Origin of the sequence: Streptomyces flaveolus (assembly GCF_014648815.1) — a bacterium.
In the GTDB taxonomy this organism is placed as follows: Bacteria; Actinomycetota; Actinomycetes; order Streptomycetales; family Streptomycetaceae; genus Streptomyces; species Streptomyces flaveolus.
In genome coordinates, this window is record NZ_BMRV01000003.1 from 501,368 (window position 1) to 612,523 (window position 111,156).

105 protein-coding genes and 11 pseudogenes (1 of these 116 running past the window's edge) are annotated in these 111,156 nt (G+C 69.9%); 73 read left to right on the top strand and 43 right to left on the bottom strand.

Translation table 11 applies throughout. The annotated features are described in order from the left end of the window. Together IEZ05_RS10025 and IEZ05_RS10030 are read right to left on the bottom strand one after the other, a co-directional pair. Positions 1–248: the start of a DNA topoisomerase subunit B gene (locus tag IEZ05_RS10025; RefSeq protein ID WP_189229651.1), read on the bottom strand. The gene continues 904 nt to the left of window position 1, outside the view; 248 of the gene's 1,152 nt are visible here — the first part of the coding sequence; the start codon lies at positions 246–248; its stop codon lies beyond the left edge, outside the window. Positions 249–895: 647 nt separating this feature from the next. Beyond that, a complete protein-coding gene (locus tag IEZ05_RS10030; RefSeq protein WP_189229652.1) occupies positions 896–1,483 on the bottom strand; it encodes a TetR/AcrR family transcriptional regulator in 588 nt (195 codons plus the stop codon). A 441-nt stretch (positions 1,484–1,924) separates the two neighbouring features. Between IEZ05_RS10030 and IEZ05_RS10035 the strand changes: the two genes are divergently transcribed. The 5 genes from IEZ05_RS10035 to IEZ05_RS10055 all read left to right on the top strand — a co-directional run bounded on the left by IEZ05_RS10035 (position 1,925) and on the right by IEZ05_RS10055 (position 6,931). Then, a complete protein-coding gene (locus tag IEZ05_RS10035; RefSeq protein ID WP_229869670.1) occupies positions 1,925–2,752 on the top strand; it encodes an alpha/beta fold hydrolase in 828 nt (275 codons plus the stop codon). A gap of 692 nt (positions 2,753–3,444) precedes the next feature. Beyond that, a complete protein-coding gene (locus tag IEZ05_RS10040) occupies positions 3,445–4,287 on the top strand; it encodes a transporter substrate-binding domain-containing protein (RefSeq protein WP_189229654.1) in 843 nt (280 codons plus the stop codon). Then, complete coding sequence (locus IEZ05_RS10045) at positions 4,284–5,117, top strand: amino acid ABC transporter permease (RefSeq protein WP_189229655.1); 834 nt, start codon at positions 4,284–4,286, stop codon at positions 5,115–5,117. Before IEZ05_RS10040 ends, IEZ05_RS10045 begins: the two co-directional genes overlap by 4 nt. After that, positions 5,114–5,905 (top strand): amino acid ABC transporter ATP-binding protein, encoded by a 792-nt coding sequence (locus IEZ05_RS10050; RefSeq protein WP_189229656.1) that lies wholly within the window; start codon positions 5,114–5,116, stop codon positions 5,903–5,905. The genes IEZ05_RS10045 and IEZ05_RS10050 overlap by 4 nt, the downstream gene beginning before the upstream one ends. A 798-nt stretch (positions 5,906–6,703) precedes the next feature. Then, on the top strand, positions 6,704–6,931 hold the full coding sequence (locus tag IEZ05_RS10055; protein WP_189229657.1) for a hypothetical protein: 228 nt from the start codon (positions 6,704–6,706) through the stop codon (positions 6,929–6,931). 527 nt (positions 6,932–7,458) lie between these two features. Here IEZ05_RS10055 and IEZ05_RS10060 read toward each other — a convergent pair. After that, entirely contained in the window at positions 7,459–7,872 is a 414-nt protein-coding gene (locus IEZ05_RS10060) for a VOC family protein (RefSeq protein WP_189229658.1), read from the bottom strand. A gap of 789 nt (positions 7,873–8,661) precedes the next feature. On the opposite strand from IEZ05_RS10060, the gene map reads away from it, so the two are divergent. After that, on the top strand, positions 8,662–9,438 hold the full coding sequence (gene map / locus IEZ05_RS10065) for a type I methionyl aminopeptidase (RefSeq protein WP_189229659.1): 777 nt from the start codon (positions 8,662–8,664) through the stop codon (positions 9,436–9,438). 105 nt (positions 9,439–9,543) lie between these two features. Here map and IEZ05_RS10070 read toward each other — a convergent pair whose 3' ends face one another. Then, positions 9,544–10,473 carry an AraC family transcriptional regulator gene (locus IEZ05_RS10070; RefSeq protein WP_457852740.1) on the bottom strand — a complete coding sequence of 310 codons (930 nt, stop codon included), beginning with the start codon at positions 10,471–10,473 and terminating at the stop codon, positions 9,544–9,546. Between the two features lie 113 nt (positions 10,474–10,586). On the opposite strand from IEZ05_RS10070, the gene IEZ05_RS10075 reads away from it, so the two are divergent. Then, positions 10,587–11,267: an NAD(P)H oxidoreductase gene (locus tag IEZ05_RS10075; RefSeq protein ID WP_189229661.1), complete on the top strand. Its 681-nt coding sequence runs from the start codon at positions 10,587–10,589 to the stop codon at positions 11,265–11,267. Between the two features lie 275 nt (positions 11,268–11,542). Here IEZ05_RS10075 and IEZ05_RS10080 read toward each other — a convergent pair whose 3' ends face one another. Further along, on the bottom strand, positions 11,543–12,751 hold the full coding sequence (locus tag IEZ05_RS10080; protein ID WP_189229662.1) for a S8 family peptidase: 1,209 nt from the start codon (positions 12,749–12,751) through the stop codon (positions 11,543–11,545). A 294-nt stretch (positions 12,752–13,045) separates the two neighbouring features. Here IEZ05_RS10080 and IEZ05_RS10085 point away from each other — a divergent pair, with 294 nt between their 5' ends. Both IEZ05_RS10085 and IEZ05_RS10090 read left to right on the top strand, forming a co-directional pair. Continuing rightward, complete coding sequence (locus tag IEZ05_RS10085) at positions 13,046–13,207, top strand: hypothetical protein (RefSeq protein ID WP_189229663.1); 162 nt, start codon at positions 13,046–13,048, stop codon at positions 13,205–13,207. A 3-nt stretch (positions 13,208–13,210) separates the two neighbouring features. Continuing rightward, positions 13,211–13,486: a DUF4190 domain-containing protein gene (locus IEZ05_RS10090; RefSeq protein ID WP_189229664.1), complete on the top strand. Its 276-nt coding sequence runs from the start codon at positions 13,211–13,213 to the stop codon at positions 13,484–13,486. A 52-nt stretch (positions 13,487–13,538) separates the two neighbouring features. On the opposite strand, the gene IEZ05_RS10095 is transcribed toward IEZ05_RS10090, so the two are convergent. The 4 genes from IEZ05_RS10095 to IEZ05_RS10110 form a co-directional block, all read right to left on the bottom strand. Then, positions 13,539–13,718 (bottom strand): hypothetical protein, encoded by a 180-nt coding sequence (locus tag IEZ05_RS10095; RefSeq protein WP_189229860.1) that lies wholly within the window; start codon positions 13,716–13,718, stop codon positions 13,539–13,541. A 66-nt stretch (positions 13,719–13,784) separates the two neighbouring features. Next, complete coding sequence (locus IEZ05_RS10100; RefSeq protein WP_189229665.1) at positions 13,785–13,958, bottom strand: hypothetical protein; 174 nt, start codon at positions 13,956–13,958, stop codon at positions 13,785–13,787. Between the two features lie 106 nt (positions 13,959–14,064). After that, complete coding sequence (locus IEZ05_RS10105; RefSeq protein WP_189229666.1) at positions 14,065–14,583, bottom strand: cupin domain-containing protein; 519 nt, start codon at positions 14,581–14,583, stop codon at positions 14,065–14,067. A gap of 302 nt (positions 14,584–14,885) precedes the next feature. Beyond that, the gene (locus tag IEZ05_RS10110; protein WP_189229667.1) at positions 14,886–15,314 is read right to left on the bottom strand and encodes an STAS domain-containing protein; all 429 of its coding nucleotides are present in this window, start codon (positions 15,312–15,314) and stop codon (positions 14,886–14,888) included. Positions 15,315–15,374: 60 nt separating this feature from the next. On the opposite strand from IEZ05_RS10110, the gene IEZ05_RS10115 reads away from it, so the two are divergent. Beyond that, positions 15,375–15,734, top strand: coding sequence for a helix-turn-helix transcriptional regulator (locus tag IEZ05_RS10115; protein ID WP_189229668.1), 360 nt, complete (start codon positions 15,375–15,377; stop codon positions 15,732–15,734). Positions 15,735–16,421: 687 nt separating this feature from the next. Here IEZ05_RS10115 and IEZ05_RS10120 read toward each other — a convergent pair. The 3 genes from IEZ05_RS10120 to IEZ05_RS10130 all read right to left on the bottom strand — a co-directional run bounded on the left by IEZ05_RS10120 (position 16,422) and on the right by IEZ05_RS10130 (position 19,677). Beyond that, the gene (locus IEZ05_RS10120) at positions 16,422–17,732 is read right to left on the bottom strand and encodes an MFS transporter (RefSeq protein WP_189229669.1); all 1,311 of its coding nucleotides are present in this window, start codon (positions 17,730–17,732) and stop codon (positions 16,422–16,424) included. Positions 17,733–17,826: 94 nt separating this feature from the next. Continuing rightward, on the bottom strand, positions 17,827–18,429 hold the full coding sequence (locus IEZ05_RS10125; RefSeq protein WP_189229670.1) for a TetR/AcrR family transcriptional regulator: 603 nt from the start codon (positions 18,427–18,429) through the stop codon (positions 17,827–17,829). A gap of 564 nt (positions 18,430–18,993) precedes the next feature. Continuing rightward, positions 18,994–19,677, bottom strand: a complete 684-nt coding sequence (locus IEZ05_RS10130) for a TetR/AcrR family transcriptional regulator (protein ID WP_189229671.1) — start codon at positions 19,675–19,677, stop codon at positions 18,994–18,996. Between the two features lie 95 nt (positions 19,678–19,772). Here IEZ05_RS10130 and IEZ05_RS10135 point away from each other — a divergent pair, with 95 nt between their 5' ends. The 4 genes from IEZ05_RS10135 to IEZ05_RS10150 all read left to right on the top strand — a co-directional run bounded on the left by IEZ05_RS10135 (position 19,773) and on the right by IEZ05_RS10150 (position 24,571). After that, positions 19,773–20,648, top strand: coding sequence for a metal-dependent hydrolase (locus IEZ05_RS10135; protein ID WP_229869645.1), 876 nt, complete (start codon positions 19,773–19,775; stop codon positions 20,646–20,648). A 78-nt stretch (positions 20,649–20,726) separates the two neighbouring features. Further along, positions 20,727–21,815 (top strand): PDR/VanB family oxidoreductase, encoded by a 1,089-nt coding sequence (locus IEZ05_RS10140; RefSeq protein WP_189229672.1) that lies wholly within the window; start codon positions 20,727–20,729, stop codon positions 21,813–21,815. 66 nt (positions 21,816–21,881) lie between these two features. Further along, positions 21,882–22,805 (top strand): M24 family metallopeptidase, encoded by a 924-nt coding sequence (locus tag IEZ05_RS10145; protein WP_189229673.1) that lies wholly within the window; start codon positions 21,882–21,884, stop codon positions 22,803–22,805. Continuing rightward, complete coding sequence (locus tag IEZ05_RS10150; protein WP_189229674.1) at positions 22,802–24,571, top strand: SDR family oxidoreductase; 1,770 nt, start codon at positions 22,802–22,804, stop codon at positions 24,569–24,571. The genes IEZ05_RS10145 and IEZ05_RS10150 overlap by 4 nt, the downstream gene beginning before the upstream one ends. A gap of 236 nt (positions 24,572–24,807) precedes the next feature. Here the strand turns inward: IEZ05_RS10150 and IEZ05_RS10155 are convergent, their stop codons facing one another. Then, positions 24,808–26,979 carry an MMPL family transporter gene (locus IEZ05_RS10155; protein WP_229869646.1) on the bottom strand — a complete coding sequence of 724 codons (2,172 nt, stop codon included), beginning with the start codon at positions 26,977–26,979 and terminating at the stop codon, positions 24,808–24,810. A 399-nt stretch (positions 26,980–27,378) separates the two neighbouring features. Between IEZ05_RS10155 and IEZ05_RS10160 the strand changes: the two genes are divergently transcribed. The 4 genes from IEZ05_RS10160 to IEZ05_RS10175 all read left to right on the top strand — a co-directional run bounded on the left by IEZ05_RS10160 (position 27,379) and on the right by IEZ05_RS10175 (position 30,624). Beyond that, positions 27,379–28,641: a sensor histidine kinase gene (locus tag IEZ05_RS10160; protein WP_189229676.1), complete on the top strand. Its 1,263-nt coding sequence runs from the start codon at positions 27,379–27,381 to the stop codon at positions 28,639–28,641. Beyond that, positions 28,638–29,315 (top strand): response regulator, encoded by a 678-nt coding sequence (locus tag IEZ05_RS10165; protein ID WP_189229677.1) that lies wholly within the window; start codon positions 28,638–28,640, stop codon positions 29,313–29,315. The genes IEZ05_RS10160 and IEZ05_RS10165 overlap by 4 nt, the downstream gene beginning before the upstream one ends. Positions 29,316–29,600: 285 nt before the next feature. Next, complete coding sequence (locus IEZ05_RS10170; RefSeq protein WP_189229678.1) at positions 29,601–30,173, top strand: hypothetical protein; 573 nt, start codon at positions 29,601–29,603, stop codon at positions 30,171–30,173. A gap of 151 nt (positions 30,174–30,324) precedes the next feature. Beyond that, positions 30,325–30,624, top strand: a complete 300-nt coding sequence (locus tag IEZ05_RS10175) for a hypothetical protein (protein ID WP_189229679.1) — start codon at positions 30,325–30,327, stop codon at positions 30,622–30,624. 270 nt (positions 30,625–30,894) lie between these two features. Here the strand turns inward: IEZ05_RS10175 and IEZ05_RS10180 are convergent, their stop codons facing one another. Beyond that, positions 30,895–31,641 carry a class I SAM-dependent DNA methyltransferase gene (locus tag IEZ05_RS10180; protein WP_189229680.1) on the bottom strand — a complete coding sequence of 249 codons (747 nt, stop codon included), beginning with the start codon at positions 31,639–31,641 and terminating at the stop codon, positions 30,895–30,897. 444 nt (positions 31,642–32,085) lie between these two features. On the opposite strand from IEZ05_RS10180, the gene IEZ05_RS10185 reads away from it, so the two are divergent. Next, positions 32,086–33,612, top strand: coding sequence for an alpha/beta hydrolase domain-containing protein (locus IEZ05_RS10185; protein WP_229869647.1), 1,527 nt, complete (start codon positions 32,086–32,088; stop codon positions 33,610–33,612). A gap of 150 nt (positions 33,613–33,762) precedes the next feature. Here IEZ05_RS10185 and IEZ05_RS10190 read toward each other — a convergent pair whose 3' ends face one another. Continuing rightward, the gene (locus IEZ05_RS10190; RefSeq protein ID WP_189229682.1) at positions 33,763–35,409 is read right to left on the bottom strand and encodes a glycoside hydrolase family 27 protein; all 1,647 of its coding nucleotides are present in this window, start codon (positions 35,407–35,409) and stop codon (positions 33,763–33,765) included. Positions 35,410–36,074: 665 nt separating this feature from the next. Between IEZ05_RS10190 and IEZ05_RS10195 the strand changes: the two genes are divergently transcribed. The 4 genes and pseudogenes from IEZ05_RS10195 to IEZ05_RS36750 all read left to right on the top strand — a co-directional run. Further along, positions 36,075–37,040: a glycoside hydrolase family 6 protein gene (locus IEZ05_RS10195; protein ID WP_189229683.1), complete on the top strand. Its 966-nt coding sequence runs from the start codon at positions 36,075–36,077 to the stop codon at positions 37,038–37,040. A gap of 280 nt (positions 37,041–37,320) precedes the next feature. Beyond that, positions 37,321–38,751: an endo-1,4-beta-xylanase gene (locus tag IEZ05_RS10200; protein ID WP_189229684.1), complete on the top strand. Its 1,431-nt coding sequence runs from the start codon at positions 37,321–37,323 to the stop codon at positions 38,749–38,751. A 31-nt stretch (positions 38,752–38,782) separates the two neighbouring features. Next, positions 38,783–40,150 (top strand): RICIN domain-containing protein, encoded by a 1,368-nt coding sequence (locus IEZ05_RS10205; protein WP_373298739.1) that lies wholly within the window; start codon positions 38,783–38,785, stop codon positions 40,148–40,150. Between the two features lie 263 nt (positions 40,151–40,413). After that, a pseudogene (locus IEZ05_RS36750) lies at positions 40,414–40,569 on the top strand (DUF1737 domain-containing protein); the annotation flags it as partial. Between the two features lie 26 nt (positions 40,570–40,595). Here the strand turns inward: IEZ05_RS36750 and IEZ05_RS10215 are convergent. Together IEZ05_RS10215 and IEZ05_RS10220 are read right to left on the bottom strand one after the other, a co-directional pair. After that, positions 40,596–41,074, bottom strand: a pseudogene (locus IEZ05_RS10215) (hypothetical protein); the annotation flags it as partial. A gap of 24 nt (positions 41,075–41,098) precedes the next feature. Then, a complete protein-coding gene (locus IEZ05_RS10220) occupies positions 41,099–41,830 on the bottom strand; it encodes a maleylpyruvate isomerase family mycothiol-dependent enzyme (RefSeq protein ID WP_189229686.1) in 732 nt (243 codons plus the stop codon). A gap of 764 nt (positions 41,831–42,594) precedes the next feature. Between IEZ05_RS10220 and IEZ05_RS10225 the strand changes: the two genes are divergently transcribed. Beyond that, positions 42,595–43,200, top strand: a complete 606-nt coding sequence (locus tag IEZ05_RS10225; protein WP_189229687.1) for a dihydrofolate reductase family protein — start codon at positions 42,595–42,597, stop codon at positions 43,198–43,200. 58 nt (positions 43,201–43,258) lie between these two features. On the opposite strand, the gene IEZ05_RS10230 is transcribed toward IEZ05_RS10225, so the two are convergent. Beyond that, complete coding sequence (locus tag IEZ05_RS10230; RefSeq protein ID WP_189229688.1) at positions 43,259–44,029, bottom strand: transposase family protein; 771 nt, start codon at positions 44,027–44,029, stop codon at positions 43,259–43,261. Between the two features lie 40 nt (positions 44,030–44,069). Further along, a pseudogene (locus IEZ05_RS10235) lies at positions 44,070–44,177 on the bottom strand (transposase); the annotation flags it as partial. Positions 44,178–44,324: 147 nt separating this feature from the next. On the opposite strand from IEZ05_RS10235, the gene IEZ05_RS10240 reads away from it, so the two are divergent. From IEZ05_RS10240 to IEZ05_RS10250, 3 genes are all read left to right on the top strand, one after another. Next, entirely contained in the window at positions 44,325–44,864 is a 540-nt protein-coding gene (locus tag IEZ05_RS10240) for a hypothetical protein (RefSeq protein WP_189229689.1), read from the top strand. 332 nt (positions 44,865–45,196) lie between these two features. Then, positions 45,197–46,468, top strand: a complete 1,272-nt coding sequence (locus IEZ05_RS10245) for an alpha-L-fucosidase (RefSeq protein ID WP_189229690.1) — start codon at positions 45,197–45,199, stop codon at positions 46,466–46,468. A gap of 188 nt (positions 46,469–46,656) precedes the next feature. Further along, the gene (locus tag IEZ05_RS10250; RefSeq protein WP_189229691.1) at positions 46,657–47,202 is read left to right on the top strand and encodes an EF-hand domain-containing protein; all 546 of its coding nucleotides are present in this window, start codon (positions 46,657–46,659) and stop codon (positions 47,200–47,202) included. 100 nt (positions 47,203–47,302) lie between these two features. On the opposite strand, the gene IEZ05_RS10255 is transcribed toward IEZ05_RS10250, so the two are convergent. Beyond that, complete coding sequence (locus IEZ05_RS10255; RefSeq protein WP_189229692.1) at positions 47,303–48,250, bottom strand: alpha/beta hydrolase; 948 nt, start codon at positions 48,248–48,250, stop codon at positions 47,303–47,305. A 112-nt stretch (positions 48,251–48,362) separates the two neighbouring features. Here IEZ05_RS10255 and IEZ05_RS10260 point away from each other — a divergent pair, with 112 nt between their 5' ends. Together IEZ05_RS10260 and IEZ05_RS10265 are read left to right on the top strand one after the other, a co-directional pair. Next, positions 48,363–48,809 (top strand): MarR family winged helix-turn-helix transcriptional regulator, encoded by a 447-nt coding sequence (locus tag IEZ05_RS10260; RefSeq protein ID WP_189229693.1) that lies wholly within the window; start codon positions 48,363–48,365, stop codon positions 48,807–48,809. Positions 48,810–49,268: 459 nt separating this feature from the next. Beyond that, entirely contained in the window at positions 49,269–49,640 is a 372-nt protein-coding gene (locus IEZ05_RS10265) for a hypothetical protein (protein WP_189229694.1), read from the top strand. A gap of 99 nt (positions 49,641–49,739) precedes the next feature. On the opposite strand, the gene IEZ05_RS10270 is transcribed toward IEZ05_RS10265, so the two are convergent. Then, positions 49,740–50,570, bottom strand: a complete 831-nt coding sequence (locus tag IEZ05_RS10270) for an SDR family NAD(P)-dependent oxidoreductase (RefSeq protein WP_189229695.1) — start codon at positions 50,568–50,570, stop codon at positions 49,740–49,742. Positions 50,571–50,749: 179 nt separating this feature from the next. Beyond that, entirely contained in the window at positions 50,750–51,340 is a 591-nt protein-coding gene (locus tag IEZ05_RS10275) for a TetR/AcrR family transcriptional regulator (RefSeq protein WP_189229696.1), read from the bottom strand. 245 nt (positions 51,341–51,585) lie between these two features. Here IEZ05_RS10275 and IEZ05_RS10280 point away from each other — a divergent pair, with 245 nt between their 5' ends. Both IEZ05_RS10280 and IEZ05_RS10285 read left to right on the top strand, forming a co-directional pair. Next, positions 51,586–52,512, top strand: a complete 927-nt coding sequence (locus IEZ05_RS10280) for an alpha/beta fold hydrolase (RefSeq protein WP_189229697.1) — start codon at positions 51,586–51,588, stop codon at positions 52,510–52,512. A gap of 280 nt (positions 52,513–52,792) precedes the next feature. Then, entirely contained in the window at positions 52,793–53,770 is a 978-nt protein-coding gene (locus IEZ05_RS10285; RefSeq protein ID WP_189229698.1) for a phage baseplate protein, read from the top strand. 334 nt (positions 53,771–54,104) lie between these two features. Here the strand turns inward: IEZ05_RS10285 and IEZ05_RS10290 are convergent, their stop codons facing one another. Next, a complete protein-coding gene (locus tag IEZ05_RS10290; RefSeq protein WP_189229699.1) occupies positions 54,105–55,244 on the bottom strand; it encodes a glutathione-independent formaldehyde dehydrogenase in 1,140 nt (379 codons plus the stop codon). Positions 55,245–55,454: 210 nt separating this feature from the next. Here IEZ05_RS10290 and IEZ05_RS10295 point away from each other — a divergent pair, with 210 nt between their 5' ends. The 4 genes and pseudogenes from IEZ05_RS10295 to IEZ05_RS10310 all read left to right on the top strand — a co-directional run bounded on the left by IEZ05_RS10295 (position 55,455) and on the right by IEZ05_RS10310 (position 60,379). Beyond that, the gene (locus IEZ05_RS10295) at positions 55,455–55,646 is read left to right on the top strand and encodes a hypothetical protein (RefSeq protein WP_189229847.1); all 192 of its coding nucleotides are present in this window, start codon (positions 55,455–55,457) and stop codon (positions 55,644–55,646) included. 217 nt (positions 55,647–55,863) lie between these two features. Continuing rightward, positions 55,864–56,351, top strand: a pseudogene (locus IEZ05_RS10300) (Tn3 family transposase); the annotation flags it as partial. Between the two features lie 455 nt (positions 56,352–56,806). Then, positions 56,807–57,643, top strand: coding sequence for a prephenate dehydratase (locus tag IEZ05_RS10305; RefSeq protein WP_189229700.1), 837 nt, complete (start codon positions 56,807–56,809; stop codon positions 57,641–57,643). Between the two features lie 678 nt (positions 57,644–58,321). Further along, a complete protein-coding gene (locus tag IEZ05_RS10310; RefSeq protein ID WP_189229701.1) occupies positions 58,322–60,379 on the top strand; it encodes a pectinesterase family protein in 2,058 nt (685 codons plus the stop codon). A 204-nt stretch (positions 60,380–60,583) separates the two neighbouring features. Here IEZ05_RS10310 and IEZ05_RS10315 read toward each other — a convergent pair whose 3' ends face one another. Further along, positions 60,584–61,228 (bottom strand): LysE family translocator, encoded by a 645-nt coding sequence (locus tag IEZ05_RS10315; RefSeq protein WP_189229702.1) that lies wholly within the window; start codon positions 61,226–61,228, stop codon positions 60,584–60,586. A 717-nt stretch (positions 61,229–61,945) separates the two neighbouring features. On the opposite strand from IEZ05_RS10315, the gene IEZ05_RS10325 reads away from it, so the two are divergent. Beyond that, complete coding sequence (locus IEZ05_RS10325) at positions 61,946–62,563, top strand: hypothetical protein (protein ID WP_189229703.1); 618 nt, start codon at positions 61,946–61,948, stop codon at positions 62,561–62,563. Between the two features lie 38 nt (positions 62,564–62,601). Here the strand turns inward: IEZ05_RS10325 and IEZ05_RS36270 are convergent. Then, positions 62,602–62,842: pseudogene (locus IEZ05_RS36270) on the bottom strand (MFS transporter); the annotation flags it as partial. A gap of 101 nt (positions 62,843–62,943) precedes the next feature. Here IEZ05_RS36270 and IEZ05_RS10330 point away from each other — a divergent pair. Next, positions 62,944–63,309 (top strand): hypothetical protein, encoded by a 366-nt coding sequence (locus tag IEZ05_RS10330; RefSeq protein ID WP_189229704.1) that lies wholly within the window; start codon positions 62,944–62,946, stop codon positions 63,307–63,309. Positions 63,310–63,814: 505 nt separating this feature from the next. On the opposite strand, the gene IEZ05_RS10335 is transcribed toward IEZ05_RS10330, so the two are convergent. Continuing rightward, positions 63,815–64,375 (bottom strand): TetR/AcrR family transcriptional regulator, encoded by a 561-nt coding sequence (locus IEZ05_RS10335; RefSeq protein WP_189229848.1) that lies wholly within the window; start codon positions 64,373–64,375, stop codon positions 63,815–63,817. A gap of 113 nt (positions 64,376–64,488) precedes the next feature. Here IEZ05_RS10335 and IEZ05_RS10340 point away from each other — a divergent pair, with 113 nt between their 5' ends. From IEZ05_RS10340 to IEZ05_RS36760, 3 genes and pseudogenes are all read left to right on the top strand, one after another. Next, on the top strand, positions 64,489–65,181 hold the full coding sequence (locus tag IEZ05_RS10340) for an SDR family oxidoreductase (protein WP_189229705.1): 693 nt from the start codon (positions 64,489–64,491) through the stop codon (positions 65,179–65,181). A gap of 27 nt (positions 65,182–65,208) precedes the next feature. After that, a pseudogene (locus tag IEZ05_RS36755) lies at positions 65,209–65,415 on the top strand (aldo/keto reductase); the annotation flags it as partial. A 193-nt stretch (positions 65,416–65,608) separates the two neighbouring features. After that, positions 65,609–65,749, top strand: a pseudogene (locus tag IEZ05_RS36760) (aldo/keto reductase); the annotation flags it as partial. 93 nt (positions 65,750–65,842) lie between these two features. Here the strand turns inward: IEZ05_RS36760 and IEZ05_RS36275 are convergent. After that, positions 65,843–66,118, bottom strand: a pseudogene (locus IEZ05_RS36275) (IS200/IS605 family accessory protein TnpB-related protein); the annotation flags it as partial. Positions 66,119–66,671: 553 nt separating this feature from the next. Between IEZ05_RS36275 and IEZ05_RS10350 the strand changes: the two are divergent. Beyond that, entirely contained in the window at positions 66,672–67,544 is an 873-nt protein-coding gene (locus tag IEZ05_RS10350; protein WP_229869649.1) for a trypsin-like serine protease, read from the top strand. A gap of 387 nt (positions 67,545–67,931) precedes the next feature. Here the strand turns inward: IEZ05_RS10350 and IEZ05_RS10355 are convergent, their stop codons facing one another. Then, positions 67,932–68,870: a GlxA family transcriptional regulator gene (locus IEZ05_RS10355; protein ID WP_189229707.1), complete on the bottom strand. Its 939-nt coding sequence runs from the start codon at positions 68,868–68,870 to the stop codon at positions 67,932–67,934. Between the two features lie 196 nt (positions 68,871–69,066). Between IEZ05_RS10355 and IEZ05_RS10360 the strand changes: the two genes are divergently transcribed. The 5 genes from IEZ05_RS10360 to IEZ05_RS10380 all read left to right on the top strand — a co-directional run bounded on the left by IEZ05_RS10360 (position 69,067) and on the right by IEZ05_RS10380 (position 71,354). Further along, positions 69,067–69,756, top strand: a complete 690-nt coding sequence (locus IEZ05_RS10360; RefSeq protein ID WP_189229708.1) for a DJ-1/PfpI family protein — start codon at positions 69,067–69,069, stop codon at positions 69,754–69,756. 65 nt (positions 69,757–69,821) lie between these two features. Then, complete coding sequence (locus IEZ05_RS10365; RefSeq protein WP_189229709.1) at positions 69,822–70,139, top strand: hypothetical protein; 318 nt, start codon at positions 69,822–69,824, stop codon at positions 70,137–70,139. After that, positions 70,136–70,612 (top strand): DUF2269 family protein, encoded by a 477-nt coding sequence (locus IEZ05_RS10370; protein ID WP_189229710.1) that lies wholly within the window; start codon positions 70,136–70,138, stop codon positions 70,610–70,612. Before IEZ05_RS10365 ends, IEZ05_RS10370 begins: the two co-directional genes overlap by 4 nt. Then, the gene (locus IEZ05_RS10375; RefSeq protein ID WP_189229711.1) at positions 70,609–70,911 is read left to right on the top strand and encodes a DUF3817 domain-containing protein; all 303 of its coding nucleotides are present in this window, start codon (positions 70,609–70,611) and stop codon (positions 70,909–70,911) included. The genes IEZ05_RS10370 and IEZ05_RS10375 overlap by 4 nt, the downstream gene beginning before the upstream one ends. After that, positions 70,908–71,354 (top strand): DUF6010 family protein, encoded by a 447-nt coding sequence (locus IEZ05_RS10380; protein WP_229869650.1) that lies wholly within the window; start codon positions 70,908–70,910, stop codon positions 71,352–71,354. Before IEZ05_RS10375 ends, IEZ05_RS10380 begins: the two co-directional genes overlap by 4 nt. 179 nt (positions 71,355–71,533) lie before the next feature. Here IEZ05_RS10380 and IEZ05_RS10385 read toward each other — a convergent pair whose 3' ends face one another. Then, a complete protein-coding gene (locus IEZ05_RS10385; protein WP_189229712.1) occupies positions 71,534–72,244 on the bottom strand; it encodes an HAD family hydrolase in 711 nt (236 codons plus the stop codon). 393 nt (positions 72,245–72,637) lie between these two features. On the opposite strand from IEZ05_RS10385, the gene IEZ05_RS10390 reads away from it, so the two are divergent. From IEZ05_RS10390 to IEZ05_RS10420, 8 genes are all read left to right on the top strand, one after another. Next, entirely contained in the window at positions 72,638–73,276 is a 639-nt protein-coding gene (locus tag IEZ05_RS10390; protein ID WP_189229713.1) for a ScbR family autoregulator-binding transcription factor, read from the top strand. Positions 73,277–73,793: 517 nt separating this feature from the next. Further along, complete coding sequence (locus IEZ05_RS36765) at positions 73,794–73,919, top strand: hypothetical protein (RefSeq protein ID WP_268255172.1); 126 nt, start codon at positions 73,794–73,796, stop codon at positions 73,917–73,919. 481 nt (positions 73,920–74,400) lie between these two features. Then, the gene (locus IEZ05_RS10395) at positions 74,401–75,492 is read left to right on the top strand and encodes an MBL fold metallo-hydrolase (RefSeq protein WP_189229714.1); all 1,092 of its coding nucleotides are present in this window, start codon (positions 74,401–74,403) and stop codon (positions 75,490–75,492) included. A gap of 56 nt (positions 75,493–75,548) precedes the next feature. Continuing rightward, positions 75,549–76,448 carry an alpha/beta hydrolase gene (locus IEZ05_RS10400; protein ID WP_189229715.1) on the top strand — a complete coding sequence of 300 codons (900 nt, stop codon included), beginning with the start codon at positions 75,549–75,551 and terminating at the stop codon, positions 76,446–76,448. Between the two features lie 103 nt (positions 76,449–76,551). After that, positions 76,552–77,010, top strand: a complete 459-nt coding sequence (locus tag IEZ05_RS10405) for a nuclear transport factor 2 family protein (protein WP_189229716.1) — start codon at positions 76,552–76,554, stop codon at positions 77,008–77,010. Positions 77,011–77,057: 47 nt separating this feature from the next. Continuing rightward, positions 77,058–77,519 (top strand): nuclear transport factor 2 family protein, encoded by a 462-nt coding sequence (locus IEZ05_RS10410; RefSeq protein ID WP_189229717.1) that lies wholly within the window; start codon positions 77,058–77,060, stop codon positions 77,517–77,519. Positions 77,520–77,572: 53 nt separating this feature from the next. Continuing rightward, positions 77,573–78,385, top strand: coding sequence for a TIGR03619 family F420-dependent LLM class oxidoreductase (locus IEZ05_RS10415; protein ID WP_189229718.1), 813 nt, complete (start codon positions 77,573–77,575; stop codon positions 78,383–78,385). Between the two features lie 35 nt (positions 78,386–78,420). Further along, a complete protein-coding gene (locus IEZ05_RS10420; RefSeq protein ID WP_189229719.1) occupies positions 78,421–79,311 on the top strand; it encodes a GNAT family N-acetyltransferase in 891 nt (296 codons plus the stop codon). Positions 79,312–79,321: 10 nt separating this feature from the next. Here the strand turns inward: IEZ05_RS10420 and IEZ05_RS10425 are convergent, their stop codons facing one another. Then, complete coding sequence (locus IEZ05_RS10425; protein ID WP_189229720.1) at positions 79,322–80,239, bottom strand: LysR family transcriptional regulator; 918 nt, start codon at positions 80,237–80,239, stop codon at positions 79,322–79,324. 685 nt (positions 80,240–80,924) lie between these two features. Here IEZ05_RS10425 and IEZ05_RS10430 point away from each other — a divergent pair. After that, positions 80,925–81,695, top strand: a complete 771-nt coding sequence (locus IEZ05_RS10430; RefSeq protein ID WP_189229721.1) for a TSUP family transporter — start codon at positions 80,925–80,927, stop codon at positions 81,693–81,695. Positions 81,696–82,301: 606 nt separating this feature from the next. Here IEZ05_RS10430 and IEZ05_RS10435 read toward each other — a convergent pair. After that, the gene (locus IEZ05_RS10435; RefSeq protein WP_189229722.1) at positions 82,302–84,338 is read right to left on the bottom strand and encodes a PA14 domain-containing protein; all 2,037 of its coding nucleotides are present in this window, start codon (positions 84,336–84,338) and stop codon (positions 82,302–82,304) included. 423 nt (positions 84,339–84,761) lie between these two features. Between IEZ05_RS10435 and IEZ05_RS10440 the strand changes: the two genes are divergently transcribed. The 4 genes and pseudogenes from IEZ05_RS10440 (at position 84,762) to IEZ05_RS10450 (ending at position 87,025) form a co-directional block, all read left to right on the top strand. Further along, positions 84,762–85,118 carry a PadR family transcriptional regulator gene (locus IEZ05_RS10440; protein WP_189229723.1) on the top strand — a complete coding sequence of 119 codons (357 nt, stop codon included), beginning with the start codon at positions 84,762–84,764 and terminating at the stop codon, positions 85,116–85,118. Continuing rightward, positions 85,115–86,059, top strand: coding sequence for a hypothetical protein (locus IEZ05_RS10445; RefSeq protein WP_189229724.1), 945 nt, complete (start codon positions 85,115–85,117; stop codon positions 86,057–86,059). The genes IEZ05_RS10440 and IEZ05_RS10445 overlap by 4 nt, the downstream gene beginning before the upstream one ends. Before the next feature lie 59 nt (positions 86,060–86,118). Beyond that, a pseudogene (locus IEZ05_RS36280) lies at positions 86,119–86,315 on the top strand (SWIM zinc finger family protein); the annotation flags it as partial. Positions 86,316–86,710: 395 nt separating this feature from the next. Beyond that, positions 86,711–87,025, top strand: a complete 315-nt coding sequence (locus IEZ05_RS10450) for a hypothetical protein (RefSeq protein ID WP_189229725.1) — start codon at positions 86,711–86,713, stop codon at positions 87,023–87,025. Positions 87,026–87,067: 42 nt separating this feature from the next. On the opposite strand, the gene IEZ05_RS10455 is transcribed toward IEZ05_RS10450, so the two are convergent. Next, positions 87,068–87,961: a helix-turn-helix transcriptional regulator gene (locus IEZ05_RS10455; RefSeq protein WP_189229726.1), complete on the bottom strand. Its 894-nt coding sequence runs from the start codon at positions 87,959–87,961 to the stop codon at positions 87,068–87,070. Positions 87,962–88,182: 221 nt separating this feature from the next. Here IEZ05_RS10455 and IEZ05_RS10460 point away from each other — a divergent pair, with 221 nt between their 5' ends. The 3 genes and pseudogenes from IEZ05_RS10460 (at position 88,183) to IEZ05_RS10470 (ending at position 90,474) form a co-directional block, all read left to right on the top strand. Then, entirely contained in the window at positions 88,183–89,199 is a 1,017-nt protein-coding gene (locus IEZ05_RS10460; RefSeq protein WP_189229727.1) for a zinc-dependent alcohol dehydrogenase family protein, read from the top strand. A 41-nt stretch (positions 89,200–89,240) separates the two neighbouring features. Continuing rightward, complete coding sequence (locus IEZ05_RS10465) at positions 89,241–89,651, top strand: (R)-mandelonitrile lyase (protein ID WP_189229728.1); 411 nt, start codon at positions 89,241–89,243, stop codon at positions 89,649–89,651. Positions 89,652–89,792: 141 nt separating this feature from the next. After that, positions 89,793–90,474: pseudogene (locus IEZ05_RS10470) on the top strand (SDR family NAD(P)-dependent oxidoreductase). A 1-nt stretch (position 90,475) separates the two neighbouring features. Here the strand turns inward: IEZ05_RS10470 and IEZ05_RS10475 are convergent. Beyond that, positions 90,476–90,670, bottom strand: a complete 195-nt coding sequence (locus IEZ05_RS10475; protein WP_189229729.1) for a hypothetical protein — start codon at positions 90,668–90,670, stop codon at positions 90,476–90,478. On the opposite strand from IEZ05_RS10475, the gene IEZ05_RS10480 reads away from it, so the two are divergent. From IEZ05_RS10480 to IEZ05_RS37055, 3 genes are all read left to right on the top strand, one after another. After that, the gene (locus tag IEZ05_RS10480; protein ID WP_189229730.1) at positions 90,663–91,010 is read left to right on the top strand and encodes a cyclophilin-like fold protein; all 348 of its coding nucleotides are present in this window, start codon (positions 90,663–90,665) and stop codon (positions 91,008–91,010) included. The genes IEZ05_RS10475 and IEZ05_RS10480 overlap by 8 nt on opposite strands. 41 nt (positions 91,011–91,051) lie before the next feature. Further along, positions 91,052–92,266, top strand: a complete 1,215-nt coding sequence (locus IEZ05_RS10485; protein WP_189229731.1) for an MFS transporter — start codon at positions 91,052–91,054, stop codon at positions 92,264–92,266. A gap of 161 nt (positions 92,267–92,427) precedes the next feature. Further along, a complete protein-coding gene (locus tag IEZ05_RS37055; protein WP_373298740.1) occupies positions 92,428–92,700 on the top strand; it encodes a hypothetical protein in 273 nt (90 codons plus the stop codon). 33 nt (positions 92,701–92,733) lie between these two features. Here IEZ05_RS37055 and IEZ05_RS10495 read toward each other — a convergent pair whose 3' ends face one another. From IEZ05_RS10495 to IEZ05_RS10510, 4 genes are all read right to left on the bottom strand, one after another. Further along, positions 92,734–93,348: a TetR/AcrR family transcriptional regulator gene (locus IEZ05_RS10495; protein WP_189229732.1), complete on the bottom strand. Its 615-nt coding sequence runs from the start codon at positions 93,346–93,348 to the stop codon at positions 92,734–92,736. A 166-nt stretch (positions 93,349–93,514) separates the two neighbouring features. Continuing rightward, positions 93,515–95,110, bottom strand: a complete 1,596-nt coding sequence (locus IEZ05_RS10500) for a succinic semialdehyde dehydrogenase (RefSeq protein WP_189229733.1) — start codon at positions 95,108–95,110, stop codon at positions 93,515–93,517. Positions 95,111–95,125: 15 nt separating this feature from the next. Beyond that, positions 95,126–96,046, bottom strand: a complete 921-nt coding sequence (locus IEZ05_RS10505; RefSeq protein ID WP_189229734.1) for an acetoacetate decarboxylase family protein — start codon at positions 96,044–96,046, stop codon at positions 95,126–95,128. 346 nt (positions 96,047–96,392) lie between these two features. After that, positions 96,393–97,463, bottom strand: coding sequence for an oxidoreductase (locus tag IEZ05_RS10510; RefSeq protein ID WP_189229735.1), 1,071 nt, complete (start codon positions 97,461–97,463; stop codon positions 96,393–96,395). 194 nt (positions 97,464–97,657) lie between these two features. Between IEZ05_RS10510 and IEZ05_RS10515 the strand changes: the two genes are divergently transcribed. Then, the gene (locus tag IEZ05_RS10515; RefSeq protein WP_189229736.1) at positions 97,658–98,719 is read left to right on the top strand and encodes a DUF3533 domain-containing protein; all 1,062 of its coding nucleotides are present in this window, start codon (positions 97,658–97,660) and stop codon (positions 98,717–98,719) included. Positions 98,720–98,738: 19 nt separating this feature from the next. Here IEZ05_RS10515 and IEZ05_RS10520 read toward each other — a convergent pair whose 3' ends face one another. Continuing rightward, on the bottom strand, positions 98,739–99,341 hold the full coding sequence (locus tag IEZ05_RS10520) for a TetR family transcriptional regulator (RefSeq protein ID WP_229869651.1): 603 nt from the start codon (positions 99,339–99,341) through the stop codon (positions 98,739–98,741). A gap of 199 nt (positions 99,342–99,540) precedes the next feature. On the opposite strand from IEZ05_RS10520, the gene IEZ05_RS10525 reads away from it, so the two are divergent. The 7 genes from IEZ05_RS10525 (at position 99,541) to IEZ05_RS10555 (ending at position 104,808) form a co-directional block, all read left to right on the top strand. Continuing rightward, positions 99,541–100,257, top strand: coding sequence for a type 1 glutamine amidotransferase domain-containing protein (locus IEZ05_RS10525; RefSeq protein WP_189229737.1), 717 nt, complete (start codon positions 99,541–99,543; stop codon positions 100,255–100,257). A 53-nt stretch (positions 100,258–100,310) separates the two neighbouring features. Continuing rightward, positions 100,311–101,744 carry an aldehyde dehydrogenase family protein gene (locus IEZ05_RS10530; protein WP_189229738.1) on the top strand — a complete coding sequence of 478 codons (1,434 nt, stop codon included), beginning with the start codon at positions 100,311–100,313 and terminating at the stop codon, positions 101,742–101,744. Next, entirely contained in the window at positions 101,741–102,844 is a 1,104-nt protein-coding gene (locus IEZ05_RS10535; RefSeq protein WP_189229739.1) for a saccharopine dehydrogenase family protein, read from the top strand. The genes IEZ05_RS10530 and IEZ05_RS10535 overlap by 4 nt, the downstream gene beginning before the upstream one ends. 179 nt (positions 102,845–103,023) lie before the next feature. Continuing rightward, a complete protein-coding gene (locus tag IEZ05_RS10540; protein ID WP_189229740.1) occupies positions 103,024–103,191 on the top strand; it encodes a hypothetical protein in 168 nt (55 codons plus the stop codon). A 3-nt stretch (positions 103,192–103,194) separates the two neighbouring features. Next, positions 103,195–103,794, top strand: a complete 600-nt coding sequence (locus IEZ05_RS10545; RefSeq protein ID WP_189229741.1) for a molybdopterin-dependent oxidoreductase — start codon at positions 103,195–103,197, stop codon at positions 103,792–103,794. Next, positions 103,794–104,489, top strand: coding sequence for an FAD-binding oxidoreductase (locus IEZ05_RS10550; RefSeq protein ID WP_189229742.1), 696 nt, complete (start codon positions 103,794–103,796; stop codon positions 104,487–104,489). The genes IEZ05_RS10545 and IEZ05_RS10550 overlap by 1 nt, the downstream gene beginning before the upstream one ends. A 34-nt stretch (positions 104,490–104,523) precedes the next feature. Further along, positions 104,524–104,808, top strand: a complete 285-nt coding sequence (locus tag IEZ05_RS10555) for a DUF6510 family protein (RefSeq protein WP_189229743.1) — start codon at positions 104,524–104,526, stop codon at positions 104,806–104,808. Positions 104,809–104,881: 73 nt separating this feature from the next. On the opposite strand, the gene IEZ05_RS10560 is transcribed toward IEZ05_RS10555, so the two are convergent. From IEZ05_RS10560 to IEZ05_RS10580, 5 genes and pseudogenes are all read right to left on the bottom strand, one after another. Continuing rightward, a complete protein-coding gene (locus IEZ05_RS10560) occupies positions 104,882–106,195 on the bottom strand; it encodes an MFS transporter (RefSeq protein ID WP_189229744.1) in 1,314 nt (437 codons plus the stop codon). Positions 106,196–106,277: 82 nt separating this feature from the next. After that, positions 106,278–107,378 carry a phosphotransferase family protein gene (locus tag IEZ05_RS10565; protein ID WP_229869652.1) on the bottom strand — a complete coding sequence of 367 codons (1,101 nt, stop codon included), beginning with the start codon at positions 107,376–107,378 and terminating at the stop codon, positions 106,278–106,280. Beyond that, complete coding sequence (locus IEZ05_RS10570; RefSeq protein WP_189229746.1) at positions 107,378–108,616, bottom strand: acyl-CoA dehydrogenase family protein; 1,239 nt, start codon at positions 108,614–108,616, stop codon at positions 107,378–107,380. Before IEZ05_RS10570 ends, IEZ05_RS10565 begins: the two co-directional genes overlap by 1 nt. A 29-nt stretch (positions 108,617–108,645) precedes the next feature. After that, positions 108,646–109,428 (bottom strand): annotated as a pseudogene (locus IEZ05_RS10575) (SDR family oxidoreductase). 4 nt (positions 109,429–109,432) lie between these two features. Further along, a complete protein-coding gene (locus tag IEZ05_RS10580; protein WP_229869653.1) occupies positions 109,433–111,115 on the bottom strand; it encodes a class I adenylate-forming enzyme family protein in 1,683 nt (560 codons plus the stop codon). Between the last annotated feature and the right edge of the window lie 41 nt (positions 111,116–111,156).

Sequence of the window (111,156 nt, forward strand, 5' to 3'; positions counted from 1 at the left end):
CCGACCGCAAGACCCGTGCCGTCGTCGGCGACGCGGACGCCGCCGTCGGTGGTGAGGGTGATCTCGACACGGCTGGCGGTGCCGTCGAGGATCTCGTTCAGCGCCCGCTCGGCGGCCGCAAGCACCAGGTGGCGCAGGCCGCGTTCACCGACCGATCCGATGTACATGCCGGGCCGTTTCCGAACGGCCTCCACGCCCTCCAGAACCACGATCGTGCTGGCGTCGTACGCATGGGAATCTTCGCTCATGATGCCCCCTCCGAGGGTGTCCGACAGAGCTCTCCCAACCTAGGAGATTTCCAGGAAAACACCAGTTCAGAGCCAATACGGCGAAGCCGCGGGCAGGCTCCTGAAGGCCGATCAGGAGCAGTGGGCCGAGAGGAGTGTGCGCTGACGCGATCAGGCCGTCAGCGGCCCTTCGAGGATCGTCTGCGGCACTGTTTCGGACGGCCACTGCGGCACGAATGTGTGGCGGGCGAGCTCCCCCGTTCCAGTCCGGGGCCCCGACCGCCTCCGGTCCGGCCGCGGCCTGGCGCAGCGTCTCGGCCACCGCCCAGAGGGCCGTCAATGAACCTGGTCGAGGAGCGTGCCGCCGGCCTCGATGACGACACCGGCACGCCCGGATCGCCTACTTGGCCGCACGTGGCGGCCAACTGCACGTGCTGCATGAGGCACTCGGCCGCCTCGCATCCTCGCTGAACGGGCGCGCCCTGCCCGCAGACGTCGTGTCCGTCGCGCCCGCGCAGACCGAACGTCGCGGCCCCGAGGCCATCGGCACCCTCGACCGCGCCACCCAGGCGCTGGGCGACATATCAGCTACCAGCGCCAGCAACCCGTCGCGCATCGCCACCTCTGCCGAACTCTTGACACCCCGCGCATCTTCGCGATTGATGCGTTCAGGAGGGCCATGCCCGCAGGGCCATCTGCACCGTTTCCAGGAGCTGTCCGCGAGGCACGCCGCTCGCTGCCTGTACGGCCACTCCGTAGGCAACGGTGAAGACGTAGCGTGCCAGGGTCGAGGGGTCGCTGTCGGACGGCAGGTCGCCCTCGGCGCGGGCGGCCAGGAACCGTTCACAGATCCGCCTCTCACCCTGCTTCCGCCATTCGGTGAGCAGTTTGTGAGCTGCCGCGTCGGGCATGCCGGGTGCCAGGGCGCCCTGCACGGCGAGACACCCGGTAGGGCGGCCCGGGAGTGTCCCAGCGACGACGGCACCGTGAAGCACGTGCTCGGCAACGGCCCTGGCGGTCGGCTTTCGCACGGCTTCGAGCAGGTACCCGGCCGGCCCGTCCCCGTAGCGGTCGAGGACCTTGCGGAACAGTTCCTCCTTGTTGCCGTAGGCGGCGTACAGGCTGGTCTTGGTAATGCCCATGGCTTCGGTCAGGTCGGACAGCGCCGCGCCTTCGTACCCCTGGCGCCAGAACACGTCCAAGGCCCTCTCCAGCGCCTGGTCGGCGTCGAAGGAGCGGGGACGGCCTCTTGCCATGGCTCCCTCCGAGGATTTTCACACCGGTCGGTTCACATCATACGAGCCGTCTCGGCTTAGCAGGTCGGCCGATCAAGTTCCGTGTAGACGAGGGGTGTTGACGTCGAGTGGTGGCGTCGGCTTAATCTGTACCGGTCGGTACTTAAATAGTCGCGGCCCGCGCCGCGGACTCTCCATGCAAGGAGTCGATCCTCCATGGTGTGTCGGTTAACACCACACCTCATCCCCCTCCTCCGGACGCTGCGTGTGCTGCTCCTCGCGCTACTGGTGAGCACGACCACCCTGTCCGGAACGGCTTCAGGGTCCTCTGTCACTTCGTCGGCGCCTTCGTGCGTCGCCCCGGAAACACCCAAGAGCAATGGCTATGACGCGGCGACGCGACACGACACAGCGTTCAATCGCGCCTTCCGGCACTGCTTCACCACCGTTCGCGGAGTGCAGATGCACTACGTCATCGGAGGCAACGGGCCACAGGCGACAGTGCTGCTGCACGGATGGCCGGAAAGCTGGTTCGAGTACCGCAAGGTGATGCCCCAGCTCCTCGCCGGGCGCACAGTCATCGCGATCGACCTGCCGGGGATGGGAGATTCCACGGGCCGCCCCGCGCAGTACAACAAGACGACGCTCGCCGGCTACGTTCACGACCTGCTCGTCAAGATCGGCGCACAGCGGGATGTACGGTTCGTCGCCCACGACTTCGGGGTCGGTGTGGCCTATGCGCTGGCAGCCCAGCACCGCCGGCAGGTGGCCGGGCTGTTCCTGATGGACTTCCCGCTGGTCGGGAAGAGCCTCTCCTTCGCCACCGATGTCCGCCCCCTCTCCTGGCACTTCTCGTTCAACGTGCAGGACCCGCTGGCGGAGCGGTTGGTCACGGGACGCGTCGGGACGTTCCTCGACTACTTCTTCCGGCACAGCCAGATCTCCGGCCCTTCGCAGCCGGGTGCCGGGGCGCCGAGCCCGGTCCCGCCGCGAGCGCTGGCCGAGTACACCAGGGTCTTCTCCCGCCCCCAGGTGCTGCACGCGGGGTTCGAGCTCTACCGCACCTGGTCACAAGACGAAGAGGAGAACAAGCGCCTGCAGCGGGTACCTCTCTCCGTCCCGGTCCGGCTGCTCACCCAGGACGGACTCACCGGCCTGATGCTGCCCCCGGTACGGGACGCCGCCCCGGCGGCGACGGGTACCGATGTGGACGGAGCCGGGCACTGGCTCATCGAGGAACAGCCGGATCGCGTGGTGGCCGAGATCAACGCCTTCTACCCGGCGCACTGAGAAGAAGACTGACGGGTGGCACCCCGACGGGCTTCCTCCCAGGCCCAGGGGGCCGTCGTAGGCGTCGCGCTCCGGTAATCCGTGGAAGGGACCCGGCGTACTGCGTCCGCGTTGTGCGGGTGCAAGGGGTGGCCGCCTACGGCCGGCCGCGTCGCCTACGGGACGGTCACTCCATAGAGCCTGGCAGCCGACCGTCCTCCGCCCGAGCGGCCTGGTGCGCAGCCGACGGCTCCCGGTCCTGGCGTCCATGCGGCCCCGCGTGCCGGGACGCTGCGTCCAGCCCGGGGGCAGCCTGCCGTGCCCGGTTCTGCCGCGCCCCGCTCGGGCGGCCGCCGTGCCCCGCCGTCCGTGCGGTTCACCGACCGCGCCCCGGCAAAAACGCTCGCCGTCCCGCGCCGGACCGGACCCGCGATGATTGCAGGATGACGGTGTCTGGTCCGCGGGGGCGGGACGACTGTGCCCTCCAGTGGCAGCAGCACCTCGCCCTGCGTGATCACGACGGCCTGTCCGTTGCAGCCGACGGTGGGCCACCAGGGCCTCAACGAAGGTGAACCGTGCGGCGCTCAGCGGGGTGACCCACGGCCGGCCGGGAAGCTTCTGAGGCAGATCAGCCCCGTGACCCTCATTTTGTTTTGATCACCTCAAACTTCTTCTTATAATCTGACCTCTCAGTTTCCTCACAGGAGGTCCCCTTGAACACCGTCCTCAGGTTCCGGGCCCGTCTTCTGGTCGCAACCACTGCGGCGGCCGGGCTGGTCCTGGTGGCCGGCTGCACCTCCAGTGACGACGACGGCGGTAAGAAGACCGCCACCGGTGGCGTAGAACTCGTCAAGGCCGGGCGGCTCACCACCTGCACCCACCTGCCGTACCCGCCCTTCCAGTCGGAGATCGACGGCAGAGTGCAAGGCTTCGACGTGGCCCTGGTCGACTTGGTCGCCGAGGACTTGGGCGTCGAACAGGACATCGTCGACCAGCCCTTCGAGAACTTCAAGACCGGTGGATCTCTCAACGCAGGCCAGTGTGACCTGGCTGCCGCTGGCATGACCATCACCGAAGAGCGCAAGAAGAACGTCGACTTCTCGGACCCCTACTTCCAGGCGACCCAGGCCGTCCTGGCCGACAAGGACAGCGGCATTTCCTCCTTCGCCGACCTGAAGGGCAAGAAGGCAGGCGCCCAGGCGCAGACCACTGGCGAGGACTACGCCAAGGAGCAGGGCCTGGACCCGGTCTCCTTCGAGTCCTCCGACGCCGTCCTCAACGGCCTGCGCACCGGCCAGGTCGACGCCGTCCTCATCGACTACCCGGTCGTCCAGGGCTGGCTGAAGGACAAGGCCAACGCCGGCGCCTTCAAGGTCGCCGAGCAGATCGACACCGGCGAGCAGTACGGCTTCACCGTGAAGAAGGGCAACGACAAGCTGCGCGAGGCCATCAACAAGGCCTTGGCGGACGCCAAGGCCGACGGCACGTACAAGAAGCTGTACGAGCAGTGGATCGGTCCCTACGACGAGTCCGCGGCCTCCCCGTCCGCCTCATGACGCACCCGGACACGGCGCTCCGGCCGAAGAAGAAGGGCCTGACCCGACGCCAGCGGCGCAGTCTCTCGCGCGTCGTCCAGTACGTCGTCTTCATCGCGGCCGTGGTCGCCTTCGCGGCCGCGGCCGACTGGGACCGGCTGCGCAACCAGTTCGCTCAGCGCGCCATCGCCGAGCAGATGTTCCCGGAAGTCATCACGCTGGCGTTGAAGAACACCGTGTTGTACACCGTGTCGGGCTTCGCCGTCGGCCTGGTGCTCGGCATGATCATCGCGCTGATGCGGCTGTCGTCCGTGGGCCCCTATCGCTGGCTCGCCGGCATCTACATCGAGATCTTCCGTGGCCTGCCCGCCCTGCTGATCTTCATCTTCATCGGCGTGGCCGTCCCGCTGGCCTTTCCTGGTACGGAGATCATCGGCGGCACCTACGGCAAGGTGGCGCTCGCGCTCGGTCTGGTGGCCGCCGCGTACATGGCGGAAACCTTCCGCGCGGGCATCCAGGCCGTGCCCAAGGGGCAGATGGAGGCCGCCCGTTCGCTGGGTTTCTCACACGGCCGCGCGATGGTCTCGATCATCCTCCCGCAGTCCTTCCGTGTCATCCTCCCGCCGCTCACGAACGAACTGGTGCTCCTGTTCAAGGACTCCTCGCTGGTGCTGTTCCTCGGCGTCACCCTGGAAGAGCGGGAACTGTCCAAGTTCGGGCGTGATCTGGCCAGCCAGACCGCCAACTCCACACCCATCCTCGTCGCCGGCCTGTGCTACCTGCTGGTTACCGTCCCGCTCGGCTTCGTCGTCCGCCGTATGGAGGCCAAGGCCCAGGAGGCCGTGAAATGAGCCGACCGGAAATCTCGATCAGCGCCCTGCACAAGTCCTTCGGGACCAACGAGGTGCTGCGCGGCATCGACCTGGAGATCCGACAGGGCGAGGTCGTCTGCGTCATCGGCCCGTCCGGCTCCGGCAAGTCCACGCTGCTGCGTTGCGTGAATCTGCTCGAGGAGCCGACGAAGGGACAGGTCTTCGTCGGAGGTACGGAGATCACCGATCCTGACGTCGACATAGACGCCGTACGCCGCCGGATCGGCATGGTGTTCCAGCAGTTCAACCTCTTTCCCCATCTGACGGTGACCGAGAACCTGACGCTGCCGCAGCGCCGCGTGCTGCGGCGGGACAAGGTGACGGCCGCGAGGGTGGCCGCGGAGAACCTGGCGCGGGTGGGTCTCGCCGAAAAGGCCGACGCCTACCCCTCCTCCCTCTCCGGCGGCCAGCAGCAGCGCGTCGCCATTGCCCGCGCACTGGCGATGGGCCCCGAGGTGATGCTGTTCGACGAGCCGACGTCCGCGCTCGACCCAGAACTGGTGGGCGACGTGCTCGCGGTGATGCGCATGCTCGCCCGGGACGGCATGACGATGATGGTCGTGACCCACGAGATGACCTTCGCCCGCGAGGTCGCCGACCGGGTCGTCTTTATGGACGGTGGGGTGATCGTCGAAGACGGCGCCCCCGAGCAGGTCATCTCCCACCCCCGACACGAACGCACCCGCCACTTCCTGTCCCGCCTCCTGGACCCCGCGATGGCGGACGTGGAGGGGGAGACCTCGGAGCAGACGGACGAGGCCGGATAACGCTTCATTGCCGCTCGCAACTTTCCAGGATGCGTCTGCCGCGCGCTGCATCCCTAGCCGACGGCGCCGCGCCCCTGTAGGAGCATCGCTGCCGCGCCCTGCCTCTCACCCGCCGCCTGAGCGGAGTTGCGTGAACGTCGGTTGTGCGAGCGACGGACCCGTCGCGGACGCCGTGGCGTGATCGGCCCTGTCGTCAAGGCCCTGCCCACTCTGGCCGCTCTCATGGACGCGGATCTGCGCAAGAGCGCCCGCCGGGGACAGCGCACCAGCAACCTTCAGCTGATCATGCGGGCCTGCTACGACCCGCTGCTCACCATGTCAGGACGGCGGCGGCCACAACGTGGCTCCGCTGCGCACCCACCGCACGGAGAGGACGGGGGCGAGGGAGCTCACGGCAGCAGCGTCCCGGACCTGGGCGCCTTCCCACCCACCCCCATGGCCGCGGGTCCCTCACGAGTTCCGTCCGGCCCAACGTTCCGCACCCGGCCACCGCCGACGGCCCGGACGTGACCCACGCAGCTGTCGCATACGTCCGGCGACCGGCGCGGCGCGGCTCGGTCAGCGAGGCTGTACGCAGGCGCGGCTGAGCCGAGGCCCAGCAGAAAAACGACGACCGTATTTCTGCAGGTGGAACTGCCTGGGACCGTACCCGTCCACCGTGGTCGACTGTGCCTGCCGCAGGGGTGCTGCCCCGCACTGGCGGACAACCCCACCGCCGACGCACAGCGCCCCGGCCTGGCCCCCGGTCCAGGAATGAAGTGCGGGAATTGTCGAGCAGAGCGAAAGGTAAGAGTCAACATGAAGCAGAAGATCACTTCGCTTGCCGGTGCCATGGCCATGGCCGGTGGCGTCGTCATCACGACCGTCGCCGCGGCCACCGGCCAGGCGACCGAGGTGGACCACGGACGGCCCGCTTTTTCCCCCGCCCCGCACGCGACTGTGGCCTTCGGTGACCACCTGTCCGATTCCGACCTCACCGCGCCGCTCAGCGAGTTGGCCGCGGGCCGGCGGACGCCGCGCGCCTAGGACTTGTCCGGCCGTCCATGTGACTACCCCGTAGTCGTGTCGCTGATGTGGACATGGGCGGGGCGATCTGAAGGATGCCGAGTGGGAACGGCTGCGGCCGTTCCCGCCGGTCAGCAACAGGCGTTGTGTCAGGTGCCGAGATCACTCGCAGGTGATCGACGGGATGCTGCACCGGGTGCGGATCGGCGTTCAGCGGCTGACCTGCCGGAACGATTCGGCCCCTGGAAGACGGTCTATGAAGACCACCGCCTGTGGTCGGCCGACGCAAGAGGGGAGGTGCCGGCAGAGCACCAGAACGAGACGCCGCGGCAGAGTCTCGTTGCCCGCCTTGCGTAGGTGGTGCTGGAGGTGAGGGCCTGGGCCGTTCGCGCGGCGGGTTCACGACCAGGCGGTCTCGTGCGGTTCAGATGGTTCAGCGCGCGGATTATAGGAAGACGCCTGCGACGTGAAGTCCGGCCAGGTAGGTGGTCGCAGGGTCCGCCCTCCTTCCGATCCACACCAAGCCCGTCGCGCCCGGCTGCCGCGCGCTACTGGTCGCGCTTGGGCCAGACGGGGCCCTGATCGGTCCAGATGACACCCTTGTTGCGGCAGAGGCAGAAGGGGTGGCCGATGGGGTCGACGTAGACGCGGAAGCCGTAGCCGTCGGGGTCGATGCAGTCCCGTCGGAGGGTCGCGCCGAGGGCCAGGACGCGGCGCTGTTCGACCTCGATGTCGTCGACTTCGAAGTCGAGGTGGAACTGTTTGGGGTGCTCGCTGTCGGGCCACTGCGGGGCGCGGTAGTCATCCACCTGGATGAAGGCCAGTTCGATCTCGCCGAACCGGATACCGGCCCAGTTCTCGTCACTGCCCTCCTTGATCGGAAGCCCCACCACCTCGGAGTAGAAGGCTGCCAGCTTCATCGTGTCCGGGCAATCGATGATGAAGTCGGTCAGTCGTAGCATCCGGCGATCCTTCCATAAGATCAAATGAATTGGACTGTGAGGCAGGACCTAGCCCGCCGGAGCGGGGGCGCGGCCTGCGCGCAGCGCCGCCGCAGACCGGCCCGCCGGCCGCACCTGACTCGCAGACAAGTGGCCCGTCCCCGGTGCTGATCCGGGGCCGGGCCATCCTGCTGTGCCGAAGATACAGGCGCCCGGCCCCTCACATTCGAAGGTGGTCCGCAGAGCCTCCGTCGCCCCCTCGGCGAGGGGCTCTGCCCTTGGCCCAGATCTGGTGCTTGCGGTGCTTGCTCGGACGGTGGCCATGGTCACGGTGCCCGCCGTGTCTCCTCGAACGAGAGCGCTCCGGCGGCTCACTCCTACCTCGCTCCGTGAAGGGGCCCAACCCTGACCAGCAGGGCCGCTGTGTCCACAGCCCGCACCGCCCGGATCGACTTGAGGCCGCTTCAGCGGCCCGACCACGCCGACTGCCTCGGCCTGCTCGCCCTCACCACCTCCGGCGAGGAAGTGCCCAAGGAGCCGAAGAAATTCCGCAGATGCACCCGATACGGAGACGTTCATCCACGGTCCGCTTGTGCCTGACCGCCCACCCCTGCCGCGGCTCCAATCCGAAGCCGGGCAGCGCCGTCTTCGCGTCCTCCCCGGACTGGCGCCAATGGCTAGCGACGTGCCACCCTCCTCCACCAACCCGAACTCGCGCCCTTCTGACGGGGCGGCCGTCGGCCCCTTCACCGATTCTCGTACCGGTATAGTAAGCCGGTATAGTTATTGCTTCACTGAGGGAGGCAGCACATGATCGAAATCCTGAACCCCACCCTGCTGAACCGAGCCAAGGGCACAGGCGCCCTGGTTGCAGACATCCTGCAGGCGCTGAAGGGGCGTATCGCGGTCGGTACGAACCTTCTCGACATCGACCGGTGGGCCAAGGCCATGATCGTCGAGGCGGGAGCGCAATCCTGTTACGTCGACTACGCGCCGTCCTTCGGACGCGGGCCGTTTGGCCACTACATCTGCACGGCCGTCAACGACGCCGTGCTCCACGGACGGCCCTATGACTACACGCTTGCGGACGGTGATCTGCTCACACTCGACCTTGCCGTCTCCCAAGGCGGAGTCGCCGCAGACGCTGCCATCAGTTTCATCGTCGGCGACGCGCTCCCCGCAGAGAGTGTTGCGATGATCAGCGCAACCGAACGCGCACTGGCCGCAGGGATCGCCGCCGCCGGCCCCGGAGCCCGCATCGGCGACATCTCCCATGCGATCGGTACGGTCCTCAGCCAGGCCGGATACGCAATCAACACGGAGTTCGGAGGGCATGGCATCGGATCAACCATGCACCAGGACCCGCACGTTGCGAACACCGGACGGCCCGGCCGGGGATACAAGCTGCGCCCCGGGCTGCTGCTGGCGCTGGAGCCGTGGGTCATGGCGAACACCGCCGAACTCGTCACCGACGCCGACGGATGGACACTCCGCAGTGCGACGGGCTGCCGGACTGCACACAGTGAGCACACGATCGCCATCACCGAGGACGGAGCCGAAATCCTCACGTTGCCGTCGCGGGCGTAGGACCGAAACCTCCTGATCCTCCCATCGCGGACCTGGAGCGAGCAGATGATCTACCGCATCCAGCTCGACCATGCCCATGGCCCGGTGTCCGTCCGCCAAGAACAGTCAGGCCGCCGCGGCGCGGAAGACGCTGGGGCTCAGGCCCCGGTGGCGTTTGAATGCGGCGCTGAAGCCGAAGGCATCGGCGTAGCCGACGGACTTGGCGATCTGGGCGATGGCGAGGTCGGTGTCGGCCAGCAGCGCCTCGGCCTCGTCCATGCGGCATTCGGTCACGTAGGTGAGCGGAGGGCGGCCCATCACCTCGGTGAAGCGCTTGGCGAACAGAGCCCGGGAGACACCGGACTCGGCGGCGAGCGCGGCCACCGTCCACCTCAGGGCGGGCCGGGCGTGGAAGGCTTGGAGCGCGGAGGCGAGCATCGGGTCGGCCAGGCCGCGGTACCAGTGCGGGGCGTCCGAACTCGCCTGCTCGAACCAGGCGCGCAGCGTGCACACCAGGGCCCAGTCCAGGAGCCGGTCCATCAGCGCCTGGGAGCCGGCCGAGCGCAGGGCGGCGTCGGCGGCGGCCCGCTCCAGCCAGTCGCAGACCTCGGCGTCCTCGCTGACCACCAGCACCGGCGGCAGGCCGCGCAGCAGTCGCTCGTGGCGACGGCCCGACGCGCGGTAGGCGCCCACGATCAGTGCGGTCGCTCCCTCCGGATCGTTGCCCCAGCGGATGCCGCCTAGGTCCTGGACGGTGCACTCGGCGGATTCCGTGAAGCAGGCGATCTCGTACTCGGCATGGGGGCGGTCGAAGGAGGCGGGCCCGTCCGCGAGGTGGAACGTGTCCGGGCCGCGCACGACGGCCGTGTCGCCGGCGCGGACCGCCCGTTCGGTGCCGTCGGGCAGGCGCAGGGTGCCGCCGCCGCGCAGCACGCTGACCATGGTGAGCGGGGCACCGTCGGCGAAGCGGATGGTCCAGGGCGCTTCCAGCACGGCGTGGCTGACCACCGAGCCCTCGGCCCGGATGCCGCTGAGCAGAGAACTCAAGGGATCCACGCGGGCCATCGTAGACGAACTCCTATGTCATGGAGCGTTTCTCCCATGGATCATCCAGTCGATGACCCGTGTACTGGACGGGCAGCACCGACGGAGACCAGTCAGGAGAAACGATGTCGCACCTCGAGAACACAGCCGGGACCGCCCTCGTGGTCATGGCTCACCACCGCGCCGATTCCCTCACGGCGCACACGGCCCGTCGTACCGTCGCGCAACTGGAGGACGCCGGGTACGGCGTCGACCTGCTCGACCTGCACGCTGAAGGGTTCGACCCGCGGATGAACGCAGCGGACCAGCCCGACTGGGGTGATCGGGACAAGCCGTACTCGGACGAGGTCCGGGCCCACATGCGGCGCATCCTCGACGCCGATCTCGTTGTCGCCGTGTTCCCCGTGTACTGGCAGAGTGTGCCTGCCCTCCTCAAGGGCTGGATCGACCGGGTATGGAACTACGGATTCGCCTACGGCCGCAGCAAGCCCCGCCTGGCCGGCAAGCGCATGCTGTGGCTGGGCCTGGCCGGTGCCACCTCCGACGATCCCATCACGGAGGGGATGCGTGCCGTGCTGGAGACCAACCTGAGCGAAGGCATCGCCTACTACTGCGGGTTCTCGCACTCCTCCGTCGCGCTCCTCCCCGACGCCGAGGAGCGCCCGCAGCGGCTCGACGCCGAGGGGAACCTGCTGGTCGGCGACGCGGTCGCGGGAGCCGAACGCGAGGCGCAGTACGCCGAGTTCGACCGCCGCGCGAGGAAGGCTGTGGAGGGGTTTCTTGCGGCGGAGCCGGTGGCCGGCTGAGGACCACGTCGAGGTAGGGCCGTTCACGTCGAGGTAGGGCCGTTACTGACTTCAGCTCGTCAGGGCGAACCTGCGCGAAGACAGCGCGGTGAGGATCACCTTCGACAGCCCTCAGCGGCCCGCAGGAACCCAACGAGCCCGTCTCGCCGAGGGGCCACTCCGCGGGCGGGTGTCGCACCGAGCAACGTTCGAACGAGGGCAGCAGCACTGTGCCCCGGAGGCGGGGTGGCCTCCCGGGCACAGTACTCACGACGGTCGGACCGTCGGCGAAGCGGTTACGGTACGAGCTTCAGCAGCCGGTTGGGCGAGCCCGAGCCGGGGCTGGTGACCTTTCCGGTCGGCGCCCCGTTCACGAGGGCCGTGGCGACCTGCGCCGGTGTGGCGGAGGTGTGGCCGGCCAGGTAGACCGCGGCGGCTCCGGCGACGTGCGGGGTCGCCATCGAGGTGCCGGAGATCGTGCTGGTCGCGGTGTCGCTGGTGTTCCAGCCGGCCGTGATGGAGGATCCTGGGGCGAAGACGTCCAGCACGGAGCCGTAGTTGGAGTAGCCGGCCCGGGCGTCGGTGCTGGTCGTGGCGCCGACGGTCAGGGCCTCGGTGACCCGGGCAGGGGAGTACGACGAGGCATTGGCGTTGCTGTTGCCGGCGGCCACCGCGTAGGTCACGCCGCTCGCGATGGAGGTGCGCACGGCCGCGTCCAGCGTGGCGGAGGCGCCGCCGCCGAGTGACAGGTTGGCTACCGAGGGGCCGGAGTGGTTGCGGGTCACCCAGTCGATACCGGCGATGACCCCGGCGGTTGTCCCGGAGCCGTTGTCGTCCAGTACCCGCACGGCGACGATCTTCGCCTTCTTGGCCACGCCGTAGGTGGAGCCGGCGATGGTGGTGGCCACATGGGTCCCGTGGCCGTTGCCGTCCGCGGCGCTGGTGTCGCCGTCGACGGCGTCGTAACCGTAGGTGGCACGACCACTGATCTGCTGGTGGGTGATGCGTACGCCGGTGTCGATGACGTAGGCCGTCACACCGCTGCCGGCACTGTCCGGGTAGGTGTAGGTGCCGGACAGTGGCAGGGAGAGCTGGTCGATGCGGTCCAGGCCCCAGGGCGCGTTGGACTGCGTGGTGTCGGCGACGCCGATCCGCTGGTTCTGCTCGACGGCGGCCACCGCCGGGTCGGCGGCCAGGTGCTTGGCCTCCGACGCGGAGAGGGTGGCGGTGTAGCCGTTCAGCGCGCTGCCGAACGTCTTGTTCACGCTGCCGCCGTACTCCTCGACCAGGTTCCTGCCCGTGGTCGAGGAGGCATTGAAGCCGGCGTCTTTCCGCAGCGTCACGATGTAGCTGTCCCGGACCGCCGTGGGCGAGCCGGCACCGATGACCTTGCCCTCGGCGGGAGCGGCCTGGGCGGGGCCGGCGGCGAGACCACCGGCCAAGGTGGTCGCCGCGACAGCGGCGATCGCGGCGAACCGTATTCTCTTGCTCCGCAGTTGTGCCATTACGAGGGGTTCCTCCTTGGCGGCGCGCGCACGGGTGGGGCGCGCGCTTCTGTGGGGGCGGGTGTGCGTGATCGCGCACCCCTTCCGGAGCGGGGCGTGGCATTCCGCTCCGGACTGCGATCAAGAGTTGCCGACAACAGGGGTTGTTTTCAAGGGAGTTGAGGAGGTGTCAATAAGGTTGCCATGTGCACGACATAACAGCGTCGTGTCGCATCGTGTCGGGCGGCAGGCGTGAGAGGGCTACTCGCGGGTACACCGGTGTGTCATGAACCGTTGAGCGAGGAGAGGTTGAGCATGCTCTTCCTGGTTGTCGCCCTGCTCCTGCTGGGCATCCTCGTCGGCGCGGTCGCGTACCTGCCGTGGCCGGCCGCCGTGGTACTCGGGGCCGGGATTCTCCTGTGGCTCCTCGTCTTCACGACCCGTGAACGCAAGCGCCGCAACGCGAGGAGGGCCTAGGGCATGCGACTGACCGCGGAGAGCTCCCGGCGGACAGGACTACGGGACACCGAGGGCATGGCGGTGGCCTCCTTCGTCCTCGGGCTGGTGGGACTCCTCGTCCTCAATATCGTCCTCGGCCCGATCGCCATCGTGCTGGCCACCGTCGCCCTGCGCCGCGGCACCCCACGCCGCTTCCGCGCCTACCTCGGCCTGGGCCTGGGCGTCGCAGACCTCGCCGTACTCGCCGTCCTGATGCTCGTGCACGGCGGTTCCCCGTGGTCGGTCCTGAGCGGCTGAGGCAACGCCCCCGCACCTCCTGATCTACGGCGGCGATGCCCAGGCCCGAGCGTCACTCGAACGCGGACGCCGCCTCGCCGGGCCGGTACGTCACCGACCTCAGCCGTCCGGTGAGCCGGAAGCCGCGGTGGCGCTCGTACGGGGGCCAGGAAACGGGCGACGTGCGGTCGACGCCGACGCTGATGCCCTGGAGGGGCGCCATGCCGATCAACTGATGCACGCTGCCGGACACGGCCCGTTCTGGCCGCGTCGACGGACAGGGTGAACCGCCGGCGCAGGCCCTCCTCGGCGGTGGCGCTCAGCAGGACGCGGTGTGGGCCGTCATCAGGGGTCCGGCGTCCGTCTCGTGCAGCAGTTCGGCGAGGGTGGGGATGTCGTCGGCGACCCGGACGGCAACGAATTCGTGGCCGACGGCCGCGCCGCGGACTGCCGCATCGTGGTGCCCAACCTCACCGACGCTGACCTGCGCCATGTACCTCCCCAGCCCCACCCCATGGGACACCGTTGGCAAACTCGTACAGGCCGGGGCAGGCCCTGGAGTGGCCACCGCGGTGGGGGAGCGGTCGTCGGGCCCCGAGCTACTCCTCCCCGGGCTCGAAGTCTTCCAGGAAGTAACTGTCGTGTCGGATGCGAAACTGCTTGAGCTCTTCGCCACCGCGCTGCGCCACCTCCGCGACCTGCTCGAAGTACTCCTCGCGTGGGGCGCCTGGGGAGAAGAGCATGAGCATGGACATGGGATCGTCGGTCACGTTTTTGAAGGCGTGCAGGCCGCCGACCGGTACGTACAGGAAGTCGCCCGCGCGGCCCGTGACCCACTTCTCGCCGTTGTACAGCTCCAGTTCGCCGGAGAGGACGTAGAAGGACTCCGACATCGCCTTGTGGAAGTGGGTCTTGGCTCCGGCTGACCGTGCACCCAGCTCCACCTTGTACAGGCCGAATTCGCCGCCGGTCGACTCGTGGGTGGCGAGGTAGTGGGTAGAGGCGCCGGGTGAGGTGATGTCAGGTGGGCTGTCGGCCGGGCGGAAGACCGCGTTCACTTCGCCCTGGGTGCCGTGGTAGCGGGCTTCCGGGTACTCGAGGTATTCCGGGTACGACATGTGCGCTCCTCTTGGCAGATTCCACCAGCATGGTGGCTCCCGCCTCCAGAAGGGGGCATCGGACTTGCGGATGATCTCGGGTTCGGCCCGGGCTGAGGGCTGGAGACCTAGGCCATTTCGTTTGGATCAAGTGGTGGGGGCTGGATCGATGGGGAGAGCATCAACGTCTCAGCCAACTCTGCCGTGACGAACGAGACCGCCGCGCCGGCACCGGGGTCTCCGCCATGTGCCGGGCTCGCCCGCCTCGGGGACACGTCCTGCCACCCCGAGCCGCCGCTGCAACGTCGTCGAGCGCTCATGACCTAGCAAGCAGCGGCCTCTTCCACCGTTTCCTTCACGTTCAGGATGGTGTCGACTGCGGTGAGCTGCAGAAGCCGCCGTACTTGCTGCGTGGGTGCGGCCACGCGGAAGTCGGCTGCCTGGTGGGTGAGGATCAGCAGATTCAGCAGCGCCGAGTCTGCGAAGGTGATGCCGGAGGCGTCCAGGACCACCTTTGGATGCTGCTTGGCCGCCGTGTCCAGCGCGTCCGCCAGCGCCGTGACTGTGCACACGTCGTAGGAGCCCCGCGCGCTGACCACCCAGGTGCCGCACCGTTCGTACTGCACCACCGTAGCCTCGTCCAGGACCTGCAGCCGCCGCCCGTCGGCGCCCTCCGGGCGACTCGCTACCGCTTCGTCCACTGACACCTCGGGTCCCTCCTCTGGCTGCCCCGACCGGATCACGTCATCCATTGCGCGAAAAGTATGTCATGTATTCGGTGTCACGCAAAGGTGGTCCCTAGAATGTTGTCCATGGTTGAAGTGCCTGGATCTCACACCGGATGGACGTTCGTCGCCAACCATGCGCGTGTGCTTGCAGCCATCGCCGACAATCCGAACATCCGGATCCGCGACATCGCCGCCCATTGCCGCCTTACTGAGCGCGCCGTCCAGCGGATCATCGCCGACCTGGAGCGGGACGGATACCTCTCCCACATCCGCGACGGCCGCACCAACACGTATCGCATCCAGCCGGACAAGGTGCTGCGTCACCCGGCGGAAGCGGGCCTGACCGTAGCCGCGCTGCTCTCTCTCCTCGTGCAGGATGAGAGCGACCGCGCACGGGAGCCCGACAGCCACGGGCCCCGTCTGACTGGCGTCGGCCACGCGTAAGCGAGTAAGTCGCAGACGCCGGTGGCGGGACGGGCCCAGCGAGCGCCCGGCTCGCTGCGCGCCCGCACAGCGCGGGGTGGTCGGTCCCGCCCCGCAGCGCCTGCGGCGCTTGGTGAGCGGCAGGTCCTGCGATCACAGGTCGACGGCCCCGCCCACCGCGCCGTAGCTCCGTGAGCCACGGTGCGCTCGCGTCGGCACAAGACCTGTTGTCGGGCGGGGGCAGCATCCGCTCGGCAACCCGAATTCCGTCTGCCTCAGGGCCTGATACTGCCGCCGGGCCGAGGAGGGCCACACGGCACGGTGCAGCCGCTGTGGCTGAGCGACAGCCCGCCCTCTGCTGCCCATCCTTTGCATTCGCACGACACCGGCTTCCGCCCCCTGGGCCTGCGGTGAACTGTCCCCCGCACGCATGTCGTCCCGGCAGACCATGATCCCGAGACCGTCCTCGCCCGCTGGTGGCAGAGCCACACCGCCACCGACGAGGACGACGACCAACTGGATACCGATGAAGGCCTGGCCGGCACTGCCTCGCTCGGCCAGACCTGGCCCGGCCCCGCACAGGTGCCGATGCGACGACCGATCAGTACGCGCGGCGCTTCCTGGCCCAGCATCCGCGCGCCCGCCTAGGACGCGTCGCAGCGCCCCCTGGAGCCGACGCTCTCACCACCATCGGCTGGAACGACCCGGTCAACCACGACAACGCGCCACGTTCTCCGCCGTCCTCCGCGGCCGTCGAGTACCGCCAGATGCAGGGCGAGGAGATCGCCGGCGCACCGCCTGCCTGACGCTGACTTGCTCACGCCGCCCGTTGCGCAGGTACGGGCTCGCGAGGGCGGGCAGGATCCCCAGGACGGCGAGGGCGGCCAGGGCGACGCCCAAGACGATGGGGGCACGGAGCCCGTGGCCTGGGATCAGGGCGGATCCGGTCGCGGAGCCGGTGATGACGCCGAGGGTGATGAACGACGCGTGGACGGTGTTGACCAGGGGTGTCGTGCCGCCGGCTCGCTGCGCGCGGACGGCCATGGCCGGGTTCATCGTCACGCCGACCAGACCGATGCCGAGCATGAACGCCAGTGTCAGTGGCGCCACTTCGGTGAACAGTCCCAGTCCGGTCAGGAAGACGACGTTGAGGCCGGTGCCGGCCAGCAGGGTCGTGACGGTGTGGCGGTCGGCCAACCGGGCGACGACCATGTTGCCGACGAGGGTCGCGGCGCCGTAGGCGAGCAGGAGCAGCGGAACCAGGCTCTCGGAGAACCCGGCGATCTCGGTGAGGATCGGCGTGAGGAAACTGAACACGGAGAAGGTCGCCCCGATGATCAGGGTGCTGGAGACGAGTGCCAGGAGGAACTGCGGCCGTCGCAGGACCGCGAGCTCGTCCCGCATGGAGGGTGACGCTTGCTCGGGGGTGCCGGTTCCGGCGGGGTTCTGGACGAGGGCGAGGGTGAGGAGGGCGGCGATCACGGTGAGCAGGGAGACCGTCCAGAAGGCGGCCTGCCAGCCCAGCCGTCCGCCGACGAACGTCGCCAGCGGCAGGCCGAGAAGGGTGCCGAGCATCAGGCCGTTCATCGCGACGCCGTTGGCCCGACCGCGCATGCGCTCGTCCACGAGCCGTGCGCTCAGTGACACCCCGATGCCGAAGAACGCCTGCGAGGCGATACCGCTGATGATCCGGGCGACCACCATGACCGCGTACGACGTCGCCAGGGCGGCGACGACGTTGCCGACGAGGAAGACGGCCATGATCGCCAGAAGCGCGTTCTTCGGCGGGACGCGCAGGAGGAGCACGGTGAGGATCGGGCCGCCCACGGTCATCGCGACGGCGAAGACCGTGACGAGGTAACCGACCTGCTCGATTCCCGTGTCCAGGCCCTCGGCGAGCTGGGGCATGAGCCCGGCGACGGCGAACTCGCTGGTCACCATCGCGAAGATGCCCGCAGCGAGGACGTAGACGGACAGGGGGACACTCCCGGGCGGAGTGTGCCGTGTCGGCGTGGTCATATCCACCGCTTTCTGTGATTGAGAATCCAAAACGAGAGCATGCGAAACCTCTCGGGCACCCGAGGTGCGGATGGGGCGAGAGGTGGAGAGGGGGTCAGCCCACGAGGGCGTGCAGGCCGGCGAGTGCGATCCGCCGCAGAGTCTCCGCGTCGACGCCGGCCTGGGCGGTGACCCGGATGCCGGAGATGACGGTACTGACCATCAGCGCGCCGTCCTCCGGATCGACGTCCGGCGGAATGCTCCCGTCGATCTGGCCGGCCCGGATGGCCTCGGCCAGGAGTGAAGTCCGTTCACGCAGATCGCGGTCGAGGAGGCGGGCGATGCGCTCGTCCCGCTGCCGCAGACCGGGGGTCATGAAGCTCTGCACCACCATGCAGCCGGCGGCGCGCCCTCGGCGGGCCGCTTCCCGCTCTTCGGCGATGACGAGATCGACCAGTGCCCGCAGCCGGTCCGCGCCACGGAGTCCGCCGTCGGCGAGGAGCGCGGACTGCCGTTCGCGGATCGCGCCGATGTAGTGCTCCAGTGCGCGCACGAACAGCTCGTCCTTGGAGACGAAGGCGTTGTAGAGGCTGCTGCGCCGCACACCGGCCGCCTCGCAGAGTTGCTCGGTCGAGGTGTCGGCGTATCCCCGCACCCTGAACTCGGCGGCCGCGGCATCGAGTACCGCGAGCTCATCGAACGTCCGTGGCCTACCCATGCGCAGCACCCTAGCAGATACTGGACTCTGTAATTCAAAAGTCTGCGGTCATGGCTGGCCGGCACATCGTCAGGATCCGGCCATGAGATGCGCGGCGTGCCGCCAGGGTGCTCCGGCTTGACGCAGCCGCGCGTCCCGCCGTCACCCAGTTCTGCACGCCCCGCACCCCCGACCTGCTCGCCGCGCCGCCGTTGTTCCCTCCGCCTCGCGGCGCCCCACCCCACCGTCCCGCGCCCGCACGTCCGGTGCCCCGCCACGCCCCACCCGTCGCGGCCCGATCGTGATCGGCCCCTCCCGGGCCCGGACATGCCCCATCGCCCCGGCCCCGGCACAACCCGGCCGTGTACCCGGTTCGCGGGGCGCCGCGCCTTCGCCGCCACACGTGCGCCTGCCGTGCCCACCGCGCCACGGGTCCCCGGTGCCTGCCGTCCCTGTCGCGTGGCGAAGTGCACTCGGGGAAAGCCGACCGTCGGGCGGCTCGGGCTGACGGTTCCCCGCCGGGGAGGGCGGCCCGGGGTGGTGGACGGCTCGGTACGGAAACGCTCCGGAGAAGGGATGAGTGGCTCAGCCCGGTGGGTTCGCGGCGGCGGGCGGCTCATGCCGAAGCGGTGGCTCGGGGCGGCGGTTCAGTGCCCTCTCGATGTCCTCCCACCGGCTCTCGTTGTCCACCGCCCCGCGGATCAGCAGGTAGAAGCTCCGCTCGCACATCCCCGCCAGTTCGTCCTTGCCGAGTTCCGGGGAGGCCAGCCAGCCGAGGACCGCCTCCTCCATGTACGCCAGCCACGCGGTCACCGTCAGGCGGATCGCGGGCGTCGGGTCGACGCCCGCGTCCCGGAACGCCTCGAGGGTCCAGCCGCCGATCGTGGCCCGTGAGGTCGTGTGCAGGGCACGGACGTCCGCGCCGCGGTTCAGGCGGGTCACCGCCTGGTAGATCGCCGGGAAGCGCGACACGTAGTCGATGAACGTCTCGATCCCGGCCCGCAGTTGCTCGGCGGGGCTGAGTCCTGGGTGGGGCCGCACCTGGGCCAGCAGCTCGCCGGCCGCCATCTCCAGCACCGCCTGGCGGAACTTCCGCTGCGAACCGAAGTAGTGGAACAGCAGCCCGGGTGACACCCCCGCCTCCGAGGCGACGGCCTCCACCGAGACCTCATCGATCGGTCTGCCCTCCAGCAGACGCCGGGCAGCGGAAAGGATCTGCGCCCGGCGCTCGGTGGGGAGCATGCGGGCGCGGGAGTTCGAACGGGCCATGCGCCCAGTCTATTGACAGGAAGTCAACAACGCCTACTGTTGAGTAACCCTCAATAAGCCGAGCCGCCGGCTTCCTGCCTCCTCCAGGAGCTGTCTTGAAAAAGTCCGATGAGCACGAGGACCTGGTCCTGACCCCCCGAGACGTTCAGTTCGACTGGGAGAGCCTGCCCCTGCACTGGGTCCCGGGCGAGCCCCTGACCACCCATGTGATCAACGTGCTGCACCTCCTGCTCCCCGAGGGCGAGCGCTGGTTCGTGGAGGTCTTCCGGCAGACGATGCCGCTGATCACCGACGAGGAGCTGCGCTCCAGGGTCCTCGGCTTCACCGGCCAGGAGGCCGTGCACGCCGAGGCCCACCAGGGCGTGCTGGACCATCTGATCGCCAAGGGCGTGCCCATCACCCCCTACGTCGACCAGGTCGAGCATCTCTTCCGTCAGGTGCTCGGTGACAAGCCGGGACTGAACGCCCGGCGGGAGCGCCAGTACCTGATCGAACGGGTCGCGATCATCGCCGGCATCGAGCACTTCACCGCATTCCTCGGCGACTGGATCCTCAACGCCGAGGCGCTGGACCGGGCGGGCGCCGACCCGACCATGCTCGACCTGCTGCGCTGGCACGGCGCGGAGGAGGTCGAGCACCGCGCCGTCGCCTACGACCTGCTGCGGCATCTCGACCGGGGCTATGCGCGCCGCGTCCGCACCATGGTCGTCGCCACCACCACCCTGGCCCAGCTGTGGGTGCGCGGGACCCGGTACCTGACGTCCGTCGACCCCGAGCGCGCCCCGGGAGCGAAGGCCACCTGGCGGGGCGCGTCGAAGGCCGCCCGCAGGGGGCTGCTGCCGAACCCGGTCAAGCTCGTCGTCTCCGTGTTGCGGTACTTCAGCCCGCGCTACCACCCCAGCCAGGAGGGCTCGACGCAGCAGGCCGTCGCCTACCTGGCCGTCTCGCCCGCCGCCCGCGCCGCCCACTGATGCCGACGAACGCCGACGACACCGCCGACCCTGACGCCGCACCAGGCGTCGAAGCCGGCGCCGGCGCAGGAGAGCCGCATGACTTCGACCACACGCCCCACCACGCCGCCCGACCTGTTCGGCAGGCCTCGCCCGGACCGGTTCATGACGGGACTGGAGCGCTTCGCCTCCTGGTACCTCCCGCTGACCACCCGCAAGGACCGCCTCCGGCGCTCCCCGGTGGCCGAGCGACCCGCTGAACTCGCCGTCGCCGGACGCCGGTTCGTCGCTCCGGACGTCGTCGCGCTGCGGCTGGTCGCACCGGACGGCGGGATGTTGCCGCGGTGGCAGCCGGGCGCCCACCTCGACCTCGGCCTGCCGTCGGGCCGCTGCCGCCAGTACTCGCTGTGCGGCGACCCCGCCGACCGGTACGCGTACCGGATCGCGGTCCGGCTGATACCGGACGGCGGGGGCGGGTCGGCCGAGGTGCACCGCGAGCTCGCGGTGGGCGGCCGGGTCGCGGTCGCCGGGCCGCGCAACGCCTTCCCGTTCGCCCGCGAGGATCGGGTGCTGCTCCTGGCGGGCGGCATCGGCATCACCCCGATCCTGCCCATGGCCCGCGAAGCCGCCTCGCGCGGGCTCGACTGGACGCTGGTTCACACCGGCCGCTCCCGCGCGTCGCTGCCGTTCGCCGACGAGATCGACGTCCTCGCCCGCCGGCACCCGGGCCGGGTCGTGCTCCTCGCCGACGACGAGGGCGGTGCCCTGGACGCCGCCCGGCTGCTCGCCCGCGCGCCGGAGGGGGCCGCCGTCTACTGCTGCGGACCCGCGCCGATGCTCGACGCCGTGCAGCGGGCGTTCCCCGACAGCCCCGCGGCCGCCCTGCACTTCGAGCGCTTCACCGCACCGCCCGTCGTGGACGGCAAGCCGTTCACGCTCCGGCTGAGGGACGGCAGGGAACTGACTGTGCCCGCCGACCGCAGCGCACTGGAGGTGCTGCGGGCCGCCGATCCGACCACCCCCTACTCCTGCCGGCAGGGATTCTGCGGGGTCTGCAAGCTCCGGGTGCTCTCCGGCCCCGTCGACCACCGCGACCGCCGGCTCACCGAGGCACAGCGGGCGGCCGGCGAGATGCTCGTCTGCGTCTCCCGCGCCGACGAGGGCGCCTGTCTCGAACTCGACGTGTGAGCCTCCTCGTTCCCCAGCCGCCCCAGATGCCCCCGCCGTTCCCGTGACGAAGGCGAGACCCCTCCCATGAGCAGGACCGAAGCACGGCCCCGCGCGGCGCTCCCCGCGTTCCCCTTCGACGAACAGGACCTGGACCGCTTCCGCGAGCTCCAGCGACTCGCCTACCGCTGCGCGCAAAGCGTCGCCGACTGGCTCGGGCCCGGCGTCACCGAACGTCAGGCGGCGGCCCGACTGCGTAGGGAACTGGTCGCCGAGGGCGTGCAGGACTTCTTCCACGTACCGTTCGCCTGGTTCGGCGACCGCACAGCGTTCCGGCACTTCCGCACCCCGCTGCAGTTCTTCGCCACCGGGCGGGAGCTGAGGGAGGGCATGTCCTACGTGCTCGACTGCGCGCCGATCGTGGACGGCTACACCGCCGACATCGGCTACGGCGGCGTGCTCGGCCGCAACCCCGTGTGGGACCGCATCGCCACCGACCTGCTGGACTACCGCGAGTTGATCGTCGAGCTGGTCCGCGAGCGCCGCTCCCTGGACGAGGTGTACGCGGCCGTCGACGCGAAGATCGCCGAGCACGGCTACGACAACCGGCACCGGGTCTATCCGGGCCGGGTCATCGGCCACCAGGTGACCCGGATGCGTCCGCAGCGGCTGCCCGCCGGGGTGAACCTCTTCGGTTTCGGCGTCCGCACCCTCCAGACCCTCGGCCGTGAGCTCATCCACGAGCGGATGGCGGGCCGCTCCCCGCTGTGGGCCGACGGCCGTTCCTCCCGGCACGCGCCGACGCCGGGGCTGTGGGCCGTCGAGCCGCACGTCGGCTTCCGGGACGTGGGGCTGAAGTTCGAGGAACTGCTGGTCGTCACCGAGGACGACGCGTACTGGCTGGATGACGACCTGCCCCATGTGCACCGCGGTCTGGAGTTGCGGGCCAGGGAGCGGGCGAGGGCCGAGGCCGTCACCGCCGGTGGCGAGGCCGGGGCGGTGGTCCGATGAGCTCCGTCCACGAGACGCGCGTCACCCGCGTCCGGTCCGGTGACCTCTCCCTCGCGGTCCGCCGGCAGGGCGACCCCGCCGCGCCGACGGTGCTGCTCGTCCACGGCTACCCGGACACCCACCGGGTGTGGGACGACGTGGCCGCCGAACTCGCCGCCGACCACCACGTGGTGCGCTACGACGTCCGCGGCGCCGGCGACTCCGACGCGCCCGCCGGCAAGGACGGGTACCGCCTCGAGCTGCTCGCCCAGGATCTGTTCGCGGTGGCCGACGCGGTCAGCCCGGACCGGCCCGTGCACCTCGTGGCCCACGACTGGGGCTCCATCCAGTCCTGGGAGGCGGTCACCGACCCGAAAGCCGCCGAGCGGATCATCTCCTACACCACGCTCTCCGGGCCCTGCCTGGACCACATGGGCCACTGGCTGCGCCACCGGCTGCGCCGGCCCACTCCCCGCCACCTGTGGCAACTCTCCTCGCAGGCGCTGCACTCCTGGTACATCTACCTCTTCCACCTGCCGGTGCTCGCGCCCGCCGCCTGGCGGTTCGGGCTGGCCCGCCGCTGGGGCACCGTGCTGCGGGTCCTGGACGGCGTCCCGCCGCGGCCCGGCCGCCCGCACAGCACGCTCGCCGCCGACGCGGTGCGCGGCATCCAGCTCTACCGCGCCAACATGCTGCCCCGGCTGACGAAGCCCCGGCAGCGTCCGACCGCGGTGCCGGTGCAGGTCATCACCCTCACCAAGGACAGTTTCGTCAGTCCGGCCCTCGGCGAAGGGCTCGAACAATGGGCCCCGTACCTGTGGCGCCGGGAACTGCCCGCCACGCACTGGTCGGCGCTGCTCGAGAAGGGACCCGTCGTGGCCGCCATGATCCGTGAGTTCGCCGCCCACCAGGAGGGCGTGCCCGCCACCCCCGCGCTCGCCAAGTCCCGGCACGGGCGACCCGGCGCCCGGAGGGGCGAGTTCGCGGACAAGCTGGTCGTCGTCACCGGTGCCGGCAGCGGCATCGGCCGGACCACCGCCCTCGCCTTCGCCGACCGGGGCGCCTCGCTGGCGCTGTGCGACGTCACCCCGGACGGCCTCGACCGCACCGCCGAACTCGCGCGCCTGCTCGGCGCCGAGGTCATGGCCCACCGGGTCGACGTCTCGGACGGGCCGGCGATGGCCGCCTTCGCCGAGAAGGTCGCGGCCGAGCAGGGCGTGCCGGACATCGTGGTGAACAACGCGGGCATCGGCCACTCCGGCACCTTCCTGGAGACCACCGAGAAGGAGTGGCAGCGCGTCCTCGACGTCAACCTGTGGGGCGTCATCCACGGCTGCCGGGTGTTCGGCGCGCTGATGAAGGAGCGCGGTCAGGGCGGACACATCGTCAACCTCTCCTCGGCCGCCGCCTACCTGCCGTCCAAGATGCTGGCCGCCTACGCCACCAGCAAGGCCGCCGTGTTCATGCTCTCCGACTGCCTGCGCGCCGAGCTGGCCGCCGAGCGGATCGGCGTCAGCACGATCTGCCCCGGCATCGTGCAGACCAACATCACCCGGACCACGACCTTCTCCGGCCTCGGCGCGGACGACCAGGCCGCCCGGCAGGAGAAGTTCACGGGCCTCTACGCCCGCCGCGGCTTCCCGCCGGAGAAGGTCGCCGCGCAGATCCTGCGGGCGGTACGGCGCCGGCGTCCCGTGGTCCCGGTGACCGTGGAGGCCAGACTGGCCCGCGTCACCAGCAGGCTCGCCCCGGCCGTAGTGCGGTGGGGCGCGCGGATCGGCCTGTGACCGGGGCCGCCGTCGCCTCCCTCGATCGGTTGGCAAGGACATGCCCGCTGTGGTGAAGTACGCACCGACGGAACAGCAGCTCCGGGAGGGCCGCCCGAAGGGGGATGCGCTGGTAACCACAGCGCTGGCGGAGCAGCGCGTGCTGCCGTGCCCGGAGTGCGGGGCGGAGGAACGGGTGTCCGTCGCCGCCGTGCGGCTGCGCGGTGCGCTGATCAACGCCGGCGAGGTGGATGCCGTCAGGACGGTCCGGATACCGGCTGGGCCTCCGTCCGGGGTGACTGCGAGTGTGAGGTGTCGTTGCGGCCCATCCCGTCCCGTCGGCCTCGTCCTCCACGCAGTGGCCACCACATTCCCCGGCCCAGCAGCGCTGCGGCCGCCGGGACCAGCAGGAGCGACACGACGAAGGCGGACAGGAGGATGCCCAGGGCCGTGGCGAAGCCCAGCTGACGGGTGGAGGGGTCCGCGTTCACCGCGAGACTGCCGAAGGAAGCCGCGAGGACCACACCGGCCGTGGCGACAGCCGGCGCCGTGTGCCGTACCGCGCGGGCCACGGCGGCGCGGACCGGGCCCCCGTGAGCCATCTCCTCGCGCAGACGGTCGCTGATCAGGATGTTGTAGTCGGTGCCCAACGCCACCACGAACAGGAACAGCACCAGCGGCAGCACGAAGGTCACGCCCGCCGCGCCGCCGATGTGCTGGAAGACCAGCGCAGAGGCGCCGAACGTCGCCGCGAAGCACAACCCGACCGAGAGCATCAGCACCACCGGCGCTGCCAGGCTGCGCAAAAGCACCACCAGGATCAGCGCGATCAGTGCCGCGGCGACCGGGAACACCGTGCGCAGGTCCCGGTCGACCGCCGTCGCCACATCGGCGAACACGGCCGCCGTGCCACCCACGTGCGTGGTGAGCCCGGCCGGCGACGCTTCCCGCACGGCCTGGCGCACCGGGCCCGCCACGAGATCACGCGCGCGCTGGGACTGGGCGTCCACCGTCAAGTAGGCGTCCAACCGGGCGGCGGTGCGGTCGGCGTCGAACACGGGGGCGGCCACCGTGCCCACTTGGGCCACTTCCGACAGCGCCCGGTGCACGACGTCCACCTCTGCGGGCTTCAGGACCCGGCCGTCGTCGGCGGTGACGTACACCGTCGTCGGGTCGGACACTCCCGGCGGCAGGGCCCCGGCGATTTCCCGCGCCGTCGCGGCGGCCGCCGTGTCGCGCGGGCTGCCGCCGGTGCCGAAGTCCATGCGGACGCCCGCCACACCCACCGCCAGCGCGCCGAGGAGGGCCACCGACGCCACGAGCACCAGCACCGGGCGGCGCGCCACCAACTCGCCGGTACGGCCCGCCACGCCGGGCCGCCCGGCCTTCTGAGAGAGGATCCGCGACGGCCAGAACATCTTCCGCCCGGTCACCGCCAGCAGTGCCGGCATCAGGGTCAGACTCGCCACCAGCATCACCAGCACCGACACCGCCACCGACGGGCCGAGCACCCGGAACTGTCCGAACGTCGCCACACCGAGCGTCGCGAAGGCCGCCACGATCGTCAGCGCCGCCGAGGTCACCGCTGTGCCCACCCGCCCGGACACGTCCGCGGCCACCAGGCGGTGGTGCTCCTCAGGGCGCCGGCGCAGCTCCTCGCGGAAGCGGAACAACAGGAAGAGGAAGTAGTCGACGCCGATACCGATCAGCACGGTGCCGATCATGCTCGGGGTGCCCGGGTCCAGTTCGAAACCTGCCAGGAGGGCAGCGCCGACGACCGTGCCGGCGGCGGCGCCCCCCACCACGGACACCGCGACCAGCGGGACGAACGCGGCCAGGACGCTGCGGAACACGAGCACGTTGATCAGAACGATCAGCCCGACCACCACCAGACCGACTATCGTCTGCGTGGTCTCCTCCGCGTCGGCGCGGTCCACCACGTCCGCCAGCCCGCCGGTGAACCCCGTGCGCAGCCCGGCCTCGCCGAACTCCTGCTGTGCGCGGTCGTGGAAGACCCGGTACAGGGAGTGCATGCCGGGGTCGGTGGAGTTGCCCCGCAACCGCGCGCCGAGCAGGGCGAACGACTTGTCCGGCGCCGTCGTCATGAGTGCCACGCGGGGAACCTGGGAGTAGTCCTCGGAAAGCCCCCGTATGTGCTCGTCCGTCCACGGCATCTGCAGGCGCGTGGCACTCAGTTCACGCGCCACGTCCTGTACGCGCTGCTCGTCCGCTTCCCGCAGCGGCTTGCCGTCGCGCCGCGCCACCAGCACCGTCACTGCACTGGCGTCCGGTGCCGCGCCGAACTCCTCCTGGGCGATCCGCAGCGCCGCGGCCGCGTCGTACTCCGGTGGCAGGAAGCCGGCGCTGTCGGTGTTCGTCACGCGGAAGACGAGCGTCTGACCCATCAGCGCCACGAAGATGCCGACCACTGCCCAAACGATGATGACCCGCCAAGGTCTGCGCGTCGAGTATCCGGTCAGGGAACGGATCACGGAAAGCCTCCGGGAAGGTTACGGAAGTACGGGGAACGGGTGCCAGGGGCACCGTGGACGTCCGAGGCCTCGCCCCCCTGCCGGGTCGTCCCGGCACTCGTCCAGCACATCAGCGACGTGCGGCCCGAACCTCGGAGCCAGGGACGAGAAACCCTCTGGGAGCACGGCCCCGAACCCTCGCGGTGCTGGGAGCCTGCTCCTGGTCCCTGTTCCCTCCCGGTCCGGACGCCATGGGCCCGGCGCACCGGCACCATGGGACACTCGGCGGACGAACCGCAGGTCATCGGGCCGATTCGGCGGCCGCAGGGAAGGTCGGATGTGCACAGGGGGACGGAGATGGGACGAGCCGTGATCGAAGGGCGCCCCGGCCGGGCACGGGGTGGGGCCGCCGCCGGGCTGCCGGGCCGCGAGACCGGGACGCGTCCCGACGGGGCCACGACGGAAAATCGAATCGGAGGGCCGGGACTGTGGACGCAGCACGACGGACTCGTCGCTGTCGGCGCCGCGGCCATCGATCTCGTGGGCTTCACCGTCACCAGCCAGATGGACCAGGGCCATGTCCCGGTGGCCGGGTGCCTGGTCGTGGTCTTCGCGTCGCTGTTCCTACTGGCGCGCCGCCGTACACCTCTGACGGTTCTCGCGTGCATCCTCGCGGCGAACCTGTCGGTCAACTGGTTCAGTGCCGTGGGCCAGCACTACGGGGCGGCCATGATCGTCGCCCTCTACACCGTCGTACGTCACCACAGGGCCGCGGTCGGCGCGGCGGCCGTCGCCGGCTGCGTCGCGGTGCTCCAGTTCGTCCACCCAGGGATGCCGGCGCCGTCCCTGATCGAGCTCGCCCCCAACGCCGCGTCCGCGCTGTTCGTGGCCGGCGCCGCCGTCGCCGTCGGCCGCTGGCAGCGCAACGCCGAGACCCAGCGGCGGCAGCTCGCCGAGCGGGCCGTCTCCGACGAACGGCGTCGCATCGCCCGGGAGCTGCACGACATCGTCGCCCACCATCTGACCACGATGCAGCTGCTCGCCGGAGGCGCTCGGGCCAACCTGGACCGGTCCCCGGAGGCCGCCCGCGAGGCACTCGTCTCCCTGGAGGGCTCCGGCCGCTCCGCCCTGCGCGAGATGCGTCACCTGCTCGACGTGCTGCGGGCCGGCGACGAGAGCGAGGACGGCGACGAAGGAAGAGCGACCGCACCGCAGCCCGGCATCGGCGACCTGGACCGCATCGTCGGGGACAGCCGCCGCGCCGGCCTTCCCACCACGCTCACCACCGAGGGCGACTCCCGCTCGCTCCCGCCCGGTGTCGCGCTCACCGTCTTCCGCATCGTCCAGGAAGCCCTCACCAACGCCCGCAAGCACGCGGGCGACGGCGCGCACGTCGACGTACGGCTCACCTGCTCGGTCCGCGAGGTGCGGGTCGCCGTCACCGACGACGGTCCGCGTTCCGGCCGTTCCACCGCACGCGGAACGGGCTACGGACTCGTGGGGATGCGGGAGCGCGTCGCCCTCCACGGTGGCACGCTGCGGGCCGGACCGGAGAGTGGGGGGTTCGCCGTCCGTGCCCGCCTTCCCCTGCCCGCCGACCGTCAGGAGGCATACGCGTGAGCGCGATCGTGAAAGTTCTCATCGCCGACGACCAGCCCCTCGTTCGACGCGGCCTCGCCCTGATGCTGGCCCCCGAACCCGGCTTCCAGGTCGTGGCCGAGGCCGAGGACGGCGCCGAGGCCGTCCGTCTCGCCCACGCATGCCGGCCTGACGTGGTCATCATGGACATTCGTATGCCGGTCCTGGACGGTATCGCCGCCACCGAACGGTTGACCACCGAACTGCCCGGCTGCCGGGTCCTGGCCCTGAGCACCTTCGACATGGACGAGTACGTTGTGGATGCCCTGAGGGCGGGGGCATGCGGCTTCCTGCCCAAGGACATCTCGCCCGAGGACCTCGTCGCCGCCCTGCGTGTGGTCCACGACGGCGAGGCGATCCTCGCCCCACGCCTCCTGACCCGGCTCATCTCCACGCACGTCAAGACCCCGACCCACCGGTTGCCGCCCCCGGTTCTCGTCGGCGCCGAGGGAATCACCCCGCGTGAGCGGGAGGTGTGGCGGCTGATCGCCGACGGTCTGGACAACACGGAGATCGCCGACCGGCTCGGGGTGAGCGCCTCCACCGTGAAGAACCACATCACCGGCCTCTTCGCCAAGCTGCGGGTCCGTGACCGGGCCCAAGCGGTCATCGCCGCGTACGAGACGGGCCTGGTCACGGCGCGACGGGAGCCGTAGCACCCAGGCCGGGGCCGGCCGCTGTGACGCACACCGCGACGGCGATGAGCACGACGCCGCGGCAACGCCGGGGCCGTGCCGGCCGCATGTCGACCCTCAACCGGACACGGGGCACCACCGCCCGGCCCCACCTCGATCGAAGTCGGCCGCCTGTCGGGCCACCGTCGCGGCAGCCCGACTCACCGCCTGAATCCGCGAAACCCCGGGTGAATCCTGCTGCCCAACGTCATAGCGGGTAGCACATAGTGGAGCCACACATCACCGAACAACCTGGAGCAAGCGGCCGTGACGACCGTGTACACCGAACCCTCCACCGAGCGGACCCCCGGGCGGGCCTGGACCGTCCGCATCGTCGGCCACGGCCGGTCCTCCGCCTCGGTCACCTGCAGCACCCCGGCCTGCCGGATGCCGGCCCGCTCCGAGGACCTCACGGCGCTGCGGGCGTTCGCCGCCCGGCACGCCGCCGCCCATGCCAAGGCGGCCACCGTCCGCCCCAACGCCTGGTGCCACTGCGGCTCCCAGCACTGCGGCGCCCACCCCGACACCAAGACGCACTGCGCCGGCGCCGTCCTCATGATCCTGCGCCACGACCCGGTCATGCGCCGCGTCTGGAGCGTCGAAGAGGTCTGCGAAGCCTGTGCTCCGCTGATCCCGAACGCCACCGTCCTGGCCCGCGCCGAACGACCGCGCCACACTCCCGACCGCCCCACCACTCAGGCGGCGGCTCCCGCGCGGCCGGTCGTCGCGGGCGGCTTCTCCTCACCCGCCGTCCCCGGCGCCGGCGACCCGGCGCCGGCGCGCCCCTTGCGGCGCAGCACTCAACGCTCCCGGCCCCGGCGTTCCGGTCAAGGCCGCTGACAGGGCACGAGCCTCGCGCCCTGTGAGGCCGTCACGCTCGTGATCGAGTACCGGCCTTCGTGACGAACACCCAGCGCGCGCGGGGCGGCCGACCACTGACACAGCGGTCCATGCGGCGACAGCCCGCTGCGGGCGCTCGTAGGATGCCTGGATGCCCAAGCCCTTACGGACGCGCCGCCGCACATGGGTCGCCGCGTGGGTCGTGCTGTGCGCGGCCGGTATTGCTGCCACCGCCGCACTGAACGCCTCCCCGGCGCCCGATCCGCAGCCCGAGAAGCATGAGAAGCCCGTCAGCGCCGAGTGCGCCGAGTACATCGCGGACATCGAGACGCAGCTGGCCAAAGCCAGGCAGGCAGGCAACGACGACGGCGTGCTGGCCTTTTCACGCACCCGGGTCGGCGCGGACGACTGCGGCGACGAGATCCGCGACCACTTCGGTGGTGACCGGTGAGCCGCCGTACTGGGCTCACCGCGATAGCGGGGCTGATGTGCGTAGGTGCCGTGGTGATCACCGCAGTGGCCGTTGCGCCGGAACCGGAGTCGCGGCCCACACCCCCGAGGGTGTACTCCTCCTGCCTGGCGGCCGATACCGAGGCGCTACCTGCGGGCGCCGATCCGTGCGACCGCCGTTGAGGAATCACTGCGTGACTGCCCGCCGCAGCACCCAGCGGTCGGGCCCTCGGCGGCCCGGGCCGGGATGCTGCACCACGAGGAGCCCCCCTCAGCCGCCCGCGGGTGGAATCCGGTAGACGGAGACGTGAGAACGCGCCTCGGCGGTGAATTCGGCACCGGCCCAGTCCGCATGCCTTGTCTCCAGTTCGAATCCGGCGAGCTGGGCCATGAGGTCGAGTTCGGCCGGCCAGACGTAGCGATGAGGGCTGCGGAACAACCGCGCCTGCTGGGTCTCGTCGAAGCGGAAGTGGTGCGATACGACGTGCTGGTGGAGCACGTCGTAGGTGTCCAACCCGATATAGCCGGGTTCGGACTGCCATACGGTGGCCGTCTGGCCCGGCGGGAGCTTGCGCAACTCGGGTACCCAGAGCTCGATGACGAACCGGCCACCAGGGGTGAGGTGGCGGGCCGCGTTGCGGAAGCACTGCACCTGCTCATCCTGGGTGAGCAGGTTGGAGATCGTGTTGTACACGAGGTAGACGAGGGCGTACTTCCCGGGAGCGACGGTGGTCGCCATGTCACCAAGGATCACGGGGACCGTTGCTTCATCGGCCTTCGTTCGCAGTTGCTCCACCATCGGGAGCGACAGCTCGATGCCGGTGACGGAGACTCCTCGCTCCGCGAGCGGGACGGCTACCCGGCCGGTCCCGATGGCGAACTCCAGCGCCCTTCCGCCACCTGAGAGCTGGGCGAGACGATCCACTGCCGGTTCCAGGACCTCGGGCGCGAACATTCCGGAACCGGGCGTGTCATAGCGCTGGGCGGCATCGGCGTCCCAGATCTTCTCCTGCTGCATACCGGCAACGCTCACCGCTGAGGCCGTGCCATGTCCACCGAGTTTCTCGGAAGTGTCACGGCGGAGGTGATGCCGGCCGTCGCTCGCGTCGCCGCCGTGCGGGCGAAGCAGCGCACCGTCCCCCGGCCGACGACGAGCCGTACGTCTTGCGGCTCGGGACCAGCGCTGGGGGAGAGGCGCCCCGCCTTCAGGCAACGAGCTGTGGGGCGTGGCGTTCCACGCACCGGGCGGGCCAGACGAGCGTTCGGGCCCCGAAGCTGTTCGGCGAGGGCCGATGCGGTGGCCCAGCCAGCTCAGCGGGGGCCCGGGCGGGCCGAAGCCCCCGTACGGCCGCAGCGCCTCGAGTGGGACACCGGTGGATTCGCCGATGGCAGCACGCCACGGTTCGTCGAGACTGCGGTCCCGACCCATTGGCACACCCATTCACGGAGGCAACCCGTGCGCATGCTCGCTAGGTTGACCCGGCGGTCCGTCACCGCCACCACGCTGGGGGCGCTGCTCTGCGGCGCCCTTCTCGGCACTCCGCTGGCCGCCCCGGTCGCCGCTTCCCCCGCCACGGCCGCGAGCCCCACGATCACGCTCCCGCCCGCCGGCAGTCACGGCTTCCCGTTCCTCGCCGCGGCCGAGGACCTCGGCTCGTTCGGCTACACCGAGAGCGAGTACTTCATCTCGGGCACCGCCACGTCGTACGCCAAGTCCAACCTGTGGACGTCGGACGGCCGGTGGAACGTCCACGCGTCCGGCACCGCCGCATACAAGAGCCGCATGCTGGTGCGCCGCCCCGCCGATCCGGCGCGGTTCAACGGCACGGTGGTCGTGGAGTGGCTCAACGTCAGCGGCCAGCTCGACCTCTCCCCGGACTACTGGTTCGAGCGGGACGAACTGCTGCGCCAGGGCTACGCCTGGGTCGGCGTCTCGGCGCAGGCCGTCGGGGTCAACGGTGGGCGGGGCGAGATCAAGGGCCTGAAGGGCTGGGACCCGGCACGGTACGGCAGCCTGGTCCACCCCGGTGACGCCTTCGCCTACGACATCTTCTCCCAGGCGGGCCAGGCGCTGCGTGCACCGAACGGGCCCGACCCGCTCGACGGGCTCCCGGTCCGGACACTGCTCGCCGACGGGGAGTCGCAGTCGGCGGGCTTCATGACCACGTACGTCAACGCCGTCCAGCCGGTGTCCAAGGTCTACGACGGGTTCATGGTGCACAGCAACAGCGCGGTCGCCGCGCCGGTCAGCGGCGTGCTCGCCGACACCCTGCTGATGCCGAACCCGTCCCGGATCAGGACCGACCTGTCGGTGCCGACGTTCGTCGTGCTCACCGAGACCGACGTGCCGGGCGCCGCGGCCGCACGGCAGCCGGACACCGACAGCGTCGTGCACTGGGAGCTGGCCGGCACCGCGCACGGCGACCAGTGGGCCTACGACCTCGGCGAGCCGACTGTGCGGAAGTCGGCGGGCTCGGCCGCGCCGTCGGCCGACTGTGCCGCCGGCTCGGCCCCCTTCAACGACGGCCCCGGCCACTGGGCGATGAATGCGGCGCTGCGCCATCTGGCCAACTGGGCGCGGGGCGGTGCGCGGCCGCCGAGCGGTCGGCCCTTGAGCACCGTCCTGCGTGACCCGGTCACCGGCCTGGCCACCGGCGGTGTCCGCCTGCCGGACGTCACGGTGCCCACCCGTACGCTCACCGGTTCGCGCGACACCACCGGCAGCGGTGTCTTCTGCGGCCTGTACGGCGCCCGTGACCCGTGGAACGGCGATGCCGACGCCTGGGACCGGCACGACGACGGCGACCCGTCCGACCCGTCCTTCCCGGCCACCGCGGAACCGGTGCTCAGCCTGCTCTACCCGACCCACGCCGACTATGTCGGCAAGGTGCGCACGGCCGCGCAGAGGTCCGTCGACGCCGGATACCTGCTGCCGGAGGACGCGAAGGCGATCGTCGCCGCCGCGCAGGACTCGGGTATCGGCGGCTGACTCAACGGCCCCGGCCGTTCTCTGCCGCAGGGTACGGGTGCGGGCTCCATCGAGCGCGTAGCGGTGGTGGAGTCCTCACCCGTGGGAGCGCAGCCGCGCGGGGGAGCGGTCCTCGTCCCCATGCGGCTCCGCTTCTCACCCCGTGGTCGCTCACACGCGGGACCACTTCTGGCCGGCCTGGCCGTTGCAGGTCCACAGGACCAGCGGAGTCCCGTTGGCGGTCGCCGCGCCGTTGGCGTCGAGGCACAGTCCCGCGTGGACATTACGGATCGATCCGTCGGCGCCGACGGTCCACTGCTGGTTGCTCTGCCCGTTGCAGGGCCAGGTGATGACTCGTGTGCCGTTCGTGGTGCCTTGGGCGTAGCCGTCCAGGCACATGTCGCCGAAGACGCGGATCTCGCCTCCGGCCCATGTGGTCCACAGCTGGTTGGCGGCCGTGTGGCAGTCCCAGATCAGCACGGTGGCGCCTGCGGTGGTGGAGGCGTCGTCCACGTCCGCGCAGCGGCCGGACGCGCTGCCCCGCAGGCGCGATGTGGTGGCGGTCAGCGGGCTGCCGCCGGTCATCCGGAACACGGCGACACCGTGTGCGGGGACGCTCGCCGAGATCGGGCCGGACGTGCTCGACGTGCCGCCGGTCCACAGATCGGTGAGGCCGAACTGCCCGCCGGAGAGACCGACCTGCGCCGCCGACGTGGTGACCGTCGCGGTTCCGTCGCCGCGGTTGAACAGGCCGACCGCGACCGAACCGTCCGACAGCGGCTTGGCGAAAACCTCAGTGGCGCCGTCGTCGCGCACCCGGCGCCCGCCCGCACCCAGCGGATCCTGGTTCACCGCCAGCAGACGCGGGTTGCGAAGGATCGCGCTGACGTCGGCGGACATGGTCCGGATGTCGTTGCCGGCCATGAGCGGGGCGCCCAGCAGGGCCCACAGGGCGAAATGGGAGCGGGACTCGGTCAGCGACAGGCCGGGGCGACCGACGACCAGCATGTCGGGGTCGTTCCAGTGGCCGGGACCGGACTGCGCCGCCAGCGGCGCGGTGACGTCCAGGACGTTGCCGACGCCCATCGGATAGCTGTTGGTGTTGCCGTTCTGCCAGATGTCGAGCAGGTCCTCGGTCGTCCGCCACAGATCGGCGACCTCACCCCAGTTGTACGTGGCACCGGTGATGGCGTGCAGGCTGTTGGGGTTGATGCTGTAGACGATCGGCCGCCCGGTGGCGCGAAGGCCGTCGCGCATGAGCGTGAACCGCCTGACCTGCTCGTCACGGGTGCCGGTCGGGGAGCACCAGTCGTACTTCAGGTAGTCGACGCCCCACGACGCGAACGCCGCGGCGTCCTGGGTTTCGTGCCCCCTGCTGCCCGTGGACCCCGGGTAGGCGCCCGTGGCCTGCGCGCAGGTGCGCTCGCCGGGCACCTGGTAGATGCCGAACTTCAGGCCCTTGCTGTGGATGTAGTCCCCGAGCGCCTTCATCCCGCTGGGGAACTTGGACGGGCTGGCCCGGAGGTTGCCTGCCGCGTCACGCTGCGGGTCGAACCAGCAGTCGTCGACGACGACGTACCGGTAGCCGGCGTCCCGCATGCCCGAGGACACCATCGCGTCGGCGGCCTGGCGCACCTGGGTCTCGGTGACCCCGCAGCCGAAGCTGTTCCAACTGTTCCACCCCAGCGGTGGGCTGAGCGCCGGACTGCCCGGTGCGGCCGAGGCGGTTGACTGCGCTGAGGCCGTCACGGACGCGACTACGGTCAGCGCGGCGGCCGTGAGGAGGCGGAACAGTCGTCCGCCTGATCGTCTGGGCACAGAGGCTCCTTCGGCACGCTGATGAAGAGTGGTTCGAAATTTCGGGCACCATTCGGAAACTTGGCGGCCCAATGGATCCTAGAGATGGGGCTGAACATGTCAACACTGCCCGCAAATGGGAACTGCTGGGTGATCAGCGATGCCGTGGAGGTGCGCCTGGTCGCCACCTGGGCGCTGAATCGCGCTGAATCGACTCCGGAGTCCTCGAATGTTTCGATAAACGCGACGAACTTTGCGAGAGGGGTTGACGGTGCGCGTGGGCCTCCTATCATCCAGATTGCTCGACAAGTCGTTGCGTATTCGATATCTCGAACGGTCGGACGCCGGTCCGTACCGCGCGAAGCCGAGAGGATCTCCACGTGGAATTGTCATGACTTCATCAATCGGTCACTCGTCGCCTGACGCGTGTGGCCGCCGCGGAGTGCGCGGTCCCGGTGATCAGGCAGGACTTCGCGTCGGTGACATCTGATACGCCTCGGCCGACGACGCACCACTCGCCGGGCGCGCCCCGCGCGGGAGCAAGCGCGATCCGAACGGCACCCGTGGCCGGCGCTTCTTCTGGGAGCGCTCCCAGGGGTGGTGGCAGCACCGCATTCCCTCAGTGCGTCGCACGCTCGGGACGAGAGCGTGCGACGCATCCCCGACCAGGAGAACGAGGTTCAGTCATGCGCCGCAGACTCCACGCCTTAGCCGCAGCGCTCTCCGCTCTGCCGCTGGCGTTCGCCGCCGCACCGACCGCCCACGCGGCCGACCCGACCACCATGACCAGTGGGTTCTACGTGGACCCCGACTCCAGCGCGAAGAGGTGGGTGGCCGCCAACCCCGGCGACGGCCGGGCCGCCGGCATCAACGCCTCGATCGCCAACACGCCGATGGCCCGCTGGTTCGGCTCCTGGAGCGGCGCCATCGGCACCGCCACGGGCGCCTACGTGGGGGCGGCGGACCACCTTGACAAGCTGCCCCTCCTCGTCGCCTACAACATCTACAACCGCGACTACTGTGGCGGCCACTCCGCCGGCGGAGCCGCTTCGCCGTCCGCCTACGCCAGCTGGATCGCCCAGTTCGCCGGCGGGATCGCAGGCCGCCCCGCCGTCGTCATCCTCGAACCGGACTCCCTCGGGGACTACGGCTGCATGACCCAGGCGCAGATCGACGAACGCGAGGCCATGCTCAGCGGCGCCCTCGCCCAGTTCAACCGCCAAGCCCCCAACACCTGGGTCTACATGGACGCCGGCAACCCGCGCTGGGCCGACGCGGCGACCATGGCCCGGCGCCTCCACGAAGCCGGCCTCCGTCAGGCCCACGGCTTCTCGCTCAACGTCTCCAACTACTTCACCACCGCTGAGAACACCGCCTATGGCAACGCCGTCAACAGCGAGCTCAGCGCCCGTTACGGTTACACCAAGCCGTTCGTCGTGGACACCAGCCGCAACGGCAACGGCTCCGACGGGCAGTGGTGCAACCCCTCGGGCCGCCGCATCGGAACGCCCACCCGGACGGGCGGAGGCGCCGAGATGCTCTTGTGGATCAAGACCCCGGGTGAGTCGGACGGCAACTGCGGCGTCGGAGCCGGCTCGACGGCCGGACAGTTCCTTCCCGAGGTCGCCTACAAGATGGTCTACGGCTACTGATCCGGGCCTCCTGCCGCCCGCCGGTCAGCCCGCAGTGCCGCCTCGCCGGTGATCCCGCGCAGGTGAGCTCGGGGCAGAGCGAGGAGCAGGGCAGGACGTCACCCGCGGCCGAGAGGGTGCCCATCCGTGCCGGTTGAGATCGTCCCGGTCCCATGACCCGCGGTGTCCGGTGATTCCGTGCTGCCCGGGTTCTGGCCCCCGTCCGTCGGCCACGTGGGAGCGGACGACGCGTTTCCCCGAGTTTCCGTCACTTCCATGATTTCTCCCTTGGAGGCAAGCCATGGGCTCGTACGCCCTTCCCAGACCCACTGTCCGCCGGAAGATCCGCGGCCTGCTGCTGGCGCTGGTCGTCGGCGTCCTCGGTGCGGTCACCGCACTGGCCACCCCGCCGACCGCGCACGCCGCCGAGAGTACGCTCGGCGCCGCAGCGGCGCAGAGCGGCCGCTACTTCGGCACCGCCATCGCCTCGGGCAGGCTGAGCGACTCGACGTACACGACGATCGCCGCCCGTGAGTTCAACTCGGTGACGGCCGAGAACGAGATGAAGATCGACGCCACCGAACCGCAGCGGGGCCAGTTCAACTTCACCGCCGCCGACCGCGTCTACAACTGGGCGGTGCAGAACGGCAAGCAGGTGCGCGGCCACACCCTGGCCTGGCACTCCCAGCAGCCCGGCTGGATGCAGAGCCTCAGCGGCAGCACACTGCGCCAGGCGATGATCGACCACATCAACGGCGTGATGGCGCACTACAAGGGCAAGATCGCCCAGTGGGACGTCGTGAACGAGGCCTTCGCCGACGGCAGTTCGGGAGCCCGGCGCGACTCCAACCTGCAGCGCACCGGCAACGACTGGATCGAGGTCGCCTTCCGCACCGCCCGCGCCGCCGACCCGTCCGCCAAGCTCTGCTACAACGACTACAACGTCGAGAACTGGACCTGGGCCAAGACCCAGGCCATGTACGCCATGGTCCGGGACTTCAAGCAGCGCGGCGTGCCGATCGACTGCGTCGGCTTCCAGTCGCACTTCAACAGCGGCAGCCCCTACAACAGCAACTTCCGCACCACCCTGCAGAACTTCGCCGCCCTCGGCGTCGACGTGGCCATCACCGAACTCGACATCCAGGGCGCCTCGTCCACGACCTACGCCAACGTGACCAACGACTGTCTGGCTGTCCCGCGCTGCCTCGGCATCACCGTCTGGGGCGTGCGCGACAGCGACTCCTGGCGGTCCGGTGACACGCCGCTGCTGTTCAACAACGACGGCAGCAAGAAGCCCGCCTACAGCGCCGTCCTCAACGCACTCAACGGCGGCTCCACCATACCGCCCGCTGACGGCGGACAGATCAAGGGTGTCGCTTCGGGCCGCTGCCTGGACGTGCCCAGCGCCGGCACCACCGACGGCACCCAGCTCCAGCTGTGGGACTGCAACAACGGCACCAATCAGCAGTGGACGTACACCTCCGCCGGCGAGCTCAGGGTCTACGGCAACAAATGCCTGGACGCCGCCGGCACCGGCAACGGCACCAAGGTGCAGATCTACAGCTGCTGGGGCGGCGACAACCAGAAGTGGCGCCTCAACTCCGACGGATCCATCGTCGGCGTCCAGTCCGGCCTCTGCCTCGACGCCGTCGGGGCCGGCACCGCCAACGGCACCCTGATCCAGCTCTACTCCTGCTCGAACGGCAGCAACCAGCGCTGGACCCGCACCTGATGGGACCTGCCACGAACGAAAGGGAGAGTCGATGACGGCCTACGGTGCGGCTTCCCCGGCCCCTCCACGAAAACACCGCTGGTGGTCCCGGGTGGCCGCCGTGGTGGCGGCGACCCTCACGATCGGCATGCTCGCCGCGGTGGATCCGGCGCCCGCCGAGGCGGCGACGGTGGACACCAATGCCTGGTACGTCCTGGTCAATCGCAACAGCGGCAAGGCTCTGGACGTCTCCGGCTCGTCCACCACCGACGGCGCGCGGGTCAACCAGTGGACGCGCCACGACGGAGCCAACCAGCAGTGGCAGTTCGTGGACTCCGGCGGCGGCTTCTATCGCCTCAAGGCACGGCATTCGGACAAGGTTCTCGACGTGGCCGGCGCCTCGACCGCAGACGGTGCCGCGATCCAGCAGTGGGCCGACCACAACGGGGCCAACCAGCAGTTCCGCCTGGCCGACTCCGAGGCGGGCCACGTCCGCCTGATTAGCCGCACCAGCGGAAAGGCGGTGGAGGTGCAGGGCGCCTCCACCGCCGACGGCGGCAACGTCGTCCAGTACGCCGACTGGGGCGGCGCCAACCAGCAATGGCAGATGATCAAGCTGTCGTCCGGCGGCGGCGGATGCGGCAGCACGCCGACTCTGACGAGTGGTACGTACACGATGCAGAGTGGTGGCAAGAACCGCAGCTTCATCCTGAGGGTCCCCGCCAACTACGACAACAGCCACCGCTACCGGCTGATCTTTGCGTTCCACTGGCGGGGCGGAACCGCCGGCGACGTCGCCTCGGGCGGTACGAGCGGGACCGCCTGGTCCTACTACGGTCAACAGGAACAGTCGAACAACAGCGCGATCCTCGTCGCCCCCCAGGGCCTCGGCAACGGCTGGGCCAATTCCGGCGGTGAGGACGTCACCTTCGTCGACGACATGATCCGGCGCATCGAAGGCGGCCTCTGTGTCAATCCGGCACAGCGTTTCGCCACGGGGTTCAGCTGGGGCGGCGGCATGAGCTACGCGCTCGCATGCAGCCGGGCGAACGTCTTCAGGGCCGTCGCGGTCATCTCCGGCGCCGAGATCAGCGGGTGCAGCGGCGGCTCCCAGCCCATCGCCTACTTCGGGATCCACGGCATCAGCGACTCCGTCCTCAACATCGCGCAAGGACGGTCCCTGCGCGACAGATTCGTCAGCAACAACGGCTGTACTCCCCAGAGCCCGCGCGAGCCCGCACCGGGTAGCCGAACGCACGTCACCACCGCCTACTCGGGCTGCCGTGCCGGATACCCGGTCCAATGGGCCGCGTTCGACGGAGATCACATACCCGGTCCGGTCGACGGCTCCCCCGCCGAGAGCGGCGTCGAGACCTGGACCAAGGCAGAGATCTGGAAGTTCTTCGCCCAGTTCCAGTGACACATGCCCGCACCACGGAGTGGAGCCGGGACGACGCCGGCTCCACTCCGTCGATGTCAGTCCCAGAACGAAGGACGGAGGTGCCCTCTCAGAACAAGTCAGTCCAGGACGCCTACGGCTGTCCCCGGCCGCCCGGGCCTCGGTCAGCGCTGCGGGACAATCCGCGGGGCGCGCACTGCCCACCCGTCCGGTCAGCCAGCTGTCCAGGAGTACATGTTGGCCGGCAGGCCCGGTGGGCGGCTGCGTCTGAGATTCTTCTCCTCATGAGCACACCACCAGACGGATTGCCCGTCTACCGAGTCCTGACAGGACAGGACGATGCCACGTTCTGCCAGCGTGTGAGCGAAATGATTGGTCTTGGCTACGAACTGCATGAAGGCCCGGCCATCACCTTCAACGGTGAGAGCGTCATCGTCGCCCAGGCGCTGATCTGGCCGACGCGGGCTCAGCCCGTGCTTCGTGAAGAGCTCAGAGAAAGCTGAAATCGGCAAGGACCCGGAAGTCGTGATCGCGCAGGCCTATCCGTGGGTTGACGTGGTGTCCACGTGCGCGGTGGTGGGTGCTCACGTACGCATGGTCCAGGTCGCTCTGCTCGTCGTCCACCCACGCAAAGGCGCGGCCGTCGGCGTAGTCCACCAAGGGGGCGGTCTTCCAGTGGACGCCGTCAGGGCGGTCCTGGAGCAAGACGTCGCCGAAGTCGACGAAGGGGAGGTCGGGAAGGCCGAGTACCGGCGCGATCCACCGGTTGGCATCCGCCATCCATGTGGTGGCCCAGCACAGCTCGTAGTCGAGCTGGAGCAGCGCCTGTCCGTGTGCCGGGTTGAGTCAGAGCCGCAGGGGACGCCGACGCAAGGAGAGGGGCAGGTCTTCCTCCGAAGTCCTTCTGCCCCTGGGCACTCTGAGGGTGGTGTAGCCGGCGGGGCGCGTCCGGCGGTCGTGACGGCCTGGTCAGCTTCGCCAGGCGGGCACGGTGGGCAGCGGGCCGGGCGGATCGACCGTCAGCACGGTCCCGTCCGTGCGGCCGGTCAGCCAGCCCAACAGTTCTGCCGCAGGTCCCGAAACCCGTGGCCCCCCGCCGTCACCGACCCTGCGCAGAACCCGGCCCTCGTCGGCGAGCAACACCATGGCAGGGGCGTCGGCCCGGTCGTTGAGCGTCTCCGCCGTACGGGCCAGTTCCCGCTCCACGAGACAGGGCGGCCAGTCCGTCGGCCTGTGGCCCGTGGCCAAATCGGTGTGGTGCACCTCCACCTCGCGCAGCATGCTGCGGATGGTGCCGCGTACCGGGCGCAGGCCTCCGCCGAGCCAGCGCACCGGCACGTCCCAGGTGTGCTCCGGCTGGCTGTCGGCGGCCTTCAGGAATCCGTGCAGCGCGGCCTCCAGATCGTCGACCAGCTCGGCGGCCGGGCGGCCGGCTCCCTGTTCGATCTCCCGTTCCCGTTGGGCCTCGTCCCTGTACTGCGGCAGATCGGCGCCCGTGCGGGCGGCAGTGAGCAGCCGGGTGCGGGAATCGGCGCTGCGCGCGATGTGGGTGAGTACGTGGGCACGGCTCCAGCCAGGTAACCGTGAAGGGGCCTGCACGTCGTCATCGTCGAGTCCGGCGGCGGAAGCGAGCAACCGTTCCACGGACGTACTCAGCAAGGGCAGTAGTACGGTCGGCGAACGAGTCTCGTCGTAGGTCATTGGTCTCTCCTACCCCGTGACTGCGGCGACCTGACCGGCTCTCCCGACGGCGCGGCCCGCGATCCCACCTCATGGAGATCGGCCTGGCTCTCGACCGCGGGCCTGGCTGGCCGGTCACCCGCGCCATCCGCTTCACGCGACGGCTGGAACAGTTCACCCCGTAAGGCTGGAGGGCCTGCTCAGCGCGGAGTACACGCCGTGGGCCGACCCGTCCACCCACCGGGCCCTCACGACCGCCACTTCCACGCCGATCCACACCGGCAAGCAGCTCTCCCTGTGCCACAGGACGCTGTGATGCGCTCGCATTCTTGCGTTCCTCGGGGGCGAAGGTCTCGCGGATGGCGGCGCCGAGGGCGCCCGCTGGCGAGTGCGTTCCCGCTGGAGGCGGGAGAGGCCGGCGTCGGGAAGCTGCTCGCCGCGGACCAGGCCGGCCGCAGAGAGATCCTTGACCGACTCGGCGGCTGACTGGTGGCGGGTGATTTGTCTGTGACCACCGGGTCACGACGAGGGCGGCGACCTGCTGAGCGAGGAGGACCGTGCAGCGGGCTCCTCTCCCGGGCACCGGCCCGGCGACGCGGGACGGGTGTGCAGGGGCAGGCGGGCCTGCCCGCAGGCACGCACCAGGTCCCGCTCAGGTCGGCCAGGAGGCAGCGCGCCTCACCACCGGGATGGTGCGGACGACGGCCCTGCGCTCCGTGGCAGCGGTCCCCGCCGATGAATTTTCGGCGGTCGTGCGGTCTACCCGTCGACGAAAGGAGCGCACCATGCGCGAGGTCATCGTTTGCACGTTCCTGACGCTGGACGGCGTCATGCAGGCGCCAGGCGGCCCGGACGAGGACGTTCAGAGCGGATTCGAGCACGGAGGCTGGCAGAAGCCGGTGGACGACGACGAGGTCGGCGCAGCCATTTCCGGCTGGTACGAGGCATCCGACGCCATGCTGCTCGGTCGCAGGACGTACGAGATCTTCGCGTCGTACTGGCCGACCGCCGATCCGGACAATCCGTTCACCAGCCGGATGAACACCATGCACAAGTACGTGGCGTCTCGGACCTTGACGTCCGTCGACTGGCAGAACTCCACGCTGCTCGAGGGTGACACCGTCGATGCCGTGCGCAAGCTGAAGGCGTCCGACGGCGGCAACATCAACGTCGTCGGCAGCGGCGACCTCGCCCAGACCCTCATGCAACACGGCCTCGTCGACGAGTACCGGCTGACCATCCATCCGGTGATCATCGGCACCGGCAAGCGGCTGTTCGCCGACGGTGCGATCCCCACTGCGCTGGAGCCGGTCAGCGTCTCGACGACGAAGGGCGGCACCATCGTCGGCGTGTACCGGCCGAACGGCAAGCCGAGCTACGACAGCTACTAAAGGGTGTTGCAGAAGGCCGGGATCAGGCAGGTCGGAGCGGGTGTCCGGGGCTGTGCTGTCACGCGGCGAGGGCGAGGTTGTGCATGCGGGCGACGGCCTGGACGGCGTGGTGGAGGCCGTCGCCGCGTTGCCGGCAGTCGCGAAGGATCTTGTAGTTCTTCATGCGGGAGAAGGTGTGCTCGACGCGGGCGCGGACCTTGCGATGCTGCGCGTTGTCTTCTTCCTCACCCTTCAGCAGGGGCCGCCCGGGGCGTTTGCGGTGCGGGACAATCAGGCCGGTGTTGATGTAGGCGCCGTCGCCGAGGACCGTCACGCCTTCGCAGTGCTGGGCCAGGCCGGAGTCCCGCCAGGCTTTCGCGTCCGCGGTGTTGCCGGGCACCGGACGGGCGGTCGCCACCACCAGACGTGTCTCGGCGTCCACGATGACCTGCACGTTCGCCGAGAACCGGTAGTTTCGGGAGGACGCTCCGACCTTGCGGTCGCGGACCGGGACGAGGGTGCCGTCGACAATCCACAGCCGGTCGGTGGCATCGGCGCAGGCCCGGGCCGGCTCGAGTGCAAGCAGCGGGCCGAGCCTCTGGATCACCCGGCACACGGTCGCGGGCGAGATACCGAACAGAGGGGCGAGCTGCCGCATGGTGAGGTTCGTGCGGTAGTACACGGTCACCAGCAGCACCCGCTCGGCCAGCGGAAGCCGCCACGGACGACCCCAGCCACATCCCTCGCCACCGCGTTCCCGGACCGCTTTCAGCAGCCGACCGAACTGGTCCGCCCGCAGCCCCGTGAACGTCTCCACCCACACCCGCTCGGCCTTCAATACTCCAGCCATATAAGGGAGATGCCCAGTTCACGGCCTTCTGCAACACCCTATAGACCCGGCCCCACGGGCCGTACCGCTCGGGGACGTCCCGCCAGGGCGCGCTCGCCCGGGTCCGCCACTGTATCCCGTCGATCAACTGCCGACGTGTCCACGTCCGCTGCGTCGGGCGGCGCGTTCTCGAACTCGCCATCGTCCGGCGGGATGACGTCTGTCCGCCGAGCCCGGGAAAACCGTTGGACCCGGTGACGGGGGCGCGTCGTAGGGTTCGAGCGCGGAGACGCGGCCGGCGAAGAGGGAACGGTGAATGGCGGAACTGTACGAGATCTGGCAGCGGGCGGAGGTCTCTCGCCGGCTCGACGTGTTGTCGGGCTTCATCGCGGTGTGCGTGGCGGGGGACGACGACGCGCGCAGCCGTCTCGCCCGGCTGGTCGCCGATGCGAACGCGTCCCTGTCCGCTTCGCCCCCGGAGGTGGATGTCGCCTCGGAGTGCCTGGCCGAACTCCTCCGGTGGGCTGACACGGAGTGGGCCGACCACCCCTATCGTCCGGTGGAAGGCCGGCCTGACGAGTCCGACCGGCAGACGCGTGACTACGCCAAGGATCTCTGGCGCGCCGCGCTCCCGGTCCCCGTCCGGGACGAGATGGGCCGCATCGAACTCAGGCTGGAGGTACGGTTCCTGGCCCTGTGCCGCCAAGCGGAGTTGTCCTGCCGGATCCGACAGGACGTCTTCTACCTTGCCGGGCGTGCTGCGATGGCCCTCGACCTCGGGCACTTGGTGGCGGCAGAGCGGGAGATCCGGCGCATGGAACACGTGGTTTCCGGGGAGCCACGACGGAGCCACTGAAACTGGTACGCCTGGTACCTGAGTGATGCCAGGACGTCGGCGGTGGTCTCACCTCTGCTTCCGCCGGACACGACACCCCGCACGGCTCCGAAGCCGAGGTCCACCTCCCCGGCGCCGAACCCGTACTCGCAGCTGAGGGCGTCCGCACTCTCACCACAGATCCGGGAGAACACATGGGCCGGTGACACACCTGGTTCCGCCGGTGAGCCTGGTCTACCTTCCCAGGAGATCCACGATCCTGTAGTCGCGACGACTTCTCCCCACACCCCGCGCGGCCGCAACCCGGGCTCGTCGGCACGATGTCTTCCCCAAGATCTGCGAGGAACGGTTCCATGACCATGCAGCCCTGGTTCACCGAGGCCAAATTGGGCGTCTTCGTGCACTACGGCATCTACGCGGTCGAGGGAGTGCCTGAATCCTGGGCCTTCTTCGACTCCGTCATGCCGCACGACCAGTACATGCGCCAGCTCGACGGCTTCACCGCCTCCGCCTTCGACGCCGGCGCCTGGGCACGGCTCTTCGCCCGCGCCGGCGCAGGCTACGCCGTTCTGACGGCTCGCCACCACGACGGAGTGGCCCTGTGGGACACAGGCTTCGGCGATCTCAGCGTGGTCCGCCGCACACCCGCGGGCCGCGACCTGGTCGCCGAATACGTGAAAGCGATGCGCGAAGAGGGTCTGAAGGCCGGCCTCTACTACTCGCACTCCGACTGGAACCATCCCGACTACGCCACCGTGCGGCACCCCCGGCCGCCGCACCCCGAGCTGGTCGACAGCCCGTACGTCTCCCCGGCCCCGGGGGCCGAGGACCCGCGCGCCTGGAACCGCTACCTCGACTACCGGGACGGTCAGGTACGCGAGCTGCTCACCCGGTTCAGGCCGGACCTGCTCTGGTTCGACGGGGAGTGGGAACGCTCCGCTGAACAGTGGCGGATGTCCGAACTGGCCCGGACGATCCGTGACCTGTCGCCGGACACGATGTGCAACGCCCGCCTGCTCGGCCACGGAGACTACGCCACCCCCGAGCAAGGACTGCCCATGTCCGCCCCGGCCACCGCCTGGGAGCTGTGCCTGACGGTCAACGACTCCTGGGGCTACCGGCCGCAGGACGGCAACCACAAGACGGTGGGACAGCTGGTGCGGTACTTCGCGGAGACGATCGGCATGGGAGGCAACCTGCTGCTCGGCGTCGGCCCGCGGGCGGACGGCACCATCCCGGAGGAGCAGGCCCGGCGGCTTGAAGGGCTCGGCGACTGGACACGGCGCCATTCCGAGGCCGTCCACGGCAGCGTCGCCGGACTGCCGCCGGGGCACCACTACGGTCCGAGTACCTTGTCCCCGGACCGCCGCACGCTGTACCTGGTCTGCTTCGATCCGCCGAGCGAGACGGTCTCCGTGCGTGGACTGCGCAACGCGGTACGCCGGGTCAGTGTGCTGGGGACCGGGACCGAACTCGCCCACCGGGTCACCGGCGGCCTGCACGACGTCCCCGGCGTGCTGTGGATAGACGCGCCCCCGCAGCCCGACATCGCCCCGCACGGCACCGTCCTCGCCGTCGAACTCGACGGAGAACTGGAGCTCTACACCGGTCGGGGCCGCGACTGAGAGAGAGAGGGGGGAGCGGCGGGTGCGACGGCAGGCAGGACGCGTCGCCCCCGGGTCAAACCGGCGCTCGGTGGTGCTCGGGCGGGGCGTTGTGTGACACGCCGGGACGGGAGTGATCCGGGGCGCTGTTGGGTGAGGGGCCGGACGGGACAGGCTGTTCCCAACACGATGTGTCAAGGGGGCTTGTGGTGGCCAGTGGGTTCCAGAGGGCGAAGATTCAGGCGATGTTCGACGCGTTCGACGCGGACGGCAACGGTTATCTGGAGGAAGGGGACTTCGAAGCGCTCGCGGCGCGCTGGGGTCGTCTGCCGCGGGTCGCCGCCAGTCCGGAGCTCGCCGGGCGTGTGCGCAGCGTGACGTTGGGGTGGTGGCCGCATCTCGCGGAGGCCGCTGACGCGGACCTGGGCGGACGGGTCGGCATGGACGAGTTGATGACCGTGGTCGATCGTCTGCCGTTGATGCGGGAAGCCGTCGCGGCGACGGCAGACACCATCTTCGATGCGGTGGACGAGAACGGGGACGGCCGAATCTCCCGCGTCGAACACCAGCGGCTGATCGATACGTGGTACGGCCGCAGCACGGTCACGGGGGAGGTCTTCGACCGTCTCGACCAGGACGGCGACGGGTACCTCAGTCGTGCGGAATTCGCACTGCTGTGGACCCAGTTCTGGATCAGCGACGATCCGGCCGAGCCCGGCAACGTGATGTGCGGACCCATCACTCCGGCCGCCTGAAGCTTCGGCAGGGTGGCCGGCCGGAGTGCTGTAGCGGTGTCCGCCTCAACGTGGGGTCCGGTCCGTCCGGCCCGGCCCGGTACCCTCGGCGCCGGCGCCGTCAGGTGGTCCGCCACTGTGGACGCACCGGGTCGATACGGTCGCCGTCCGTTTCGTCACCGTTCAAGTGGGCGGTGAGGAAACGGGCGGCGCGGTCCAGTGCGGCGTCCGCCTCGTCGAGACGTCCGTAGTGGTGCTGGAAGACATGGGGGAGTCCGGGTCCGACTTCGAGAGTGACCTCGACATCGTCGGCGCCCGCGCGCCCGGCCAGCCGCACCGCGTCGTCGAGCAGCACCTCGTTCGCCCCTACCTGCACGAGGAGTGGGGGCAGCCCGGTGAGGTCGGCGAACACCGGGCTGGCCAGGGGGCGAGCCCGGTCGCCTGCGCCGATGTAGAGATCGGCGTAGGCGCGGATGTCGGACTCGGTGAAGATGGGGTCGGCGTCCTCCTTGGATCGGATGCTTCTTCCGGCGAGGGTGAGATCGGCCCAGGGGGAGAACACGGCTACGGCGGCTGGTTGCGGCAGCCCGGCTGCCCGGGCTGCGAGCAGGGTGGCGATGCTCAGGCCGCCGCCGGCGGAGTCGCCGGCCACGACGAGGTCCCCTGGGTCGGTACCCGCTGCCAGCAGCTCGCGGTAGGCCGCGAGTCCGTCGTCGACGGCTGCGGGGAAGGGGTGTTCCGGCGCCAGGCGGTAGTCCACCGATATCGCTCGCAGCCCGGCACGGCGGGCCAGTTCGCCGACCAGGCCGGCATGGGTGTCCGGCGAGCCGATCACGTAGCCACCGCCGTGCAGGTAGAGCAGTCGGCCGCGGCCGCGGACTTCGGCCGGCTCCAGCTCTAGGGCCGGCCGCCCGCCCAGGACGGTCCAGCGGGTGACCACGCCCTCCGGCACGGGGCGGGTGATGGCCGCGGTGAAACCGTTGCGCTGCTCCTCGACAGTGGGTCGCGTCTCGTTGCGAGGGGCGGAGCGGAGCAGGGCGTCCAGGGCGTCGCGCTGTTGACGTGACATGCGGGGCCTCCATGGGTCGGGGTGCGAGGATGGATTCCAGGGAATCCATCTGTCTGAACCCAACCGGATTCCATGGAAGATGATTCCCCGGAATCCACTGGAGGTTGTTGTTGTGAGCCGAGTCACCCCGATCTTCACCGACCTCGTCCGCGTCGAGACCCGGCTCTACAACGCGGTGAGCGCTCGACTGCGCGAGGAACGAGGCATCGGGCTGGGACAGTTCGAGTTCCTGGAGATCATCGACCGGGTACCGGGATGCCGCGTACTCGACATCGCCGGCGAGCTGGCGATCACCGTGGGGGCCGTCAGCAAGGCGGTCGACCGGCTGGTGGCTGCGGGCTGGTGCCTGCGGGACGCACACCCCCAGGACCGCCGCTCCTCCGTCATCCGCCTGACACCCCAGGGCGAGAAGGAGCTGGCCGCCTCCCGCCCCATTGTCGAGAGCGAACTCGTCTTGCTGACCGCGGTGGTCCCTCCTGAAGACATGTCCCGTATCGCCTCCGCCCTGGCCGCCCTCCGCGCGAACCTCGAGGAGAACTCCTACGGCCAGCCGGGCTGAGGGGACCTTGCCTGAGCTCGCGAATGCGACGATCCCTGTCCGAGCTCAGTCCGGACGCGCCGCACAACGATGTCTGATTGCCGCCAGCGAGGCTCCTCCGTGGTGCTCATGCTGGCGGCATGGCAATGTCATTCACTACGGAGTCGGCAGAGGTCCTGACCGGCATGTAGATTCCGCAAGCGATCACGGTCAAGAACGGACGGATGCCGAGGTCCGTCCGTTCTACTGGGACACGCGGGCTGTCGCCGATGCCTGCGCCGTGCCGACACCGACAGACTGAGGACGACGGCGCAGCCACTGATGCACCGACAGCCGGGATGGAGGCCCCGTCGGGCCGCTGGACCCGTGAGATCATCATGTCCTGAGGCTCGGGCCTAGGTTGCCGTTCCTGCTGACCACAGGCTGAGCGGCCGCTCGGGGTCCGGCGGCACCGAACTGCGGCAGGTGGGGGGATCGGGCGTGGTGGACAGCAGGGCGATGGATGCGCGTCGGGAGCATGCTCGTGCCGAACGGCTGACCGAAGGGCTGACCATCGCCGTGGCGTCGGCTCTCTCGTTCGGCCTGCTGGCCGGCCCGGCAGTGGTCTTCGGTACGACCACCTGGCACCTGGTCACCGACGCCGGCACCACCGTGTACAGCCGATTTCTGGTTCCGGCGGTCTTCCTTGCCCTGGTGGCGCTGCCGCTCATCTCGGCCCGCGCGGTGTTCCGCTCGGGTCGGCGTAAGAACAAGGAGCGATTGGCGGCGGCCGTCCCGGCGGCACTGACCTTGCTCGGCGCGTCCGTCGTGCCGTTCGCGGCTCTGTGCCTGGTCTTCATGTACGCCGACTGACCTCGCATCGGTCTCCTTTCTCTACCTGCTGTCGCCCGTCCGCCTGATCGCCGATCCTGGCATGCTGTGCCGCGACCACCGGTCACGGGGCGGTGGCCGTTACGCGTGGAGCGGGCGCAGGTCCAGGAGTCGGTGGGTCAGTTCCATCAGGCGCTTGCGGGCCTCTGTGTCGTACGCCTGCTCGTGGGCGCGCATGTCGGTGAACCGGTCGAAGTAGCGCCCGGTGGTGTCTTCCAGGTCCGGGTCGAGCACGAGTCGCACGGTGGGTCGCACGCCCTCATCGATGCCGGTGACCGGGGTCAGGCCGTACGCGCGCACTCCCGCGGTGTCCATCAGATGCGCGGGGTGAAGGGTGTTGACCGTGACGGAGGTCCCTTTCAGCTCGGCGGCCAGCTCGAATGTCGCCATGATCATCGCGAGCTTGCTGCGGCAGTACGCGCGCAGGCCCTCGTAGCCCCGCTCCAGCATCACATCGTCGAAGTCGACGGCTTCCTGCCCTATGGAGGCGACGTTGACCACGCGGGCGGGCGCGGAGGCCGTCAGCAGGGGCAGCAGGTCGCGGGTGAGGGCATACGGGGCGAGGTGGTTCACGGCGAACCGCAACTCGTGCCCTTGTCGGCTCACTTCCCGGCGGAGGGGTTCCGCGCCGCCGCCGGCGACGGCGTTGTTGACCAGTACGTCGAGGCGGGGTTCGGCGGCGCGGATCCGGGCGGCCATGTCGTGCACCTGGTCGAGGTCGGCCAGGTCCGCGAGGTAGGTGCGTACGGAGGCGCCGGAGACGGTGTCCCTCACCTCGGAGGCCACCGCCTCGAGGCGCTGGCGGTCACGACCGTGCAGCAGGACGGTGTGGCCCCGCTCGGCGAGTTCGAAGGCGATACCACGGCCCAGGCCCTGGCTCGTACCGGTGATCAGAACGGTGCGTCGGCTCATGTCGATCACTCTGGCCGGGGGGCCGGTGACACAGGGAGAGCGTGATGAGCCTGGTGTCAGCACCACCAGCCAGGAGTCACTCCTCATCGGCAAGATCACGCCGCCAGGCTGCGGAGGGAAGCCGACACAGGCCTCGTCGCGGCAACACAGGCCCCGCAGGTCCCTTGTTGGAGCGGTGCCTAGTTGCGCGCGCGCAAAGCGTGCGAGAGCGCGTCAACGGTCACGTTCACCACGGCCAGGAGCTGTGCCGGGCTCGCCCCGGCTCTGCTCATGACGGCGAGAGACTGGTTCACGGCCGCCGCGTGTACAGCGAAAGCCTCGGCGTCCTGGTCGGTCATTCGGCCCGCCGTCAGCGCCGCTCGCAGGCGCAGGCGCTGGAGGCCGAGCGCCTGCCTGGCGTGCGCCGCGACGGCCGGACTCAACACGGGGATCGCCATGGCCGACTGGGCAATCAAACATCCATCGGGCACTTCGGGATCGGCGATGCGCTCGAGGGTGACGTCGAAGAACGCGCGGACAGCCGCAAGGGGTTCGGAGGCCGCGCACGACAGGGCGGCGTCGTACTTGTCGCCGTAGCGCGCGGCGTAGCGATCCAGGCAGCGCAGGAAAAGCGTGTCCTTGTCGCCGAGCGAGGAGTAGATCGAGCTGCGGTTGAGGCCGGTTGCCCGGGACAAGTCGTGGACTGAGGTGTCGGCGTAGCCGGCGCGCCAGAACTGGATCATCGCGGCGTCCAGCGCCGTGTCCATGTCGAACTGCTTCTTGCCTGCCACGTGGCACTTCCTTGCCGGTGTGTCGGTGTTCCGGATGCTGCCCGTCATTCTATCTTGAACTGATCGGTTCAAGATGTGCTAGCCTTCCGGCGTGATCACGGCCAGGCGTCCCCGCACACCGATTCAGAGCGGCCCGGCCGTCCTGCCGGTCTCGTCGACGCTGCAGTGACCTCCTCAATCGCGGACATCGCCCGCGCGGGCCCGGCCCTCGGGCGAGCCGCGGACCAGTACACCCACCACCACCGATGGAGGATCCCGTGACCGTGTCCGAAAGTAGCCCCGTCCGCCACCTGCCCCTGCACGACCTGGACGGATTCACCCACCGCTGGGTCGACGCAGACGGCCTTCGCCTTCATGCCGTCGAAGGCGGCCGGTCGGCCGGCCCGGCTGTCGTCCTGCTCGCCGGGTTCCCGCAGACCTGGTGGGCCTGGCGGAAGGTCATGCCCAGCCTCGCCGGCCGGTTCCGTGTCATCGCGATCGACCTGCCGGGCCAGGGTCACTCCGACCGCCCGGAGGGGAGCTACGACACCCACACGGTCGCCGCCCACGTCCACGCCACAGTCCACGCGCTCGGAGTGCCGGCCTACTGGCTGGCCGCTCACGACATCGGGGCCTGGGTGGCATTCTCCCTGGCCCTCAACCACGAGAACCAACTGCGCGGACTCGCCCTGCTCGACGCCGGAATCCCCGGCATCACCCTCCCGGAAACGATTCCCACGGACCCCGCCCGGGCGTGGAAGACCTGGCATTTCGCGTTCCACCTCGTGCCCGACCTGCCCGAGACCCTGCTCGCGGGCCGGGAACGGGAGTACGTCGGCTGGTTCCTGAAGGCGAAGGCCCTCGATCCCGGCCCATTCGACGACGCCGATCTCGACCACTACGCAGCGTCCCTCGCCGCCGACGGCGGTCTCCGGGCCTCCCTCGCCTACTACCGAGACGCCGCTGAGTCGGCGCGCAAGAACCACCAGGCGCTCGACCGGCGGCACCTGACCGTGCCCATCCTCGGAATATCCAGCAGCCACGGCTCCATCCCGGACATGGCCGCCTCCATCAGCCCGTGGGCCGACAACACCACCGGGGTCGTCGTGCCCGGCGCCGGGCACTTCATCCCGGATGAGCAGCCCGAAGCCGTCGCTGCCGCGATAGCCGACTTCATGACCGGCGGCGACTGACGCCGCTCAGGCCTGCCGGGCTGCGCCCCCGCCCGGACGCACCGCCGGCCGCGTCGTCCTGAACAGGCGTCGGCAATCCGTACGTGGAGCTTGTCGTTCGAGGTTGGGGTCTCCCGTGGCCGGGACAGTCGCCGTCCAGCAGTTCGTCGCGGTGGCGGAACTGACGTGACGGCGACCCGTGCAGCATGTCTCAGTGGACTGCGCCGCGGAAGGTACACCTCGGTGCCACCACGGATATGATCACCTGTTCCTGCTCGTCACCCATGGCCTGGAGCCCCCCATGAATCACACCCCTGGCTTCCCCCTCTCCCGCCGCGGCCTCATACGCGCCGGCGCCGGCGCCTCACTTGCCGCGGTGGGCCTCGGCGCGGCTGCGCAGACCGCTTCCGCCGCGGTGGCCACCACCGAGCGATTCGACCTGACGCAGCCCTCGTACGACCTGTTCCGGTCCAAGAACACGCACGGTGCACGGGTCCAGCAGAGCTTCGCTTTCGACTGGGTGAACAAGTTCCTGTTCGTGGCCACCAAGCGCAGCGGAAGCCCTGATTCCGCCGGTGACCTCTGCATCAACAAGATGGACTTCGACGGCAATTACATCTCGTACATGCACCTCAACGGCTTCGGCCACGGCGTCGCCTTCGCCGCGCTGCCGGACGGTTCGGGGACCGAGCTGTGGATCGAGTGTGCCGCGAACACCAAGGGATACGGGACCGCGCTCGCCCCGATCCGCTACACCGCCAATGCCAGCTGGAACTCGCCGGCCGCCTCGGCAGCGTTCCAGCCGATCTCCGGGGCCAACGAATACACCTGCTCCGTCGACCCGGTCTACCGCCGCATGATCGTGCGGTACAACACCAGCGCCGGTAAGCGCATCGCCGTGTATCCCCTCTCCGCGTTCGAGACGCGCGATTTCGGCACGCCGCTGGTCGACTTCAAGCAGCCGACGATCCCGGGCACCCCTCAGGGATACACGCTCTACGGTTCGTACATGTACTACCTGACGGGCGACGCGTACCCCGGCGACGGCTCCCCCTCCGGCGACGGCAATACCTACGTCACCAGCGTCGACATCAACACCGGCTCCGTGAAGCAGGGCCCGGTCCTCAGCAAGGCCGGATCCACCCTCCACCACCGCGAGCCCGAGGGTCTGGCGATCTACCGCACCGACGCCGGCGAGGTCCGCCTCTTCATCGGCTTCGCCACCGGCGAAGAGGGCGACCGACGCTCCAGCATCTTCTACAAGAAGGCGCTGGTCTGAGCCACCTCCGCCCGGCGGCCGACGAGGGGCCGCCGGGCGTGCGGTGGCGTTTGTCGTCGGGCCGCCGACTGTGGGGCTGCTGACGGAGGCCGTGGAGTAGGTGCGAGGCTCTGGCCGGCCTCGGTGCCAGCGCGCGTTCCGGCGAAGGCCATACGAGTCGGTGTCCCGAGTACGTCTGCCGACGGCGGCCGCCGTGCTGGCTCTGCTGACCTGCCTGCCGGGCTGTTCTTGGCGCCCACCGCCGTCGAGGGCTGCGGTGAGCCCGGTGGCTCGAGCCACCGGGCTCACTCGCGCATCGGTTTCGGAAGTCCTGGGCGGGTCCGTCCTGGCGCCCCTACCCGTGCGGGTGAAGGACGACCTTGGTGTAGCCCTCGACGCGCTTGTCGAACCTCTCGTACGCCGACGGCGCCTGGTCGAGGGGCAGCTCGTGGGAGACGACGAAGCTGGGCTGCGCGCGCCCGGCGATGATCAGATCACGCAGGTGCCGGTTGTAGCGCTTGACGTTGCACTGACCGGTGCCCATACGCAGCCCCTTCTCGAACATGCGGCCGATGGAAACCATCAGCATGCCCTGCTTGGCCTGCTCGTCCGGCCCGCCCGGATCGCTCGGGACGTACAGACCCGGCACACCCAGAGCGCCCGTCGGCCGTACCGTCTCGACCAGCGAGTTCAGAACGATCGCCGGTTCCTCGCGACCCTCACCGCCGGCCTGGGCCTGGTAGCCGACCGCGTCGATGCCCTTGTCCGTGCCCTGCCCGTCGGTGTGCTCCTTGATCTGCTCCACCGGGTTGCCCTCGGCGAAGTTGACCGGGACGGCCCCGATCTCCTCGGCCTTCTGCAACCGCTCGGTCACCCGGTCGACCACGAAAACCTTGCTCGCCCCGCGCAGCAGCGCGGAGTAGGCGGCCATCAGCCCGACGGGACCACCGCCGTAGACGGCGACGGTGTCACCAGGGCGTACGTCGGCCAGTTCGTTGCCGTGGTAGCCGGTGGGGAAGATGTCGGCGAGCAGGATGAAGTCGGTCTCCTTTTCGGTGCCCTCGGGGAGCTTCAGGCAGTTGAAGTCCGCGTAGGGCACCTTCACGTACTCGGCCTGGCCTCCCACGTAAGGCCCCATGGCCACGTAGCCGTACGCACCTCCGGCGAAGCCCGGGTTCACCGTCAGGCAGAAGCCCGTGAAGCCGGCCGTACAGTTCTTGCAGAAGCCGCACGCCACGTTGAAGGGCATGACGACCCGGTCGCCGCGGCTGAGCGACGTCACCCCCTCACCGACCTCCTCGATGACGCCGAGGTTCTCGTGGCCGAAGACGATCCCCGGCTCGGCGGCGGTCCGACCTTCGTACATGTGCAGGTCCGAACCGCAGATGGCGGTGGACGTGACGCGTACGATCACGTCGTTCGGGTGCTGAATCCGGGGATCCTCCACCTGCTCGACCGCTACTTCGAACGGTCCCTTGTACACGACGGCCTGCATCGTCGAGCACCTCCACTCAGTGCACTCGCTCGATCACGTTCGGGAACAGTGGCTTCTCGGGAGCGTCTCCTTGCTTTGCTGAGAAACCTTGATCCATGCAGCTAGTTCAGTTCTTTGTGGGTTCCCTCACTGTCCAGACTGGTCCAGGATGCAATGCTTTGCACCTAGGGAAAGCAAATTCCCGCTTATGTGGCACGGAAAGGATCAGGAATCGTGACGCGACGTCTCGGCGTACTGCTCGTCCCGGTCTCCGGGCTGTCCGGCACCAGCTATCCGGTGGGGACGCGGGTGGCCATCCGGGGAACCGGGGCCTCCGTCGACGGCTTCGTGGACGGTGACTGGTTGCCGCTCGCGTGGTGGGAGTTCTCGGATGCCCGGCCGGACGACACGCCTCTTGCCTGAGCACGCTCGGGCGTCATGGTGCGGCACCTGAGCGAAGTGCGGACTGCGCGACAGGGTGGTCCCGACCATGCTCGGCAGACTCTGCGGCCTCCTCGACACCCACCGACGGCGACGTGTCGACCGTGCGCACCGGCGGAGTGGTGGGCGTGCTGGTGGTCGGAGGCGTCTCGGGCGCCGGAGGCAGCTCTTCCTCGGTGCCGTAGCCGGGCTCGGACCCGTACGAGGCGACACCGCGAGCTACTCCGACATCGTCTTCGGCCTGCTCACGCTCGTCGGCTTCCGTACGCCCCGCAGCTCGCCGACCTGCCGGACCAGAAGATGTGGCGCATCGACCGCACGGCCGACTACGGCGCCTTCCAGGACGCGGCCCGCAGCCGGGTCGACCTCGCCAGGATCGCGCGGCACTGGGAGGACATCCTGCGGATCACCGGCGCCGTCCGCGCGTACGACGTGATCCGGATGCTCTCCCGCGACGGGCGCCCGACCCCGCTCGGCGACGCGATCGCGCACTGCGGGCGGATCGCGAAGACCCTGCACATCCTGCACCTGGCCGACGAGCCCGGCTGCCGGCGGCAGATCAAGGTTCAGGCCCACCTCCACGAAGGCCGGCACGCACTCGCCCGGAAGATCTTCCACGGCCGCGCCGGGCAGCCCTGCCAGCGCTACCAGGGCGGCATGGAGGACCAGATTGGCGCGCTCGGACTTGACCGGCGTTGCGAGGAGTCACAGAACGTCGTCCTCGCGGCGGCTCCGAGCGCCGACGGTGGACAGGTCGCCTGGACACACCGGCCTCCGCACAGAGGGCCCCGTTGAGGTCGCCGGACCCGCCACCGGCCTCAAGCGACTGCTCGCGGTCGACAAACCGCGCTGCCCACGTGGGCCCGGCCGGGGCCTGGCAGGCCTCCACCGGCGCCTGGGGCCGGGCGCCGCGCCTGACCGCGCCCCTTGAGGACTGCCCTGGGTCCAGCTACCGGCTCGCCGGCCCCGTCCGCCACGTCCTCGCGACGGCCCTCGACCTTGTGCCGACGCAGAGGTGCGGCGACGGGAGGGAACCCCGTTGGCCACTGGGAAGACAACTTCCCCGATACTTCAGAAGGCGCGGCACGCAACCGAGCGTCCGCCGTCTGATATACAGACCTCCCTCAGAAAGGCCCAACGCGGTGACGACCGTCGCATACCAGGGTGAACCCGGATCCAACTCGGCGACCGTCGCGCGTGCCCTGTATCCGGACGCCGCCGAACTGCCCTGCACCGGCTTCGAGCAGGCCCTGGACGCCGTGACCCTCGGGGACGCCCACCTGGCCGTGATCCCGGTGGACAACTCCGCCGCCGGACGCGTCGCCGACGTCCACCACCTGCTGCCGGAGTCGGGGCTGTTCATCGTCGGTGAGTACTTCCTTCCCATCCGCTTCGACCTGATGGGCGTCCCCGGCACCACGCTGGACCAGGTGGAGTACGTGCGCAGCCACGTGCACGCCCTGGGCCAGTGCCGCAAGCTGCTGCGGGAGGGCGGCTGGCGGACCCTGGTCAGTGACGACACCGCCGGGGCGGCCCGGGAGGTGGCCGAGCTGGGCGACGCGCGGCACGCGGCCCTCGCGCCGCCCGCCGCGGCCGGGCTGCACGGTCTCGACGTCCTGCGTGCAGAGGTCGAGGACGACCCGGACAACACCACACGGTTCGTCGTCCTGTCCCGGAAGCCCGCCCCCGCCCCTGACCCGGGGCAGCCGACGATGACGAGCCTGTTCTTCAGCGTGCGCAACATTCCGAGCGCGTTGTACAAGGCGCTCGGCGGCTTCGCCACCGGCGGGGTGAACCTCACCAAGATCGAGAGCTACCAGATCGGCGCGGGGCTCAACGCCAGCCGCTTCTACGTCGAGGCCGAGGGCCACCCCGACGAGCGCCGCGTCGCCCTCGCCCTGGAGGAACTGCGGTTCTTCTCCTCCGAGGTGCGCGTCCTGGGCGTCTACCCCGCCCATCCGCACCGGCTGAAGGGCTGACCGAGCGGGGAGGCGGTGCGGTCCGGAGAAGGGGGATCTGCGGTGGCCCCTGGTGAGCACCGTCATCGGGGCAGGTCTGGCCGTGAACGGCTTCGCGACCTACCGCCGCATCAGGACGACGCCTCTGCCGGCCCTCACCGGCCAGCCAGCCGCCTGACTGCCCTGGCCCCCGCACGTCCAGCTCGGGGTGGACGTCGTCCTGGACGGGCCGTGGCGCCGCGGTTCGGTGATCACGCCGCAGGGTGGTCAGGCCGAGGGCACGGAAGGACGGAGCCGAGGCGCACGACCAGCCCACAAGACCAGCGGCCGGCCAGTCCTTCACGGAGGCCGATGGCCGCGGCCTCGGTGTACGTTGTCGCGCCCGGCTTCGTCAGGATGCTGGCGACGCGCACACCAACCCCGCTGTCGCTGGCACCGCAGCCGGCATGCGCACCGAGCTGGAGGTACAACGCAACATCGCGGCGATCGCCGTACCCGTCCCTCCGGGTATCCGGACCGACCCGCGTAAGGAGGCCTGCTGGACGAACGCACCTCGCTGCCCCAGGCGCGATGACTGCGCTCTGCCCCACCCGACGCACTCCACTCCGCCCGCGCCGGGAGCCGAGGGCGGCAACCTCTCGCCGCCCGGGTGCGACCAGGAGGTGTCATGTACGCACCCGCATTGATCGGAAGCAGCTCATGAGCCACCCCCGCAGCAAGGCACCTCACCATCGCGCCAGAAGTGCTCTGGCGTCGAGCCTCCCCCTGGCGTTGACCGCCGCCGTGGCCTTCGCTCACGGTACGGGCGCCGGCGCCGGCCGCGCGGAGGCCGTGGGCAGTGCCACGGCCGCTCCCGCCTGGGCCACCGCGACTGCCGACGGTTTCGCCTCCGTCAACACCCTCGGACAGAACGGCACGTACGGCGGCCGAAACGGCGCGACGGTCACCGTGCGCACCCAGGCGGAGCTGGAGAAGTACGCCAGCGCCGCCGAGCCGTATGTCATCGTCGTCGCCGCGGCCATCAACATGTCCCCGGTCGGCAAGGAGATCAAGGTCGCCTCGGACAAGACGATCGTCGGATCCGGGACGGCCGGGCAGATCGTCGGCGGCGGCTTCTTCCTCGGCACCGGTGTCCACAACGTGATCATCCGGAACCTCACCATCCGGGACACGTACCAGGGCACCTGGAACGACAAGGACCACGACTACGACGCGATCCAGATGGACGGCGCCCACCACGTCTGGATCGACCACAACGACTTCCGGAACATGGCCGACGGCCTGATCGACGTCCGCAAGGACTCCACGAACGTCACCGTCTCCTGGAACGAACTGAGCAACAACAACAAGGCGTTCGGTATCGGCTGGACCGAGAACGTCACCACCGACATCACGATCCACCACAACTGGATCCGCGAAACCGAACAGCGCAACCCGTCCGCCGACAACTGCGCCCACGCGCACCTCTACAACAACTACCTGGAGGACACGACCGGCACGGACATCTCGTCGTCGTACGGGAACTACGCGCGCGGCGGCACGGCTATGGTCCTGGAGAACAGCTACTTCCAGGGTTTCAAGAACCCGGTCATCAAGGACAGCACGGCCTCGCTCGTGCAGAAGGGCAACGTCTTCGCCGGCACCTCGGGGCGCAACGAATCCGGCGGTACGGCCTTCGATCCGAAGGCGTTCTACTCCTACTCCCTGGACGCCGCTGCGAACGTCCCGTCGGTCGTCAAATCGGGCGCGGGCCCCAGCTCCTCGATCGGCACCATGGCCGCGGCGAACGGCGCTGCGACGACGACTCTGACGGTCGCCAAGGACGGCACCGGCCAGTACACGACAATTCAGGCCGCCGTGAACGCCGTCCCCGCGAACAACCCCGCCCGTGTCGTCATCGCCGTCAAGCCGGGCACGTACCGTGAGACGGTCAAGATCCCGTCCAACAAGCCCCACGTCACGATTCAGGGCACCGGTGGCAGCCGCAGGGACACGGTGATCGTCTACAACAATGCGGCCGGCACGCAGAAGCCCGACGGCTCGGGCACCTACGGCACCAGCGGCAGCGCCACGGTCGCCGTCGAGGCCGACGACTTCCAGGCCCGCAACCTCTCCATCGCCAACGACTTCGACGAGGGCGCCAACCAGTCCCTCTCCGGCCATCAGGCCGTCGCGCTGCGCACCGCCGCCGACAAGGTCCTCCTCGACAGCGTCATCGTCACCGGCGACCAGGACACCCTGCTCCTCGACACGGCCGCGAAGGACAAGCTCGGCCGCGTCTACGTCTCCAACTCCTACGTCGTCGGCAACGTCGACTTCATCTTCGGCCGCGCCACAGCCGTGATCGACCGCTCCGTCATCACCCTGCGCAAGCGCTGGGACGGCTCCTCCGCCGGTTACATCACCGCTCCCAGCACGCCCGCCGGTCGTAAGGGCCTTCTCATCGCCAACTCCACGGTCAACGGCGATGTGTCCAGCAGCTCCTTCTACCTGGGGCGTCCCTGGCACGCCGGCGGCGACACGACCCTGGACCCGCAGACGACGGTCCGCAACACCAACCTCAGCGCGGCGATCAAGTCCACGCCGTGGACCGACATGAGTGGCTTCCCATGGAAGGACGACCGGTTCGCCGAGTACAGGAACACGGGCGCGGGAGCGGGCTCCGCGAGCACGAACCGCCCCTTCCTGACCGACGCCCAGGCAGCCGACCAGGAGGTCGCCGACTGGCTGGGGGAGTGGACACCTACGGCTTCCTGACCCGACAGGCCGGGCTGCGACCGGGCTTCGGGACGTCCTCGGATCCGGGCGCGCGGGGAAGCCGGTCGGCTGAGGCCGAGCAGGCCCCCTGCGCGCCCCCCGAGCCCGCCCGCGTCACGAGCAGGGTGCATCGGATGCGGGCGGCGCTGGAACGCACGGGAGCACGGGCTGCCGTCCCCGGGCTCACAGAAGCCCGTACATGGCTCAGGCTGAGACAGGAGTACGGGACAGGGCTGTGCGCAGCGCGAAGACGCCCAGCAAGCCGCCTGCCGCGAACCGCTGAGCGGTCATCACACGGGGGCGGGTAGCGAGAAACCCTGACATCCGTGCTGCGCCCAGCATGACCAGAGCATTCACGGAGATTCCCACGAAGATCTGCACACTGCCGAGCTGCAGCAGTTGTGCCCAGGCCGGACCCGCCTGCGGTTCCATGAACTGGGGCAGAAGAGCGGTGTACAGGAGAGCGATCTTGGGGTTGAGCAGGTTGGTCAAAAGCCCCATGGAGAAGAGGCGGGCATCGGAGACGGGAGGCAGGTCCTGGGCCGGAGCGAAGGGGGAGCGGCCGCCGGGCTTGAGCATGCCCCAGGCCAGGTAGGCCAGGTAGGCGGCCCCGGCGAGCTTGACCATCGTGTACGCGAGCGGCACGGCGGCGAACAACGCGGACAGGCCGGCGGCCGCAGCCAGCAGATAGCACAGGAATCCCACGGCGGTCCCGCTCAGGCCGACGAGGCCCGCCCTGCGGCCTTGGGTAATCGCGCGTGAGGCAAGGTGGATCATGTTCGGTCCCGGGGTCAGGGCCATGCCCAGTTCGACCAGGGCCACTCCCCCCGCTGCGGCCAGGCTGATCACTGTGAACTCCCGATTGTTTGCCGGGCACCCGGTACCCGGCGTGGGCGGCAGCCCGGCGACGGACGGCTGCGACGCATCGGCAGTGCCTGCGTCGCCGGCCTCAGGATACGGCCCTGCCGTTCGGTTTCTCCGTGGACCCTCGCTCCAGCCGTTTGACGGGCATCAACGACTGCCCCGTGAACGCGTCGGCGATTTCCGAGGATGGGCTGGGCTGGTCCCGGTTACTCAGCCAGGGCGGCGGGGCAGAGGTCGGATGCAGATCACGCTGCAGGCCAGTTCGAGTAGGCCCTGGTGGAGGTCGGCGCGTCGTTCGCAGTGCATGCGGAACCGCTTGAACTGGCCTGCAGCCAGGCGAAGGTGGACTCGACCGCCCGGCGCACCTCGCCCAGTCCGCAGCCGTGGACTGTGTTGCGTCGCCTTGTGCATCCTCGTGCATGGCCTGATCCCCGAGGCGAACACGGGTGCAACCGTCCACGCGCCGCTGCCGGGCGGCGCAGCAGCCGCGTACGGACGGAGGGTCGGGACGTGAGCCTGGGAGCCAACTGAGGCGCCTGTGCGTCACTAGCAGCAGTGAAGTGGGGAGGGGCCATGCGCCGCGTTCGTAGTGGGCAGCGGGTGACGCTGCGGTTGAGCCGTCAGAGGCCAGGCAGAGTGAGGCAGCGGGAACGAGACCCAGGGGGCGTGGAGGGAAAGCCTCGCCAATGGCGGGACCTTACGGTGATCGCGAGCCTTTTGGCCGTCCTCCTCACCGTTCCGGGAACTGTGTGGGCTGTCCTTGTTGCCCAGAACCAACTGGATCAGGCGCATGAGGCGGCGTCGAAAGAGGAGCGTGCTCAGGCCTCCCGGGTGTCCGCCTGGGCGAGCCAGGACTCGCGCGGCAAGTGGTTGTTCCACGTCATGAACCGGAGTCCCGATCCCATCGCACGGGTTTTCGTGTCGTTCGCGCCATGGCTCCCTGACGAGGAGAACGCACCCGTATGGGCTGTCATGGTAATGAGTGTCCCGCCCTGTACTGACATGACGATCAACCAGCATCAGCTGAAGTACAACCTCGACGATCCGCTGCGCCGTTTGAACAACGAGGCGTACAGCTTTCCCGACCTGTCATCGCCCCCGGAGGGGAAGGGCTGGCGCTCGGTGGACCGGGAGAACGTGTACTGGGAGTTGGGTGATGTCGCGTTCACCGATCGCAACGGTGTCGATTGGGTGAGGGAGGGCGGCGGACGTCTGAAGCGTCCACACGAGAAGCTTTCGACCGTCGGCCATGGAGTCCCTGGTCGGGTCTTCGGGAAGTTGACCTACCGCGAGGTCAAAGAGTGCGACGACAGTGCATAGGACTCGACAGCGGCCCTGTGAACCTCCCCGTCCAGTGGTGCACCGTAGGCGACGCCCCGGAAGACCAGCAGCGCCACCGCGCCGGTGTCCGACTGTCCCAGGACGGGGCAGGAGCAGGGTCGTGGCGGCGATCAGGGCCGCCACCGCGGCGAAGGTGGACAGGGGATAGCGACCCACCCTGGATCCGCCGAGGAAGTTGCCGACGATGCCGACCGCACCGTAGATGAGTAGGCAGATCGTGATGAGACCGGAGCTGACGTGGGTCACCTGCTCAAGGAAGACGGCCCACACGGCTCGCCCCTCACCGCGGTGGCGGGTGCCGCGAACGAGTCGCTGAATACGCACCGCTACCTGCTCACCGTCGAGGCTAGGGTGCGGACATGGCTGTCATGGATGTCCGCAACGGTTCCAAAGGATGGCTCGTCATGTGGCTGGAGCCACTTGGCGAGGATCGATGGCTCAGGCCGGACGAGACGTTCCGGGTCCGATCCGACTACGACGGCGATGAGCTGGCCTTCTCCATGACTTTCTGGGTGGACGAAGACGACCGGCGAGCGGGGGTCGAGAACGTCGCCGTCTGGATCGAGAACGGTGACTGCTACGCGGAAGTCACCGACAGGGCGGGCAACCTCATCGAGTGCGGGCACCAGAGGCCCGAAGAGGTCAACAGGCGATGGCAGGCCGCGTTCGAAGAGGCGCACAGGCGTGCAGCGGAGCGCAAGGACGGAGGGGAGGCAGTCGGATGATGGCGGCACCGCGCCGCACCTCGACCGCGTCGTCTCCGTCCGGGGGACAGTGTCGGCGGGGCTGGTACAGGCGACACTGATGTAGTGGCCGCACGGGTCTCGCCGAGACCGTTGCAGGGACTGATGAGGACCAGGTCGGCCTCTGCGGTGCCGAGGCGTTCCAACGCCGTGATCCCGCCGAAGGGCACCTAGCCTCGAAGTTTCGTGACGGCCGCCGACGGAGTCGGTGGCCCGTTTCCGCGCCATGGGCTGAGTCTGTGCAGGCCGGGGGCCCGAGTGTCGTCGACGAGATCGTGCGCGACATCCGGGAACAGATCGCAGTCCTGCTGACACGTTGACGTCGGCTCCGTAACCGACACTTCACGGGGACGCGGCCCGGGACCGACGGGCGCCTGGTGAAGTCGGTGCGCCAGGCGCCGGCGGCCTTCTACCGCCACCTCCGTCTGGCTGCGGACGCCTCGTCGCTCGCGATTGCGGTCGACGTCCACCCACACCGCGCCCTTGATCAGCCTGCTTCCGTCAAGGCTGCGTGCGCGGCGGCGAGGATCTCTTCGGAGAGTGGGGAGCCGTTGGTGGCCCGGGACAGGACCAGCGCACCGAACAGGGTGCACAGGCGGACGATGCCGTCCTGGTCGTCGGTGGCGAGGAAGCCGGCGAAGTCGGCCACCCCTTCGGTGTAGACGCGACGGGCCTCGCGCCCTGCGCCCTCGCGCGCGATGTCGGTGGCGAGCGCGGCGACCGGGCAACCGTCCGCCGGGGCGTCGCGGTGCTCGACGGAGAGGTAGGTGTCGATCAGCGCCTGTTGGGCGGCTTCGCGCTGCCCGTCGTGCCGCTCGAGCCCGGCGCTGTAGCGCTGGGTGAGCTCCGAGAAGGCTTGGGCGGTGGCCTCGTCGACGAGCGCCTCCTTGGAGGCGAACTGCTTGTAGAAGGCGCCGTGGGTCAGACCGGCCGCCTTCATCAGGTCGGCGACGCTGACCTGCATGCCCTGCTCCCGGAACAGCCGGGACGCGGTGTCCACCACCCGCCTGCGATTTTCCTGTGCCTGTGCCTGCGATACGCGGCCCATGACCACCTCCCGATGGATGTCGACTGGCATCTATCGTAGCTCCATGTTTAGATTGATTGCGTAATCTAATTTGTGCGGGTGGCCGTCGGCCCCCGCCAGGATCAGGAGTGAGCATGGAACTGAAGAACGCGGTCGCGGTCGTCACCGGCGCCAACCGGGGGCTCGGGCGACACCTGGCAGCCCAGCTCGTCGAGCGCGGCGCGAAGGTCTATGCGGCGGCCCGACGCCCTGAGGCGGTTGACGTGCCGGGCGTCATCCCGCTGCGGCTGGACGTCACGGACGAGGCGTCGATACAGGAGGCCGCGCGCGTGGCGTCCGACGCGACACTGCTGATCAACAACGCGGGCATCTCCACCGGCGCGACGCTGATGGGAGGCGACGTGGCTGAGGTGCGCCGGGAGATGGAGACCAACTTTTTCGGCCCGCTCGCCGCGACCCGGGCGTTCGCCCCCGTCATCGAGGGCAACGGCGGTGGCGCTGTACTCAACGTCCTGTCCGCCCTGTCCTGGTTCCACCCGGCAGGACTCGGCTCCTACTCCGCGTCCAAGGCCGCCGCTTGGGCGCTGAGCGACGCGACCCGTGAGGAGTTGGCACCTCGCGGGATCACCGTCTCGGCGCTGCACGTCGGCTACATGGACACCGACATGGCCTCCGGCGTGCCCGCCGATCAGAAGGTCGCCGCCGCCGACGTCGCGGCCCAGGCCCTGGACGGCATCGAGACCGGCCTGCCCGAGATCCTCGCCGACGAGACCAGCCGGTACGTCAAGCAGAGCCTGTCCGCGGCACCCCAGCCGACCGCGGGCTGACGCTCACCCCTCGTGCAAGGACATCCCATGCGTTACGCGCCCTTCGGTCACCGGACCGGACTGCGCGTGTCCGAGTACGCGCTCGGCGCCGCGAACATCGGCACCGGCTGGGGCGCGGGCGCCGAGCCGGACGACGCACGCCGGATCTTCGACCGGTTCGCCGAGGCCGGCGGCACCTTCCTGGACCGCGCGGACGGCTACCAGTTCGGCGAGTCGGAGGAACTGACCGGAAAGCTGATCTCCGCCGACCGCGACCACTTCGTCCTGGCCCCGAAGTTCCCCCCCCGGCGCCGCCCCGCAGCCGGACATCTCCAAGACCGGCAACAGCCGCAAGAACATGGTCGCCTCGGTGGAAGCCGGCCTGAAGCGCCTGGGCACCGACTACATCGACCTGTTGTGAGTGCACTTCCCCGACGAGCTCACTCCGATGGAGGAACTCCTGCGCGGGCTCAACGACCTGGTGAGCGCCGGCAAGACCCACCACGCCGCGCTGTCCAACTTCCCCGCCTGGCGCGTCTCGCGCGCGGTAACCTTCGCGGACCTGAAGGACTGGGCCCCGATCGTGGGCATCCAACACGAGTACAGCCTCGTCGAGCGCACCGCTGACCGCGAGCTCCTGCCCATGGCCGACTGCTGGACCTCAGGCTCCGCAACGGCGACTTCAAAGCGTTCCTGCTCGCGCCGCGTCCGGCGACAGGGATCTTGTCCGTGGTCCGGGGATGCGGAGGCGGGTTTCCTCACGCCCACGGGCTCCGTGTCCGGCCTGGGCGGTCCCATGCCCCACACGATCGCTCTGGTCGTGTGAGGGCGGTTCCGTCCGTCGTCGGACGCGGTGCCCGAGAGCGCGTCGTCCGATCGCGACGCCAACGGCGTCGTGGCGGGTGGTCTTGCAGTGCTTGCTGTTGAAGGGCTTCTGCCAGTGCTCGGTGCCCCAACGGGGGGGGGAGCGGCCGCACCGGATCGTCGCGGTGCTGGGCTTCATCGAGGCCTCACTGCCGCACACCGAGCGGGCCGCGTGCCCGCGTCTGGCCTCCGTTGCCCGCTGGGACGCGGTGGAGCTCGTTCGTACGGCCGTCCCGGTGTGGATGCAGGGCTTGAGGAGCTCACGCGGCTACTGGGCGTGCCGCCGCACCGGGGACGCCGGCCCGCCACCCAGGAGGCCTGGGCGGTGGCCCAGGTTTTTCGACACGCGGTCAAGCGCGCTGCGGCCGCGGGCCGGTGGTCGACCTTTCTCTGGCCCACTCACCGCTGAGCCTGCGTGCCACGTCCAGCGCATGCTCACGTTGCTGATCTGGTGGACAGCGCCTTCGACGGCCGGTCGGAGTGGCGTTCACGCCATCTCCTGCGCAGTGTGCGGCCGGACGGGTCCGATCGGCCTGCTGATCCGGGTGCACCCGCAGACTGTCTTGCCGTAGACGAACACAAGCGCTTCAATGCACCCACCGTCCACAGAAGGAACACCCGATTCATACCCAGCGAAGGGTTTCTCCTTGACCGCCATACGCGCCACCGCCGTCACCGCGGCCGCCTGCGCCACCGTGCTCGCCATTGCGTCGCCCTCGTCCGCGATCAATTCCTACAATGCGACCCCCGCCCCCGAGCGCACCGAGGTCGGCGCCCTCGTGGCCACCTGGGACGACGACGGCAACCCGGCCACCCCGGACCGCGTCGACTGGGTCTGTTCGGGCACGATGATCGACGCGGACACATTTCTGACGGCTGCTCACTGCACAACCGATTGGCCGGACAACGTACGATTCCACGTCTCTCTCAGCCAGGACGTCCAGGCCGACCTGGACGCCGCCGCGAAGACGTACCCCGGTGACCCCGCCGCCCAGGCGAGAGCCGTCGCCGTTCAGGGCACGGCCCACAGCCACTCCGACTACCCGGGACCCGCCTCCGACACGCACGACATCTCGGTCGTCGAACTCCCCGCCGCGCAAATGAAGTCACGCTGGTCCTTCACCCCGGCCGCGTTGCCGACTGCCAACCAGCTCGCAGCGCTCGGGTCGAAGAAGCTCAACTCCACCGACTGGGTCGTCGCCGGATACGGCACCCAGGAGGCAGTGAACGGACCGGGCGGCCACACTCACCCGGGCGGCGGTGTCAGGATGAAGGCGCCAGTGAGCTTCAACGCCCTCAACGATGCCTGGGTGCGCCTCGCCATGACGGCGCCGCAGGGCAACGGAGGTGCCTGCTACGGCGATTCGGGCGGACCCAACTTCGCCGTCATCGGTGGTAAGCGCATCCTCGCGGCGACGACCGTCACCGGCGACAGCCCGTGCTACGCCACCAATGTCACATACCGGCTGGACACTCCGGGAGCGCGCGCTTTCCTGTCGCCGTTCGTGCAACTGCCGTAACCATCGAAACGCACAGCGCTGGATGGTGCCGGTGGCGTGCCGCGCTGCCGCCGACCGGCCCGCCTCGGTCCTGTCCCCGCCGACAGGCATGCACAGGCGCCGGTCTCCGCCCCTACATCCCGTGACCGGTCGGGCCCGGGTCATGTGCACCTTGCCCGGCCGGCCCCGCCCCGACAGAGCACCTCACCGCCACCCTGTGGTGGATAGGTCAAGACCTAACTGGCTCTCAAGAGAGCAACTGATCAACCTTCACGCGGATGTGAGTGGGATTGCCCGTTTCGATTCGCCACGTTGGTGTGGATTCTGCGGTCAGTTCGCGGGACATTTGTCAGCCATCGCCCAGTGGATCATTGCTCGGGATCTCTTGGGCAGGGCAGTCACACTGGTTCAGGTGAAGGTGCGTCGGTAGGTCTGCGGGCTGACGCCGGTGGTGCGTTTGAAGCGGTCACGAAACGTTGTGGGCGAGCCGAAGCCGACCTGGCCGCCGATGCGCTCCACGGAGTGCTCCGTGGTTTCCAGCAGGTGCTGTGCCTGGCGGATGCGGGCCCGGTGGAGCCACTGGAGCGGGGTAGTGCCGGTCTGGTCACGGAACCGCCGGATCAGGGTCCGGGTGCTGGTCCCGGACTGCGCGGCGATGTCGGCCAGGGTGAGATCGCGGGCCAGGTTCTCCCGCAGCCAGGTGAGCAGCGCCTCCAGTTCGGAGCCCTTCGGTGCGGGGGCGTGGTCGTGGACGATGAACTGCGCCTGGCCGCCGTCGCGTTCGAGTGGCATCACCGACAGGCGGGCGGCGTGGGCGGCGACCGCCGATCCGTAGTCCCGGCGGATCATGTGCAGGCACAGGTCCATGCCCGCGGCCGCGCCGGCCGAGGTGAGGAACTGGCCGTTGTCGACGTAGAGGACGTCCGGGTCGACGTCCACGTCCGGGTGGAGGGTGGACAGCAATCCGGCCGCCCGCCAGTGGGTCGTGACGCGCAGCCCGTCGAGGAGCCCGGTGGCGGCCAGGGGGAAGGTGCCCACGCAGATGGAGGCGATCCGGGTGCCGTCGGTGGCGGCCGACCTCAGCGCGTCGCGTACGGCGGTGGAGGGCGGGACCGTGGGATCGGTGATGCCCGGCACGATGATCGTGTCCGCTTCCCGGAGGCCCTCCAGGCCCCAGGGGGCACGCAGGGCGAAGGCGCCGGCGTCGACCTCGTCGCGCTCGGCGCACACCCGGACCTGGTAGCCGGGCCGCCCGTCGGGCAGACGGGTCCGAGAGAAGACCTCGATCGGGGTGGACAGGTCGAACGGGATCACCTGGTCCAGCGCGAGCACGGCGACTGTGTGCATGGCCAGAACCTACCCCATCACCGCACGACGGATACGGACCGATATCCGGAAAAGCCCATGTCACCGCACTTCGGAAGCCCTCGGAGGCGCATGGCAATTTCTCGTTGAAAGCTGTCACTTGTGACACTGGGCGACCGGGTCGGCGGACGGTTGACTTCAACGCGTCGGAGAGAGATCGCCCCCGAAGGAGCGCCCAGTGCACGTCCAGATCGTCCTGTTCGACGGTTTCGACCCGCTCGATGTCGTCGCCCCCTATGAGGTGCTGTACGCCGGTGGTACGGCATCGGGCGGCGCAGTGACTGTCGATCTGGTCTCCGCCGAGGGCCCCCGCGAGGTGATCAGCGGCACCGGGGGACTGGCGCTGCGCGCCGTCGGCGCCCTTGACCTGGAGCGGGCGGACGTCCTTCTGGTGCCCGGCGCCTCCGGCCGCGTGGGCGAACCCGGCGAGGTCCCGGAAGAAGAGGTGGGCGCCGGCGAGTGGAAGCAGGACGAGTTCATCCCGGTGCTGCTGGGCCGGACGCTGACCACCGAGCTCCCCGTGCTCCTCAAGCAGGCAATGGACGACCCGGACGTCACCGTCGCCACCGTCTGCGGCGGCTCGCTCGTCCTGGCCATGGCCGGCCTGCTGGAGGGACGGCACGCCACCACCCACCGGATGGGTCTCGACCTGCTCGACGCCACCGGCGCCCACGCGGTCCGCGCCCGCATCGTGGACGACGGCAACCTGATCAGCGGCGCCGGCGTCACCTCCGGGCTTGATCTGGGCCTGTACCTACTGGAGCGCGAGGTAGGCCCCCGCGTCGCGCACGCCGTCGAAGTGCTCTTCTCCCACGAACGGCGCGGCACCGTATGGCGCGCGCAGGGCCCGACGCCCACCGCCCTCTGAGCGCCTGGCACTTCGCAGATCAGTCGCTCACCATTCCCCTTGCACAGTCAGGAAGAACTTTCAGCATGTCCGTCGAAGGCACCTGGAACCTGTCCATCTTCACTCCCATCGGCAAGATCAATGCCGTGGTGGCACTCTGCGAGCAGGACGGCATCCTGACCGGCGTCGCCCACGGAGCCGGCGAGGAAGCAGTACTCGCCGACGTCACTCTTGCCGGCGACCGGCTCACGTGGAAGCAGGCCATCACCAAGCCCATGCGGCTGAACTTGACATTCGACGTGACAGCGAACGACGACACCCTCCAGGGCACCGCCAAGGCCGGCCGCCTTCCGTCTTCCAAGGTCACAGGCGAACGCCAGATCACCCCGGAGCACCAGGCGTGACCAAGCTTCTTCTGTCCTTGCACGTCCTGGCCGCCATCATCGCCGTCGGCCCGGTCACCGTCGCCGCGAGCATGTTTCCCGCAACGCTGCGCCGCGCCCTCGGCGACGCCGACGACAGTAGCGCCCGCACCACTCTGCAGACGCTGCACCGCATCTGCCGCATCTACGCGGGCATCGGCATCGCGGTTCCCCTCTTCGGCTTCGCCACAGCCAGCAGTCTCGGTGTCCTCGGCGACGCCTGGCTGATCGCCTCGATCCTGCTGACCGCGACGGCCGCCGGCGTACTGACACTCCTGATCCTGCCCGCCCAGGACCGCGCTCTGGCCGAGACAACGGGTTCCGCCTTGCAGTCGCCGGCACCGAACCCCCTGACGCCGGGCCGCCTCGCCATGATCACCGGCATCTTCAACCTGCTCTGGGCCACCGTCACCGTACTGATGATCATCCGTCCCGGCTCCACCACGGGGGCATGACCGTGCACCTCCGGCCTCCATTCCATCTGCGCATCGCGGCTCACGCCGAGCTGATCTCCCTCGTCGTGATGCTGACCAACGTGTTCACCATCCACCTCAAGCCCGTCTCATCCTTGATGGGCCCCACCCACGGCTGCGCCTACCTGTTCGTCGTCATCACGACCTGGCGCATCAAGCAGGCCCGGGCCGCCGTCAAGGTCCTGGCCCTCGTTCCGGGCGCCGGCGGGCTGCTCGCGCTGCGACAGCTCGACCGCGGCGATTCGGCCCGCACCCAGGAGAAAGGAGTCATCCCCTCATGAATCTTGTGTCACCGGTGATCGTCGGCATCATCTACTGCCTGCTGATGTCCCTGATCAAGGAACCGCACCGACGCCACTTCAACGCGATCATGGTGGGCGGAGCCGGCGCTGCCTATCTGAGCGGGGGCGGATTCGGCCCGTGGGAGTTCGCATTTGTCGCACTCTTGGCTTACGTCGCCTACCGCGGCCTGGACTCCTGGGCCTTCATCGGCGTCGGCTGGCTGCTCCACACGGCCTGGGACATGGCCCACCACCTCAAGGGCAATCCGATCCTGCCGTTCTACCACGACTCGTCCCTGGCATGCGCCATCTGTGATCCGGTCATCGCCCTGTGGTGCTTCCGCGGAGGACCTTCCCTGATCGCGCTCGTCCGCCGGGTTCACGTCGGCCGAGCTTCTGCGGCGTGGCCGGGATCTCCGTGGGGTGAGAGGCACGACGGATAGGGCTCCCGCGCCGCTGAGGAAGGTGTCCGACGCCTCGAATCATAAGCACCGGAGCCCCGCTGGTTCCCTTGCTGCCGCACTCTGTGGGGCAGCGGAGCATACTCCTGCCGCACCAGCGTGCCGCCGTCCGTGTCCACCGGGGAGTGCGAGCGCTTGGAGTGCCGGACCTCGGCGGGCTGTCAAGGCCCTTGCGTCCCCCGCGGGCCGTCAAGGGCGTGGGCCCAGGCCAGCAGTTCAGGGGCGTCCAGCGCCGGTAACCACAGGTCGGCCCGGGTGGCGCCGTCGCCCTGCGGCCGGGGGCCGACGCCCAGGATCCGCAGGCCGGCCCGGCGGGCCGCTTCCACGCCGGTCAGGGAGTCCTCCACCGCCAGAGCCCGGTCCGGGGGGACACCGCAGAGCCGGGCCGCCACGGCGTACACGTCGGGGTGCGGCTTGGGGCGCACGCGGTCCCCGGTGTCGGGAACGACGAGGTGCTGGAAGTGCGCGAGCAGCCCGGCTCGTTCCAGGCTGCCTTCGACCACGACCCTCGGGCAGTTGCTGGCCACCGCCAGCGGCAACCGGCCGGAGAGCAGCCGTACGAGCCGGACCGCACCTGGCATCGTCACCGGTTCGTCGGTGACGAGCGCCAGGAAGTGGTCGAGAAGCGCGGCTGTCAGGTCCTCGGTCAGTTCGGGTTTGTGCACGGACTGCGCCATGAGCCGGCCGCAGTCCTCGTAGTGCAGACCGAGGGCCTGCTCCGCGAACCCGGGCGGTGGCGGGAGTCCGTGCTCCCGGAAGGCCCGGATGCGAGCCTCCTGCCAGTGGCGTTCGCTGTCCATCAGGGTGCCGTCGCAGTCGAAGACGACGGCTTCGGGCGACCAGTCGAGCAGATCGTGGTCCGAGGTGGTCACGGGGCCTCCCATGCCTTCGCAGGTACGCATGCGGCATTTCCGTATCCGCAGGAAACGGAAAGATAGTTTCCGCTACGTTATTTCCGTCCAGGCAAATCGGGCAATAACCCTTTTCGGTGACTCGATGGGCGCCGGAAACAGGCGTATGGCCGTGCGGCGACAGCCGAGGCGCAGCCGTCGAAACCGTCAATCTCACGTATCCGCACGCCAGTTGTCACGCTTGTTCGGCTGCGCGGGGTCCAGGAGCGCCTTGTGTCCGTTACCACTCGCACGCGTTCGCATTCGAAAGAACTGCGTAATTACCGCACGAAAGTGCCCGTTTTGCACTCCGGGCGTACGCTGGCGCACTAAGTTCGTGACCGGCATGAGAACAGAGCGAGAGCGGACGGAACGTTGCAGGAACGGGCGAAGGTAACCCGCAGATCACTGCTGGAAGCGGCTGCCCAGCTGTTCGCTGAACAGGGATACGCGGCCACCAGCGTCAACGACATAAGCGCAAGGTCGGGCCGGACCAGCGGTGCGGTCTACTTCCACTACACCGGCAAGGAGGGCATCGCCGTCGCCGTCGTCGAGGACCGGTTCGCCACCTGGTCTCAGCTCGCTGCACGCTACGGAGACGAGACGGTCCCCCCGCTCGAACGGCTCGTTGCCCTCAGCTATGAAATCGCCCATGCCCTCACCCGGGATCCCGTGACGCGTGCCGGAGCCCGTCTGTGGGCCGAACGCGCCGTCATCAAGGCTCCCGTTCCCGACCCCTTCGCGCTGTGGACCGCCGCCGCCACGCGACTGCTCGCGCAGGCCCGGCTGGCAGGGCATGTCAACGAGCGCGTCCGCCCCGCCCGCACGGCCCGTACCTTGGTGCGCGCGTTCTTCGGCCTGTGCACCATCACCGAGGCCATCGAGGGCACGACCGTCCTCGACGACCGCCTGACCGACTGGTGGCACCTGACCCTGCCCTCCCTCCGCCCGCAACCGTCCCGCGGGAACCTCCCGGCAGGTCGGATGTCACCGAGTGGAGGGTTGCGCCTTTGACGCGGGCCTACCTGCGGCCCCACACCTCGAACACCGAGCGGCCTGAAGCCCTGGCAGACTTCCTCCACGCCTACGACCGCCCCGTTACCACACGGCACTGGACGGACTCCGCCCGTCAGCCGCGTCAACAACGGGGGCGGACCAGCAGCGTATCCACCAGTACGCGGGTGAGGTAACCGCCACCGGATACGACCCCGGTGTGCGGAGGGATCTACGGCTCCGGCACAGCCCACCGCGGTCCGCAACTTCCAGATCAGCCGGGCCTCACGGCCGACGGGGTGATCGGTCCCAGGAGGTGGACCGAACGTGGTGATGCGGTGGGAGCGAACCTGACGCCATTCCTCCGGTCCGAGAACGGAAGTGTCCAGGGCGGAGAGGGGTGTGGTGAGTGGTGCGTCGCTGAGAACCACGAAGCCCGCCGCTTCGGTGAAGGTGAAGGCCCACGATGGAGGCGGGAGGAACTCCTCTCCGTACCCATGCCGGCGTTCGCGGGTGAAAGCGACCCAGGGTGGTGGGCGTGACACAGGACAACGCTCTCGCCGGTGCGGTCGACGACCGACGCCGTGTGGAAGGTCAGTGGGTACTCCTGGCCCTCGAACTCGCCCACCTGACCTTCGACGACTCGCCCAGCGGATTCACATAGCGACAGCGGACTCGCGTCCGGCGACCGGTTCGCCCACCCCGGACGACGCGCCGCTGCGTGTTCCGCGACCGCTCACCGGACGGCTGCTCCGCCGAGGAAACTCGCGCGGCGGAACGCCGGATTCGCCCCGTGGCCGGAGGCTCACCCCCTCCGACTGCGGCTCCCGCCGGCTGTCGTTCAGCGGGTGCACCTTCTCGTGGCCGCTCGGGACGAAGCCACTGCGACAGGGGATCCGGACCCGCTACACCAGCTTGTTGTGGAGGCGACAGCGCATCGTTGTTTCCTCGACGGTGCCTGCTGCTGTGAAGATCTTGTCGCGGGGGGCGCCGTCAGAGGCGGTCACCGTCCGGTAGGACGCATCGACTCACGAGGGAGGGCCCACAACGCCCCCGTCACAGCAAGCCTCCCTGTCACCGATCAGCCCTGCCGGCCGATGTGCTGCGTGTCTTCGGCGCGCCCACAGGAAAGAAGGAGGAACAGCATGACCTCGTCCGGAAGGGTTGTGCTCGGCGACCGACTCGCCCGACGCGTCGCGACCACGGTGGCCGCGCTGGCGGTCGCGGTGGCGGCCGCTGGTTGTGCAGATCCCGGAAGCGGCGGCGCCGCCCGCGACGCCACGCGGGGAGGGGCCCCTCTCGACCCGGCCGGCACGGCGTCGGCGCGCGCGCCGCGTGCGCCTGCAGCGGTGGGCGCCGCGGACCTCGTGGGTCGTTTCGCGTCCCCCAACCCAGGTTCGGTGAACGCGTACTGGATATCCGCGCCGCAGGGCCTCGTCGTGGTCGACACCTTGCGCACCTTGACTGATGCGCGCAAGGCGGTCGAGCAGGTCAAGCGGACCGGGCGGCCGGTGGCCGCGATCCTGCTCACCCACTCCCATCCCGACCATGTGGGCGGCGGCGGGGTCTTCCACGAAGCGTTCCCGCAGGCACCGGTCTACGCATCGGCCGCGACCGACAAGGTCATGCGGGAAGACCCGCGCGGGTTCTACCCGCTCACCCGCACGGTTCCCGACCACGACTTTCCCGAGCAACTGACCTACGCCACAAAGACCTTCCGGCCCGGCGGCACCATCGACGCGGGAGGGCTGCGCTTGGAGACCGCCGAATTCTCCGAGGGCGAGTCGGACACCGCGACCGTTTACTACGACCGCGCTTTCCAAGCACTCTATGCAGGCGACCTGGTGGGCAACCGAGTCACTCCGGCCCTGTTGGAAGGCCACTCATGTGGGTGGCTGGTCAACCTCGACCGGCTGCGTGAGCGCTTTCCGAGCGTGCGGACCGTCTATCCGGGCCACGGTGCGCCGGCCGCCGCAGCCGGCATGTTCGAGGAACAGCGTGTCTACCTCCGGGACTTCCGCCGGCTCGTGCGCGAAGCCATGGCCCCGACGTCGGCCGACGGCACGGCGGTCGGCGAGGCGGATCGTGCGTCGATCGTCGCGGCCCTGGAGCGGCAGTACCCCCGTTATCCCCGTGTGGCGTCGCTGCCCACGATCGTCGAGGAGAACATCAAGGCGGTCTCCGCCGAGCTGTCGGCGGAGAACCCCGCGACGCTGCCCGTGGCCTGCGCCCCGTAGAGCCGCGGCGTGGCCGCGTCCGCGACCCACTCGATCTGAACCCGAGAGGAAGAACCATGCCGACCTTGGAGAAGGTCACGTTCGATGCCGGCGGTGTGACGCTGATCGGCAACCTGTACCTGCCCGACGCGACGGACGCTTCCGCGCCTGTGCCGGCGGCGATCGTGGCGGGGACTTGGACCAGCGTGAAGGAAATGATGGCCGACCGCTACGCCGAGCGGCTCGCCGACCGTGGTTTCGCCGCGCTGTCCTTCGACTTCACCGGGTTCGGTGAGTCGCAGGGCGAACCGCGGGATGTCGAGACGCCGGAACGGAAGGTGGCCGACATCAGGAGCGCCCTCACCTTCCTCGCCGCCCGGCCCGAGATCGACGGTGACCGGCTCGGTGCGCTGGGAATCTGCGCGGCGGCAATGTACATGTCGGCAGCCACCGTCGAGGACGACCGTCTGAGGTCCCTGGCGCTGGCGGCCCCATGGCTGCACGACGCGGACATCTGCGAAGCGGCGTACGGCGGCGCGGGGAAGGTGGCCGAGCTGATCGGCTCGGCGGATGCCGCCCGGGAGAAGTACGAGGCGACCGGCGAAGTCGAGTATGTCCCGGTGGTCAGCGCGACCGACCCGCGTGCCGCGATGCCGATGGAGATCGACTTCTACCTCAACCCGGACCGCGGCGGGATTCCCGCCTGGCCCAACCGCTTCGCGCTGATGGCGTGGCGCGACTGGCTGACGTACGACGCCATCGCCCTCGCACCCCGGGTGACCCGGCCGACGCTGATCGTGCACAGCGACGACGCGGCCGTCCCCGACGGCGCTCGCCGCTTCCACGCAGGACTCCCCGGGCCCAAGGACATCGTGTGGACGTCCGGCACGCAGTTCGACTTCTACGACCAAGAGCCACAGGTCACGCTCGCTGCGGACAGTGCCGCGGCGCACTTCGACCGCACCCTGCGCGGCTGAGTCCCGCAACGGCGGCCCAGGTGTGTCCGGGCCCGGATTCCTCTGGTCCGGCCGCCGCCCCCGGCGGCCGGACCGGAACCCCGACACCATGAACGGAGAGCACATGACCACCGTCGAAGACCGCCTCGCCGTCATCGAGACCTGCACTCGTCTGGCCTGGCACGCCGACCAGCGCGAATGGGACCTTCTCCAGCACGTTTTCGCGCCCACGGTCCGGCTGGACTACACCAGCCTCAACGGCGGCGAACCCGCCGAGCTGCCCGTCTCCGACATCGTGGCCGGCTGGTCTCATGTGCTCGGAGGCTACGACTCGACCCAGCATCTGATCACCAACCACCTTGTGGACGTCGATGGCGACACCGCCGTGTGCACCGCCGCGTTCCAGGCCACCCATCGGCTCGCCCACCCCTTCGGCGCCCCCTTGTGGACCCTCGGAGGCACCTACCGCTTCGATCTGGCCCGCACTCCCGGCGGCTGGCGCATCACCGGCGTGGTGATGACCGCCACCTGGGCCGACGGCAACAAGGACCTGGCCGCCCTGGCCGCCGGGAGCGCGCGGTGACCGGCCACGGCCCACGGTCGCCCACCGGCGGACGGTTTTCGGCTGCCGTGTGCGCCGCGGTCCTGTCCGCGGCCGTGCTGGCGGCCTGTTCCAACAGCCGGTCCGGCGACGACACCGCTTCCCCCGGCGTCCCCGTCGCGGTCAGGCCCACGGCACCTGCGCCGGACGACCGGACGGAGACGCGGGCCACCGGATTGCTGCCACCGGTGCAGGCCTACGTCGATGCCGTCGGCAACCGGGATCTCGACGGCCTGGTCCGCGCGTTCACCTCCGATGCCGAGATCGTCGACGTCGGGCGCAGCATCCGCGGACAAGCCGCCATCAGCCGCTGGGCCGAGGCCGAAGTGATCGGCGGCACGCTCACAGTGAGCGCGGTCACCGAGAACCGCGACGGCTACCAGCGCCTGCTCGTCCGCTTCACCCCCAGAGGCAAGGGAGGGTTCGCCGCGCACTACGCCTTCACCGTCAACGGCGACGCCATCACGCGTGCCGAACTCACCTACGCCTGACACCCGCGACCGCCCGACCGGACCATCGCCCGGTCGGGCACCGGAAGGATCCCGTGGAACTGCATGTCGTCCTGCCCAATGAGTCCGTAGACCTCGATCCGCGGCTGCTCGTCGATCTGTCGCGGCGGGCCGAGGAGTCGGGCTACGCCGGCGTGTGGCTGCCGGATCACCTCCTGCCGCCCCAGGAGTACGGCGGTCCGTACGGTGGGGTGTACGAACCGCTGGTGACGCTCTCCCACATCGCCGCCGCCACTACCCGGATCCGGCTGGGCACTTCCGTCCTGCTGCTGGCACTGCGGAATCCGTTCGTGGTGGCCAAGCAGGCCGCGACGCTCGACCGGCTCTCCGGCGGCCGGTTCACCCTCGGTATCGGACTCGGTTGGGACCAGGCCGAATTCGCGAGCACCGGAGCGGACTTCACGGACCGGGCCGGGCGGACCGACGAGTCACTACGCCTGCTGCGACATCTGTTCGACCATGGCGTCGGGCCGTTCGAAGGCTTGAGGTTCGGGTTCGCCACCGGGAATTTCGCGCCGCGTCCCGGACCGGGCCTGAAGATCATGGTCGGTGGCACCTCGCCGGCCGCGCTCCGCCGTGCCGCGCGATGGGCCGACCTCTGGCAGAGCCCGCCCGACACCCCAGCGGTGTTCGCGGAACGCGTGGCGGCCCTGCGCGCGCAGGCGGGACGCGCGGTGGCGGCAGGCGCGCGGACCGAATGGTCCGACTCGGCCCGCCCGGTCGAGGACATCGTCGACGAGGTCCGTGCCTGGGCGGATGCGGGGGCGGACCACCTCGCGGTGTGGTTCGGCGACGCGCACGGCTTCGCCGACCGTATGACCGCTCTGGCGAGTGCGGGGCTGTCGTGATCCCGACAAGTGCGCACGGAGGTGAGGGCTCTGCGGTGATCACGGGTCTTCCCGCCGGGCTTGTCTCCCGGCATCCCACGGCCGAGGACCATCACCGGGTCCTCGCCGTGCTGGACGCCTGGTGGGGCGGATTCAAAGGTGAGGCCGGGGCGGTCGAGCGAGCGTTGCTGCTGCCCCGGCTGTACTTCCAGCACTTCGCCACGACCAGCTTCGTCGTCGAACGCCCGGGCGGCGAACTCGCGGCCTTCCTGGTCGGTTTCCTGTCACAGACCGAGCCGGACACCGCGTACATCCACTTCGCGGGCGTCGATCCGGCGCTCCACGGCCAAGGCGTCGGACAGGCCTTGTACCGGGCGTTCTTCGCGCTCGCCCGGACGCACGACCGCAGCTTCGTGCACTGCGTCACGAGCCCGGGGAACACCGCCTCCCGGAGCTTCCACACCCGGCTCGGCTTCAACTCCTCCGATCCCCTCCCCGAGTACGACGGTCCGGGACTTGCGCGCGTGGCCTTCACCATCGACGTAGGCGCAGACCCGAGCCGCCGGGCGCGGCGGATGCGCGTGCTGGACACCGTCCTCACCCTCGAACACCGCCCGGACGGGTCCGCGCCCGACAACGACGACTGGCTGGCCCTGGTACGCGCCCCCGACGGGCTGACGGTGGTCCGACCCGTCGGTCCCGCGACACCCGTCGCCGCCCGCTGGATCGCACTGTACGAAGCGACGCCGGATCACGGTCTCGACGAGCCGGGGCTGCTGGCAGCGGTCCTCGTGCCCTTGGCGCGCCGAGGGGTGCCGGTGTTCACGGTGTCGACATACCACGCCGATCTCGTACTGGTCCCCGAGCAGCGCGAGGAACAGGCTCTGACCGCGCTGCGTTCGGCCGGATTCGCGGTCGGCCCAGGCCCGCGGCCGCGCCCCGCTTGACCAGGAGACCTTAGACGACGCGGCGTTCACGGTCGCGGCCGATGACGGTCCCGACCTCCGCGACCAGGCGGGTGATCAGGGGTTGGGGAGCGTGATCGGTCCACACGACGGCGAGCTGGAAGGGTTCCGCGTCGGTGACCCGGATCCAGCGCACGTTGCCGGCGGGCATCACGGCGGCCAGCGGGTACGGGGGAAGCCAGATGCCGCGTCCGCGGCCCACCTCCAGGAGGCAGTCCTCCACCGACGGGACGACGGGGCCGCACCGTGCCGGGCTGCCGTCGGGCCGCGGGTCCGCCACCCAGAACCGTTCGGCCTCCGGGGACGCGAGGACATCGGGCCGGATGACCGGCTCGCCGGCGAGCTCGGCAAGCGACACTGCCGAGCGGTCGGCCAGGGGATGCCGGGCGGACACCACCGCGGCTCGCGGGTCGGTGCGCACGACCGAGTGGTGCACACCGACGTCACCCACCGGCAGCCACATGAACGCGGCGTCCGCCTGCCCTCCGCCGAGGAGTTCCACCTCCTGTCGGGGATGCTGCGCGCCGCTCAGGGTCACGCGCAGACCGGGGACGGTCGCCTCCAGTGCCTCGGCCACATCGATGGCGAACAAAGCCGTGGCGGCAGGACAGCAGGCCAGCCGCAGAATCCCCGCCTCCGCGTCGGCCACGGCGCGGACCCGTCGGGCCAGGCGGTCCATGTCGTCGACGACAGCCGCGCCACCGGCGGCAAGCTCCTCTCCCGCGGCCGTGAGCAGCACACCACGCGAGGTGCGCACCAGCAGGACCACGTCGAGGGCACGTTCCAGATGCCGGATGTGCTTCGAAACCGCCTGCTGAGTCAGGTGCAGCACGGCCGCGGCGCCGGTGACCGAGCGTTCCTGGGCCACGGCGAGAAAAGAACGCACATGCCGAAGTTCGATATCGCTCACGCCGTTCAACATAGCGGCCACGCCAGGAGATCCCGGTTCGTATCTCGTAGACCATGGCGTTGATCACCCGGCGGTCCTCCATCCGCGGTCGACCCGTCGCGGGCCCCTGGAATGAGCGGAGCGAGTAACTCCCACTCCTCATCGGAGAGTTCATGGCGGCGTACCACGCCACCCGGGCCCGCCCCGACCCGTGGCGTGCCACGGCCGGGGCGACCGGCCACCGCCAGACGTGCGTCCCAGCAGTTAGGCTCCGTGAGGAGGCAAAACGGGGGAGGACGATGCAGCAGTGGCCTGAAGAACCCGTCGCTGACACCAAGGCGGCCCGGTGATTCGCGGGCATCGCGCAATGCCCTGCGAGAGGCGGTCAGGGCCGATCTGCCCGTCGCACACGGCGGACTGGGCATCGTCGTCGTGGCGAGCGCGCTGCTGAGCCTGTTCACGGGACCAGGGCATGCGAACTGGATCCAGGCGCTGCGCTGCCGCAGGTCGAAAGCTGCTGACCGGACCAGAGCCGGCCCCGCCCCGGACCGGCCTTGTTCACGAGTGTGGACGGCAGTTGTTCACCGTCTCAGGAGGCGGTTGGATCGGGGCGGGGCCGATGTTCGCGAGAACGGGAGGCACCTGATCCGGAGCCTGTTCCGGGTGACGGTGTGAGAGTGCCGAGGGGGACGTCGTGGAGTGGCCGATGGCGTTGCTGGGGTTCGCTGCCGGGCTCCTGATATCCGTCATCACCGCCCCCGTGGGTGTCTCCGGAGCGGTCTTCCTGCTGCCCGTCCAGGTCAGTGTGCTGGGAGTGCCCAGCCCGGCCGTGACACCCACCAACCTGCTCTACAACGTCGTGGCCGGCCCTGGTGCCCTCCTGCGCTACTGGCGGGCCGGACGGCTCGGCGGACCGCTGCCCCGGCTCTTGATCTCGGGCACAGTTCCCGGCGTCGTCGCCGGCGCCGTGATCCGTGTCTTCGCCGTTCCCGGCCCGCGCGTCTTCCGCCTCCTCACAGCCGCGCTGCTCCTGCCGCTCGGGCTGTGGCTGTGGCTGCGGACCGTACGCCCGGCCTCACACCGCACCCGCGATCAGCCTTCGCCTCGCGCGACGACGTCGATGGCCCTGGCCGTCGGCGTGGCCGGCGGGATCTACGGAATCGGGGGCGGCTCACTGCTCGGCCCGATCCTCGTCGGCCGCGGCGCACCGGTCGCCACCGTCGCACCCGCCGCCTTGGCCTCCACCTTCGTGACCTCCATCGTTGGCGCGGCCGCCTACGCGCTGCTCTCCCTCGCCGTCACTGGCGACGTCGCCCCCGACTGGCTGCTGGGCCTTTCCTGCGGTGCTGGTGGCCTCCTCGGCGGATACCTCGGCGCACGCCTTCAACCGCACCTGCCCGAGACGGCCCTCCGGCTCCTGCTCGGCGCCCTCGCCGCCGGAATCGGCACGTTCTACGCAGTCCAGAGCCTTCGCTGACCGTGCAGTGCGCAGCCGTTCTGGGGCACCGAGTGCTGTCGAGACTTGTCGTCCATGAACGCGGAGTACATGGGGGAAGAGCCTATGGCCGAGGGAGCGGGTCAGGTCCAGGAATGTACGCAACCGGTCCGCGTCCGGCAGCCGTGGCCAGCCCGTGGCGAGCACAAGAGACGGTGGAAGGCATCCGCCATGACGTGGACGCTTGACAGCGGCCACGTGGATCTCCCCACGTACGGCCAGTTGCGGATGTGACGCTCAGTGATCTTTCTCGGGAAGTGCTGGAGTTCTGTGCTGAGGTGCTCGGCCATGAAGGCGGCCGGAAGGTAGGGCAGGTTGGCCATCGTCCGATGCCGACGATGAACGTGCTCGCTGCGGGACTGAAGAAGGACGGCGACACCACCAACCCGGAGCCCGAGCTCAAGCTTCCGGCCACAAGCGGCGGCGCGGGCCGAGCGGCCCCTGAGCGTGAAGCGTCGCCTGTACGCGCGCGATGAACGCACGGTGCGGTGCCCGAGGCCGAAGTCGCACAGACGGCCGCCTCCCCGGAGGAGGCGGCCGTCTGGGTACTGAGTCGGAGCGGGTCCTGGACCCAGTCCTGGGCCGTCCCTAGACCCGGTCCTGGAAGACGGTGTACCAGGGGTACGTACCCACCACTGCGTTGTCGGCCGTCACGGCCTCCAGCGTGTAGAAGTATGTGTTCCCCTTCGCCGCCGTGGCGTCCTCCCACGTCCGGGCGTTCGCCGGGAGCAGGTCGCGGTGCTGGGGCTCGTACGCCTTGGTCACCGGGTTCCACCGGCTCACGCGGTAGCCGGTGACCGTGGCGCAGCGGGCCGTGTCCGTGCACTGCCAGTCGACGGACGGACGGGTGGCCGTCGCGTTGTGGCCCACGCTGCCGAGGTTCCAGTCCCGGGTGACGGTCACGGACGGCCGGACGTCGAGCTCGGTGGCCTGGACCACGGTGACCTTCGGGTCGCTCGGAAGCAGCGTGTTGTTCCAGTGGTCCCTGGCCGTCACCGCGTACACGTGCGTCTCGCCGTCCGGCAGGTCGCCGCAGAGGATCGCGAGCGGGTTGCTCGTGCCCTCCGAGCAACGGGAGGTGTCGAGCCACTTGACCGTGCCGTCGGCCTGCCGGACGCCCGTCCGGACCACGTACTCGTCGATGTCGTCCTCGGGCGAGGCGGCCCAGCTCACCAGCATGCCGTCGCCGCGCGGAGTGACCTTCACGCCGGTGACCGGGCCGGGCGCCACGCTGTCGCCGGTGCGGACGACGAGCGGGACGGAGTAAGCCGACTCGTTGCCGTCCGGGTCCACCGCCGTGACGGCGTACGTGACGTACGTGTTCACGGGCATGTCCAGGTCGACGCACGCGCCCCCGTTGCCCGCCTCGTTGCTCCCCTCGTCGGCGCAGGTCACCTCGGTGCGGGCGGCCGGGTCGAAGGTCTTGCCGGGCGAGCGGTACACGCGGTAGTGCCCGCCGTTGTCGTAGTCCTCGGACCAGCGGCCGCCGGGCGCCGTCCAGTACACCGCGGTGTAGCCGGGACGGGCCACGGAGTTGAGGCGGGTCGGGGACGCCGGCGGCGTACGGTCGACGCCGTCACCGGTGACTGCGGCATACGCCCCCGGGTTGCCGAGCGCGTCGACGCCGCGGACGCGGTAGTACTGGTTCGCGTTCACGGGGGCGTCGGTCCGGTACGACGTCATGGTCGTCGTGTCCAGCAGCTCGAACGGGCCGGTGGCCGCGGAGGCCGCGTACACCTGGTACTTCGCGGCGTCGCCGACGGCCTGCCAGTTCAGGGTGGCCCACCAGGCGTCGCTGACGACCTTGAGACCGGTCGGGGCGGCCGGGCCGGTGCGGTCGACGGTGGTGGCTGTCACGTCGAGGCTGCCGGTGGACTCGCGGCCGGCCTTGTCGACGGCCCGGACCTCGTAGAGGAAGGTCTGGCCGGTCGCGGGCGGCGCGTCGACGAAGGACGGAGAGGTGAGCAGGGAGCTGCCGCTGACCTTGGCCCAGCTCGTGGCGCTCAGCCGGCGGTACACGCGGTACCCGGCGAGATCCATCTCCTTGTTGGCGGCCCAGCGCAGGGTGGTCCTGGCGGTGGTCTTGTCGTACGCGGTGGTGACGACGGTCGGCGCGAGCGGCTTGACGGTGTCGACGGTCGCCTCGGTGCGCGGGGCGTACGTGAAGGCGGCGGAGGCGTAGCCGGTCCAGGCGACGTAGTCCACGCGGATCGTGTGCTTGCCGGACGGGATGGTCAGGTCGACGGTCTTGCGGACAGTGGCGGAAACGTTCTTCCACAGGTCGATCTTCCGCACGCCGTCGACGTAGACGCGCATGCCGTCCTGGGTGGCCGCAGAGAGCCGGAAGGGGCCGCCGGATCCGAAGTCCCTGGTGAGGGACCAGCGGACGGAGAAGTTGTCGTTGGGCAGCGTGACGCCGGCCGGGTCGCCGTAGCCGTAGTTCTCGGCGATGGCCGAGTCGCAGGCGGTCAGCTTGGGCGTGCCACTGAAGGTGGCATTGCCGAAGTACTGCGCCGTCCAGACGGGGGAGGCGCAGGCGGCGGAGGCCGGGGTGGCGGTGAGCAGACCGCCGGCCGTGGCGAGAGCGGCCGTCAGGGCCAGCGCTCCCACGCGGGTACGAGTCATCACAGAGAGAGGGGCCCTTTCCGGACCGACATGGAACACGTAGAACATAGTGATGTCTGTGTGACCCGTGAGGCGGGTGCAGGGTTGCCCCCGCCCCTTCATTTTTTGTACGGACGTTCGTCAGCCCGGCCGGGCCCGTTCTTGGCCGCCCTCGCCCAGCCCCCCGGTGTCGGCGGCCGGCATGCCGCCGAACGCCGTTACCCGCGCCTGCGTCCCGGGCACCCGGCAGCACCGGCGAGCAGCGCCTGCCCCGTCGAGGTGTAGGCGACCCGCGGCTCTGTGTGCGATCGAGCACTGGGCGATCTCGGCCTGCTGACGTGCCGCCACCACGGCAGGCGCCCCCAGGCAGCGGATCGGGATTCCGGGCGGCAGAACGATGAATCGATCGACAGTATATGTCGGTCGCTGATATATATAGGCGGCATGACTGAGCGACCGCTTCAGGAGCCGACGCTGCTCCTGCTCACCGCCCTGGCCGACGAGCCCAGGCACGGCTACGGACTGATTCAGGAGATCGACGCGATCTCCCAGGGCCGTGTGCGGATGCGCACCGGCACTCTCTACGGCGCACTGGACCGGCTGGTCCAGCAGGGCCTGATCCGGATCGAGCGCGAGGAGGTCGTGGACGGTCGGGCACGCAAGGTCTACGCCCTCGCCGAGGCCGGCCGAGACGTGCTGGCCGCCGAGACGGAGCGGCTGCGTGCTGTCGTCGCCGAGGCGGAGCGTCGACTGGCCGCCCGTCGCGCCCACGCCATCCGCCCGAAGGGGGCCCTGGCATGACGCAGCAGCACAGCTCACTCGCGTTCCGCTGGGCGCTGCGCCTCCATCCGGCCGCCTACCGCGCCGAGCACGAAGCCGAGTTGACCGCGATCTATGCCGAGGCGACGCAGGACGCCGGCCCGCTCGGCCGGCTGCGCGAGGCGCTCGATGTCGCCGGCCATGGCCTGCGGCGGCGCACCGGCCTGGGCTCCGACCGGATGACGGGTCAGGTACTGGCGCAGGCGGCCCCGCTGGCTGTCGCCGTGGCGACGGGCAGCTTCCTGGCGGGCCTGTTGTGGCTCTTCACCCCCGGTCCCCGGACCTCGCCCGCGGCCTCGCTCCCGAATGTGCTGAGCCTGGCCAACACGGGCCTCACGCCGCTGCTCTGGCTGGCGGCGCTCGCGGCTGTCTGGACCGGGCGCTGGACCGTGGCCCGTGCACTGGTCGTGTCCGCGATGGTGCTGTCCTTGGCCGACGTCCTGCCGGCCGCGTTCTCCTCCTCCGGCTTCCACGGCACCCCCTCGATCGCAGTGGTCCGACTGGCCGTGCCGCTGCTCACCGTCACCGTCGTCCTCGCCGCACCCAGGGATCTGCTCGGCCCCTCCCCGTCTCAACGCCGCACGATCACGGGAACCACCGCCCTGGCGGCCGTCCTGGCGTCGGGTGTGCAGTTCGTTGACATGTACTACCCCTCTATGCTGGGCGTTCTCGGCGCCATCGGCCCGCTGTGGGCCGGGGTCCTGTGGGCCGGGGTCCTCGCGATCGCCCTGCTCTTCGGCGCGCGTAACCGGTTGACCGTCGCGGGGGCGGCGGTGGCCGTGCTGCCCACCACGCTGCAGGTGACGGTCCAGCTCACCCCCGCGGGCGTGGTCGTCCTGCTCCTGGTCCTGCTCAGCAGCACGGTGCCCTTCCTCCGCGCGCGCCGGCGCCACATCCAGTCAACCCCGCCGAGCGCGGGATAGATGCCTCCTGGATCCCGGGCCGCACCCCGGATCGGCCCGGCGTCAAGCGGTCAACCGGCGGCGACCGGCTGCGGAGGGAGTCCTTCTCCGCATGCTGCGGCGTCCACGCGCGCTCGACGTTCTCGCCTCTGGCCTCGACGGTGACGACGTCGGTCACGGCACCACCAACGTCGACATCAAGACACCGCTGCGCCTGGCCCTCGCCAGGATCGGCGGCCTGGACCCGCTGCACCTGCGGGTGGGGCCGGACGGACTGGAGGCTCGATCCGCGCGACGGCTCCATCGCGGACCCAACGGACCCGATCGTGCAGCAGTTCCTCATCTACCGAGCGCTGGTACGACCTGCAGCGCCGCACGCGTGCGAACCACCTCCCCGACATCCCCCACGCCCACCGCTGGATCTTCCACACCCTGACCGGCACACCCCCGCGCCTGGCACACCCTGCCATCGCGCCGACGACACCCTCACAGCGCCAGCAGTATGCGATTCCGCTGGCGCATCCTGCCGGCCGAGGCCGAACTCCTCACCCACGCCGCGCGCACGATCCTCGATGAGCACGGCATCGACGAACCCCTCCAGTGGGCCCTACGCCTTGCCCCTACCGCCCTTCGCCCACTGACCCTGCCGGGCCCGACCCGGACAGCATCACCGTGGCCGGGCTCCACGAGGCCGTCCGCGTCGGCGACTTCTCCATCGCCCAGGTCACCAAGAGGCTCAACACCACCACAGCACACGTCATCCATCTGCTGTCCCGACCCCCGGTCGACTGGAGCCCGCCCCGGTTCCGGCGTACCCAGCACACCGCCACCCGCATCAGGCGATGGCGTACGTGGTACGAACACGACCACTTGTCCCTTCAGGACATCGCCGACCGCGAAGGGACGAGTCTGGCCACCGTGCGTCCCGCCTTCCTCGAGAACGATGTCCCGATCCGCCCACCAGGAAGCTTTCGACGCCGACCGTGATCGGAGGATGCTCACAGAAGACCCAGCGCCGGCCCTCGATGATCAGCCGAGCGCCGACCGTTCCGGGTCCGGGTGGGCTTCCTGGGTGGCGGCCCAGGTGGTGAGGAGGCGCAGCCCTTCTTCGGAAGGGGAGCCGGGCTCGGCGGTGTAGATGGTGAGGGTGAGGCCGGGGGCAGCGGCCATTTCCAGACCCTCGAAGGAGAGGGAGAGGGCGCCGACGGCCTGGTGGTGGAAATGCTTGGTGCCGGTGCCGTGGTGGCGGACGTTGTGTGCACCCCACCGGGTACGGAAGTCGTCACTGCGGGTGCACAGCTCACCGACGAGGTCGTGCAGGTCCTTGTCGTGCGGGTTGCGGCCAGCTTCCGCACGCACGATGGCGACGGTGATGTCGGCGAAGGCGTCCCAGTTCGGGTAGAAGCGGCGGGCGGCGGGGTCGAGGAAGGTGAAGCGGGCCAGGTTCTGCTGGTTGCCCGGGGTGGCGTAGAGGTCGGTGTAGAAGGCGCGGAAGAGCTGGTTGGCGGCGAGGACGTCCATGCGCCCGTTGCGGACGAAGGCCGGTCCGGCGGTGATGGCGTCCAGGGTCCATTGGAGGCTGGGGTGCGGCTTCCACTGCTCCTTGGTCCGCCGGCGGCGAGGGCGGGAGAGGGCGTCGGAGCCGTCGGCGGCCTGGGCCAGGTTCACCAGGTGAGCGCGCTCCGCGTCGTCGAGCTGGAGAGCTCGGGCGAGAGCTTCGAGGACGGACGGGGAGACCCCGGCAAGGTTGCCACGCTCCAGTTTCGCGTAGTACTCGACGCTCATGTCGGCCAGGGCCGCGACCTCGCTGCGGCGCAGCCCCGGCACACGGCGCCGGGAACCTCCGGGCAGTCCGGCCCGGTCAGGGGTGATCTTCGCGCGCCGCGAGGTGAGGAACTCGCGGACCTCCTCACGGTTGTCCATGCCTTCGACGGTACGTCCCGTACACGGCCATAGGGATGTACTGCCAGTACACCCCTTGTCAGTGACTCGCTGCGCGCGTGAAGAGGGCGTTACCTGGAAGGCGTGCTGCTGCTCCTTCAGCCACCAAGGCGGCGAAGGAGCAGCTTCACGCCCCCCTCGGGCGATCCGCCGCCCGAGGCTCAGGGGCCCGCACCTGCAACCCGTAGGCAAAGGAGACTCTCATGCGCGGCGCAGTGATCCACTCCCCTGGCGACATCCGCTTCGAGGCTCTGGAAGACCCGAAGATCGAGCACCCGACCGACGCGATCATCCGCACGGCGGTGACCTGTGTGTGCGGGTCGGATCTGTGGCCGTACCGGGGTGCGGAGCCGACCGAGCACGCCCATCCGATGGGCCATGAGTACGTCGGCTTCGTGCAGGAGGTCGGCTCCGACGTCACCTCGGTCAAGCCGGGCCAGTTCGTCGTCGGCTCGTTCGCGACCTCCGACAACACCTGCGCGAACTGCCGCAACGGGTTCCAGTCGAACTGCCTGAACCGCGAGTTCATGTCCACCTGCCAGGCCGACTACGTCCGTATCCCCAACGCGCAGGGCACCCTCGTGGCCACCGACGGTGTGCCGGACGAGCGGTTCTGGCCGGGGCTTCTGGCCGTCTCGGACGTGATGGGCACCGGCTGGTGGGCCGCCGACGCCGCCGAGGTCAAGCCCGGCTCAACCGCCGTCGTCGTCGGCGACGGCGCGGTCGGCCTGTGCGCCGTGATCGCCGCCAAGGACCTGGGCGCGGAGCGCATCATCGCCATGTCCCGCCACGAGACCCGGCAGAAGCTCGCCCGGGAGTTCGGAGCGACCGACATCGTCACCGAGCGCGGCGAGGAAGGTGTCGCCCGGATCAAGGAGATGACCGGCGGGATCGGCGCCGACAGCGTCCTGGAGTGCGTCGGCACCGCCCAGTCCATGCAGCAGGCCCTCCACTCCGCCCGCCCCGGTGGCAACGTCGGCTTCGTCGGTGTCCCGCACGAGGTCGCCGTCGACGGCCAGGAGCTGTTCTTCTCCCACGTGGGCCTGCGCGGCGGCCCCGCCCCGGTACGCCGCTACCTGCCCGACCTGATCGACCGCGTCCTGTCTGGTCGGATCGACCCGGGCAAGGTCTTCGACCTCACCCTGCCCCTGGACCAGGTCGCCGAAGGCTACAAGGCCATGGACGAGCGCCGCGCCATCAAGACGCTCCTCAAGCCCTGATCACCGTGCCGCCGTACCCCCACCCGTACAAGGAGCTTTTCGTGCAGATCACCCGCAGCTCGATCGCCACCGTCAAGGGGCCCGCGGACTGGTTCACCGGCGACGTCTACATCGACGCCGTCGCCGCGGCACCCGCCCCCTCCCGGGTCACCGCCGCTCTGGTGCATTTCATGCCCGGCGCCCGCACCCACTGGCACCGCCACCCGCTGGGCCAGACCGTCTTCGTCACCGAAGGGATCGGTCTGTGCCAGCGCCGCGGCGGACCCGTGGAAGTCATCCGGCCCGGCGATCGCGTCCTGTTCGAGGCCGACGAGGAACACTGGCATGGTGCCGCGCCGAACCGGCTGATGGTCCACGTCGCCATCAACGAGGGCGACGATGACCACGACGTCGTGCACTGGCTGAACCCCGTCACCGACGAGGAGTACGCCGCGGCCCCGGCCACCAGCTGACCCCGGCCCCCCGGTCCGGCGCGCTGCACAGAGCACCGCGAACGAATGCCTCGTCGTGAAGCCGATCCGTGACCACACCGCTCCTTCCTCGGGCTGCCCCGGCGGGGCTCGCCCGCACCCACCTTGTCGAGGAGAACCACCGTGACCACCTTCGCCCTCGTCGGCGCCGGCCCCGGCCTGGGGCTCGCAGCCGCCCGTCGCTTCGGCACGGCGGGCCACCGCGTCGCCCTCCTCTCGCGGAGCGCCCAGCACCAGGACAACCTGGCCGCCGGACTGGCGAGGGAGAACATCCACGCCTGCGGCTTCACCGCCGACGTCCTCGACCCCGCCTCCCTCACCGCAGCCCTGCGTAAGGCTGCGGACACGCTGGGCCCCGTCGAGATCCTCCAGTTCAGCCCGGTGCCCCGAGGCGACTTCATGAAGCCGGTCCTGGACCACCGAGGCCGATCTGGATGACCCGCTGGCCTTCTCCGTCAAAGGGCCGCTCACCTGCGTGAAGACGGTCTTGCCCGGTATGCGGGAGCTGGGCCGGGGCACGCTGCTGTTCGTCAACGGCGGCAGCGAGGTACGCCCGCACCCACCGGGCCGGCACATCGATCGCGTTCGCCGCCGAGAGCGCCTACGCGGCGATGCTCCACACACCGCACTCGCCCCGGAGAACATCCACGCCGCGCAGCTCATCGTCCCCGGCGCGATCAGCCCCGACTCCGCGACCTCCAGCCCCACGACGCTGGCCGAGCGGCTGTACGGCCTGCACACCGACCGCAAGGGCTTCCGCCACTACGCCGAGCCCATGCCCGACCCGCAGAACAGCGCCCCGTGACCTACACCCTTCGCTGTGCCCTGACCGCCACCGCCGTCACCGGCGTCCTGTTGGTGACCGCGACCGCCTGCTCCGACGACTCACCCGCCGAGCAGACGCCGGCCACCGACTCCGCGTCATCGTCCACGTCCGGGCAGCCGCAGACCTCGGTGCCAGCAAGCGCGTCCGGCTCAGACAGGAGATCTCCGATGGACATCCGCGTCACCATCGACGGGCGGCCCGTCGACGCGACTTTGAACGACAGCCCCGCTGCCCGTGACCTCGCCTCCCTGCTCCCGCTCACCCTGAACCTGGAGGACTTCCACGGAACCGAGCGGATCGCCGACCCGCCCAGGAAGCTGACCACCGAAGGCGGTCCCGAACCGGCCGCAGCAAAGGTCGGAGACATCGCTTACTTCGCACCATGGGGCAACCTCGCCCTCTTCTACAAGAACGGCCCCGCCGCCTCCCCCGACCTGCTGATCCTCGGTCACATCGACACCGAAGCCGAACAGTTGTCCGAGGCTGATCGGATCACCATCGAGGCCGCCTCCTGACCTCGCCCACCCCACCTCCTCGTACGGAAAGAAGTCTTCGCATGTCCTCCGCCACCGGGTCCGCCCCCGGCAAGCTGCCCTTCGTCGTCTGGGTGCTCGCCGCTGGCACGTTCCTGATGGGCACCACCGAGTTCGTCATCGCCGGACTGCTGCCCGAGATGGCCGCCGACCTGAACGTGAGCGTGTCGCACGCCGGCCTGTTGATCACCGCGTTCGCCGTCGGCATGATCGTCGGCGGGCCCACGATGGCCATGGCCACCCTGCGCCTGCCCCAGCGCCACACCCTCATCGGCGCTCTCGCTGTCTTCGCCCTAGGGCACGCCGTCGCCGCGCTCAGCACCTCCTTCACTGTCGTGCTGATCGCCCGGGTGGTGACCGCCCTGGCCACCGGTGCCTTCTGGGCGGTCGGTTTCGTCATCGCCACCACCGCCGCCGGGCCCGCGAGCGCCACGCGGGCGGTCGGCGTCATGATGGGCGGCCTCACGCTGGCCAACGTCGTCGGCGTGCCGATCGGCTCGTTCGTCGGCCAGTACACCGGCTGGCGCGGCCCGTTCTGGGCGCTGGCCGTCCTCGCCGCGCTGGCCACCGCGTTCGTCGGCCGGTCCGTCCCCCGCACCGAGCAGCGGGCGGAGGTGTCGGTGCGGGCCGAGGTCCGCGCCCTCAAGCAGGGGCGGCTGTGGCTGGCGCTCGGCGCGGCCGTGCTGATCATGGGCGGAGTCCTGGCGACGTACACCTACATCACGCCGCTGCTGACCGACCGGGCGGGCATCCCGGCCGGCGCGGTTCCGCTGGTGCTGATCGCCTTCGGTGTCGGTGCGCTGGGCGGTACCGCGATCGGCGGGCGTCTGGGGGACCGTCGCCCGTTGGTCACGACGATCACCGCGTCGGCGGCCACCGCCCTCGTCCTGCTGGCCTTGATCCCGGCCTCCAGCAGCCCGGTGGCCGCCGTGGTCCTGGTCTTCGGCATGGCCGCGGCCGGGTTCACCGTCAACCCGGTCGTCACCTCCCTGGCCGTCCGCTTCGCCGGGGACGCCCCCACGCTCACGTCGGCGCTGACTACCTCCGGCTACAACACCGGCATCGCCGCTGGCTCCCTTGTCGCGGGCCGGGCCCTGGACTCCTCACTCGGCCTGAGCGGACCGGCCCTGGTCGGCGCGGTCTTCGCCGCGCTCACCCTGCTGCCCCTGATCGCCCTCGCGCTGCGCGGCACCGCCGCCCCCTCGCGGATCGTCGCCCACCACGCCACCGACGGCTGACCGCCATGGCCCACGAAATGGACCACGAGACCTCCTCGTACCGCTGTACGGGGTGAACGTCGACGATGTCGTGGTGCGCAGCGGCCGCCTGCACGTACACGGCAACCCGACGCGTGGCGAGACCTACCGGCAGCTGCTGGCCCGCAACGACCGCACACACCTTGAGGCCAACGGCTCCCTACGCCGGAGCCCCGGGTACCGAGCGGCACTCCCTGCACGCCTACAACGCGACCTTCACCGAGGTGGCGGTCGACGCCACTCTGTGCGGCGTGCTGCTCTCCCTGCCCCACGAGGGCGTCGTCGCCCTCAACCGCGTGACGGTCAACGCCTCCGTCACCACCCTCTTGGCGGGCGCCACCGGGACCACGTTGCTGCCCTTCAACGAGCACGCCCACTTCGCCGGCGACAGGCGTGCCATGCTCACCTACCGCTGAGTGCGCCCTCGACGACCGGGCCGTGCCGACGGCTCAGACCTCTGTCCGCGTGGCTGCCGCGGTCCCGGACATCGCCGGGGAGGCGTCGAAAAGCGCACGGACGGCGGCGGTGACCTGGGCGGCGACCACCTCGGGGCTGGAGGCGTCGAGCTTGCCGTCGAGGTGGAGGAACGCCAGGCCGTGGACCAGCGCCCACACGGTGGTGGACAGGGCGTCCGCGTCCACGCCGGGGAAGGTGGCCCGGACGATGCCGCGGACGTACTCCGAGATGGCGGCGGTCGCGGCGACCCGTTCCTCGCTGGTCGGATCGCAGGGCTCGGCGAACATGGCCCGAAACAGTGCCGGGTGCTCCAGGGCGAACTGGACGTAGGCGACGGCGACCGAGGCGAGTTCGTCGGGGGTCGAGGGCGCGGGATGGGCGGCGGCCAGATGTCCGGCCAGTTCGCGGTAGCCCTCGGCGGCGACGGCGGAGACGAGCGCTTCGCGGTCGGCGTAGTGGCGGTAGGGGGCCGTGGCCGACACCCCGGCGCGCCGGGCGACCGCGCGCAGCGAGAGACCCGCGCTGCCGTCCTCCTCGAGGAGCTCGCGCGCGGCTTGCAGGCAGGCGGCGCGCAGGTCGCCATGGTGGTAGGTGCCGGTCGGAGGCATGGGACACATCCTTAATGTTTACGATGTTCACATTCTGTCTCATATGTGAACGCCGTATACATCGTAAGTGATCGAAAAGGGAAGGGGGAACTGGGATGGCCAGCGCGCACTTCTCGGCTTTTCGCGGCGCGGCCCCGGTGGGGGCCGCTGCCGTACGACACGCTGTTCAGCGGACTCCGGCTGCCTTGAGCACCTTGAGCGCTCCGGTCAGGAGGCCGGCCCAGGACTCGGGGCTGATGCCCGACGGTGGGTAGAAGCCCTGGATGCGCTGGTGGGCGATGGTCTGGGGCTCGGTGTACTTGAGGATGCCGTCGGCGCCGTGGCGGCGGCCGAGCCCGGAGTCGCCCATGCCGCCCATCGGGGCGTCAACGCTGCCCCAGGCGGCGGCGAAGGCCTCGTTGACGTTGACGGTGCCGGCGTGGACGCGGGCGGCGACGGCCCGTCCGCGGGCTCCGTTGCGGCTCCAGACGCTGGCGTTGAGGCCGTAGGAGGTGGCGTTGGCCAGGGAGACGGCCTCGTCGACGTCGCGGTAGGTGTAGACGGAGACGACGGGGCCGAAGGTCTCGTGGCCGTACAGGGTCATCTCGGGAGTGACGTCGGTGAGGATCGTCGGTTCGTAGAACAGGGGCCCGAGGTCGGGCCGCGCCTTCCCGCCGGCGAGGACGGTGGCACCCTTGGCGACCGCGTCGTCGACGTGCTCGGTGACGGTCTTGAGCTGGGCGGGGGTGGTGAGGCTGCCGACGTCCACGCTGTAGTCGTACGCCGCGCCGATCTTGAGCTTCTTGGTGCGGGCGGTGAACGCGGCGACGAACTCGTCACGGATGGACTCGGCCACGTACAGGCGCTCGACGGAGACGCACAGCTGCCCGGCGGAGGGGAAGCAGGCGGCGACGGCGCCGTCGGCGGCCTTCTCGATGTCGGCGTCGTCGAGGACGATCATGGGGTTCTTGCCGCCGAGTTCGAGGGAGGCGCCGATCAGGCGCCGGCCCGCGTCGCTCGCGATCCGACGTCCGGTGGCGGTGGAGCCGGTGAACATCATGTAGTCGGCATTGTTCATCAGTGCGTCACCGATGGAGCTGCCCCGGCCGACCATCATCTGCCACACGTCCTTGGGCAGGCCGGCCTCGTACATGAGGTCCATCGACCACAGGGCGGTGAGGGCGGTCTGGGTGTCGGGCTTCTGCACGACCGCGTTGCCGGCCATGAGGGCGGCGATGGTGTCGCTGGCGGCCATGCTCAGCGGGTAGTTCCACGGAGAGATGACGGTGACGACGCCCTTGGGGTGGCGCAGCTCGGTGGTGTGGGTGAGCAGCGGGATCGCGCCGCGGCGGCGCTTGGGGGCGAGGTACTTGGCGGCGTTGCGGGCGTAGTAGCGGGAGATGATGCCGATGTCGACGACCTCGAGGAACGCGTCGCGGCGGGTCTTGCCGTTCTCGGCCTGCATCAGGTCGAGCGCCTCGTCCTGGCGGGCCAGGATGAGGTCGTGGTAACGCAGCAGGATCTTCTTGCGCTCCGCGATCGGCGTGGCGGCCCAGGTCTTCTGCGCGGTGCGGGCGCGGACGAACGCGGCCTCGACGTCGTCGGGGGTGGAGACCGGGAAGTCGGCCAGGGGGACGCCGGTGTAGGGGGCGCTGGTGGTGACCCGTGGGGCGTCCGGTGCCGCCGAGACCTGAGTGGTCAGCCGCTGGAGGAAGGACGGAGTGACGGATGCGGGAAGACCCAGACCGCGGGCGGTCGTCGGGCCGGCGGATGCGGTGGCCATGGCGGGACTCCTTCGTTACTTGCTTCGGCTCTGGACCGAGGTGGGGACCGGCATGTGCAGGGCGGCCTGGCCCTCGGTCATGACGTCGAACTGGATGGTCCGCTTCGGCTTGAGCGACCGCAGGTCGTCGGACATACGGCCCTCACCGAGCTGGAGAGCGATGCCGCTGGTGCTGCGCGTCGTGCCGGCGTTCAGCACGTTGGTCTGGTTCAGGGTGGAGTGCCACGCGCCGTCGATCTTCGTGTACGAGGTCAGCGAGCCGACGCGCTCCCCGCTCAGGTAGGCCCGCTGGGCGGGGGTGTTCGCCAGGAGCGACAGGTCCACTCCGCCGGAGTCGTTGCCCACGCGTGCGGTCGTCCGGTGGTTGTTGATGTCGACGTCGAGGTCGGTGACCCACTTGGGGAAGCCGTAGCCGTCGTGGCCGCGGACCTGCGCGATCTCCGTGCTGACCGGCAGCGACAGGACGTAGGAGTCGAGGTGCTCGTTCTTCAGGCCGGTGACGAGGTCGAAGAAGCCGAGCTTGCCGTGCCGCGCGGGCTTGACCGCGATACCGACGGCCGCTTCGGTGTAGAAGTCGATGTCGCACACGTCGTAGGAGAAGAACATGACCGAGACCAGGCCGAGGCCGGGCACGATCTCCAGCGGCGAGAGCTCCTCGGGCAGCCGGGCGCGGATCGCGCGGGACGGCGCGAGCATCGTGAGCCGGGCGGTCGAGATGCTGTAGTAGAAGTTCGGGGTGAGCGTGGGACCGATCGGGGAGTCGACCTTGTTCTTGGGGAGCTTCCGGAAGAAGTCCACGCTGCTGACACGTGGGTCCCGGTTGATCGCGTCGAGGTCGGGGTGCATGCGGTAGCGGTCGTACATGCCGCCCTTGGGAACCGAGACCTCGCGGCCCCCCAGGTCGACCTTGACGATGTCCTTCTGATTCGACGACATGGCGGTTTTCCTCACTTCGATGTAAGCGACGTATACATTGACTGTAGGGTGTTATGTTTGCAGCGTCAACACTTCGGACGGCCTCTGTGCGGCCCTCATTGCCTCTTTCCTAGCCGCCGATACGCGGTGGAGAGGATGCTGGACCACACCATGGCCACCGCTCCGGGCAGCACTGCGGGTTCGTGCGCGTGCGCTTCGGGGGGCCCGGTGGACGGCGCCTCTGCCGAAGCAGGAGACGTCGGGGAGTCGCTGTCGCCCGACTGTTCCCCGCTCAGGTCCGCGGCGTTCTGGGCCGGCTTCGCCATTCCCGTACTCCCTGTGCCTGGGTGGTGTCAGCCGACACCGCTCAGGCCGCGCTGTGGCGCTTCGACAGCCAGGCGCGGTAACTGCGCAGGGCCTTGCGCTGCCTGCGCTGTTCGGAGATCAGCGCGACCGCCGGGTGAGTGCCGGGCCTGGGGCTGCTGCCGCGGGCGAGGCGGCGCATCTGGTGGCGTACCTGAGCCATGCTCGCGGCGGACGCGAGGGCCTTGTCGGACCAGTTCACCGGCCGCATCTGTCGGTCGGCCTCGCGGCCCCGGCTCCAGCGGTCGGGCAGGTCGGGGGTGATGGCCAGGGCGGTGCCCATGCCGATGACCGCCACGCCGCTGTCGAGGACCTTCTCGCCGGTCGCGCGCTTGGTGATGCCTCCGGTGAGCATCAGGGGGAGCGGGCTGGTCTTGACCAGATCCTTGGCGAGGTCCAGGAAGTAGGCCTCGCGGGCCTGGGTGCGGGCGACGGCGGCCCGGACGGCGCGGACGATGTCGATCAGCATCCGAGCGCGGTTCTCCAGGGATCCGCCCCACTGGTCGGTGCGCTTGTTGACCAGGGGGGAGAGGAACTGGGAGAGCAGGTATCCGTGCGCAGCATGGACTTCGACGCCGTCGAAGCCGGCCTGCTCGGCGCGGCGCGCGGTCACCGCGTACCGTGCCACGGTCTCCTCGATCTGCTGCGGGGTCATGGCGGTCGGGCGGCCGAACCGGCTGCTGTGCTTGCCCAGGCTGACGCCGATGTCGGTCGGCCCCCAGACCACGCCGGGCATGTCGGAGGCCACCTGGCGGCCGGGGTGGTTGATCTGCATCCATATCGCACCGCCGCCGGCCTTCCCGGCCTTCGCCCATTCGACGAACGGTGCCAGGGGAGCGTTCTCGTCGAGCACGACACCGGCCGGGCCGGTCAGCGCCTCGGCATGAACCATGACGTTGCCGGTGATCAGCAGCCCGGTGCCGCCTTCGGCCCAGCGCCGGTACAGCGTGAGCAGCTGCTCGTCGGGAAGCTGGCCGTCACCGGCCATGTTCTCCTCCATGGCCGCCTTCGCGATCCGGTTCTTCAGCACCTGTCCGGAGCGCAGGGGCAGGGGTGAGAACAGTTCGCTGGTCATATGGGTCCCTCTTCCAGTGAGAGTACGAGAATGTTTGCACTACTCACATTAGCGGGCCGATGTAATCGGTGTAAACATCTTGGGGTGTGGGCTGCGTCGCAGGCGGTCGGCACGTGTCCGGCCGTCGGCCCGTCCCGGTGGGCGTCGAGGGCCATTCGGCAGCATCCCGCCTGCACGGGCAGCCGCTTGGCCGCATGAGACAGAGCACGCTGTCCGAGATGAGAGGCGCCGTCACTCCGCGGGCCACACTGCTGGTGATCGGAGTGATCGCCCTGCAGTTGCTTTTCGTCGCCTCCTATGTGGGAGCCCTGCACGAGCCCAGGCTCAAGGACGTGTCCTTCGGCGTGGTGGCGCCGGTGGCGGAGCAGACGGTGAGTCGTCTGGAAGGGCTGCCCGGTTCGCCGCTGGACCCGCGTGTGCTGCCCGACGAGAAGACGGCGCGAGACCAGATCGTGAACCGGGACATCTACGCGGCCCTGGTGGTGGACTCGGCCGGGACCACCGACGCGCTGCTGGTCGCCTCGGGCGGCGGCAGGGCCCTGTCCCTGGCGCTCGGCGCGCTCACCGCCGGGCTGGACGAGAGGCAGGGGCGTGACGTCCGGACGGTGGACGTGGCTGCGGCCTCCCCGCACGACTTCAACGGCCTGTCCTCGTTCTACCTGGTCATCGGCTGGTGCGTCGGTGCGTATCTGTGTGCGTCGATCCTGGCGATCAGTGCCGGCGCGCGGCTGGCCAATCCGGCCCGCGCGGCGACCCGTCTGGGCACCATGACGCTGGTCGCACTCCTCGGGGGACTGGGCGGCGCGGTCATCGTCGGGCCGGTGCTGGGCGCACTTCCGGGCAGCGTGTGGGCGTTGTGGGGGCTCGGTGCGCTGCTCATCTTCGCTGTCGGCGCCGCCACGCTCGCTCTCCAGGGCCTCTTCGGCGTCATCGGCATCGGCCTGGCGATCCTGCTGATCGTCATCGCGGGCAACCCGAGCGCGGGCGGTGCCTTTCCCGCCCCGATGCTGCCGCCGTTCTGGCAGGCGATCGGTCCGGCCCTGCCGCCGGGGGCGGGTACCTGGGCAGCCCGCTCGATCTCCTATTTCCACGGCAATGGCATGACGTCCGCCCTGCTGGTGCTGTCGGCCTGGGCGGTCGCCGGCGTCCTGATCACCACGCTCGTGGCGGTACTCAGGCAACGCCGGGCCGCAGAGGCAGGCCCTTACGGAGCCGAAGCGGGTGGTGCCGCGGGGCGGCCGGGGGCAACGGCGTAGAGGCGGGCGAGCCGGTCGGTCAGGCGTGGGGGATCTGCACGAACCCGAACACGTCGTCGACGAGTGCGGCGAGGGAGAAGTCCGCGCCGCCGTCGGCCCAGCGCATCAGGGCCACGTCGAAGCAGCCCAGCGCGGTGTTGATCATCGTGTGGGCTTTGAGGTCCACGTCCGGGCTCGCGGGGCCGATCCGGGACGCGATCTCGGGCAGGAGCGCGTCGGTCCAGGCCAGATGCTTCTCGAGGTAGCGCGCGCGCAGACCGGGCGTGTGGCAGATGACGCGGGTCGCCCGCTTCCAGCGTCCCGGATCGGCGTCCATCTGATCGGCGGCCGTGCGGAAGGTGTCCCGCAGGGCGTCCCACGCAGGCTTTCCCTCGAGGTGCCCGAGCAGTTCGTCCCGGACCTCTTCGGCGGTCGGGATGCGGTCGCCGAAGACGACGTCCTCCTTGCTGCTGAAGTAGCGGAAGAAGCTGCGCTGGGAGATGCCCGCCGCCGCGACGATGTCGGCCACGGTGACCTGGTCGAAACCGGCGGTGTCGAAGAGTTCGAGGGCTGTGTCGGCCAGGGCTTCGGTGACGGCCTGGCGAGTCTTCATGCGCAGGCCGGGCGCTGTCGTCTCCCTCATGCGGGCAGCCTACCAGTGCCAAACATGGCAGCCTGTGTCAGTAGTGGCGTACTGTGTCAGTCATGGAAGGTGCGGGGGCGTGGCCTTGGCCGGTCGCCTGCACTTCTTGCGGGGCAGATGATGGTTTGAGCCCTTTGTGGTGCATCTCGTTGATGCGGCCATCGCCGGTGAATCCGTTTCGGCAAGAGGAGGGTCTGTTGTGACCAGGGTGTTGTTCGTTGTGTCTGCAGCTGATCGGTGGACGTTGCGGGACGGGGAGGTGCATCCGTCGGGGTTCTGGGGTGAGGAACTCGCGATGCCGCACAAGATCTTCAGCCGCGCGGGGTGGGAGATCACCATCGCGACGCCGGGCGGACGGATCCCGACGCTCGACCGGTTGAGCATGTCGAGGACCGCGGGGTGGCCGTCGAAACTACGTGAGGTCGCCTCGTATCTGGATTCGATCCAAGGCGAACTGAACAGTCCGCGGTCACTCGACGACATCGATCCGGACGACTTCGACGTCGTGTTCTACCCAGGCGGGCACGGTCCGATGGAGGACCTGTCGGTCGACCCGGTCTCCGGCGCCCTGCTGACGCGGGTGCTTGCTTCGGGCAAGCCACTGGCGTTGCTGTGCCATGCGCCGGCGGCCGCGTTCGCGGCGAAGAACGAGGACGGGTCCTGGCCGTTCACCGGCTATCGGATGACGGGGCTGTCGAACCTGGAGGAGAAGTTCAACAGTTTCGGCCGTAAGGCCATCTGGCTGCTGGAGGACCGACTGCGGGAGAGCGGCGCGGAGTACTCCAAGGCCCGCCTGCCGCTGCGGCCGTACGTGGTGGTCGACCGCAACCTCTACACGGGGCAGAACCCACCATCCTCCGAACGCCTCGCCGAACGCCTCGTCGCCGATGTCGACGCGGCGGCAAAGGCCCGTTAGCCGCGACCCGGCACCACACAGTCCCCACCGCTCGGATGGAAGGCCCGGCACCCATGACCGGCACAGCCGCCCCCGTGGCACAGCAGCACCAGGACATCCCGGAGACCGTCGTACGACTCCGGGGCACCTTCGACACGGGCGTCACCCGGTCGGCAGCCTGGCGCCGACGCCAGCTTCACGCCCTGCGACGCCTGCTCCGGGACCACACGCCGGCCATCGAGGAAGCCCTCTACGACGACCTGCGCAAAGGGCGCACCGAGTCACACCTCACCGAGATCGGCGGAGTCCTGGCCGAGATCGAGCACGCCCTGCGCCACCTCGACCGCTGGATGAGGCCCCGACGGGTCTCCGTGCCCCTGAACCTGAAGCCAGCCACGGCCCGCATCCACCCCGAACCCCTCGGCGTCTGCCTGATCATCGCGCCCTGGAACTATCCGCTGACACTCACGCTGAACCCCCTGGTGGGCGCTCTGTCAGCCGGCAACGCGGCTGTCGTCAAGCCGAGCGAACTCGCTCCCGCCACCAGCGCGTTGCTCGCCGACCTCCTGCCCCGCCACCTGGAGGCCGTCGCCGTCGTCGAAGGAGCCGTCGAGGAGACGACGCTGCTGCTCGACCAGCGCTTCGACCACATCTTCTATACGGGCAACGGCACCGTCGGCCGCATCGTGGCCGCTGCGGCGGCGAAGAACCTGACCCCCGTCACCCTGGAACTCGGCGGCAAGTCACCCGTGTTCATCGACGAGACCGCCGACATGGCCGTCACCGCGCGCCGGCTGGCCTGGGGCAAGTTCACCAACGCCGGCCAGACCTGTGTCGCACCCGACTACGCCCTCGTCACCCACGCCGCCCGTGACTCCCTGCTGGATGCACTGCCCGGAGCGGTCCAACAGATGTTCGGCATCGACCCTCGTACCAGCTCCGATTACGGGCGCATCGTCAACGACCGCCACTTCCATCGACTGACCGGCCTCACGCGAGCGGGCGACCTCCTCACTGGAGGCGCCTTCGACGCGGACGAACGCTACATCGCCCCCACCGTGCTGACCGACGTGCCGCCCGAGGCCCCCGTCATGACCGAGGAGATCTTCGGCCCGATCCTCCCGGTCCTGACCGTACGAGACGTCCACGAGGCCATCGACTTCATCAACGCCCGCGACAAGCCGCTCTCCCTGTACGCGTTCACCCGCGACAAGGCGGCCCGGCAAGCCCTGTTGGAGAGGACCTCTTCCGGAGGACTCGTGTACAACGCGCCGATGATCCACCTCGGCGTACCGAACCTGCCGTTCGGCGGCGTCGGAGAATCCGGCATGGGCGCCTATCACGGCAAGACGTCCTTCGACACCTTCAGCCACCGCAAGCCGGTCCTCTCCAAGCCCACCAGACCCGACACCCTGCGCCTCGTCTACGCACCGCACACCTCCCGGTCCTTCGCCCTCATCGCCAGGGCCGTCTCCCGGACCCACCCGCTCCTCGGAAGGAAGCGATGACCAGCCGCATCGTCCTGCTCGGCGCCACCGGCTACACCGGTGACCTCGTCCTCAGCGCACTGTTGCGCAGAGGCGTGAGGCCCACGGTGGCCGGACGCAACCCCGCCGCACTGGGCGCGCTGGCCGAACGCTCCGGCGGACTGGACCGCCTGGTGGTCGACGCCGGCACCCCCGACGGCCTGAGAAAGCACCTGCGGCGCGGCGATGTTCTGATCACCACCGTCGGGCCCTTCGAACGCTTCGGCTTCCCCGTCGCACAGGCCGCCGCCGACGCGGGCGCCCATTACCTCGACTCCACCGGTGAAGTCGGATTCGTCCGCGCCCTGCACGCCCGGCACCACCAACGCGCCCGCGAGACCGGCGCGGTAATGCTGCCGGCCTTCGGGTACGACTATGTGCCCGGCATCCTCGCCGCGGCCCTGGCCGTCCGGAAGGCAGGACCGACCGCACGCGCCGTCGACATCGGCTACTTCGCCACCGGGCCCATCTGGCGCGGGATCAGCCAAGGGACACGCACGACCATGCGCGACGGCATGACCCTGCCCTCGACCCGCCGGCACCGGCACCGGCTCGTCGACGAACGCACCGCCTCCCGCGTCCACCGCTTCACCGTGCGGGGCCGCCGCAAGTCCGCGTTCCTCGTCTCCGGCACCGAAGTGCTGTTCCTGCCGGAAGAGTTCCCGTTCCTCGACGACGTCACCGTCTACAACGGCTGGTTCCCCGAGCTCAGCCGCCCCCTGTCCCTCTACTCGGCTCTGGTCAACGCCACCACACGGCTCCCCGCGGGCCGCAGACTGACCGACGCGCTGACCCGGCCGCTCCTCATCGGCCCGCCGGGCGGCCCCGACGCGGCCCTGCGCGAACGGATCCCCTCCCACGTCGTCGCCGTCGCGTCCCCCCACGTCGGCGGTGCGCCGCCGGCGGAGGTCCACTTGGAGGGTCCCAACCCCTACACTCTCACCGGCGAACTCATCGCCTGGGCCGCCGATCGCCTCACCACTCACCCCGGCGCCACACCCGGCGTCGTGGGACCCACGGCCGCCTTCGGGCTCGACACGCTCCGCCAGGGCTGCGCCGAGCTCGGACTCGTCACGGTCTGACCTGCGGGTGTGGCCGGACTGCCGGCGGAACTTCCATGCGACGGGACTCCAGCCTGCCGGGTTGCGCGTGTGCGGCAGGCGGGGACCATGGGACGGAGAACCAGAAGCGGTGCGCACGGTGATGCACTCCGTCGGCCCGCCACCGGCGGGCGGGCGCCCCAGCTCACCGGGAGGCCCTCATGAAAGAACCCGGCGACCCTCTCGGCCCGTGGACGGACCGTCTGGTCCGGCTCGACCCCGGCATCTCCCCGCAGGACGCCCGCGGGTTCGTGCACGACCTGTACGTCCGGGCCCAGGCCGACCGCGACGAAGAACGGGCGGAAGCCGACTTCGAGCGAGAGGAATGACCCATGGGAAACCTGTCACCGGGGTTCCATGGGAAGCCCGGCGACCTCATGTCCCGGCTCCCACCGGGGCAGTACCCGACGGAGTCCTTTCCCGTCCTGTCCGCCGGGCCCACGCCCCACATCCCGACCGACCGGTGGTCGTTCACCGTGACCAGCGAGGCCGGCGACAGCCGTGCGTGGACGTGGGAGGAGGTGATGGCGCTCCCGCAGGAGGAGCCCACCGTCGACATCCACTGCGTGACCCGCTGGTCGAAATTCGACACCCACTGGCGCGGAGTCCCCCTCGACGCCCTCCTCGACGAGGTGGAGACCGCCGCCGACTTCGTCGTCGCCGAGTCCTTCGACGGCTACACCACCAATCTGCCGCTGGAGGACGTCACCGATGGCAAGGCATGGCTGGCGCACTCCTTCGACGGCTACGCGCTCTCCCCGGACCACGGCGGACCCGCCCGGCTCGTGATTCCCCACCTGTACTTCTGGAAGTCGGTCAAGTGGGTCAAGGGCCTCATCCTCACGCTGGACAACGAACCGGGCTTCTGGGAGTCCGCCGGCTACCACGACTACGGCGACCCCTGGCGCGAGCAGCGTTACTGGAGTGACTGATGCACGGGTGGCGACGGGCCCGCCTCACGGAGCGGACGCGGCAGACCACGACCGGCCGCACGCTGGAGTTCGAGGTCTCGCTGTGGCCGGGACACCTGCCCGGTCAGCATGTCGACGTACGGCTGACCGCCGACAACGGGTACCAGGCCGTGCGGAGTTACTCGCTCGCCGCTCCCGCCGACACCGACAGCATCGAGCTGGGAGTTCAGGCCGCGCTCGGAGGAGAGGTCTCCCCGTACCTGGCCGACGATCTTCCTGTGGGCGCCGAGGTCGAGATCAAGGGACCGCTCGGAGGCTGGTTCGTGTGGACGCCGCGGGACCGCGGCCCGCTCCTGCTGATCGCCGGAGGCTCCGGCATCGTGCCTCTGATGGCGATGCTGCGCGCACGCCTCGCGTCGGTGTCGGACGACCCCTGCGTACTCCTCTACTCCGTGCGCTCCCCGGACGAGGTCTGGTACGCCACGGAGCTCGACGCCGCCGCTGATGTCGTCGGCGTCCGGCGCCTCTACACCCGCGCCGCGCCCGACGGCTCCCAACGCCCCGCGGGGCGCATGACGGAACTCGACCTGGCGGCCCTGCCGTCCCCAGCCCGCTGCTACGTCTGCGGACCGACCGGATTCGTGGAGCACGCCGGCGCCCTGCTCCTGGAGGCCGGACACACACCCGACCGGATCCGTACCGAACGCTTCGGCTGACCCACCAACGCGCCGCACGGGGAGGAACCCTGCGATGAACCAGCACCCCTTGTACGTCGACGGGAACGCCCTGGCCGGCCCGCTCGGAGAGGTGTTCGCCGTCGACCCGACCACGGCCTGGCGCCTGTGCCCCTCCTGCCGTCTGCCCGCGACCATGGCCCAGTTGCACGTCTACGGCCCCGAGCCCGGCCTGACCGCCCGCTGCCCCGGCTGCGCCGCCATCGCCCTGCGCGTCGTCGCCCAGCCCCGCCACCTCTGGCTCCAGTTGGGCAGCGGAGCAGGCGCCTTCCGCTTCACCCTTCCCCCCACCGGACCATGAGCCGCGATGGCGTGACCTCCGGGCCGGAGGCCCGCCGTGGCCGACGAAAACCGTCCCGTCCCGGGCCCTTCCGTCAGGCGTCCTTCAGGTGAATGCCCCTGGTCTCCCGCATGAGATAGCACGCGACACCCGTCAACGAGCACAACAGCATGATGTAGAGGCTGGAGAGCCGGCCCACGCCGTACTCGTTGAAGAGCTGGTTCAGATACGGTGCAGTGCCGCCGAAGACGGCGACGGAGACGGAGTACGCGAAGCCGATGCCCTGAGTGCGAACCCGTGTCGGGAAGGTCTCCGACATCGTGGCGGACAGAAGCGCTCCAGGGATGGCCACGACGGCAAGCGCGACCGAGGAAGCCACCAGGAGCGTCCAACCCGCCGAGCCGATCAGGCTGGTGAGAGGAATCTGCAACGCGATCATCAGGGCCGCGAACGTGATCATCATGGGACGGCGGCCGACCCTGTCGGAGAGGCGGCCCCACACAGGGAGGGTGGTCAGAGCGATGCACTGAGCGGCGACAGAACACCAGTAGGCGACGCCGGCATCCATGCCCATCCGGGTGATGGCGTAGGTGGACACGTACGAGGTCCAGGTGTAATGGGCCGCGGTGATGCCCGAAGTCATCGTGATGACGAGCAGGACCGCACGGACCAGCTGCCGGCGCGGCAACGGCTGGATCTCGTCACTCGACTTCTCGTCCGAGAACACTTCGCTCTCGTCCATGCTGCGGCGCAGGTAGAGAGCGGCGAGGGCGAGAAGGGCTCCGAAGACGAAGGGGATGCGCCAGCCCCACTGGCCGACCGCGCTGTCGGACAGCAGTGATGTCACCGCCCCGCCCACCGAATAGGCGAGGGCCGAGCCCCCGAAGATCGCGACGAAGACGATGCTTCCCCACAGTCCGCGGCTCTCGCTCGGTGCGATCTCCGCGACGTAGGTGTTGGCCGTCGCGGACTCGCCGCCGTGGGCGAAGCCCTGCGCCATGCGGGCGAGCAGGAGAATCAGCGAGGCCCAGGCGCCGATGGAGGCGTAGGTGGGCATGAGGCCGATGACGAGACTTCCGCCGGCCATCATCAGCATGGTGGTGACCAGGACGAACTTGCGCCCCCGCCGGTCGGCGATCCGGCCGAAGACGATGCCGCCCAGCGGGCGCATCAGGAAGCCGACCGCGAACACGGCGAGAGTCGACAGCAGTGCCGACACCTGATCGGACGAGCTGAACATCACGCCCGCGATGAAGGGCGCGAACACCGCGTAGGCGCTCCACTCGTACCATTCGAGGACGTTGCCGACCGTGCTGGCGAACAGGGACCTGCGTCTCGACCGCAGGGTGGGCGATGGGGCGGCTTCCTCCCCGGTCACCGGCTCGGGCCCTGTCTTCGCGTTCCTCATGACTGCTCCTTCACTGTTTTCGGGCAGGGCGGAGCGACGTCCGGTGCCCAGAGGTGAGGTGATGCGGAGAGGCTGTCAGGCGTCAGGTGCGGGTGGCCGTGGTCAGGCCGGCGTACTGCGCGGCCGCCTCCAGCAGACGGGGGACGCCGGTCTCCAGCGACGGACCGAAGTCCGTGTCGTGCGGACGTTCGCCGCGGCGCCAGCGGGTGTAGATCGCCTCGCAGAAGATGGCCGCCTTCCACAGGGCGAGGGTCTGGTACCAGGGGAGCGGGGTGAGGTCGAGGCCCGTGCGGGACCGGTAGCGTTCTGCCAGTTGGAGCCTGGTGAGGTAGCCGGGCGCCCGGGTCACCGGGGTCAGTTCCAGCGGAGTCGAGGGCGCACCGGCCTCGGAGTAGGTGGCGGTCAGGTAGCCCAGGTCCGCCAGCGGATCACCGAGCGTGGCCATCTCCCAGTCCAGGACCGCGAGGACCCCGGCGGGTGCCTGCGGAGCGAACATGAGGTTGCCCATGCGGTAGTCACCGTGGACCACCGCGGCGGACTGGCTCGCCGGCAGGTTGCGTCCGAGCCAGTCCGCGATCCGTTCCACGGCCGGGAGACCGCGCGAGGCGTTGACCTCCCACAGTTCGCTGAAGCGGTCGACCTGGCGGCGGAGGTATCCGTCGGGGGAGCCCAGGGAGGCGAGTTCCCCTCCGGTCACATCGATGTGGTGCAGGGCGACCAGGGTGTCGACGACCGCCAGGCTGGTGGCGCGGCGCTGTTCGAGTGAGGAGAGGTGGGGCGGGATCGTGTCGGTCACGACCGTCCCCTCGATGCGGGACATGAGGTAGAACGGCACGCCCAGGAGCGACTCGTCCTCGCAGACCGCGACGATTTCGGGCACCGGCACCCCGTGCCCGCGCAGCAGCTTCTGGATGCGTGCCTCGCGCACCATGTCGTGCGTCGACCTCGGCAGCGGCGGGCGCGGGCCGCGGCGCAGGACGACGTGGTCGCCGCCGCGCTCGATCAGGTAGGTGACGTTGGACTGGCCGTCGCCGATGCGCTGCCACGCGATCGGGCCGTGGCCGACACCGTGCGCGTCCAGGAACGCGGTGACCGTGTCGACGACCAGAAGGGGAGGACTTTCGAGATGCCGGGCCACGTCCCAAGCGGCGACCACCTCCAGCCCGTCGGGGACCGTGTGCATCACGCGTCTCCGCCCCGACCGACGACGGCGTCGCCCCGGTAGCGCTCACCGGCCCGGACCGCCGCGCTCCTGGCGGCCGAGGCACGGCGGGCGATCGCCCACCGGTGGGTCTCGTTGGAGCCGTCGTAGATACGGAACGGGCGGACCTCGTTCAGGTACTGCGCCAGCGGAAGCCCGTCGGAGACACCGTCGCCGCCACAGATCTGGACCGCGCGGTCGATGACACGGAAGATCGCCTCCGAGCAGTGCACCTTGGCGATGGAGGACATCGCCGAGCCCGCCTTCGGGTCGGTCTGCAGGAGAGCCGCGGTCTTGGTGATGATCGCGTCGGACGTCTCGATGTCGATCACCGACTCGGCGATGAGGTGCTGCGCCAGACCGAGCGAGTCGAGCGGACCGCCGAACAGCTCCCGCCTCCCGGCCCGGTCCAGGGAGATGTCGAGTGCCCGCCGTGCCAGTCCCAGCCACCGCATGCAGTGGGTGAGCCGCGCCGGGCCCAGCCGTACCTGCGCGTACCGGAAACCGAGCCCCACCTCGCCCAGCACACGGTCGTCGGGGACGAAGCAGTCCTGGAGGTGGAGGTGCGGGTGGCCGCCGTCGATGGAGCGGTCGACGGTGTGGATCGCCTCGCCGACCCTGACGCCCGGGTTCGTCATGTCGACGAGGAACATGGTGGCCCCTTCCGGGAAGCCGTCCACGGCCGGGGTGCGTGCCATCACGATGCAGAAGCCGGCGCCGACGGCGCCGCTGATGAACCGCTTGTGGCCGTCGATGACCCAGCCGCCCGAGGCTCGCACGGCACTCGTCCGCAGGGCCGCCGGGTCGGACCCGGCGCCCGGATGGGGCTCGGTCATGCCGAAGCAGGACCTGATGTCTCCCGAGGCCAGCGGCACGAGGTACCGCTTCTTCTGCTCCTCGGTAGCGATCAGGTTGAGCATGTGCATGTTCCCCTCGTCGGGTGCCATGCAGTTGAGCGCACTGGGGCCGATCGGCGAGTAGCCGGCCTCCTGGAGGATCGGCGACCAGTGTTCGATGGGCACCCCCTGACCGCCGTACTCCTTCGGCACGTGCGGCGCGAAGACTCCCGCGTCCTTCGCGGCCGCCTGGAGCCGGTCACGTGTGGCCTGGTCGAGGCGTTCGCCGGGCGCGGGTTCTGCGTCGATGACGACGTCGCGTACGAACCGGCGCGTGCGCTCGCGCAGGTCCGCCACCTCGGGAGGGAGGTGAGGCAGAGTCATGACTGTCCTTTCGAGATGGGACGCGGTGTTCATGCGGTGCCGCCGGCGACCGTGAGACCGCCGTCGACGGTGAGGACCTGGCCGGTGACCCAGGAGGAGTCGTCGGAGGCCAGATAGGCCACTGCGGCGGCGATGTCGTACGGCGCACCCAGGCGTTTCATGGGGTAGTCCTCGGCCACCTGGTCCTCCTTGCCCTCGTAGAGGGCCCTGGCGAACCGCGTCTTCACCACGGCCGGTGCCACGGCGTTGACGCGGACGTCCGGGCCGAGCTCGACGGCGAGGGTCCTGGTCAGGTGGGACACCGCCGCCTTGCTCACCCCGTAGAGCCCGATCCCCGGCGCCGGGTCTCACCGGTCACCGAGGAGAGCTTGACGACGGTTCCGTGGCGCTCGGCGAAGCGGAGAGCCCTGTGCGCCACCGCGCCCTGGACCCAGGCGAGGGTGGCGAGGACGTTGGCCTCCAGCACCTTGCGGGCGACGTCGAAGTCCAGCTCGGTGAGGGGGCCGTAGGCCGGATTGATGCCCGCGTTGTTCACGAGGACGTCGAGCCCGCCGAACTCGCGCACGACGGCGTCGAATACCTCGCGACGGTGCTCGGGATCGTCCGCCTTGCCGGCGACGGTGATGACGCTGTCCCGGGGGGAGAGCGGCCGCGGCCTCTTCGAGCGGTCCGGCGTTGCGGGCGGTGATGCACACCCGCGCCCCTTCGGACACGAGTCGTTCGGCGATCGCGAGGCCGATGCCCCGGCTCGCGCCGGTCACGACGGCGGTGCGGCCGGAGAACCGGCCCGGCACGGCGTGGTTCTGGTCCAACGGATCAGCCCTTCGCGGCGGAGGACGGCCCCGTGGTGTCCGCCTTGCGGAGTTCGGCGCGCCGGATCTTGCCGCTCTGGGTCTTGGGGAGGTCGGCGATGAAGCGGATCCGCCGGGGACACTTGTAGGCGGCCAGCCGGTCGCGGGAGAAGGCGATCAGCTCCTCCTGCGTGAGACTCGCACCCGACTTGAGCGAGACGTAGGCGACGACCGTCTCGCCGCGGTACTCGTCCGGCTCACCGACGACGGCGGCCTCGTGCACCGCCGGGTGCTCGTACAGCGCGTCCTCGACCTCGCGCGGCCAGACCTTGTACCCGGACACGTTGATCTGGTCCTTCAGCCGGTCCACCAGGTAGACCCAGCCCTCCTCGTCGATGAGGGCGACATCACCGGTACGCAGGCGCCCGCCGCCCATCGTCCGCTCGGTGGCGTCGGGCTTCTCCCAGTACCCGGGCACCACCTGTGGCCCGCTGAGTTCGAGCTCGCCCTGTACCCCGGCGGGCGCCGGCTTGCCGTGGAGATCGACGACGCGCGCTGTGAGGTGCGGCAGCGGCATTCCGATGGACAATGTCCCGCTCGGCCGATGGACCGGCGCCTGGCGTCCGGGCGGCACGGCGATGACGGCCGATGTCGTCTCGGTCATCCCGTAGCCGTTGTGGATGTAGACGCCGAACCGCTCCTGGAACCGCTCGACGGTCGCCGGCGGGATCGGCGCACCCCCGGAGTACAGGGTCTTCACCGAGGAGAAGTGCCGCGCTTCGGCCCACGGCAGCTCGTAGATCGCGTTGTACGCCGTGATGGAGCCGATGGTGAAGGTCACGCCGTGCTCGGCGAAGGCCTCCAGGGCGACTTCGGGGTGGAAGCGGCCGGTGAGGACGAGCGTGGTGTCGGTGAGCAGCGAGATCGTCGCGTTGACCACGGCGCCGGTGATGTGGAACAGCGGGGCGACGGCGAGGACGACGTCCCCGTCGCTCACACCGGTCCACGCCGCGCACGTCGTGACCACGCTGAGCACGTTGCCGTGGGTGTTCATCGCACCCTTCGGCGGCCCGGTCGTCCCGGAGGTGTACGTCAGGAACGCCACGTCGTCCCGGCTCAGCCCGACCGGCGCGGGCCGGGCACCGGCGAACTCCTCGATCAGCCCGACGAGATCGCCGTCCGGTGCCGGGGCGGAGCGCTCCGTCGTCGCGAAGACCCGCGGATCGTTCCGGGTCTGGTAGTCCAGCGCGGACGTGCTGATCAACCACCGGACCGTGCTTCCGGTGAGGGTCTCCAGCGTCTCCTCGGTGTCGGTGTCCGCGCAGACCATCCCGATCGCGCCGGCGTCGTCGATGATCCGGCGCAGCTCCTGCCGCCGGTACATCGGGTTGAGCCCCAGCGCCGTGGCTCCCAGCTTCCACAGGGCCAGCAGCACGAGGGCGTACTGCGGGACGTTCTGCAGATAGACGCCGACGCGGTCACCGCGGCCGGCTCCCCGGGACTCGAACGCGGCGGCGAGGGCGTCCGACGCCATGTCCGCCTCCCCGGCCGACATCACGCCGTCGAAGTAGCGCAGCGCGGGGGCGTCGGGGTTCTTCGCCACGCGAGCGGCCCACGCGGCCACGAGCGAGTCGTGGGCGTCCGGCGTCCCCGATTCGGTATCGGTGGGGATCGACGAACCCCACGGGGGCTCTTCAGGAACTGTCACTACTCGTCCCTCCTGCCCACGGCATGCGCAGGCTGCCAATG

Bases quoted from the DNA above. Each gene is read 5' to 3' on its own strand.
- IEZ05_RS10030 (WP_189229652.1), bottom strand. From the start codon at position 1,483: ATGGCAAGAGGCCGTCCCCGCTCCTTCGACGCCGACCAGGCGCTGGAG.
- IEZ05_RS10035 (WP_229869670.1), top strand. From the start codon at position 1,925: ATGCACTACGTCATCGGAGGCAACGGGCCACAGGCGACAGTGCTGCTG.
- IEZ05_RS10045 (WP_189229655.1), top strand. From the start codon at position 4,284: ATGACGCACCCGGACACGGCGCTCCGGCCGAAGAAGAAGGGCCTGACC.
- IEZ05_RS10050 (WP_189229656.1), top strand. From the start codon at position 5,114: ATGAGCCGACCGGAAATCTCGATCAGCGCCCTGCACAAGTCCTTCGGG.
- IEZ05_RS10055 (WP_189229657.1), top strand. From the start codon at position 6,704: ATGAAGCAGAAGATCACTTCGCTTGCCGGTGCCATGGCCATGGCCGGT.
- IEZ05_RS10060 (WP_189229658.1), bottom strand. From the start codon at position 7,872: ATGCTACGACTGACCGACTTCATCATCGATTGCCCGGACACGATGAAG.
- map (WP_189229659.1), top strand. From the start codon at position 8,662: ATGATCGAAATCCTGAACCCCACCCTGCTGAACCGAGCCAAGGGCACA.
- IEZ05_RS10075 (WP_189229661.1), top strand. From the start codon at position 10,587: ATGTCGCACCTCGAGAACACAGCCGGGACCGCCCTCGTGGTCATGGCT.
- IEZ05_RS10080 (WP_189229662.1), bottom strand. From the start codon at position 12,751: ATGGCACAACTGCGGAGCAAGAGAATACGGTTCGCCGCGATCGCCGCT.
- IEZ05_RS10085 (WP_189229663.1), top strand. From the start codon at position 13,046: ATGCTCTTCCTGGTTGTCGCCCTGCTCCTGCTGGGCATCCTCGTCGGC.
- IEZ05_RS10090 (WP_189229664.1), top strand. From the start codon at position 13,211: ATGCGACTGACCGCGGAGAGCTCCCGGCGGACAGGACTACGGGACACC.
- IEZ05_RS10100 (WP_189229665.1), bottom strand. From the start codon at position 13,958: ATGGCGCAGGTCAGCGTCGGTGAGGTTGGGCACCACGATGCGGCAGTC.
- IEZ05_RS10105 (WP_189229666.1), bottom strand. From the start codon at position 14,583: ATGTCGTACCCGGAATACCTCGAGTACCCGGAAGCCCGCTACCACGGC.
- IEZ05_RS10110 (WP_189229667.1), bottom strand. From the start codon at position 15,314: ATGGATGACGTGATCCGGTCGGGGCAGCCAGAGGAGGGACCCGAGGTG.
- IEZ05_RS10115 (WP_189229668.1), top strand. From the start codon at position 15,375: ATGGTTGAAGTGCCTGGATCTCACACCGGATGGACGTTCGTCGCCAAC.
- IEZ05_RS10120 (WP_189229669.1), bottom strand. From the start codon at position 17,732: ATGACCACGCCGACACGGCACACTCCGCCCGGGAGTGTCCCCCTGTCC.
- IEZ05_RS10125 (WP_189229670.1), bottom strand. From the start codon at position 18,429: ATGGGTAGGCCACGGACGTTCGATGAGCTCGCGGTACTCGATGCCGCG.
- IEZ05_RS10130 (WP_189229671.1), bottom strand. From the start codon at position 19,677: ATGGCCCGTTCGAACTCCCGCGCCCGCATGCTCCCCACCGAGCGCCGG.
- IEZ05_RS10140 (WP_189229672.1), top strand. From the start codon at position 20,727: ATGACTTCGACCACACGCCCCACCACGCCGCCCGACCTGTTCGGCAGG.
- IEZ05_RS10145 (WP_189229673.1), top strand. From the start codon at position 21,882: ATGAGCAGGACCGAAGCACGGCCCCGCGCGGCGCTCCCCGCGTTCCCC.
- IEZ05_RS10150 (WP_189229674.1), top strand. From the start codon at position 22,802: ATGAGCTCCGTCCACGAGACGCGCGTCACCCGCGTCCGGTCCGGTGAC.
- IEZ05_RS10160 (WP_189229676.1), top strand. From the start codon at position 27,379: ATGGGACGAGCCGTGATCGAAGGGCGCCCCGGCCGGGCACGGGGTGGG.
- IEZ05_RS10175 (WP_189229679.1), top strand. From the start codon at position 30,325: ATGCCCAAGCCCTTACGGACGCGCCGCCGCACATGGGTCGCCGCGTGG.
- IEZ05_RS10180 (WP_189229680.1), bottom strand. From the start codon at position 31,641: ATGCAGCAGGAGAAGATCTGGGACGCCGATGCCGCCCAGCGCTATGAC.
- IEZ05_RS10185 (WP_229869647.1), top strand. From the start codon at position 32,086: ATGCTCGCTAGGTTGACCCGGCGGTCCGTCACCGCCACCACGCTGGGG.
- IEZ05_RS10195 (WP_189229683.1), top strand. From the start codon at position 36,075: ATGCGCCGCAGACTCCACGCCTTAGCCGCAGCGCTCTCCGCTCTGCCG.
- IEZ05_RS10200 (WP_189229684.1), top strand. From the start codon at position 37,321: ATGGGCTCGTACGCCCTTCCCAGACCCACTGTCCGCCGGAAGATCCGC.
- IEZ05_RS10205 (WP_373298739.1), top strand. From the start codon at position 38,783: ATGACGGCCTACGGTGCGGCTTCCCCGGCCCCTCCACGAAAACACCGC.
- IEZ05_RS10220 (WP_189229686.1), bottom strand. From the start codon at position 41,830: ATGACCTACGACGAGACTCGTTCGCCGACCGTACTACTGCCCTTGCTG.
- IEZ05_RS10225 (WP_189229687.1), top strand. From the start codon at position 42,595: ATGCGCGAGGTCATCGTTTGCACGTTCCTGACGCTGGACGGCGTCATG.
- IEZ05_RS10230 (WP_189229688.1), bottom strand. From the start codon at position 44,029: ATGGCTGGAGTATTGAAGGCCGAGCGGGTGTGGGTGGAGACGTTCACG.
- IEZ05_RS10240 (WP_189229689.1), top strand. From the start codon at position 44,325: ATGGCGGAACTGTACGAGATCTGGCAGCGGGCGGAGGTCTCTCGCCGG.
- IEZ05_RS10245 (WP_189229690.1), top strand. From the start codon at position 45,197: ATGACCATGCAGCCCTGGTTCACCGAGGCCAAATTGGGCGTCTTCGTG.
- IEZ05_RS10255 (WP_189229692.1), bottom strand. From the start codon at position 48,250: ATGTCACGTCAACAGCGCGACGCCCTGGACGCCCTGCTCCGCTCCGCC.
- IEZ05_RS10270 (WP_189229695.1), bottom strand. From the start codon at position 50,570: ATGAGCCGACGCACCGTTCTGATCACCGGTACGAGCCAGGGCCTGGGC.
- IEZ05_RS10280 (WP_189229697.1), top strand. From the start codon at position 51,586: ATGGAGGATCCCGTGACCGTGTCCGAAAGTAGCCCCGTCCGCCACCTG.
- IEZ05_RS10285 (WP_189229698.1), top strand. From the start codon at position 52,793: ATGAATCACACCCCTGGCTTCCCCCTCTCCCGCCGCGGCCTCATACGC.
- IEZ05_RS10290 (WP_189229699.1), bottom strand. From the start codon at position 55,244: ATGCAGGCCGTCGTGTACAAGGGACCGTTCGAAGTAGCGGTCGAGCAG.
- IEZ05_RS10310 (WP_189229701.1), top strand. From the start codon at position 58,322: ATGAGCCACCCCCGCAGCAAGGCACCTCACCATCGCGCCAGAAGTGCT.
- IEZ05_RS10330 (WP_189229704.1), top strand. From the start codon at position 62,944: ATGGCTGTCATGGATGTCCGCAACGGTTCCAAAGGATGGCTCGTCATG.
- IEZ05_RS10335 (WP_189229848.1), bottom strand. From the start codon at position 64,375: ATGGGCCGCGTATCGCAGGCACAGGCACAGGAAAATCGCAGGCGGGTG.
- IEZ05_RS10340 (WP_189229705.1), top strand. From the start codon at position 64,489: ATGGAACTGAAGAACGCGGTCGCGGTCGTCACCGGCGCCAACCGGGGG.
- IEZ05_RS10355 (WP_189229707.1), bottom strand. From the start codon at position 68,870: ATGCACACAGTCGCCGTGCTCGCGCTGGACCAGGTGATCCCGTTCGAC.
- IEZ05_RS10365 (WP_189229709.1), top strand. From the start codon at position 69,822: ATGTCCGTCGAAGGCACCTGGAACCTGTCCATCTTCACTCCCATCGGC.
- IEZ05_RS10375 (WP_189229711.1), top strand. From the start codon at position 70,609: ATGACCGTGCACCTCCGGCCTCCATTCCATCTGCGCATCGCGGCTCAC.
- IEZ05_RS10380 (WP_229869650.1), top strand. From the start codon at position 70,908: ATGAATCTTGTGTCACCGGTGATCGTCGGCATCATCTACTGCCTGCTG.
- IEZ05_RS10395 (WP_189229714.1), top strand. From the start codon at position 74,401: ATGACCTCGTCCGGAAGGGTTGTGCTCGGCGACCGACTCGCCCGACGC.
- IEZ05_RS10400 (WP_189229715.1), top strand. From the start codon at position 75,549: ATGCCGACCTTGGAGAAGGTCACGTTCGATGCCGGCGGTGTGACGCTG.
- IEZ05_RS10405 (WP_189229716.1), top strand. From the start codon at position 76,552: ATGACCACCGTCGAAGACCGCCTCGCCGTCATCGAGACCTGCACTCGT.
- IEZ05_RS10430 (WP_189229721.1), top strand. From the start codon at position 80,925: ATGGCGTTGCTGGGGTTCGCTGCCGGGCTCCTGATATCCGTCATCACC.
- IEZ05_RS10435 (WP_189229722.1), bottom strand. From the start codon at position 84,338: ATGACTCGTACCCGCGTGGGAGCGCTGGCCCTGACGGCCGCTCTCGCC.
- IEZ05_RS10440 (WP_189229723.1), top strand. From the start codon at position 84,762: ATGACTGAGCGACCGCTTCAGGAGCCGACGCTGCTCCTGCTCACCGCC.
- IEZ05_RS10445 (WP_189229724.1), top strand. From the start codon at position 85,115: ATGACGCAGCAGCACAGCTCACTCGCGTTCCGCTGGGCGCTGCGCCTC.
- IEZ05_RS10455 (WP_189229726.1), bottom strand. From the start codon at position 87,961: ATGGACAACCGTGAGGAGGTCCGCGAGTTCCTCACCTCGCGGCGCGCG.
- IEZ05_RS10460 (WP_189229727.1), top strand. From the start codon at position 88,183: ATGCGCGGCGCAGTGATCCACTCCCCTGGCGACATCCGCTTCGAGGCT.
- IEZ05_RS10480 (WP_189229730.1), top strand. From the start codon at position 90,663: ATGGACATCCGCGTCACCATCGACGGGCGGCCCGTCGACGCGACTTTG.
- IEZ05_RS10475 (WP_189229729.1), bottom strand. From the start codon at position 90,670: ATGTCCATCGGAGATCTCCTGTCTGAGCCGGACGCGCTTGCTGGCACC.
- IEZ05_RS10485 (WP_189229731.1), top strand. From the start codon at position 91,052: ATGTCCTCCGCCACCGGGTCCGCCCCCGGCAAGCTGCCCTTCGTCGTC.
- IEZ05_RS10495 (WP_189229732.1), bottom strand. From the start codon at position 93,348: ATGCCTCCGACCGGCACCTACCACCATGGCGACCTGCGCGCCGCCTGC.
- IEZ05_RS10500 (WP_189229733.1), bottom strand. From the start codon at position 95,110: ATGGCCACCGCATCCGCCGGCCCGACGACCGCCCGCGGTCTGGGTCTT.
- IEZ05_RS10505 (WP_189229734.1), bottom strand. From the start codon at position 96,046: ATGTCGTCGAATCAGAAGGACATCGTCAAGGTCGACCTGGGGGGCCGC.
- IEZ05_RS10510 (WP_189229735.1), bottom strand. From the start codon at position 97,463: ATGACCAGCGAACTGTTCTCACCCCTGCCCCTGCGCTCCGGACAGGTG.
- IEZ05_RS10515 (WP_189229736.1), top strand. From the start codon at position 97,658: ATGAGACAGAGCACGCTGTCCGAGATGAGAGGCGCCGTCACTCCGCGG.
- IEZ05_RS10520 (WP_229869651.1), bottom strand. From the start codon at position 99,341: ATGAGGGAGACGACAGCGCCCGGCCTGCGCATGAAGACTCGCCAGGCC.
- IEZ05_RS10530 (WP_189229738.1), top strand. From the start codon at position 100,311: ATGACCGGCACAGCCGCCCCCGTGGCACAGCAGCACCAGGACATCCCG.
- IEZ05_RS10535 (WP_189229739.1), top strand. From the start codon at position 101,741: ATGACCAGCCGCATCGTCCTGCTCGGCGCCACCGGCTACACCGGTGAC.
- IEZ05_RS10540 (WP_189229740.1), top strand. From the start codon at position 103,024: ATGAAAGAACCCGGCGACCCTCTCGGCCCGTGGACGGACCGTCTGGTC.
- IEZ05_RS10545 (WP_189229741.1), top strand. From the start codon at position 103,195: ATGGGAAACCTGTCACCGGGGTTCCATGGGAAGCCCGGCGACCTCATG.
- IEZ05_RS10550 (WP_189229742.1), top strand. From the start codon at position 103,794: ATGCACGGGTGGCGACGGGCCCGCCTCACGGAGCGGACGCGGCAGACC.
- IEZ05_RS10555 (WP_189229743.1), top strand. From the start codon at position 104,524: ATGAACCAGCACCCCTTGTACGTCGACGGGAACGCCCTGGCCGGCCCG.
- IEZ05_RS10560 (WP_189229744.1), bottom strand. From the start codon at position 106,195: ATGAGGAACGCGAAGACAGGGCCCGAGCCGGTGACCGGGGAGGAAGCC.
- IEZ05_RS10565 (WP_229869652.1), bottom strand. From the start codon at position 107,378: ATGCACACGGTCCCCGACGGGCTGGAGGTGGTCGCCGCTTGGGACGTG.
- IEZ05_RS10570 (WP_189229746.1), bottom strand. From the start codon at position 108,616: ATGACTCTGCCTCACCTCCCTCCCGAGGTGGCGGACCTGCGCGAGCGC.